The sequence below is a fragment of the Martinezella sp. CNPSo 3890 genome (assembly GCF_057784455.1).
Window position 1 is genome coordinate 227,970 of record NZ_JBXSOR010000004.1, and the last position, 115,343, is coordinate 343,312.

A 115,343-nucleotide genomic window follows, 5' to 3' on the forward strand; every position below is an offset into this window, starting at 1 on the left:
GCGGCCATTTCCACGGCCGCCATCAAACCCACCCGTCCTTCACCCCAGGCGAATTCAGCCTTTGCTGCCGTAAGCAATCAGTTCCGGCTCGCGGACCCGCCCATTCAAAGAGAAGGCCAGCAGGGCCGACAACAGCATCAGTGCGCCTACGATAAACATCGGCAGCTCATAGAGGCCGGTCGCATCCTTGACGAGACCGGTCACATAGGGTGCGGCAAAGCCTGCGATATTGCCGATCGTGTTGATCAGGGCGATGCCGGCTGCAGCCGCCGGCCCGGTCAGGAAGCGCGACGGAATGGCCCAGAAATTCGGCAGGGCGGAAAAGATCGCGCAAGCCGTCAGTGTGATCATCACGATCGTCGCTTCAGGCGAGCCCATATAAAGCGCGGCCGGAATGCTGAAGGCGCCCACCAAGGCCGGAATGCCGATGTGCCACGGCCGCACACCACGTCTGGACGCATCACGGCTCCAGAAGAAGAGGGCAAAGGCTGCCGGCAGGTAGGGGATAGCGGTAATCAGCCCCTTGTCGAAGACATCGAACTTGGTGCCAAATTTCGTTTCGAAGCCGGCAATGATCGTCGGCAGGAAGAAGGCCAGCGCATAGAGGCCGTAGATCAGGCCGAAATAGATGACCGACAGCAGCCAGACGCGGCTGTCCGTCAAGGCGAGGCCGGTCATCTTGCCATGCGCCGCCGCCTTTGCCTTTTCCTCGCCGGCAAGCGCCCGGTTCAGCCAATCCTTCTCGGCCTGGGTCAGCCATTTCGCATCATCGGGGCGATCAGCAAGGTAGAACCAGGTGATGATGCCGACGATGACAGCCGGAATGGCAACGCCGAAGAACATGACGCGCCAGCCTTCCAGACCGAAGAGGCCATGCATCTGGATCAGCGTGGCCGCAAAGGGCGCGCCGACGACTGTTGTCAGCGGCTGGGCAAGGTAAAACAATGCTAGGATCTTGCTGCGATGCTTGGCCGGCACCCACATGCTCAAGAACAGGATGGCCCCCGGGAAGAAGCCGGCTTCGGCAACGCCAAGCAGGAAGCGCAGCACATAGAGCTCCGTCGCGCTCGATACCCAGGTGAACAAGAGCGCCACAATGCCCCAGCTTACCATGATGCGGGCAAGCCAGCGCCGCGCGCCGTATCTGTGAAGCGCGAGGTTGCTCGGGATTTCGAGAACGATGTAACCGAAAAAGAAGATGCCGGCGGCAAAGCCGAACTGCGCCGCCGTCAGCACCAGATCCGTCGTCATGCCGTTCGGCCCGGCGAAGGAAATCGCCGTGCGGTCAAGAAAGTTAATGAAGAACATCAAGGCGATGAACGGCACCAGCCGCTTCGAAACCTTTGATATGGCCGAACGCTCCACCTGTGACATTTCCTGATTTGCGGGCCGCAATGAAAATCCCTCCCCCGTGCTGAAATCTTGACAACGCAGCGATCCGCTTGCGTCGCTGACAGGACGGAAACTCCGACTTCCCCTCCAGTCCCTGCCTTCGGCCGCATGCGCCTTCGAATGACCTTGATCTCTAGCGGGATGGACAAGCCGCAAGCAAACGATTTAATCTCCCCATCATGTGAGGAAAAATCACATCAGGGGATAGCAGAATCTAAAAAATGAGCGGCCCTCTTCCATCCTTGAATGCGCTGAAGGCATTCGAAGCAACCGCGCGGCACAGGTCGATGACGCTTGCTGCCGACGAGCTCTGCGTTACGCATGGTGCGATCAGCCGGCACATTCGCGGGCTAGAGGAGACGCTCGGCGTCATCCTCGTGACCCGCCGCGCCCGTTCGACAGAGCCGACGCCGGAAGGCTCGCGGCTTGCTGAAGGGCTGACAAGTGCTTTCGGCCTGATGCAGGCAAGCGTCGAGCGCATCCGCCCAAGCCCGCTGACGCTCTCCTGCTCTTCCTCGATCATGATGGGCTGGATCATTCCGCGCATCGGCCAGTTTCACGAGCGCCACCCGCATATCGCCCTTCAGTTCAACATGAATTATGATCAGATCGACTTCGTCCGAGATAAGATCAGCCTCGCCATCCGCTCCAGTGTCATCGATCCGCCGAAGGATGCGATCATCCGGGAGCTCGGCGGCGAGGCCATCGGTCCTGTCTGTTCGCCGGAATATCTGAACCGCTCCGGCATTTCGCGTCCCGACGACATGGAACATGCAGCGATCCTCTCCACGCAGACCCGACCGCAAGCCTGGAGCGACTGGCAGGCCATAGCCGGACAGGCGGATCTGTGTCTGACACCACAGGCCGCCTTCGATCATTTCTATCTGCTGATCCAGGCCGCCGCATGCGGCCTCGGTATGGCGGTCGTGCCGCAAATGCTCGTGCTCGATCAGCTTGCTTCCGGACGGCTGGTGGCGCCTTTCGGTTTTCTGCCCGGCCCGCGCCGCATGGTGCTTTGGATCGCGCCGCATATTGCCGGAAGGCCGGATGCCCTGGCGCTCGAAAGATGGCTGACGGCCGAAATGCATGCAAGGCCGGACACCTGACAGCTCACTCGGAGCCAGGTGCGGATTGCGCTCGCCTCGGGTGAGAGGCTTTGCAATACCACCTCGAACAATCGGAAATAGTTACGACGGAAACTGCTTATGTCAGCTAAAATACATTGAAATCAGCAGTTTTTCTCTGTGCACTTCGTGAGGGATAATATGCTATGAATTCTCGCAAGCATAAGACGAGCCGGGCAATCCGTGCGGATTACGGTCGCCAAAGAGAGGATGCATCCTGAATATCGTGCCGGAACTGTCGAGACAAACGAACGAGATGGCTGCACTTATCTCTAGCTACGATTGGGCAGCCACCAGTCTTGGCCCCAGATCGGCGTGGCCCATGTGCCTTACCGCTGCAGTCGACCTCATGCTCCCTGCCCAAGCACAGATCGTCATGTTCTGGGGCGAGGACTTTATCGCACTCTACAACGATGCATACGCGCGAACCATAGGCGACAAGCATCCGCGAGCGCTCGGACGGCCTGCGCGGGAAAATTGGGCCGAACTCTGGAGCGATCTCGAACCGCTTCTTCGCTCCGTCCTTCATGATGGCATGGCGGTCGTTGCCAAGGACCGGCCCTTCTATATCGAGCGCTACGACTATCCAGAAACGGTTTACTTCGACATTTCCTATTCGCCCGTCCGCGGTACGGACGGCAAGGCGTTGGGTGTATTCTGCATCGTCAACGAGACGACGGAACGGGTCCGAACGGAACAGGCGCTGCGTGAAAGTGAAGAGCTGTTTCGCGCCGTCATCTCGCAATCGACGACAGGGTTTGCCCAGTGCGAACTCGACGGCCGTTTCGTTCGGGTGAATGAGCGTTTCTGCGAAATTGTAGGCTATTCCGAGAGCGAGCTTCTCGGCATGAAGACATACGACATCACCTATCCGGACGATTTGCATGAGAATACTCGTCTGTTCGAAGCGATGATGGCGACGGGAGAAAGCTTCGAGATCGAAAAGCGCTATGTTCGCAAGGATGGCAGCCTCGTCTGGGTCGCGAACTGCGTTTCCGCCTTGAAAGACGGTTCGGGACGCATCCAGCAGGCTGCCGCGATCGTCACCGATATAAGCGAGCGCAAGCGTGCACAGGAAGTAGAGCGGCAACTCGCGGCGATTGTCGCCTCATCGGACGACGCTATCCTCAGCATCGATCTCAACATGATCATTACAAGCTGGAATAGCGGTGCTGAGAGGCTTTACGGACAATCGGCCGAAGAGGCCATCGGCCAATCCGTGATGATGCTCGTTCCGGAAGACCGCAGCGACGAAGAGCCGGCGATCCTGGCGCGGATTCGTGCGGGCCAAAAGGTAGAGCCTTACGAAACCAAGCGACGCAACAAGAACGGCGCGCTTGTCGATGTTCTGCTTAGCGTTTCCCCGATCTATGACGTCTATGGCAGAATCGTGGGGGCGTCCAAAACTGCTCATGACATCAGCGCCAAGAAGGAGGCCGAGCGCCTGCAGACCGTGCTGGTGGGCGAGCTCAATCATCGCGTCAAGAATGTGCTCGCAACCGTGATGGCCATCGCGCGCCAAACGCTCGGGCGGGACGATGTGGACAAGGCATCCGTCGAGACATTCGAGGCGCGGCTCTCCTCGATGGCACGCGCCCACGATCTGCTGATCCACGGCCAATGGGAGCAGGCGGAATTGACCGCCGTCATTGCCCAGGCGCTATCCCCCTATCCGAAGGACAGGTTCGAAATTTTCGGACCGGCAATCAAACTTGCGCCGAGAGCTGTCGTTTCCATATCGCTTGCACTGCATGAGCTTGCGACGAATGCCGCCAAATACGGTGCGCTTTCGGTGGCGGATGGCCGTGTTGCGATCACGTGGTCACTGGAAACGGGCAAGACGGATCACCTCAAACTGCGCTGGCAGGAATCGGGAGGGCCAATCGTAAAGCCTCCGACCCGCAAGGGCTTCGGCTCCCGCTTGATCGAAAGCCTGCTGGCGGCGGAATTGAGCGGCAAGGTCCAAGTCCGTTACGAGCCGAGCGGCTTGATCTGCGAGGTGGATGCCGCCGCAGGGATCGGCTGGGATCAAGCTCACGACAAGGCAGAGTAACGCCGCACCCGGTGCTCAATCCCGGTCGATTCAACGCAGTCCTTTCGGCCGCGTCGCAAGCACATTGCGGATCGAGAAGCTCGAATGGATTCGCAGCACTCCCGGCATGGTCGACAGAATATCCTTATGGATGCGTTCGAAGTCGCCCGGATTGGCGACCTCGACGCGCAGCAGATAGTCGGAGCCGCCCGTCATCAGAAAGCACTCCTTAATCTCGGGATGTTTGCGTACCGCCGCCTCGAAACGATCGAGATGCTCCTCCGTTTGCCGCTCGAGCGTGATGTTGATAATGACGGCGATCGATGCCTCTGCCTGGGACGTGTCCACCAGGGCCGTGTAGCCCCTGATCACGCCCGCCTGTTCCATCAATTTGATACGCCGCAGGCAGGCCGATGGCGATAGCCCCACCTCGCTTGCCAGCTTGGCGTTGCTGACTCGGGCATCGAGACGAAGCAAGCGGAGAATATTGCGGTCGATGGCGTCGAGAGCGGGCATGTGGATTCTTTCAAAAATTCGCAGATCCTTTCAATATCAATGCAGTTAAACAATAATCAATCACTGTTTAGCGAGTAATTTCGCGATCCTTTCAATAGTCTTATTTTGAAAGAAGAGGGCGGACATGGACGGCGGTATTGTGGATTCTCTGGCGCCAAAATTGGCGATCGATAATGGAGCGTGTGGCTATCTGACGATCGATCTGGCCGCACTGTGCCGGAACTATGACAAGCTATCCACTATCGTCGCACCGGCGCGGGCCGCCGCCGTCGTCAAGGCGGATTCCTACGGACTTGGCGCCAATCAGGTATCGAAAGCACTCTACGAGCGCGGTTGCCGCCACTTTTTCGTCGCCCACTTCATTGAAGCGCTGCGGCTGCGTCCGCAGCTCCGTGGCGATGCAACTATTTTTGTGCTGAACGGCCTTTTACCCGGCAACGAGGCTGCCTGCGCCGATGGCGGCATCGTGCCTGTGATCAATTCGCTCCAACAGTTGCGGCAGTGGTCGGAGATGGCACGCTCTCTTCACCGCAGGCTCCCCGCGGTTCTCCAATTCGATACCGGCATGTCGCGGCTCGGCATACCGCCGGAGGACAGAAGCGCCGTGGCAGCTCATCTGCAGACATCCGACGACGTCGATATCCTGTTCATCATGAGCCACCTCGCCTCCGCAGAGGAGACCGACAGCAGGCAAAACGGCGATCAGCTTGCCGAGATGTGTCGTGTCGCAACGGAGTTTCCGCAATACGATGTTTCGTTCGCCAATTCCGGCGGCATCTTTCTTGGCGGAGATTTCCATGGCGTACTGGCGCGGCCAGGCATCGCTCTTTATGGCGGTGCTCCCACCGGTGGCGTTGCCAACCCCATGGAAGCGGTTGTCCGGCTCGAAGTTGCCGTGGTGCAGACACGGACCGTTTTGGAAGGCGCTCGGGTCGGCTATGGCGGCGTGCATGTGACGAAAGGCAAGACCCGGCTCGCGACGATCGCCGCCGGCTACGCCGACGGCTTGCCGCGCAGCCTCAGCGATCGCGGCGCCGTCTATTACGACGGCGTGCGTCTGCCCATCGTCGGCCGCGTGTCGATGGACAGCACGACAATCGATATCAGCGCCTTGCCCGAAGGCGCTCTCTCTTTCGGCAGCATGGTGGAAGTTCTGGGAGATCATCAGACCGTGGATGATCTTGCGCGCGACGCCGGCTTGATTTCCTATGAAATCCTGACCAGTCTCGGCCATCGCTTCCACCGTCAATATCGCTGACCTTCCCATCTCTCAAGTCTCTGAGGACATCATGAAAGTCGTCGTTCTGGGTGCCGGCATCATCGGCGTGACGTCAGCCTATCAGCTTGCGAAGGCGGGCCACGAGGTTACGGTCATCGACCGGCAGCAGGGGCCGGCGCTGGAAACGAGCTTCGCCAATGCCGGCGAGGTTTCCTTCGGCTATTGCTCGCCCTGGGCCGCACCCGGCATTCCCATGAAGGCGATCAAGTGGCTGTTCATGCACCACGCGCCGCTCATCCTGCGCCCGAAGGTCGATGGCGCCATGCTCTCATGGCTCGTCAAGATGCTGTCGAACTGCACGTCGGAGCGTTACGCGATCAACAAGAGCCGCATGCTGCGCCTTGCCGATTACAGCCGCATTTCGCTCGCTGAGCTTCGCGAAGAGACAGGTATTGCCTATGACGAGCGTATGCAGGGCACGCTCCAGCTCTTCCGCACGCAAGCGCAGCTCGATGCATCCGCCAAGGACGTCAAGGCTCTTGCGGCCGACGGCATTCCGTATGAGGTGCTCGATCCCGACGGCTGTATTCGCGTTGAACCGGCCCTTCGGCATGTCCGCGGCAAGATCGTCGGCGGTCTGCTGACACCGAAGGACGAGACCGGCGACTGCTTCAAATTCACCAATGCGCTTGCTGCAAAAGCGATTGAGCTTGGCGTCCGGTTCCAGTACGGCACGACGATCAAGGGGCTCGACATCGAGGGCAGCCAAGTACGTGGCGTGGTGACCGATCGTGGGCGCCTGGATGCGGATGCGGTCGTCGTCGCGCTCGGCAGCTATTCACCGCTGCTGCTGAAACCGCTCGGCATCAGCCTGTCCGTCTATCCGGTCAAAGGCTATTCGCTGACGATCCCGATCACCGACGCCTCGCGCGCCCCGGAATCGACCGTCATGGACGAAACCTACAAGATCGCCATCACTCGCCTCGGCGACCGCATCCGCGTCGGCGGCATGGCGGAAATCTCCGGCTATACCAATGATCTCGGCCTTGCCCGGCGCCGGACGCTAGAGCATTCCGTGACCGATCTCTTCCCCGGCGGCGATGTCGCCAAGGCCTCGTTCTGGTCGGGCCTGCGGCCGATGACGCCGGATGGCACGCCGGTCATCGGACCGACGAGGATCAAGGGGCTTTATCTCAATACAGGTCATGGAACGCTTGGATGGACCATGAGTTCCGGTTCGGCACGCGTCATCAGCGATCTCGTCAGTGGCCGCAAGCCTGATATCGACGCGACCGACCTCGCGATCAGCCGCTACGCCTGACAAAGGGGTCTCAACGCGGGCGCTCAAGAACAGCGGCGGGCTGATCGCCCGCCGGTTTCGATCAATGCCGCGGAATTCGTGGCAGGAAGATCGTGAATAATCCCAACAACGGCAGATACGAGCAGAGCGTATAGACGAAGGGGATGCCACGCGCATCGGCGAAATCGCCGAGCCAGGCCGCACCCAGTCCACCCGCCCCGAAGGCAAAGCCGAAGAAGATGCCGCCGATCAGTCCCACGCGGCCAGGGATCAGCTCCTGCGCAAAGACCACGATCGCCGGGAAGGCCGAGGCAAGCACGAGGCCGATGACGACGGTCAGGACGCAGGTCCAGAACAGGTTCGCATAGGGCATCAGCAGCGCAAACGGGATGACGCCGAGGATCGAGAACCAGATCACGAAACGCGCACCCAGACGGTCGCCCACCGGCCCACCCATGATCGTGCCGACCGCGACCGAGCCGAGGAACAGAAACAGCATCAGCTGTGCATCCCGGACATCGAGATGGAACTTGTCGATGACGTAGAAGGTGAAATAGCTCGAAATGCTCGCCATGTAGACGTTCTTCGTCGCCGTCAGCAGGATGAGGATGGCAAGCGCCCACATCGCCTTGTTGCGCGCGATCGGCAAGGTGCGGCTCGGAGCGGAACGCGCCGACTGCTGGCGACGATGGTTGATGAACCAGTTGCCGACCCAGCTCAGAACGATGAAGCCGATGACGGCCAGCACCGAAAGCCAGGCGACGCTCTTCTGGCCATGCTGGAGGACGAAGAACGCGGCAATGAGCGGCCCGATCGCCGAGCCGGCGTTACCACCGAGCTGAAACAGCGACTGCGCCAGCCCGTGACGTCCGCCCGAAGCGAGACGTGCAACGCGCGAAGCCTCCGGATGGAAGACGGCCGAACCGAAGCCGATCAGGCTTGCAGCGATCAGGAGCACGCCGAAACTGCCGGCATAGCCAAGCAGCACCAGGCCTGCAAAGGTGCTGACCATGCCCACGGGCAACGAATAGGGCATCGGCCATTTGTCGGTCACGATACCGACCACTGGCTGCAGCAGCGAGGCGGTAATCTGGAACATCATCGTCAACAGGCCGATCTGCACGAAATCGAGCGCATAATTCTCTCTGAACATCGGATAGAGCGACGTCAGCAGCGATTGCATCGTATCGTTCAGCAGATGACAGGTGCTGACCGCCATAACGATCGACATCGTCGTCTTTTGATATCGGGCCTGCGTACCCGCCACTTCCGCAACCATGTGGGGAATCCTCCTGCGCCGGCGAGACTTGCCGACGATATGACTTGATCCGCCTTTAGCACGGCTTGCGAATGTCCTTCTTTCGTGTTTTGGTCCAATAGTTTCTCGATTGGGCCAAAATGGAAAAGCTATCGAAACAGTTGCTGGCGACCCTCGACGACGACCATGTGCGAAACATGCGCTGGATGGAGGAATCGCCAGCCGACGTGCTCGTCCATAGCGCCGAGCCGCCGCAGGGCTACACGGTTCCCTGGCATCACCACCGCCGCACGCAGCTGCTTTGCATCTTCGCCGGCGTCGCCCTGATCATGACGGCGCGCGGCCGCTGGATGGTGCCGCCCGGCCATGCCCTATTCATCCCCGTCGGGCTGGAGCATTCGATTGAGATCTTGAGCGACGTCAGCATGAAATCCGTCTACGTGACGCCGCGCGGCCAGCCGCCGAAGGATGAAGCTCCACGTGTCGTCGAAGTGACCGATCTTGCCCGCAGCCTGCTGCTCGAAGCCATTCGGCTGCGGGAGGCGCCGGTCAGCCATCGCAAGGCCAAGCTCGTTCTGTCGCTGCTGGTCGAGGAGATCGCAACGCTGCCGGAGCGTCCGCTCGGCCTGCCCTTCCCGTCCGACCGCCGATTGACTGCGCTCTGCCGCGACTATCTCTCCAACCCATCGCCCAATGCCAGGCTGGATGATTGGGCCGAAAAGCTTTCCGTAAGCCGCCGAACGTTCACCAGGCAGTTCCGCAAGGAAACCGGCATCAGCTTCACCACCTGGCGCCAGCAGGCGAGCGTCTTTGCCTGCCTGCCACAGCTTGCCGAAGGCCAGCCCGTCACCAACGTCGCGCTCGAAGCGGGCTATGAGAGCGTGGCGGCGTTTACCACCATGTTCCGCCGCATGCTCGGCACCTCGCCGCGCAGCTATATGGCCAACCGCTGGACCCTTGAGCGGCAATCAGCTTGAAGCCTCCTCTTGAAATGAGCAGGCGCTTCCGGCAAACAGCGCTGAAGAGCGAGGCAAAGCATATGCGGCATATTCACATCGTCGGTATCGGCACGGGAAACCCCGAACATCTGACCGTGCAGGCGATCAATGCGCTGAACTCAGCCGATGTCATCCTCATTCCAAGCAAGGGCGCGGCCAAGAGCGAGCTTGCCGACGTCAGGCGCGATATCTGCCAGCGCTATGTCACCAATCCCGCCACCCGCTACGTGGATTACGACGTGCCGTCACGCCAGACGGCGGACCGCAGCTATGTGCGGAGCGTCGATGAATGGCATGACGCGATTTCCGCGACCTACGAGCGGCTGTTTCTGGAACATCTGACGGAAAGCCAAAGTGCTGCCTTCCTCGTCTGGGGCGATCCCGGCCTTTATGACAGCACGCTCCGCATTCTCGAGCGTGTCGTCGGTCGCGGCAAAGTCGTTATCGATTATAGCGTTATTCCCGGCATCACCAGCATCCAGGCGCTGACGGCAAGCCATCGCATCCCCCTCAATCTGGTCGGCAAGCCGGTTCAGATCACCACCGGTCGGCGATTGGCCGAAAGCTTTCCTGGAATTGCCGAAACGGCCGTCGTCATGCTCGACGGCGAGCAGGCCTTTAGCAAGATCGACGACCCCGATGCCTATATCTATTGGGGCGCCTATCTCGGCACCAAGGACGAGATCACGATCGCGGGCTGGCTGGCTGAGGTTTCCGAGCGGATTCTTGCGACCCGCGCCGAAGCCCGCGCCCGGCATGGATGGATCATGGATATCTATCTTATGCGTAAGGGTCGGGACTTCGACGATCTCGAATAAGCGCCAAGTACCAAATCGTTTGCCCGCCGATCCGGTTTGTGCAAGGAAATGTCCCTTATGAAGGGCAGTCTTATGGTTGCGGTCGACGCGCAGACAGTGGAGGAACAAGCGTGCTTCTCTAAAGGGGGAGCTGCCGAGGACGGCGTTGCATCGCCCCTGCCCTCTATGGTTCGCGGTGCCTGCCCCTCACTGAGTGCACCGATGCAGACCGGCGACGGCCTTCTGGTTCGCTTGCGGCCGTCGACCCCGGGGCTGACTATCGCGCAATTACGCCTCTTGGCGGAAGCAGCCGAGAGACACGGCAATGGCCTGATCGAGATCACTGCGCGCGGCAATATTCAGCTACGTGGCATGACGCTGCAAAGCATGCCTGGACTGGCCGCCGATATCGATCGGGCCGGCATCGTGCCAGAGAGCGGCGTCGCGATCGAAGTCCCGCCGCTCAGCGGTGTCGATCCGTCCGAGATCGCTGATGCACGTGGGCTTTCTGAGCGTCTGCGAAGCGCCATCGATGCACTTCGTCCCAAGCCATTGCTCGCTGCAAAGCTCGCCATTATCGTTGACGGCGGCGGCCGGCTCGTCCTTGACGAACTCTCGGCGGATATCAGGCTGAAGGCTGTCACTGCCGCCGATGGCCGAAAGCTTTGGACTCTTGCCATTGCGGGAACCGAGGCGACGGCCATACGGCTTGTCGCCTTGCCTGGCGAAGAAGCGATAGCCTGTGTCATGGCATTGCTCAAAGCCTTGGCGGCAATCGGACCCCGCGCCCGTGGCCGTGACCTGGACATCGCCGCTTTAGGACTACAGTTTCCTGCCCCTTCCAGCTTCCCACGACGAGAAACTAACTCATCCGCCCTTCCTGTCGGTGTCATTCCGCTCGACAACGAACAGACCGCACTCGGATTGCGGCCCGCCTTCGGTCAAATCCACGCTCAAGACCTCATCGGATTTCTTGACCATGCAGAGATGGCGGGGGCGCATGAATTACGGACCGGCCCCGAACACAGCCTGTTGCTGCTCGGCCTCCCGCGCGAGCGGATCAAAGGCATTCTCGCCGCGGCAGCTGATTGCGGCTTTCAGACACGCGCCGATGATCCCGCAAATTATGCCGTTCCCTGTTCCGGTGCCGGCGCATGCGCCTCTGCCCACTACGCCACGAAACAGGCGGCCGCCGATCTGGTCGAAATCGGGCCTGAGCTGCTGGATGGTTCGCTCAAAGTGCATCTATCCGGCTGCGCAAAAAGCTGCGCCCATCCTTTCCCGGCGATGCTGACCATCGTCGGTGCTGCAACGGGCTATGCTATTGTCGTAAATGGGTCAGCATCATCAGAGCCCGTGGCTTACATCCATAAGGAAGATCTGAAATCGGCGCTGGCTGCGCTCGGGGAACTGGTGCGAAACAACAAAGCTGCTGGCGAATCGGCACAGCAGTGTCTTAAACGGCTTGGCCGGGACGCAATCGCGACGGCTTTACGACAGGGATAGAAATGCCTGACTATGACTATATCCGCGAAGGGGACGCGATCTATGAGCGTTCCTTTGCGATCATCCGCAGCGAAGCCGATCTCCAACGTTTCCCTGAAGCCGAGGCCGATGTCGCCGTCCGCATGATTCATGCCTGCGGGCTGGTTGAAGCGGCAGAACATTTTCTCTTCTCTCCCGATTTCGTCGCATCCGCCCGCAAGGCGCTGACTGACGGTGCACCGATTTTCTGCGACGCGGAGATGGTCGCCCGCGGCGTCACCCGCGCCCGCCTGCCGGCCGCCAACGAAGTGATCTGCACCTTGCAGGACCCGCGCACGGCGGAGATCGCCAAGTCCATTGGCAACACGCGCTCGGCCGCAGCCATGCATCTTTGGACAGACCGCCTCGCCGGCTCGGTCGTTGCGATCGGCAACGCGCCGACGGCCCTCTTCCACCTTCTCGAAATGCTGCGCGATGGCGCGCCGAAGCCGGCTGCCATCATCGGCATGCCCGTCGGTTTCGTCGGCGCGGCGGAATCGAAGGATGCGCTTGCCGAAAACTCCTACGGCGTTCCCTTTGCCATCGTGCGCGGCCGGCTAGGCGGCAGTGCCATGACGGCAGCCGCCCTCAATGCGCTTGCGAGGCCTGGTCTATGAGTGCGCCGTCCAATGGAAACCTGATCGGCGTCGGCACCGGTCCTGGCGATCCGGAACTGCTGACGGTCAAGGCCGTCAAGGCTCTCGACCGTGCCGATGTTGTCGCTTACTTCGCCAAGCAGGGTAGAGGTGGCAATGGGAAAGCCATCGTCGGCGATCTGCTGAAGGCGGACGTAACGCTGCTGCCGCTCTACTATCCCGTCACGACCGAGATCGACAAGGACGCGCCGGAATATCTCCGTCAGATCACCGCCTTCTATGACGCCTCAGCCGAGATGGTGGCGGCGCACCTTCGCGAAGGAAAGACGGTTGCCGTACTCAGTGAGGGCGATCCGCTCTTCTATGGCTCCTACATGCATCTGCATGTGCGCCTTGCCGATCGCTTCCCCACTGAAGTCATCCCGGGCGTGACAGCCATGTCCGGCTGCTGGTCTCTCGCCGGCTTGCCAATGGTGCAGGGAGACGACATTCTCTCCGTGCTGCCGGGAACGATGGCGGAGGCCGAACTAACCCGCCGCCTGGGCGATACACAGGCTGCCGTGATCATGAAGGTCGGCCGCAATCTGCCAAAAATCCGCCGCGCGCTCGATGCCGCCGGCCGGCTGGAGGAAGCGATCTATGTCGAGCGCGGCACGATGGCGAATGGCGCCATGACGCCTCTCACCAGCCGCAACGATGCCGAAGCGCCCTATTTCTCCCTTGTGCTAGTTCCTGGCTGGGAAAGCAGGCCATGAGCGGGCGTCTTTATGTGATCGGCACAGGCCCCGGCAATCCCGCGCAGACGACGCCGGAGGCACTTGCTGCCGTGGCGGATGCTCATGAATTTTACGGTTACGGCCCCTATCTCGACCGCCTGACGTTGCGCAGCGATCAAATACGCCAGGCATCCGACAATCGAGAGGAGCTGGACCGCGCCAAGGTGGCGCTGCAGCGGGCGGCAGCCGGCCTCAATGTCTGCGTTGTTTCCGGCGGCGATCCCGGTGTTTTTGCCATGGCGGCCGCCGTTTGCGAGGCGATCGATCATGGTCCGCTTGAATGGCGGACGGTAGACCTTATCGTCGTGCCGGGTATCACGGCCATGCTTGCCGTTGCGGCTCGCATTGGCGCTCCCCTTGGACACGATTTCTGCGCAATCTCGCTTTCGGACAACCTGAAGCCCTGGCCGCTGATCGAGAGTCGCCTCCGCGTCGTTGCCGAAGCGGGCTTTGTGATCGCGCTCTACAATCCGATCAGCAAGGCGCGGCCCTGGCAGCTTGGCAAAGCCTTCGAAATCCTGAGCGCCGTGCTGCCCGGTGAAACACCTGTCATCTTCGGTCGGGCCGCCGGTCGTCCCGACGAGCGCATGACAGTGGCTCGGCTCGCCGATGCCGAGGCCTCGCAGGCGGATATGGCGACCTGCGTCATCATCGGCTCGGCCGAGACACGCGTCATTGCCCGCGAGGGACGCCCGGATCTGGTCTATACGCCGCGCTTCATCAGGGAAGAGACGAAATGATCGATCCGATCGAGTGCAGCGTCTACCGTTTCGACCACCGGCAACCCGGCGGTCTCCGCGCGCTCGACCATGATCACCTTGATTCCGAGCTGCCTTGCCGCCTCTATCTTCCCGTAGGTCGCGTCACCGCCGCTGTTCTTGGCGACGACCGCCTCGATTCCATGCCGTTGCAGCATCTCCAACTCGTTCTCCAGGCGGAACGGACCGCGGCTGTGGATGTAGCTGACGTCAGGCACGGTCAGCGGCGGCTCAACGGGATCGACGCTGCGGACCCAGTAATGATGCTGCGGCGCCGCGTTCGCCTGATGCGCCTCCTGCCGGCCAGTCGCAAGGAAGACACGCAAAGGCTTGGCGCCAAGTGTAGCGATGGCTTGCGAAACGCTATGTACGGAAAGCCAGTCATCGCCTTCGACCGGCACCCACGCCGGACGGCGCAACGCAAAGGCCGCCACAGCGCATTGAGCAGCCGCCTGCGCGGCATTGGCGGAGATGCGAGCCGCGAAGGGATGGGTGGCATCGACCACCAGATCGATCTTTTCATCGCTGACATAGCGGGCAAGCCCCTCCGCTCCGCCGAAACCGCCACTGCGCATCGGAACAGGCTGCGGCGCCGGATCGGCGGTTCGTCCGGCAAGCGACAGAACAATGTCGAGATCAGTGCGCGGGGCAAGCGCCGCCGCCAGCGCTCGGGCCTCGGTCGTGCCGCCGAGGATCAGAATGCGGACCTTGCCCATGGCTGAGACACCTTCAATTCAACGCTGGCTTACTCTTATCGGCATCGGCGAAGACGGTCCAGCCGGCATCGGCGACGACGCCAAGCGGCAGATCGCTGACGCGCCGTCGGTCTTCGGTGGTGTACGCCACATCGAGTTGATGAGGTCACTGATAACAGGCGAAACCCATCAATGGCTTTCGCCATTCGAAAAATCCGTTGAAGCGGTTCTTGCCCGGCGCGGAGAACCGACAGTGGTTCTCGCCTCTGGCGATCCCTTTTTCTACGGCGTCGGCGCGACACTTTCGCGGCACATTCCGGCCGCTGAAATGACCGTTGTCCCAGCACCTTCCTCCTTCAGCCTTGCCGCGTCGCGCCTCGGCTGGCCCCTGCAGGAGACGACGGTTCTCTCGCTCCATGGCCGGTCCATCGACTTGATCCGGCCGCACCTGCATTCGGGCCGCAAGATCCTGGCGCTGACATCCGATGGCAAAGGCCCCGCCGAATTGGCCGCCCTGCTGCGCAGCTCTGGTTTCGGTCCGTCAGAACTGACGGTTCTGGAAGCGCTTGGCGGCCCATACGAAAAAGTCTCCCGGGAAACTGCGGCTAGCTTTAGCCTCTCCGGCATCAACAATCTGAACATCTGCGGCGTCGAGGTCAAGGCGGAAGCCGGCGCGCGGATTTTGCCGCTAAGCGCAGGCCTCGCCGACGAGCTTTTTGAACATGACGGCCAGATCACCAAGCGGGAGATCCGCGCGATGACGCTATCCGCGCTGGCGCCACGTTATGGTGAGCTGCTCTGGGATATCGGTGCCGGCTCCGGCTCGATCGGCATCGAATGGATGCTGGCCGATCCGTCACTGCGCGTCATTGCCATTGAGGCTTCCGTTGAACGCGCCGCTCGAATCCGCCGAAACGCAGAGAATTTCGGTGTACCGGGCCTGACCGTTGTCGAAGGCGAGGCGCCGGCTGCTCTTACCGGCCTGCCGGCACCGGATGCGATCTTCATCGGCGGTGGCGGCAGCGATGCCGGCGTGCTGGAGGCCGCCATCGGCCAATTGAAAAGCGGCGGCAGGCTGGTCGCCAATGCCGTCACGACCGAAATGGAAGTCCTTCTGTTGGCCGAACAGGCACGCCGCGGCGGCTCGCTGATCCGTATCGACATTGCGCGCGCCGCACCTGTCGGCCGCATGACCGGCTGGCGGCCGGCCATGCCGGTGACGCAATGGTCTTGGATCAAGCCATAATTGAGAATGAGGTAGAGTGATGACAGTGCATTTCATTGGCGCAGGCCCAGGCGCCGCCGACCTGATCACGGTGCGCGGCCGCGACCTGATCGGCAAATGCCCGGTCTGCCTCTATGCCGGCTCGATTGTCTCGCCGGAACTGCTGCAATATTGCCCACCCGGCGCCCGCATCATCGATACGGCGCCGATGTCGCTTGACGAGATAGAGGCCGAATACCTGAAAGCCAATGCAGCGGGCGAGGATGTCGCGCGCCTGCATTCGGGCGATCTCTCGGTCTGGAGCGCGGTTGCCGAACAGATCCGCCGGCTGGAGCAGCATGGCATCGACTATACGCTGACCCCAGGCGTTCCCGCTTTCGCAGCCGCAGCTTCGGCGCTCGGCCGCGAACTGACCATACCAGCCCTCGCCCAAAGCCTAGTTCTGACCCGCGTTTCCGGTCGGGCCTCGCCGATGCCGAACAATGAGACGCTAGCGAAATTCGGCGCGACCGGCGCGACGCTCGCGATCCATCTGGCCATCCATGCACTCAAGGAAGTCGTCGAGGATCTGACGCCGCTTTACGGCACGGACTGCCCGGTTGCGATCGTCGTCAAGGCATCCTGGCCTGATGAGCGGATTATCCGGGGCACGCTTGCCACGATTGAGGCAAAGGTAGCAGCGGAGCCGATCGAGCGCACCGCATTGATCTTCGTCGGCCCGTCGCTCGCCGCTAGTGATTTCCGCGAAAGCTCGCTCTACGATCCCACCTATCAGCGTCGTTTCCGTGGCCGCCAATAACGCCGGACACCGTTGCAAATCCCCTCGAAATTTCCTCTAGTCGATCGCGGCACGCCGTTGGGGAAAAGAGGATCAGGAAATGCAGCGCATTACCATCACCATCGATGACGATCTTCTGGAGACGATCGACAAGATCAGCGTGCAGCGCGGCTATGCAAGCCGCTCGGAAACCTTGCGCGATCTCGTGCGCGATGCCGTGACCCGCACGCAGCCGACCATAGATGGCGAAGCGCGATGCTACGCGGCCCTTGCCTACGTCTATGAACACGAGACCCGCGACCTGTCGCGCCGGCTGACGACGGCGCAACACGATCACCACGATCTTTCAGTCTCGACGCTTCATGTTCATATCGATGGGCAAGATTGCCTCGAAGTCTCCGTGCTGAAGGGTAAGGTGGACGAGATAAAGACCTTTGCCGACAGCGTCGTGACGCAGCGCGGCGTACGCTTCGGGAACTTGCACATCATTCCATCCGACGACGGCGCAGACCACCCCGAATCCCATTCGCATGACTGAGTGGACGGCAAGTTGCCCGCGGACTACCCAGTCAGAGCTGATGACATAGGAGATACTCCTTGAGAGCGGCAACCAAAACCAGGCGGCTTCAACAGGGCCAGTGATGCCGGCGGCGCCCAGCATCGGCTTCAGCGCCGATCCGGGTCATGCCTTCCGGGCGGTAAGCACGGTCAAACCGAAGTTGTCGCTCACCACATAAGATTCCGTCAGGCCTTGACGAAGGACGATGAAGCATAAATGTCTTCCCATCACGGCAAATGGGGGAAGCGATGAAGATACTCGGCATATCGGGCAGCCTGCGTAAAGGCTCCTTCAACACGGCCCTGCTGCACGCGGCCGTCGAATTGGCACCAAGCGGCGTCGAGCTGATCGCCCGCACCATCCATGGCGTGCCGCTTTACGATGCCGATCTCGAGGCTGCGGATGGCATTCCGGAAAAAGTACAGGAACTCAAGGACCTCGCCATTTCAGCCGATGGGCTGATCCTGTTTACGCCGGAATACAACAATTCGCTTCCGGGCGTTTTCAAGAACGCAATCGACTGGATGAGCCGGCCTTCTACAGACATCGCTCAGGTTTTCGGCGGAAAGCCGATCGCCGTCCTCGGAGCTTCGCCGGGCAATTTCGGTACCATCCTCAGCCAGAACGCCTGGTTGACGGTGTTGCGCACGCTCGGCGCCGAAGCCTGGTTCGGCGGTCGGCTCATGGTGTCACGTGCCGGCAGTGTCTTTGATGCCCATGGCGCAATCGTCGACGAGAAAGTGAAGCACAATCTTGCGGCTTTCATCGATGGCTTCACGACCTTCGTCGCGGATCGCAAAAAGGACTGATGCGTGGCTCTGCGGATGGACCGGACCGCAAACATGGAGCCTATGATTGAACCGATGAATGACCTAATGTGAATGTGGTGCCGGGTCCCGGCGCCTCCGGGGCCCCGCACATCTTCTTCCTTCGAAAGCCATGAAATCCAATAGTACCGGTTACGTCTTCACGCTGTTGGCAATCAGCATATTCGCCATACAGGACGGCATCTCCAAGCACCTTGTCAGCGCCTACCCGCCGCTTCTGGTGGCGATGATCCGCTATTGGGCTTTCATGCTTTTCGCCATCGCAATGGCTTCGCGCGCGCCTGGCGGCTTGCGGCGCAACGTCAGGACCAAACGCCCTGTCCTACAGATTGCCCGGGGCTTGCTGCTCGCCGCGCAGATCGTCGTCGCCATCTCGTCCTTCGTCGTCGTCGGCCTTGCCCATTCTCAGGCGATCTTTTCATCCGGTCCGCTGATGGTGGCCTTGCTGTCGATCCCCATCCTCGGCGAGAAGGTCGGCTGGCGGCGATGGCTGGCGATCTGTTTCGGTTTCTTCGGCGTGCTGTTGATCCTGAAGCCGGAAAGCGGCGTCTTCGATGCGCGCTTCCTGGTGCCGCTCTTCGGCGCATTGCTATTTTCGCTTTACGTCGTCCTGACACGCTATGTCAGCCGCGAAGACGGCGCCATGACCAGCTTTTTCTATACGGGCGTGGTGGGCGCGATCGCCATGACCTGCATCGGGCCGTTCTTCTGGACACCGCTTGCGCCCCATGACTGGATCTTCATGGGCATTCTTTGCCTGACCGGTGTTTCAAGCCATTATTTCCTCATCCGAGCCTACGATATGCTGGACGCGGTGGTGATCCAGCCGCTGACCTATCTGCAGCTCGTCTTTTCCGCCATTATCGGTGTCATGATATTCGGCGAAAAGTTGAGCGCGCCCATGATCTTAGGCGCGCTCATCGTTGTTGCGGCGGGCATGTTCACGATCTGGCGCGAACATGCGCTGGCGAGAACCCGGCTCAAGACCGGCAAGAGACCGGCGGGCTAAGCATCCACCTGGGCGCGCGGCTGCACCTCGGTGTAGTAGCTCACATATTTCTGCCGGTAGCGCTCCGTTCCACCGAAATCGCTATAGCGCGGCAGTTCCGACATGTCGGTCTTGTTGAGGATCACACCGAGGATGCGCGAGTTGATCTGCGGCTCCTGCTCGAGAACATCACGCACCAGATTGGTCGGCGTTGCGCCCCATTCGGTCACCAACAGGAAGGCATCGACCTGCGGCGCGAAGGCCTTTGCATCGATGACAGGACCAAGCGGCGCAAGATCGACGATGATGTAGTCGAACATCTTGCGGGCATTTTCCATCAGATGCTGCATGCCCTGCGAGGACAGAAGCTCGCTGGTGTGCAGCAGATGATCACGCACGGCGACCGGAAGAATGGCAAGCTTGGTGCGCGGGTCGACCTTCACGGCATTCGTCCAGGGCACCTCGCCAAGCACAGCCTCGATCAGGCCTGCCTGCGGCGGCGTCTTCAGCGTCCGGCTGAGGCCCGGATTGCGCAAGTCGGCGTCGATGAGAAGCGTGCGCTTGCCGCTGCTCGCGAGCAGGGCGGCAAAATTGGCAGCCGTCGTTGACTTGCCTTCGCCCGGCAGTGCCGAGACGACGCCGATGACACGGTCGGCACGGCCTTGCAGCATCACGTCGCTGGCGAGTTTCGCATTCCTCAAGGTCTCGGCGAAGATCGAGCGCGGCGCTTCGACGGAGATGCGCATTATGCGCTCGAAGGCGACGCCGTTTTCTCCCTCTTCCGCCGTTATCGGCTCCGCTCCGGCATCGGCCCTGCGCGACTTCTTCTTGCTCTTGCTCTTGCTCTGCTGACCGAGCAGCGGCAGATAGCCCAGGAATTTCAAACCGAGAGCAGCCCGCACGTCGGCCTCGACGCGGAAGTAACGGTCGCGGAACTCCTGGAATGCGGCTACACCGCAGCCGACCATCAGACCGAGGATGACCGAGAGCGCCATGACGAGCGTCTTCTTCGGGCTGGACGGCGCAGTGGGCACGCCGGCCACCGAAATGACGCGGGCCTTGGCGATGGGGAACGAGCGCTGCTGGGTCGCCTGCTCGAAGCGGCCGAGATAGGACTCGTAAAGCGTCTTCAGCGCCGATGCCTTCTGGTTCAGCTCATTCAGGTGAACCAACGACTTGTTGGCCTCGGAATTCTTGCCGACGACCTTGTCGATGCTTTCGCGCAGCGATTCCGCCCGCGACTGAGCGACATCATACTCGTTCTTGTAGCTGGCGGTGAGCTGCTGAAGGACCTGATAGATCTGCCGGGTGATATCCTGCCGCTCGGCCTTGAGCGCGACTGCCTGCGGATGATCGGCGCCGAAATTCTGCGTGACATCCTGTTCGCGCTTTTCGACGGCGAGATAGCGCGTCTTTAGATCCTGCAGCACCGAATTGTCGGTCGAGCTCGACGAGATGGTCGCGTTCTTGACCGCATTGTCAGGGCCCTGGTCGATGATCGACTTGTATTGATTGTAGCGGGCGGCGGCGCTGGCCGTGTCGGCCTGGGCGATGATCAGCTGCTTGTTGAGGTCGGAAATCTGCTGTTCCGACATCAGTTCGCCGCCGGTTGACGTCAGGCCATTGTCCGCCTTGTATTTCTCGACTTCCAGCGAAGCCTCCTGAGCGCGCTGGCGCAAGTCGTTCAAGCGTTCCTGTAACCAGACGGAAGCGCGTTCGGTTGCATCGAAATTGGCGTTCAGCTGGTCGGTCAGATAAGCGTCGGCATAAGCGCTCGTAACCTTGGCGGCGAGACGCTTGTCCGTCGAACTGAAGGAGACGGCTACGACCGAGCTGCGCGTGACGCGTTCGACCTTCAGATTATCCTGCAGAACGGCAGCAACCTTCTGGCGCTGGGCTTCCCGCTGTTCCTCGGGCGTCATAGGTGGGCGGCCAGGTGTGAAGACGCTGACGATCAGGCTAACGCCGGATTTGAGCAAGGCCGCCGGAGATACGGGCGGATTGAGCAGGGTATTGTTGTCCGCGAGGCCCGCTGTGTCGACGACACGCAACGCCATCTCGTTCGATTTGAGGATTTCGACAGCGCTGGCGATCTCCATGTCCGCCTGCTGGCTGCTTGCCGCCGGCGGCTGATCCTCGGCATATTTCGTCATGGTTTCGTCGAGCAATATCTGCGTCATCGACGTATAGCTCGAGGTGGCCGTCAACAGATAGACGACGGCCAGGATGACAAAGGCGGCCACGGCGAAAATGATGGTGCGGATGCGCCGGACCACGACGGCCATCAGCCGATCGAGATCGATAAAGCTATCCTGCGACTCCGCTTGCGGAAGAGCGCTGTGGAAAGTGAAGTTCTTCTGATGCATGGCGACCACCTTGTCGGAGAAGCCCGAATGAACAATAGCCATGGCCCGCGGCCTTACCGGCCGCAGGCCACAATGTGAACAGGCTTAAGCGGCGGTCATCTGCGCTTCGTGCGAGACGACCATGTTGCGGATCGAGTCATAGACCAAGCTGCCGATATCGGAGCGAGCGAGCGCGAAGGCGACGTTCGCTTCGATGAAGCCGTGCTTGGACCCGCAGTCGAACGTGCGTCCGTTATAGACCTGGGCATGGAAGGTCTGCGTCTCGGAAAGGCGCAGCATGCCGTCGGTCAGCTGGATCTCATTGCCGGCGCCGCGCTCCTGACGGGCCAGAATGTCGAAAATCTCGGGCTGCAGAATATAACGGCCATTGAGGTAAAAGTTTGAAGGCGCCTCGGACGGATGCGGCTTCTCGACCATTTTGGTCACGGCGAAGCCATGCCGCACGGACTCGCCCTTGCCGATAATGCCGTATTTCGAGGTTTCTTCCGGAGCGCATTCCTCGACGGCGACGATGTTGCCGCCGGTCTCATTATAGAGGTCCATCAAGCCGGCCATGCAGCCGCGAATGCCGTAGCAGAGCATGTCAGGCAGAAGCAGCGCGAATGGCTCGTTGCCGATCAGATCGCGGGCACACCAGACAGCGTGGCCGAGGCCGAGCGGAGCCTGCTGGCGGGTGAAGCTGACAGCGCCCGGCCGCGGCAGGAGGCGTTCCAGCTCGCTGACCTGGTGGCTCTTGCCTGCCCTTTGCAGCGAAGAAATCAGCTCCGGCGTGTCGTCGAAATGGTCTTCGATCGCCGATTTGTTGCGGCTGGTGACGAAGACGATGTGCTCGATGCCGGCTTCGATGGCTTCATCGACGGCATATTGCACGACCGGACGATCAACGATCGTCAGCATCTCCTTTGGCATCGCCTTGGTGGCGGGCAGGAAGCGCGTTCCATTGCCGGCAACCGGGATGACTGCTTTTCTCACACGACGTTTGGGGTCCATGGCTCTATCCTTTGTTAGAGTGAGGGCCTGCGCCCATGTTGGGCAGGGGGGAGGAAAGTTGGGAGGTAGGCGACGGCTGGCGACCGCTCCGCAGAGATGCGGCCAACCGACGAAAACGCGCAAAGATCGGCATGCTGAGATGGCGCACCGCCCGCGGGTTGAGGCATGCGATCTTGAGCATCGCCTGCAATTCACGTTCCTTGATGCTGTCGACCAGCTTCAGGAACGCGATGACGTCCTTCAGATTGCGCGTGCGTCGCCGCTGTGCGGCAAGAGCAGCAGCCCCGAAGGGATGTTCGGCGAAGAATCTGGTGTCTGCGGCAAGCATGGCTTCGACATGGTCTTGCCTGAGAACACGCGAGATCGATCCATCGCGAATGTAATACAAGTAGCCTACGGTCGGCTCGACGACGCAGAGGCCGCCACGAGCGAGCGCGGAAGCCAGGAAAATGTAATCCTCGCCAATCCGCAGGGTTTCATCGAAGCGCAGGCGATGCTTCTCGACGAAGGCTCGCTCGAAGACCGGCTTCATATAGCCGAAATTGTGCTCGGACTGGAAAATCATGTTGGAGGCGATGAACTTTGCCAGCGTCAGCGTCGGCATGCGTGCCAGCATCGCCTCGGGGAACATCGGCAGCATCGTGCCCACGTCCTCGCGGATGACGTCGAGATTGTCGACCGCGATCTGCGCCTCGGCCTTTTCCGCCCTGGCGATCAGGCGGGCCATGCGGTCCGGACGCAGGGCATCATCAGAATCGAGCACGGCCACCCAGCGGCCCCGGGCCGCATCGAGCCCGGCATTGCGGGCAGCGCCCGGGCCACCATTGCGGGCCATGGCGACGAGTCGTACGCGCGGATCGGGATGGTTGCCGGCGATCTCGCGCGTGCCGTCCGTCGAGCAATCGTCGACGACGATGACTTCCATGCTGACGGCACCTTGCGCCAGCGCGCTGTCTATGGCGCGCTCGAGCGTTTCCTCGGCATTATAGGCAGCAATGACGAAGCTGACATCGGGGATGAAATCCGTCATTGCGGTGCCTTCTCCAGATTTCCGTATTGTTCTATTTCGCGAACTCCGAAGAGGCCGCTGACGACGCCGGCATGCATGATGCCGCGCAGGCCATAGCGATGGCGCTTGATGGGCGATGCCGAGAGCAACGCCGCGGCAACGAAGCAATAGGCAGATTTCGTGCCTGCAAGCGCGATCGCGCGCCAGCGCCCGAAGCCACCCCTGGCTTCCAGCAGCATGCGACCATGCGTCTGCCCCATGCGATACCGGCGCTTCGAGAGCCAGGAGACGGTTGCCCGACCGTTGGGAACGGGTTCGTAGACCAGCGCATCCGCGGCATAGGCGATCCTGCCGCCCGCCTTGTGCATATGGGTGAAGAACTCGGTATCTTCGCCGCCGCTGCGCCCGAGCGCGATATTGAAACGCCGCCCGGCAAGCGAAGGCGCGCCGCGGCGCAGCAATACATTGCAGGTGTAGCCGGTCAGGATTTCTCCCGCGACCCAGACCGGCAGAGTCGAATGGAAATCGCCCTGCTGCATCCATGCCGGAGCGACATTCGCGTAAACCGCCTGCACGGGACCGAGAACGGCATCGGCGCCGGTCGTGTCGGCCATGATGAGCATTTCCGTCAACCAGTCTTCCGAAGCAGTCTCGTCATCATCGATGAAGGCAAGGAAATCGCCGCTTGCATGATCGAGGCAGGCATTGCGGGCAATCGAGATGTTCGATGCCGGGCAATGGACATAGACGATCTCGAAGGGTACGGCCGAACGCATGGCGTCGACACGGCCCCGCGCGCTCGGCGTCACATCATTGTCGGCGACGATGATCCGGATGACCGCACCCGTGGGGACGTTGAGCACGGCAAGCGACAGCAGCGTCTGATCGAGCTCTGCCCGCCGATAGGTGCAGACCGCTATGTCGATCTTAATGGGGCGTCGATGGACTTGTGTCATGACGCGACCCTGCGATTGCGGAAGCTGAAAACTTCCATCCAGAAGCCCATGGACCAGGCGAAATGCATGACCATGGCGGAAATTGCGGCCAGGGGGCCGTAGGGGTTCTTCTGGCCGAGAGCGATCCAGAAACCGTAGGCGATGCAGGCCACAGCCCACAGACCAACCGGAATAACCGCAATCCAGTTAAGGACCGCCAGGAAGGCACCGATGAAAATTGGCACGACCGCAAGCGGCAGCATCTGGCGCAGGCTCGGCATGCTGCGATGCTTGAGAATATTGCGCGCGCGGCCGCGGCCATAACCGAGATATTGCTTGAAGAGCGTCGGGACGCTGGAGCGCGGATAGTAGGTCATGGCAGTCTTGTCCGTCAGCCAGATCCGATACCCCGCCTTGTTCAGCCGATAATCCAGCTCGGCATCCTCGTTATGGCTAAAGGTTTCGTCGTAGCCGCCGACGGCACGGAAGGCGGCAATGCGCATCAGCGCATGATGCCCATGCTCCGCCCAATGGCCCTTGGCTCCTTCGCGATGTTTGGAGCCGCCATTGCCGAGCTTGGAGTTCTGCGCGACGGCCGTTGCCTTCTGGAAGGCGCTGAAACCCATTGTGCGCATAGCAACGACGACGGAATCCGCGCCCGTCGCACCGGCCTCTTGCACCAGCGTCTGGCAGTAATCGTCGGGATAATCGCCATGGGCGTCGATGCGGATGAAATACTCGTAATCGTCACCGAAAGTCTCGAGGGCGAGATTGATAGCCGCACTCTGCAACCGCTTCGGATTGTCGAGCAACAGAATGCGCGGATCTCTCTCGGCTATATGCCGCACGATCTCGCGCGTGCGATCGGTGCTGCCGCCATCAGCCACCACGATCCGGGCATCGAGTTCGTCGAGAGCCCGCGCGAGCTTCTCGATCAGCGGCTCGATATGCTTTTCCTCGTTGAGGCAAGGAATAACGATTATGCAGCGCATGTCCCCAGAGCTTTCAGTCGTCATTGCAATCCACCTCTATTGCGATGCAGTTGTGGGAGGGCCTGTACTTCGGCAATCTGCTCATTGGCGTGCGTCAGCGACGCCAGCCGCTGCACCAGCCCCTGACAGTCGGCGCGATCCATCATCCATTGCTTGCGATCCTGGGAAGCCACCGCCTCGAAGGCGTCGAGATAACACCTCGTGTCCATCTCACCCAAAAGCGCCGTCAGATGTTCGGCATCGGCCTGGTCGAGCGTAAGCCCGATCTTTCGGCTGGCAAGAAATCTTGCCGTCTCCGTATCCTTGATCGCAATCGGCACAGCGCCATAAAGACCGCCTTCATAGAGGCGGTTCGGCAGCAGCCAGTTGGAGTTCAAGCCTTCTTCGAAAAAATCGATCGCCCAGGAGAATTGGACTTCGCCATAGATCGCCGAAAGATCCTCGGGATTCTTGTAGGCGCCGGCAAAATGCATGAAGGGTGCATCGCGGACGGTGCGATCGAAGTCCTCGAACTCGGAGTAGGCCGGGCGACCCCGCAGGACGATCTCGAAACGGCCCTCCATCCGCCGCGAGAATTGATCGAGCAAGGCCAAGGACTTGCGGCAGCGAAGAGCGCCGAACCAGCCTATCTTCCAGGGCTTGCCCGCAGCCGGCGGTCTTGCTGTCGATGCGATGGCGCGCGCCGCAGGTTCAAGCGCCAGCACCTTGTTTTCGAGCAGCATGACCGGCACATGCAGCCCGGAGCGCGGGCGGAAATAACGTTCGATGAAGGCTGGCGAACTGGTCACCAGCAATGCCGCCTGCGAACCGAAATGGCGTTCCGCACTGCGAAGCGCGCTGCCCACGACATCGTCGCGCAGCAATAGCCGGTGGATATCGAGGCATTCATAGACAACAGGCATATCACCGCCAAAAATGGACTTGGCGCGATGGGCCAGCGCCAGCATTTCGAGATTGCGGCCGATGATGATGTCCGGCCTTGCGACCGAGCGCAGCGCACCACGCAGTTTCGCCGCCGATTTGGCCACCGCCGCGATGCGCTGCGCAAACTGAGCATCCCGCGTCTTGCCGAGCTCGATCGGCTCGACACCCTGGATGGCAGCCAGCGCATTGTCATCGCGCCGGAACCCCGCGAGCGTCACGAGTGCCCCGCCGGCCTGCAGCATCAGCACCCGCCTGCGCACAGCCGGGTCGGCAAGATCATGGACGAAATACAGTATATGCAGCATCAAAATTTCCGCTTTTGCGCCCGGCCACGACCGGGCGCCTTGTGTGGTTGGTGTTGCATGGTGGCATTGCAACCGACCGCGCGAGATGCCACGCGGCCGACCATGTTCAATCGAGCTTGCAGGTGATCGATTCCGGGAACAGGCACTTCTCTCCCGGCGCAGTGAAGGCGACGCGCTTGATCTCCATGGTTGCCGGCTCGCCGCTATAGGCGAACTTGCCCATCCAGCCGCTGAGCGTATCGGTGCCCCAGAGACTGAAGAAGATCTTCTGCGCGTTCGTCGGTATCTTCGAAGGATCGGTGACTTCCTGAACGAGCTTGCCGTTCACGTAGTAGCGCAGACGATCCTTTTCCCAGACGAAGGCATAATCGTTGAAGTCCTGGTCGGCGCCACCTGCAACCGGCACCAGCTTTTCGTTGCCGCCCTTGGCGGAAATATATTGGTTGACCTGAACTTGGCCGGGATTCTTCCCGAGCACTTCGAAATCGATCTCGTCATGCGGCTTCTTGTCGGTGGGACCGATATAGGTGAAGAAGGCTGAGTTGAGGCCAGGCCCCTTGGCTGTGCGATAACGCGCCTCGTAGGTGCCGTAGCCATAGCGTTTCATCGTCTGGATTTCGCCGCAAGCATAATTGCGATCGCCAGTCTTGGACTGGGTGAACTGCAGTTGCAGCGTCCCATCCTTGACATTCACCTGTTTCCGCGACCAGGTGCAATTCTGATACGCCCCATTGTTCCAGCCATCGGAAATATACCAGCGGCTGGTATCCAAACGTTCGAAATTGTCGACGAATGACTGGCCGGTTGCCTGATCATCCTGGGCGGACACGGCCTGTGGCAGGAGCCACGCGCTCATGAGAGCGATTGAGACAAGACCAAGTCTTTGCATGTAACTTCTTTTCGATGTCGTCATGGCATCACCTTTGCTTCGAACGCACTTGCCGACCTTCGGCGGCGCGGTTCTGGACAGCACGGATTTCGGTTTGCGGGCGTACCCGGCTGCCAGTCAGCAGGTTGTGGAAGCTTGGCAGGGCGTAGCGCGCCATGCCGTTGGTCAAGGGCAGCAGCAGTAAGGCAAGCGCTGCCGCCAAAAGATAGAAAATCGGATAGAGTTCGCTGCCGCCACGGTTCCAAAGAACCCAGAGACAGAAGAGCAACGGATAATGGGCGCAAAAAATCCAGAAGCTGAGGCTGCCCGTTCCCGCCAGACCCCTCCCGATCCGGCTGCGGATGAAGATTGCCGATACTGCCCAGAACCCGGGAATGCCCACTAACACCATCAGATTGCGACAAACCTCGAGCCACAACGGCAATCCAGGCCCTGTCATGTAGGCAGCCGTGGCCAGAAGCGCGGCAAGCGCAATGAAGGCGGGCGCGATCAGGGCGGCATAGCGATCTATGAGCGTCACGTCGATACGATGGAGGCTCAGGTAGATTCCAAAGCTGAAACTGAAGAGGATCGAGTTCCGCAACACTATCCCGATAGATATTGGCCATGCCGCCAGCAAGAGCAGAAAGATCAATGTCGGTAACGGAGCACGACGAATAAGAAAAGCCAGCACCGGCGACAGCAAAATGCAAACAAAAAGATCGCGCAGGAAATAGAGCGGCAGATTTATCGGTTCGCCATCGATAGCGAGCAGGAGATTCGATATCGTGTGCGGATTAGCCTCCGACAGATCCGGCAGGTATCCATCTCCGATACCATAATACTGAAGAAGAAGTACGAAGAGGAAGAACGCGCTATTCCACAACAGGAACGGCAGAATAATTGTCTTTGTCTTCCGGCTAATGGTCTCTGTATAGCTCTGCGGTGCCTTTCCATTTCGAAACAGCAAGTATCCGGAGATTACGCTCAGGCAGGGAACACCTACACGGAACAAGCTGTCACGCAGGAACACTCGCAGCCAATCGAAAAAGCCATAGGCGCCGTTGAATGGGCTGCTATGCGGATCGAACGGTATATGAACAAAGATTATGCCCGAGATGAGCACGATACGCATGAGGTTTATCCGCGAAGATACGTTGGCAGTCACATTCACGATGTCTGTCACCCCTTCTTCGTGCTGCATCCCCCCTTGCAGCCATTTCAAACAGAGCACAGCAGAGCTCGCAGACTTAACCTAGGGCGCTCTTTGGAAAGGGAATATGGCACCGCAGCAAAAATGAGTAAAAAATCATATGCGGACCAGTGCTGAAAACACCGGTCTGCATGCCTTTGAGCATGGAATAATCGATTTGAATTGGAGAAAAGCTCTGCTGCGAAAGGCACTTAGACGCCCGCGCGAACTTTCGATGCCGGCTTCCGAGGAAGAGTTCGACCCGTCTTGTTTTTTTACTGGAAGGTGAAGATTTTTTGCAGCGCAGCAGAGTTTGGTAGGCGAACCATGACCAAAATGCGACAGCATTTCAATCCATGTGAGAAAAGCGGCTTACGTCGCTCCCCTCATGGGTGCATAAATGTAAGATCATGGCGCGCAATGTGTCACAATGATCCCTCGCGGGATGGTCTGGGATCCCACGGCGGGATGGTCTGGATGCCGTCGCGCTGGGATAAAGTTTCAGAAAATCTCGTTTCTCAACATTGCTCGACACCGATTGGACGCTACCTGTTGGCGTCACAACGACCTCCGTTATGGGTCAATCGGCCGGAAAATTGCCGCGGATGCCGTTGGAAAGCCAATGATCATGCCCTCGGGGATGAGACCGCAAGCCCCTGAATCAAAACCGTAAAGGCGGGAAAATGGCGTCTATCACAATTGTTATTCCGTTCTATCAGAAGCAAACCGGCGTTCTGCTGCGCGCGTTGAAATCAATATCCCGGCAGACATTTCAGGATTTCGATATCCTCATCGTCGACGATGCATCGCCGCTTCCGGCGGAAGACGAGCTGCAGTCGCTGAGCAATGAAGAAAGAAAACGCATTCGTGTGATCCGTCAGACCAACGCGGGTCCCGGCGGGGCCCGCAATACCGGCCTTAACAGCGTGCCAGCTGAGAGCCGGTTCGTGGCCTTTCTGGATTCCGATGACGAATGGGCACCGGAACATCTCAGCAACGCCTTCGGAACGCTGACCCATTACAATGCAGATTGTTACTGGGACTCCATCGATGGCGGCAAGGAGTTCTATTATCATTTCAGCATCGCCGAACTCGGAAAGTCGGCCGATACGATACGATTGTCGGACAGGCCCGCCGTCGTCGAAATTCCGAACATTGCCAGCGTCATGCTGCAGGATTGGAGCTTTCTGCATATGTCCTGCATGGTGATCGGGCGGCCGCTCTTCGAAAAGATCCGTTTCGAGCCGTCATTGCGGCTGGCGGCAGAGGACGTCTTGTTCTTCTGCGACTGCGTTCTCGCAGCCAAGCGGGTATTGCTGTGCGAAAATGCCGGTGCACTGCGTGGCGAAGGCGTGAATATCTTCCACAGCATCGATAACGATTCCCCGGAATTCCTGCGTCAGCAATTCAACACGTGGACGGCGCTCAACACGCTGGAACAGAGATTTTCCCGGCGGCCTCAGGATGTCGAGTCCATCCGCCTCTATAAAAATCGCGCCCGGCGGCAGGCGCTCTGGAGCCAGGCGCGGCAGGTGCGGCAGCGGCGTCTGCCGCAATTTGGACTGCTGGCAAAATGGGCCTTGCGCGACCCGGCGATTTTACAAAGCGTCATGCAGCTTGCCGTCGGCAAACTCGCGCCCTAGATTTTGCAGCGCAGCATGAGCTGCGCATGCCGCATCGAAGAGCCACGGCGTGCCCCGCTATCGTTTGGATCAGCAAGGAGTCCTGTATGAAGCCGTTCCACTGGGAATCCACCCATGGCAATTTCGGTGATGATCTCAATCTCTGGCTCTGGGATTTCCTACTTCCCGGCCTTCGCGATGTTCACAAGGAAACACTGCTCGTCGGCGTCGGAACCGTCCTCAACACGGAAATCCTGCCCGACGAGGGACGCAAGCTCGTCATCGGCAGCGGCTTCGGCTATGGCTCCCTTCCCGACATGCGCGACACATCGCAATGGGACATTCGCAGCGTACGCGGCCCGCTGACAGCGGAAAAGGCTGGCCTGCCTGCCACAATGGGCATTGTCGACCCCGCCGTCCTGGTGACGGAAATGCCCGAATTCCAGAACATTTCGAAAAACGGCAAGCGCACCTTCATTCCGCATTGGGAATCGGCTGCCGCTGGTCTCTGGCCTGAAATCTGCAAAACCGTGGGCCTTTCCTATCTCGACCCCCGCGGCGAGGCAAAGGCCGTGATCCGCGAAATTGCTGCCTCAGAAATGATCGTTGCGGAGTCCATGCACGGCGCCATCCTTGCCGATGCTTTCCGCGTTCCATGGATTGCAGTCAGCTCCTCGCGCTCCATCAACAGCTTCAAATGGAACGACTGGGCGCGCTCGCTCGGCGTCACCTATCAGCCGAAGCACATCCCCGTTTCGACCCGCGCCGAGGCGATCGCCAAGGGCGCGAAGTTCTGGGGAGTCGGTTTCGAACGCAGCAAGCTGGCAGCAGACGAGCTCGGAAAACAGCGCTACGGGGAAAACGTGATGCTTGCCGATCCCGAGCAGACCACGCTGCGCATCATGGCAAAGCAGGCACTTGCCATGCCTTCCGCCCTGGCTCTGTGGCAGGCAAGCAAGGCGAGGCCGCAGCTGAGCAAGGATAGCGCGCTTGCCGCCTGCAAGGAGCGCCTCCTCAATGTGGTCGAAGGCGTTCGCCGCGATTATCTGTAAGCCGCGATACCGCTATTTCGGAGCGGCCTGCAGAAGATAGCGCAGGCCGTTCGCACCGGCATGGGCAATGGGCGCGCCGCTCCGCTTGCGGAAGCGCTCGGTCTTATCAGCCAGAATGCCGCCGGCAATCGCCGGGACGGCGAAGGGATGCGAAAGCGCATAGATCGCGGCAGACAAGAGCCCCGATTGCGACTTGATGTCTAGGAAATGCCTGAGCTCGTAGCGATCGCGGATATGCTGCTCATGACGGCGGATTACCGCAGCATCTTCCGAAGAAAGCCCGCCCTTGGCAAGAATGGTCCGGTCAGCCTCATAGAGACGACGCAAATCCTCCGTCCTGTGCCGGCCGCTCAGGGAATCGCTGCGCACCACGGCGCCGTAACCGCAGCTATGGATGACCTTGTAACGTGCACGCTTCGCCAGCGCGCGGACGTAAAGGTCATAGTCCTCGCCGAGGCGCAGCGCCTCATTGTAGCGCAGGCCATGCGCATCTAGAAAGGAACGCCGCATCAAGGGCTTCAGGAAGCCGATCTCGCCGCGGCGCACGCCTCGCTTGGAAATATTGCCCTCGACGAAAGCAGCAAGATCAAGAAACCGCGGCTTCGCATCGAAATGATCGAGCCGTGCATGCGCGTCAGGAACGGTGTCGGCACTGACGAAGGCGATGTTGTCGGCGACGAAATCCCAATCGTCAGCGGCAAGCAGCGCAGCAAAACGCCCCGGAAAGAAGAAATCGTCGGCATCGAGAATGCCGATCAGCGGAGCCTTGGATATGTCGATCGCGTGGTTTCGTGCTGCGGCGGGACCACGGTTCTTCTCGAATTCCTGGATCGTCAGTCTGCCGCTGCCGTCATCGGCCTTGGCCGCCGCGGCGGCGGTCCCATCCGTCGAACCGTCGTCGATGACGACGACTTCCGCCACTTCGGGCTCGCGAAGGGCCGAGGCAACGGCCAGCCCGATGGTGTCGCTGGCATTCTTTGCGGCAATGATTACGCAGACACTTTTTTCTGCACTGTCGATCACGTCAGCCTCCAATGGTTCAGGCGGAGACTTAGGACATGGCGCCGATCCGGCAACTGCCGGATCATCAAAAGATCTAATCGTCTAGCCGGTTCAGGGGTTGAACGGTTCCGAACGCTTTAAACTGGAGGCGGACAGACCGGCGACCTTGCTGTCCTCCTGGGCCGATGACGGCACCCTATCTTCGCTCGACAGGGCTTCATGCGCCTTGCGCTCTTTCCAGACAAGGTAGAGCACACCCAGGAAATAACCGACCTGCAGAAGGACGGCACAGATGACCGTTTCGATCAGGGTGGTCGAAAGCGAGTTCGTCAGGAAATATGTTGCGATGGCAAATACGATCAGCGTGCCCAGCATGCTGATGAAAACGCGGGGCGCATACATAATCTTACCCCGCCCGCTCGACCATCAAATGAAAAACGATCAAGGTCTTTCCTCCCTTATCAGACCTAAGTCTTAAATATATTTTATGATTCATTGAGATTCAACCAAGTTACCCAGATCCGTTGCGATTTGAGACGACCCTAACGCCGGGCCTGTTAAAACTACACCTCGATTATAATTACAATTGAATTTGTTCATCTTTCTCTTTGCAATTATATGGAGATGTAATGAAATAATGCAATTTTTGCGAAGCATGAGGTCAGCCGCGCCTCCATGGTTTCGTCGTCAATCCAATCAACTTTTATTACAAAGTCCTGGAAAATCGGATCTCAGTATGTGCGCTGCAAAATATTGCTGCAGCGCAATATATCCCATGAAGAAATCGGGATGGCATATAGCTGAAGGGAAACCAAACACAGGCTATCGAAGCCAATGATAATGAACAACTTACCGTTCGATGCCTATAACATCCTTAGAAATCGTCGACTATGACGCGGCAGAGCTGTCAACCGTGACATTATACGCAACACGATACAGTACAACCCATCTATAGTTGATCACTGAATTAAACCAATTCACCATCGGTGCGGTAATTCTATACCGCCATGCCATATCGCTACAAAAGTTTGGCTTAAAAAGTCCAAATCGGAACCTACACTCCGATCATCCCGGCTCTAATTACGCGTCCGAGAATTTCCGACCAATCGTCAACATGAATGGAGTTTTCTCTATGAAGTCTGCGACGAGATCGGCCACATCGGCTTTTTTCAGCGCCGCGGAAAGCGACGTCTTTCCGCCCACTGGTGGAGTACTGAAGCGCGTTTTCGACGTCTCTACCGCTATGCTCGCTTTGGTTCTCATCAGCCCGCTCTTTCTGATGCTGATGCTGCTGGTAAAACTTACAGACCGCGGCCCCGCTTTCTACGGTCATCGCCGTATCGGCCATAACGGCAAGACCTTCCGTTGCCTGAAGTTCCGCACCATGGTCGTCGATGGCGACAAGGTGCTGCATGCCTACCTGCAGGCCAATCCGAAGGCAATGGAAGAGTGGCGCGCAACACGCAAACTGCAGAACGACCCCCGTGTCACCACCGTCGGGGCCGTCCTGCGCAAGCTCAGCCTCGACGAGCTGCCGCAGCTCATCAACATCATCCGCGGCGAAATGAGCGTCGTCGGACCACGCCCGGTCGTGGAAGACGAGCTCGAACGCTACGAGACTGCGGCAATCTACTATTTGCAGTCCCGTCCGGGCCTGACCGGTCTGTGGCAGGTCAGCGGCCGCAACGACGTCTCCTATGAAAGCCGTGTCGCCTTCGACACGCATTATGTGAAGAACTGGTCGCTCAGCAGCGACATGGTGATCATCGCCAAAACCATTCCTGCAGTCTGCCTCTCGCGCGGCAGCTATTGATGATGACTGACAGATACCGCGGGAGGTTTCCTGCGGTTCTCCCGCGTCTTGCGGGTTGCCTACCAATAACAGGGAAGATCCTGCATGATTGAATTTCGGCCTTTCAAGAGGCTTGTACGCGTCAATACATCGCTACGCTGCGCAACTATCGTTGCTCTCAGCCTTTGCGTAGCTTCCGTCTCGGCCTCGGCCGAAAACCTTCCCGGATATCATCTGGGCGTCATGGACAAGCTGCATGTGCGCGTCGCCGAATGGCAGACCGCCGAGGGCACGGTTCGTGACTGGTCCACCATTTCGGGCGACTATACGGTCGGCCCTTCCGGCTCGATATCCATTCCCTTCATCGGGGACATGCCCGCAGTCGGCAAGACTACGGATCAGATCGCCGAAGCCATCGGCCTCGGGCTGCAGAAGCAGTTCGGCCTGCGTGATCGCCCATCGGCTTCAGTCGAAATGTCGCAGTTCCGACCGATCTACCTTTCAGGGGAAGTGCAGAATCCGGGTGAATATCCGTTCGTACCCAACCTGACCGTGCTAAAAGCCGTAAGCCTCGGCGGCGGCATGCGCCGTGCCGATGCCGGACAGCGCTTTGCGCGCGATTTCATCAATGCCAAGGGCGACGCCGTCGTCTACATGGCGGAGCGCAGCCGCCTGCTGATGCGCAAGGCGCGGCTGCTGGCCGAATTGGCTGGCAAGGATGACATCGATGTGCCGCCAGAGCTCAAGCAATTGCCCCAAACGGCAAGTCTGCTCGCAAGCGAGAAAGCGCTGATGGACACGCGCGCCAAGCGCATGACGACGCAGCTAAAATCACTGGAAGATCTGAAGGCGCTCCTGCAGAACGAAGTCGAGGCGCTTTCGAAAAAGAACGACACGCAGAGCCGCCAGCTCGATCTGGCCAAGGCCGATCGCGACAAAGTCGAAAGCCTGACGGAACGCGGCCTGGAGCTTGCCTCCCGCAGGATCTCCGCTGAACAGCGCGCTTCCGATCTGGAAGCGACGCTTCTCGATACGGAAACCGCGTCCCTGAAAGCCAAACAGGATATCAACAAGGCCAACCAGGACGAGATCACTCTGCACAACGACTGGCAGAGCTCGTTGGCCCAGGACATGCAGGATACCGACACGCAGCTGGAAACGCTGCAGCTGAAGCTGTCGACCAGCCAATCGCTCATGCAGGAAGCCGTGGCCCAATCCGCTGACGCCAGCAACCTCGATCCAAGCGGACCGGGTGTCAGCATCTCCTACACCATCATTCGTGACGAAAACGGCCAGTCGAAGGAAATTCAGGCTCAGGAGAACACGCAGGTACTGCCGGGCGACCTGATCAAGGTCACTACCGGCCTTGCCATCCGATAGGAAAGTCGATGCGGATAGCCAAATCGATCTTTGTGCGTCCAGGCAGCAACGCCACCTACGGAGCGGTGGCGATTGCTCTCTCCTTCTTCGTATTTGCCTATTCCTCCCGCTTCGGCCAGCCCTCGATTCTGCTGTACTATGCCCTCTGGTTTCCGCTCGTCATGATCGATTACCGGAACGTGCTCGGCAGCTATAATAGACAGCTCTGGCTCTTCGCATTCGGCGTTTTCACCTGCCTTTCGATTTTCTGGTCGGTCGTGCCCTCCGTGACGGCGCGCGCGGCGATCCAGTACATGACGCATATCTTCTGCGCCTTGGTCGCCATGCGCACGCTCGATATCCGCACGCTGACGCGCGGCGCGATCGCGGGCACCGCCATCGTGCTCATCTATTCGATATTGTTCGGCTATTACGCCTATGATCCGATCGACGGAAGCTACAGCTTCGTCGGCGCCTTCGATTCCAAGAACCAGCTCGGCTTTTATGCCTCGCTCGGCATCTATTTCGCCTTCGCAGCCGTCTTCGTCCTTGGCGAACGTCGGATCTGGATGCTGGGTGCAGGATTTGCAGGCCTGCTGTCCGCCTATTGCCTCCATGCTTCGGCATCGGCAACATCGGTGCTGACGACGGGACTGGTCGTAGTGTTATGCATAAGCCTGCGCGTCATCCTGTATCTGTCGCCCAAGCAGCGTAAAAGGCTGTTTGTGACAGCGGCCGTCTCCGGCGTCATCCTCGCGGTTGCCGGCGTCTATCTCGGTGCGGTCGATCTTGTTCTCGGTGCGTTTGGCAAGGATTCCACGCTTACCGGGCGTACCTATCTTTGGCAGCAGGGCATCGCGGCCGCACAACAGAATCCTTTCTTCGGCGTCGGCTATCAAGCTTATTGGGTCCAGGGTTTCTCCGAGCCCGAGCGACTGTGGGATGAGTTCTTTATCGCCTCCCGCGCTGGCTTCCATTTCCATAATACCTATATCGAAACTACGGTCGAAACCGGACTCATCGGCGTCTTCCTGCTCGCCTCGATCCTGCTGACGGCTTTCATCGGCCATATCAGCCGCTTTCTGAGCGACATCAGAAACGATGAATCCTACATCCTTCTGGGTGTCGCGACCCTGTTGCTGATCCGCTCTTTCGTCGAGATCGATATTCTCAATCCGTACCATGTCGGGTCCTTCCTGTTTTACTTCACAGCAGGAAAGCTTTCCATGCGAGCGCGCATGCCGGCGAACATGCCATTGCGAACGGATGAGCAGATACCATTCGCGCCGCCTGTCAACTGGGAGCCGCGAACGGGCCAATGAAGACACTCTACGGCATTCAATATCTCCGTGCCTTCGCCGCGCTCGCCGTAGTGTTCTTTCACGCAGCCGAGCGTAGCGGCGGCCATTTCCGCATCGGCGCCGCTGGCGTCGACGTCTTCTTCGTCATCAGCGGCTTCATCATGTGGACCATGAGCGAGCGTCGGCCGGTGACGCCGCTGCGCTTTGCGCTCGACCGGCTGCAGCGCATCGCGCCATCCTACTGGATCGTGACCGCCATCATGATCGCCGGCGCCGCCATCGGCCTGTTTCCGAACATGAAGCTGACGGCAGGTCATATCCTCGGTTCGCTGCTGTTCATTCCTGTCCGCTCGCCAAGCACGAGCGGTGATGAGATCTGGCCGGTTCTGGTGCAGGGATGGACGCTGAATTTCGAAATGTTCTTCTACGTCATCTTCGCGGCCTGCCTGTTCCTGCCGCAACGGCTGCGGCTTGCCAGCATGACGGCGATCTTCCTCGCCTTTGTCCTTGCCGGCGGCATCATCGCCTCACAGTCCCCGCTGCTTTTGACCTATACGCGGCCGATCATCCTGGAATTCGTCGCCGGCGCAATCCTCGGACGCCTCTGGCTATGCGGACACGTGCCGGGGATGGGCCTCGGTCTTGCCCTGATCGCCGTCGCATTGTCGGGCTTTGCTGCGATCCAGATTCTCGGCCTGGACTTCAACGAGGTGACCTGCGGACCCCTCGCTGTTGCCCTCGTGCTCGGCATGGTGTCGGTGGAACGCAGCGGCAAGTTGCCCTCCATCCCCCTCCTTACCTATCTCGGCAACAGCTCCTATTCGATCTACCTCTGGCACACACTGGCCATTTCGGTGGTCGTCAAGCTGATGGCGCGGATGCAGATACCCTCCGACGCCATTACCTTCGTCGCCGTCATCAGCGGCACCATTCTCGGCATCTGCGCCTACGAAGCTGTCGAAAAGCCGCTGCGCAATCTGCTGAGAAACCTGAGCTGGCAGAGATCGCGCCCTTCGCCGGCCTGAGGCCCGCGCTGCACACACCCGTTGCGCAATATCGCGCGCATCGCTTGAGGACGCCTCGGTAGACCTCTCTGCTAAAGGGCATTTCGTCGGTTCCGGCGCAGCTTGTGCGGCAGACTGATGCCTGCTTCTGCCTGCAAGAGTCCAAATCGAAGCCTGCCCGGATAAGTCTGGTACCAACGGCGCTCCAAAGTGACCTTCCCTGACGACAAGCATGGGCAACAATCGAACGGGATAGCGTCCCGCTCGATTGTCGCCTCAATGCCTTTCCCTGTCCCTACCCTAGGCCCGGCGGCGCCGCAGCTGGTCGAAATAAACGATGACGATGATCAGGACACCGGTGATAATGCGCTGCCAGAAGGAATTCAGGTTCAGCAGGTTGGCGCCGTTGTTGATGGTTGCCAGAATGAAGGCGCCGATCAGCGGGCCGTAGACCGTTCCGACGGCGCCGAACAGGCTGGTTCCACCGATCACCGAAGAGGCGATCGCCTGCAACTCCCAGCCGTCGGCCTGCGTGGCATTGCCGATGGCGATACGTGAGGCAAGAAGAATGCCGACGAACGCCGCACAGGTCCCTGAAAGGATATAGGCGAGATAGATCATCCAGTTGACGTTGACGCCGGACAGACGTGCAGCCTCGCGGTTTGAGCCTACGGCGAAGAGATAGCGACCCCAGCGGCTCAGATGCAGGAAGATCACGGCCGGGATCGCCACCAGGATCACCATCCAGAACAGGCTCGGTATCCCTAAGAAATCCGAGACGGCGAAATTGGTGAAATCATCATTGACGATGTTGATCGTCGAACCGTTGGTAATCAGCAGGCCGATACCGCGAAGCGATGTCAAAGTCGCGAGCGTGATGATGAAGGGTGGCAGGCCCATGCGCACGATGCCGAAACCATGGAACGCCCCGATCAGAACCCCGAACAGCAATGTGATCAGGATGGCCGCCCAGACCGGAAACCCGGCCTGCAGCAGCCAGGCGATGATGACGGTGCAGAAGCCGACGATCGCGCCTACGGAAAGGTCGATGCCCGCGGTGATGATGACGAAGGTTTGCCCAAGCGCAAGAATGGCCGTCATAGAGCCCTGACGCATCAGATTGGTGATGTTGAGCGGCGTCCAGAACTTGTCGGTCCAGAGTCCGAGCACGACCCACAGTGCCAGCAACAGCAGGATCAGCGTCAAGCTGAAGAGGATGTTCATCTTGCGCCGCGGCGCAACGGTCGGGCCTTCTGTCGTATTCGCGGCCATTTTTGTTCTCCCTCTTTAGACTTGATTATTGTTCAGACGCCGATCGCCTCGCCGAGGACTTCCTCATGCGTCGCGGCATGGAAATCATGGCTGGCAACCAGCTGGCCGTGGCGGAAGACGTGCAGGCGGTCCGCGAGCTCGTAAACCTCGGGCAGATAGGACGAAATGACGATGATGCCGGCGCCGGCGCGCAGCAGCTTGGCAAATAGCCGATAGATCTCCGCCTTCGTTCCGACATCGACGCCGACTGTCGGCTCATCGAAGATGAAGAGCTTGGCGCCGTGGCTCAGCCATTTGCCGATGACCACTTTCTGCTGATTGCCGCCGGACATGGCTGAAACCAGAACCCGCCGGCTCGGTGTCTTAATGCTGAGATCGCGGATCTGCTTGTCGGCATTGGCCGCCTCGCTCTTGTTATTGATGATCGGACCGCTGCTCAGCCGCTGGAACACGGGGAGATTGATGTTAAGCCCGATCGGCAGGTTGAGGCAGAGGCCCTGATCGCGTCGGCTCTCCGGTGCTAGGGCAATACCGAGTTCCATCGCGTCACGCTCGTTGCGGATGTCGACCTTGCGTCCCTGCCAGTAGATTTCGCCCGCAGAAAGCGGTTGGCGACCATAAAGACCCAGCGCGAATTCGCTGCGGCCGGCACCGATCAGTCCGTAAAGACCGACGATCTCGCCTGCACGGACGCTGAGCGAAACATTCTCGAAGCCGGGGCCGGAAAGGCCGCGGGCATCGAGGATGGTATCGCCGATCGGGATCTCCTCCTTGTGGTAGATCTGCTCGATGGAACGATTGATCATCAGCTTGATCAGCTCGTCCTCGTTGGTTTCGGCGATCGTGCGGGTGCCGACATGCGTGCCGTCGCGCAAGACCGAGACGCGATCGGCCAGCTCGAACACCTCTTCCATTCGGTGGCTGATATAGACGATCGTTACGCCTTCGCCCTGCAGACGACGGATCAGCTTGAACAATTGCGCCGATTCCTGGCGGGTGAGATAGGCAGTCGGCTCGTCGAAAATCAGGAATTGGGTGCCGCGCATCGCGGCTCTTGCCGTTGCCACGAGCTGCTGCTGGCCGATCGTGAGCGAGCTCAGGAGTTCGCCGGCCGGCAGTCCGAAGCCGAGATCATCGAGCACGGTTTGCGCCATCGCCACCATCTGCTTCTTGCGCATCAGGCCGAAACGATTGACTTCATCGCCAAGGAAAAGATTGGCAGCGACGGTCAGATGCGGGCAAAGCACGACTTCCTGATGCACCGCATTGATGCCGCGGGCGATTGCCTCATTCGGCGTTGCGAGCGCAACCGGATGCCCACACCAGAAAATTTCGCCCGCCGTCCTGGTGATGACGCCGGTCAGGAGCTTGATGAGGGTCGACTTGCCCGCACCATTTTCGCCGACGATCGCATGAATCTCTCCAGCCAGAAACGTGACGGTCGCCGGCTTCAGCGCCTCGACGAAGCCATAGCGTTTCTGCAAGCCCTTGAGTTCCAGGATGGGCGAGCCTGGCGGAATGCGGTTTGCTTCCGTCTTGACGGTATCGTCGTGCCGATGGCTGATTTCTTCAAGGCTCGTCATGAGGTCTCCTCCCTCTCGCATCGCCGCGCGACCGCCTCGGAGAAGCGGCCAGACGAAAAGGCCGCGCCCGCTTTGTGCAGGCGCGGCCTCAAGCCTTACTTGACCTTCGGGTTCAACAGCGCGTCGATCTTCGGATCGCTCATGTTCGCCTTGGTGACGAGGTTGGCGCCGGTGTCGACATTGGCCTCGACCTTTTCCTTCTTGGAAGCAGCGAGCGCCGTTTTGATGCCGTCATAACCCATGCGGTAGGGGTCTTGCACCACGAGGCCGGCAAGAACGCCCGACTTCAGGAAGCCGACCGTCTTGTCGTCATTGTCGAAGCCGATGACCTTGATCTTGTCGCCGAGCTTGTTTTCAGCAATCGCTTGGCCCACACCCTGCGCCATGATCAGGTTGGAGGCGAAGACGCCGACCAGCTTCGGATTGGCCGTGATAAGGTCCGTCATGATGTTGAGACCGGTCGTGGCCTGACCGTCCGCATATTTGTCGGCAACGACCTTCAGGCCCGGATACTTGTTCTTGACCTCTTCCAGGAAGCCCTGACGGCGCTGGTCGAGAGAACCGACGCCCGGCAGGCTGGTGATGATGGCGATCTCACCCTCTTCCTTACCGGTCATGCCCTTGATTGCGGCCGCAAGACCGTCTGCAGCGATACGGCCGCCCTGGACGTTGTCGGTCGTCAGGAACGAGACGAAGGACTTGGAATCGGCAGCAGAGTCGATACCGACGACCGGCACGGACTTGGCGGCTTCATCCACGGGCTTGCCGAGCGCCTTGAACTCGGTCGGCGAAATGACGACAGCAGCCGGCTTACCGGCAACGGCGTTTTCGAGAATGCTGATCTGACCGTTGATGTCGGATTCCGACTGTGCGCCGAGTTCCGGCACCTTCACACCGAGATCCTTGCCCGCCTGACGAGCGCCGGCAAGAACGATCTGCCAGTAGAAGGATGTCGTATCCTTGACAATGATCGGAATGGTCACGTCGGCCGCGAAGGACTGCACGGGCATCGCCATCGCTATGATGGCAGCGCCGGCAAGGCCGGTAAAGCTGCGGCGGGATAGAAGTGACTTGGCAATTTTCATCTGCTTCTCCTCTCAACGCGCTCTGTTCTCCTGCACACCCGCCGCTGAACGCTTACGGCTCGGTATCGCAACGCCTTGCGGCATTACGCATCGCGCGGCGGAAAGGCCACCGACGCCAAAACAGGCTTTCCTCCTCTTCGAGGCCGTCTCTCCCGACGGCTCGATAGCTCCCAATCTGCTAGACTCTGACCGCCTCGTCTCCCAATGGAGGCGCGACCACAGTCAAACCTTCGAACTCCGCATAGAGACTGTCGGGAAGCCTTGGCTCCACGAGCTGCATGTTGCGGACAAGACTTTCCGGCTTCGCCGTACCGATCAGTACCGACGCCACGCAAGGGCTGCGCAGCGGGAACTGAAGCGACGGCTGGGCAAGCGGTACACCGTGCTTGCGGGCGATCTCCTCCATCGCCCCCACCTTGGCCAGAATATCCGGCGTCGCCGGCAGATAGTCGAAATGCGCGCCAGGCACGGGGCCAGTCGCCAGAATACCGGAGTTAAAGACGCCGCCCACGATGAGCGACGTTTCCTTCTTCTCGCAAAGCGGCAGCAGCTCGGCAACCGCGGAACGATCCAGCAGGGTATAGCGGCCTGCAAGCAGAATGCAGTCGATATCGGCCGCGTTCATCACATCCAGGCAGACCGGCACTTCGTTGACGCCGAGACCATAGGCCTTGATCGCGCCGGACGACTTCAGCTCCTCCAGAGCTTTCAATCCCGACCCCAGGAGCTGCCCAAGGTAACGCTCGTTCAGGGCTTTGCCGTGCGTATAGCTGCCGATATCGTGGACATAGAGAATATCGATGCGATTGAGTCCGAGACGGGCATAGCTGAACTCGACCGAGCGCATGATGCCATCATACGAGTAGTCGTAGTCGGCATCGAAAGGCAGAGGATCGACATAGCCGTAATTCGGCACCTTGTCGGTCGGCACCGGGCGCATGAGACGACCGACCTTGGTCGACAGCACGTAACTGTCCTCGGGCTGGTCTCGTAGAAAATCACCAACGCGGCGTTCGCCAAGGCCAAAGCCATACCAGGGCGCAGCGTCGAAATAGCGAATACCGCTGTCCCAGGCGGCCTGGAGGGTTGCCATTGCCTGGTCGCGCGGACAGGCACGATAGAGGCCGCCCAGCGCCGCAGCGCCGAAGCTGATCTCCGTGACCTTGAGGTCCGTCCTGCCGATCGTTCTTGTTTGCATCACCTCTCCCTTGTGATGGCTGTCGCGCAATTTCCCATGAGCGCATTTCCGGCGCTCTTGTATCCCTATCGGAGCGATCCAAGCGGGCCGCTCCCATTCCTCCTTCGTCATTGGTGGCGGTTAGCTCCCGATAGTCCATCCACCAATTGATTTTGTTTTTTATCTACAATAAACATTTTGGTGTCAACGAGCAATCGCCTGACGCCTTGGAGGAAGGTGGCCAGTGCGCTCCGTCAACACTCCTGCAATTGACTGCCATTCGATCATGGTTCAGACAGCGCCGCCGGTAAAGAGCGGCGACGACACGCGAGGGGGAAATGGCAAGGCAAAACACGCTCTTCAAGGAAGCGTATAATCGCTATGCGGCGCGCCTGAAGCCCGATACCGAGCTGCCGAGCGAGCCGGAAATCGCTGCGGAACTCGGCGTCAGCCGCAGCACGGCGCGCGCGATCCTCATGCGTCTAAGTGACGCCGGCATCATTCTCTGGAACAAGCGGCAGAAGACGGTTCTGCGCCGGCCGACGGAGGACGATTTCTTCCCGAAGGAAGAGACCGATTCACTCCATGACATCATCGAACGCAGTTTCATGATGCGCATCATGTCCGATGAAGCACAGCCCGGCATGCAGATCAACGAGCTGGAACTGGCGCGCGAGATCGGCACCGGTACCTCGGTCGTGCGTGAATTTCTTATTCGTTTCAGCCGCTTCGGGCTGATCGAAAAGCGACCGAACAGCCACTGGATTCTCAAGGGCTTCACCAGCGAATTTGCACTTGAGCTCGCCGATGTGCGCGAAATGTTCGAGCTGCATTCCGCCGCCGAATTCGGCCGCCTGCCCGCCAATCACCGCGCCTGGGAGGATCTGAAAGCGATCGAGCAGGAGCATCACGCCCTGCTCGAGGATTTCGACGCGCATTACCGCGATTTCTCGCGTCTCGATGAAAAGTTTCACCTTCTCATCCATCGCGCCTCAAGGAACCGCTTCATCGCCGATTTCTACGACGTAATCGCCATCATCTTTCACTATCACTACCAGTGGAACAAGACGTTCGCCCGCGAGCGCAATGCCCGCGCCGTGACCGAACACCTCGACTATATCGAGGCCCTGCAATCACGCGACCAGCGAAGGATCGACGCCGCGTGCCGCCGGCATCTCGCCTCGGCGCGGCAGACGCTGTTACAGTCGATCCCCCAGGGTGCGGGCGAAATTGCCGGCTCGGTCGCCTGACGGCAAGAGCCGGCTGCTCGCTCACCTCGCAGTAAAACTCAAGCTTTGGCTGGCAAAGCGCGGGGACGAGACTTCGAGGTTGATCGTCCCAGACTTGCCCGTCGCCTGCAGCCAGAAGCCCGTGGTTCCACCCTGGAATGCCGCCGTTTGCGGTCCGAGGACCTTGCCCGGGCCATCGATCTTGACCGTGATGGCTTCATTGAGAAAAGCCAGACGCGAGCCGGCCTGATCGAGGGCACGCACGATGACACGCACCGTGTCACGCTCACCCGCGCGCAGAGTATCGGCATCGGCTTCCACCTGCAGCGAGGTCGGCAGCGGATTGGCGACCATATGTTGCTGCGCTACCGGCTTGCCATTGATGTAACCGGCGAAATGCACGTCCTCCCACTCCATCCCCCATACGCCGAGTTCGTCCGGTGTGAAGGATCGATGATCGAAAACGACAGGCGGGTGCGGCAAATGCGGGAAAGTTTCCCGGTCCGGGCCGAGACGCTTGGTCAGCGACCCATAGCGCAGTTCGACCTCGTCGCAGTTCGTCAGCACGATCAGCGGCAGCGCGCCGCCGATGTTGCGCTCGCCCCGCGCCCAGATCGTTACCGGCTTCATGACGATCTCTTCGGCGGGCTCGCACTGGCTGGCGTAGACATAAGCGGCGAATTTCGGCTCGCGGAACATGTCCATGACGCCGTGGTAGCAGATGCGGTCACCCGAGCCGAAATCGCTATGGGTGTTGTAGTCGAACATGCACCAGCCGATGGCGCCCGATATCGACGGATCACCATAGGCGGCATTCAGGACTTCCAGATGCCGGCGCACATGCTCGGCCTGGCGCTGCTCCTGATCGTAGATTTTCGTCGGATACATATGGCCGCCGAATTCGGTAATCAGATAGGGCACATCCTTGGAGAGACCGGTATTTTCCTGCTGCGGCCTCAGCGGCGTGCGCGGCCGGTTGGCACCCGGCAGTTCCTCGTTGCCGAGGATGAAATCGTTCATCGTATAGACGTCCTCGAGCATTTCGCTCTCGGTGATATAGCGCACCCCGCCCGTCTGGCGCGTCGGATCGAGCTCGCGTGCCAGGCGGTTCGTCTCGGCGTAGAAATCGTGAGAATCCTGGGATTCGTTGATGCGCACGCCCCAGATGACGATCGAGGGATGGTTCCAGTCGCGTTCGATCATCCGACGCACATTGCGGATCGATTCCTGCTGCCATTCCTTATCGCCGATATGCTGCCAACCGGGGATTTCCTCGAAGACCAAGAGGCCGATACGGTCGCAATGATCGAGGAACCACTTCGATTGCGGATAATGCGAAGTGCGTACGATGTTGCATTTCAGCGTACGCTTCATGATTTCGGCATCACGCTCTTGGGCGGAACGGCCCATCGCATAGCCGACATAGGGGAAGGCCTGATGGCGATTGAGACCGCGCAGCTTCAGCTTTTTGCCATTCAGCAGGAAGCCTTCCGCTGTGAAGCTCGCGGTACGGAAGCCAAAAGTCGCAGCAAGACGGTCCGCGCCGTGCTCGCTCGCAAGCTCCACTTCCGCCGAATAGAGGACGGGGTTGTCGAGCTCCCAAAGCGCAAGACCGGAAAGGCCGCTAAAGCTGAGCTTGATGCTTTCACCTGATGTGTCAGCCTCACCCGAAGCGATGGCTGCTCCGTCGGCAGAGCGCAGAGTAACAGTCACCGTACCCTTGAAAGCGAGATTTTGCGGATTGGAGATGTCGCAGCGCACCGTCGCGGATTTGTGGTCGGAAAGGACATCTGTCGTCTCGATCTTGATGTTGGCGACCGAGACGGGCGCAGCGACCTTCAGCCAGACATCGCGATAGAGTCCGGCATAGGTGAGATAGTCGATCCGACCGCCGAAAGGCGGGATCTCGGGATTCTCGCTGCCATCGATCTTGACCGTGATCAGGTTCTCACCCTTATGCAGGCGACCAGTCAGCCGCGCCTCGAACGGCGTGTAGCCATCCTTGTGGGCAACGATTTCCTCGCCGTTCAGATAGACGACGGCATCGGCCATGGCCGCATCGAAGATCAGCGATACCTCACGGCCTGCGAAGCTTTCATCCCAATTGACGATTTTCTGATAGGTGAAGGCGCGCTGATAGGATTTCTCGTCGAAATAATTGAAGGGCAGTTCGACGGCCGTATGCGGCAGAGTGACCTGCTGTCCATCCTGCGGGCGGCCGGCATCTCCGGGCGAAAACCCTTCATGAAACGTCCAGGATTCATTGAAGGCGACAACAGAACGCATATTCAATCCTATCGATTAAGCCCGTCGCATCGGATGACGAACAGATGTTGCTGGGAAGTCAGACGCGCGGCGAGGCAGGCGGGACGCCGCGGGGCGATATCTATACAGGCTCGCCGTCGTTGCGCAATGCGACGGGTTGGCGGATTTCCATTTTCAAGACAGGCAAGCGATAGCAAGAACGTCGACCTATTACGGTTCTATCGGCTCCGTGCATTCTTCGTCTCCTCGACTGGACTGCGCACCGCGGCATACATGCCCGTCGTGCGGAACTCCGTCGGATTGATGCCGTAGATGCGGCGAAACACCTTGGAGAAATAATTGGCATCGTCGAAGCCCGACATGATCGCGACTTCCTTGACCGGAATGAAGGCAGCCTTCGTCAGCAGCTTCGCCGCGCGCTGCATGCGCTGCTGTAAAACGAATTCCGCGGGTGGCACGCCTTCGCTCTCGGCAAAAACGCGCGAAAAATGCGCGCGGCTGAGGCCGCCCACCTTCGCAAGCTCTTCGACCGGCAGCGGCTTGTCGAGATTGGCATTGATGTAGTCGATGACGATCTGCATGACGGATCGGTCGGCGGCAAAGGCATGCGAGCCGAAGACGTCGTCATAGAGCGCCATGGCCGCCTCATAGGCGATGGCCGAAGCCGAAGCCGGCGTCGTGGCGCCCTTGACGAGTCGAAGACTGCAATCGGCAAGATGATCGATGGTCGCCTGCTGTAGCTTCAACACAGGACCGGCGGCAGCGAGTATCAGGCGATGGATGCGCAATGCTTCCTCGCCGTTCATGGAAATCCAGAAATACTCCCAGCGTTCCCCCTTCTCCAGCCAATAGCGGTGATTATGCGGCACAAGAACGAGGAGCGTGTCGCCGGCATTGACACGATAATTGCGGCTTTCATAGCGCAGGCGCCCGGTGCCACTGATCGTGTGCTGCAGCACGGTGAACGGTGTCAGACCGCGCCGTCGTCCGTCCCAATCATAGGGTTCGTCATAGCGCACTTCATATCCCGCACTGGTCGGCATGGCGTGCAATCGGTGGCGGCCGCGCGGCAGCGAAACCGTCCGCATGACCTGTCCGTTGTCGATCAATTCTTGCAGCACAAAATTACCCTCAAAAGCATAATAGTTCTCTGTTCGCCTCGGCGATTATAGGCATAATCCCGCCAGAAAACAGCGCATGCTCGCCGGCGAGGAACGGCGATCGGAGGAAAAATCTCGATTTCGGCCTGTTCCGCAACCGATACGACACTGGACGAAAATGCCGTCGATTTCCCTGCCGCTGCTTGTTCGATCGACTTGAAGGTGAGGATCATGAGTTTCAAAATCGCTATTATCGGCGCCGGCAGCGTCGGCTTCACGAAAAAGCTGTTCACCGACATTCTCTGCGTGCCGGAATTCCGCGACGTCGAATTCGCGCTAACCGACGTGAGTGAGCACAATCTGACGATGATCAAGGCGATCCTCGACCGGATCGTTGAAGCCAACAAGCTGCCGACACGCGTCACCGCCAGCACGGATCGCCGCAAGGCGCTGGAAGGCGCACGCTATGTCATCAGCTGCGTGCGGGTCGGTGGTTTGGAGGCTTACGCCGAGGATATCCGCATCCCGCTGAAATACGGCATCGACCAATGCGTCGGCGATACGATCTGCGCCGGCGGCATTCTCTACGGCCAGCGCAACATTCCGGTCATTCTCGATTTCTGCAAGGATATCCGCGAGGTCGCCGAGAGCGGCGCCAAATTCCTGAACTATGCCAACCCGATGGCGATGAACACCTGGGCGGCCATCGAATACGGCAAAGTCGACACGATCGGCCTCTGCCACGGCGTCCAGCACGGCGCCGAACAGATTGCCGAAGTGCTCGGCGCCAAGGACAAGCGCGAACTCGACTATATCTGCTCCGGTATCAACCACCAGACCTGGTTCGTCGACCTGCGCCTCAACGGCCGCAAGATCGGCAGGGACGAGCTGATCGCCGCCTTCGAGGCGCATCCGGTCTATTCGCAGCAGGAAAAGCTGCGCATCGATGTCCTCAAGCGTTTCGGCGTCTATTCGACCGAGAGCAACGGTCACCTGTCGGAATACCTGCCCTGGTACCGCAAGCGCCCCGACGAGATCAACAAATGGATCGACATGTCGGACTGGATCCATGGCGAGACCGGCGGCTATCTTCGCCACTCCACCGAGACGCGCAACTGGTTCGAGACGGAATTCCAGCAGATCCTCGACAGCGCGTCGCAGCCGATCGATCCCGCACGCCGCTCCAACGAGCACGCCAGCCATATTCTCGAAGCGTTGGAAACCAACCGCGTCTATCGCGGCCATTTCAACGTCAAGAACAATGGCGTCATCACCAATTTGCCAAGCGACGCGATCATTGAATCCCCAGGCTTCGTCGACCGCTTCGGCATCAACATGGTGGCGGGTATCACATTGCCAGAGGCATGCGCCGCCACCTGCATCTCCTCGATCAACGTGCAGCGCATGTCGGTCCATGCCGCCATTAGCGGCGACATCGATCTATTGAAACTCGCCGTATTGCACGACCCGCTGGTGGGCGCCGTCGCCACGCCGGAAGAGGTCTGGCAGATGGTCGACGAAATGGTCGTCGCGGAAGCGCGCTGGCTGCCGCAATATGCGCATGCTGTGGACGAGGCGAAGGAGCGCCTGTCGCGCGGCAAGGTCAAGACACGCGACTGGAAGGGCGCGGCGAGCCGCAACGTTCGCTCGATCGAGGAGTTGCGCGCAGAGAAAGCAGCCTTGAAACAGGCTGGCTGACGAGCAGGCAGGCCGGAAGGTGGAGGTTGAAGCGGGATCTTAAGGGGATGTCCCGCTTCAACCAGCCATCTTTCGTTTCAAAGGAGGAACGCGAGGTCTCGAACGGAACGCTCGCGATTTAGGGAGAGAGAAAAGATGAGACATTTTCGACCGATCGGCCTTTTGGCTGCGTTGACGATTGCCACATCCGCAATCGCGATCAGCGCCCATGCGGCCGACCCGACTGTGCCGCCCGTTCCACCGGTTTTTCCGGCGGAAGGAAAAATCAAATATGTCGAGCGCAACTCCATTCTGGAATTCAAGGCGCTGCCGGAATATCACGAGCCTGCCTGGGTGACGGAGAAGTTCGTCAAGACCGGCAAACTGCCGCCCGTCAAGGATCGCCTACCGAAAGAGCCGCTCGTGTTCAAAACCGGCAACATGCCCGACGGCATCGGTGTCTATGGCGACACGCTGCGCCATGTCATCGGCGGCCGGCCGGAAGGCTGGAACTACGGCGCCGGCCAGACGCAGGGCTGGGGCGGCATCGACATCGGCCTTTCGGAGTGCCTGACGCGCACGGCTCCCCTCTTCCAGGTGGAAGCCAAGGACACCGAACCGCTGCCGAACCTCGCCAAGAGCTGGGAATGGTCGCCGGACGGCCATAAGCTCACCATGCACCTGATCGAAGGTGCAAAATGGTCCGACGGCGCGCCCTTCAACGCCGATGACATCATGTTCTACTGGGATGACGAGGTCATCGATCCGAATGTCTCGCCGCTTGGCGGCGGTGCATCTCCGGAAGCTTTCGGCGAAGGAACAACTCTCAAGAAGATCGACGATTACACAATCGAATGGACCTTCAAGGACGCCTTCCCGAAACAATATCTCTACACGATGGCCTATCCCAATTTCTGCCCAGGCCCGTCGCATCTTTTGAAGCCTCAGCACCCGAAATATTCCAAGAACACCTACGACCAGTTCAAGAACGCCTTCCCGCCGGAATATATGAACATGCCGGTCATGGGTGCCTGGGTCCCGGTCGAATACCGTTCCGACGATATCATCGTCATGCGCCGCAATCCCTATTACTGGAAGGTCGACGAAAAGGGCAACCAACTGCCTTACCTCAACGAGCTGCATTACAAGCTCTCGACCTGGGCAGACCGTGACGTACAGGCAGTTGCCGGCTCTGGCGACCTGTCGAACCTCGAGCAGCCGGAAAACTTCGTCGCCTCTCTGAAGCGCGCCGCACAGCCCGATGCTCCTGCCCGTCTCGCCTTCGGTCCCCGCCTCATCGGCTATAATTTGCAGATGAATTTCTCCGCCAATGGCTGGGGCAGTCCGGACGAACGTGCACAAGCGGTGCGCGAGTTGAACCGCAACGAGGATTTCCGCAAGGCCGTCACTATGGCGCTCGATCGCAAGGCGCTCGGCGAGTCGCTGGTCAAGGGACCGTTCACCGCGATCTATCCGGGCGGCCTATCCTCCGGCAGCAGCTTCTATGATCGCAATTCCACGGTTTATTACCCGTTCGATCTCGCGGCGGCAAAGGCCGAGCTTGCAAAAGCGGGCCTGAAGGACACGGACGGCGACGGCATCGTCAACTTCCCGGCCGGCGTCAACGGCGGCAAGGATGTCGAGATCACGCTTCTGGTCAGCAGCGACTACACCACCGACAAGAGCCTTGCCGAGGGCATCGTCAGCCAGATGGAAAAACTCGGGCTTCGAGTGATCATAAACTCGCTCGTTGGTCCGAAGCGCGACGATGCCAATTATAGCGGCCGTTTCGACTGGATGGTCCGCCGCAACAGCACCGAGCTTGCCTCGGTCGTGCAGAATACCGAACAGCTTGCACCGGTCGGCCCCCGCACCAGCTGGAACCACCGCGCCCCGGAAAGCGGTCAGCTGGACCTGATGCCCTTCGAAAAAGACATGGTCGATGTCGTCAACAAGTTCATCACGTCGAAAGATAACGACGAGCGCGTGGCCTTGATGAAGCAGTTCCAGAAGATCTCGACCGGGCATCTCTACAATATCGGCCTGACCGAATATCCAGGCGCTCTCATCATCAACAAGCGCTTCTCCAACGTTCCTCCGGGCACGCCGATCTTCCTGTTCAACTGGGCAGAAGATTCGATCATCCGCGAGCGGCTCTGGGTAGCGGCAGACAAACAGGGCAAATACGAGCTGTTCCCAGAGGAACTGCCGGGTGCCCCAGGCAGCGCCGGCCCGATCAAATAAGGTTCCAACCAACCCCATGGCAGCCGGTATGATGCAGGCTGCCATGGGACCTGAAACATCCAGCGATCAGCTATCGCCGGGTTAAATGAAGCGCTGGCGATGTCGTTCCTGGAGAATGGGACAGTCGACAGCATCAAGAGAAGCGAACCGTCCCATGTTACGATTCCTGCTCGTTCGCATAGCCTCCGCCATTCCCGTGCTCCTGATTCTGAGCGTGGTGACGTTTGCCATCATCCAGGCGCCGCCGGGCGATTATGCCGATTATATCCGCTCGCAACTGATGAACCAGGGCGGCGCGTCCTTCGAACAGGCCGATGCCCAGGCGCAGGCCTATCGCAAGGAACATGGCTTGGACAAGCCGATGATCGTCCAGTATTTCAACTGGATCTGTGGCATCGTCACCAAGGGCGATTTCGGCTACAGCATGGTCTACAACAAGCCGGTGGCCGATGTCGTCGGCGAGCGCCTGCCGCGAACACTGGCCTTGGCGCTCGTGTGCCACATCCTGGCTTCCATTCTCGGCATCGGTTTCGGCATCTGGGCCGCAACGCGGCAATATAGCTGGATCGACAATCTGCTTGCCGGCATCTCCTTCCTCGGCATGACGGTGCCGCGCTTTCTGATGGCGCTGATCATCGTCTATCTCCTCGTCTTCCAGCTCAACGTCTCGGAGATCGGCAGCTTCTTCTCGCCGCAATATGGCGGTGCGCCCTGGTCCTGGGCCAAATTCGTCGATCTCGTCAAGCATGTCTGGCCGGTCGTCGCGATCGCCACGTTCGGCGGTCTCGCCTACAACATGCGCATCATGCGCGGCAATCTGCTCGATACGCTGAATGCCCAATATGTGGAAACGGCGCGAGCTAAGGGCCTTTCCGGCGGCGCCGTCGTCATGCGCCATGCCGTGCCGAATGCGCTGCATCCTCTGATCATGTATCAGGGCGTGGTTCTGCCCTATATGCTGACCGGCGAAATCGAGACCGCGATCATCTTCACGCTGCCGACCGTCGGGCCGGCGATCGTCGGCTCGATGGCCGTCGGCGACGTCTACGTGACCGCAACCTTCATGATGGTGCTTTCGGCAACCCTCATCGTCGGCAATATCATCGCCGACGTGTTGCTTGCCCTGCTCGATCCACGTGTGCGTCAACAGGGAGGAATCCACTGATGCTCGCCTTCAGCAACTCCCCGCCGCCGCCCGAAGAAAAAATCAAGCAGAAGAGCGGCAATGAGAGCTACCTCGCCCTGGTCTGGCGTCGCCTGAAGCGCTCCTGGACCGGCATGGGCGGCCTTACTCTCGTCGTCCTGCTGCTGCTGATGGCAATCTTCGCCGAATTCATCGCACCGCTCGACCCCAAGGCGACCGACACCGGCTTCGCGCCGCCGCAGGTCATCAGCTTTCACGACAAGGACGGCAATTTCGTCCTCCAACCTCGGGTCTACGCACTTGCTGAGACCAGCGATCTCGATCCGGTCACGTTCCAACCGATCGTTGGACCGGATTACGATCACCCTCGCCTGCTTGGTCTCTTCGTCAAGGGTGACCCCTATCATCTCTTTGGCCTGATCCCCGGTGACCGGCATCTCTTCGGCGCCACCGACGGCGGCCCCGTTCATTTCCTCGGCACGGACAAATTCGGCCGGGATGTGCTGTCGCGCGCCATTTACGGTTCGCGCATCTCCTTGATGATCGCCTTGACGGTGGTTGCCATCGTCACCGTCGTCGGCACTGCCGTCGGTATGATATCGGGCTATTTCGGCGGCACGCTCGATGCCTGGATCCAGCGTTTCGTCGAAGTGGTACTGGCTTTCCCGCAACTGCCGCTCTACCTGGCACTGACCTCGCTGATCCCTGTGACGGCTCCGACCAATGTCTTCCTCGCCTTCGTCATCGTCGTCATGTCGGCGCTCGGCTGGGCGCAGATGTCGCGCGAGGTGCGCGGCAAGACGCTGGCTCTGGCGCGGATCGATTATGTCCGGGCGGCCATGGCGGTCGGCGCGACCGACCGGCGCATCATCCTGCAGCATATTTTCCCGAACGTCATGAGCCACGTCATCGTGACGGTCACGCTCGCAATCCCGAGCGTCGTGCTGCTGGAATCCTTCCTCGGCTTCCTCGGCTTTGCCGTCAAACCGCCGCTGATCTCCTGGGGTCTGATGCTGCAGGATACGTCGACCTATTCGGTCATCGGCTCCTATCCCTGGATCCTGACGCCCGTCGCCTTCGTTCTCGTCACCGTCTTCGCCTTCAACGCCCTTGGCGACGGCCTACGCGACGCGATCGATCCCTATTGAGAGGAGAACGGATATGGCTCTTGCACTCGTCAATTCCTTCGCTCCCGACAGGCGGCTCGATGCTGCGAACAAGACAGCCGCACCTGTCATCGACGCTCGCAATATTGCCGTCAAGTTCAAGGTCGAGGACGGCATGGTCGATGCCGTCAAAGACATCACCTTCCAGCTTTATCGCGGCGAAACCATCGCCATCGTCGGTGAATCCGGCTCGGGAAAATCGGTGACCGCCCGCACGGTGATGGGCCTGCTGACCAAACGCGCCGTCGTCTCCGACAAGTCCGCCGTTCATTACGACGGCAAGAACGTGCTGAAATTCTCGGAGCGGGCGCGTCGGCAATTGCGTGGCGACCGCATCTCGATGATCTTCCAAGAGCCGATGAGCTCGCTCAATCCGATCTACACTATCGGCAGCCAGATCGTCGAAGCGATACGGGTCCATCGCAAGGTCAGCCGCCGCGACGCGGAGAAGCGCGCGCTCGATCTCCTGAAGCAGGTTCAGATTCCCGATCCGGAAGCGCGACTGAAACAATATCCGCACCAGCTCTCCGGTGGCCAGCGCCAGCGCGTGATGATCGCCATGGCGCTCGCCAACGACCCGGACGTACTGATTGCCGACGAACCGACGACAGCGCTCGACGTCACGGTGCAGGCGCAGATCCTGAACCTCATCCGCAACCTGCAAAAGCAGCGCGGCATGGCCGTGATCCTGATCACTCACGACCTGACGGTCGTGCGACAGTTCTCCGACTACGTCTATGTGATGCAGCATGGCGAGATGCGCGAGCACAATACGACGGAGGCGCTCTTTGCGCGCCCGCAACATCCCTATACGCAGCACCTGCTGACCTCGGAGCCACGCGGACAGGCAAAGCCGCTGCCGCCGAACTGCGACACGATTCTCGAAGGCAAGTCCGTCAAGGTGGCGTTCATGCTGCGGCACGGCAGCTTCTTCAAACCCGACATGCGCGAGCTCGTCGCCGTCAACAGCCTCAATATCGAGCTGCGCCGCCACGAGACGCTCGGCCTTGTCGGCGAATCCGGCTCAGGCAAGACCACCTTCGGTCAGGCGCTGCTGCGGCTGATCGATGCCGATGGCGGCGAGATTTTCTTCGACGGGCAGCCGATCCATGGCCGCTCTCGCGCCGAGATGCGGCCGTTGCGCTCGCGCATGCAGATCGTCTTTCAGGATCCTTTTTCGTCGCTCAATCCGCGCATGACCATCGGCCAGATCATTTGCGAGGGGCTGATTGTCAACAATCTCGGTTCCAACAAGGCGGAGCGCCTGGAGCGCGTCAAGGAGGCACTGGTCAGTGCCGGCATGCCGGCCAACATTCTCTCGCGCTTCCCGCATGAATTTTCCGGCGGCCAGCGCCAGCGTATCGCCATTGCCCGCGCCATCGCGCTTGAGCCGGAATTCATTCTGCTCGACGAGCCGACCTCCGCACTCGACCTTTCCGTTCAAGCCCAGATCATCGACCTCCTGCGCAAGCTGCAGGATGAAAAAGGCCTGAGCTACCTTTTCATTTCCCACGACCTCAAGGTCGTCCGCGCCCTTTGCCATCGCGTCATCGTCATGCAGCATGGCAAGATCATGGAGCAAGGACCGGTCGAAGAGGTTCTATCCCATCCCAAGACCGCTTACACAGAACGCCTTGTCAGAGCGGCGTTCGAAGTAGCTTCGTAGCATCCCAGGAGATTTTGACATGACAGGTACTCCCAAGATCACCTTCATCGGCGCCGGCTCGACCGTCTTCATGAAGAATATCATCGGCGACGTCTTGCAGCGGCCCGCCCTTGCCGACGCCAGGATCGCGCTGATGGACATCAATCCGCAGCGGCTGGACGAAAGCGCCATTGTTGCCCGTAAGCTGGCCTCAACGCTGGGCACCTCCACGACGGTCGAAACCTTTACCGATCAGCGCAAGGCGCTCGACGGTGCGCATTTCGTCGTCGTCGCTTTTCAGATCGGCGGCTACGAGCCCTGCACTGTTACCGATTTCGAAGTGCCGAAGAAATATGGCCTGCGTCAGACGATCGCCGACACGCTCGGCGTCGGCGGCATCATGCGCGGCCTGCGCACGGTTCCGCATCTCTGGAAGATTTGCGAAGACATGCTCGCCGTCTGCCCGAACGCGATCATGCTGCAATATGTGAACCCGATGGCCATCAATACCTGGGCGATCGGGGAGAAGTACCCAACGATCAAGCAGGTCGGTCTTTGCCATTCGGTGCAGGGCACGGCCATGGAGCTGGCGCACGATCTCGACATTCCCTACAACGAGATCCGCTACCGCTCGGCCGGCATCAACCACATGGCCTTCTATCTCGAATTCGAGCATCGTCAGCCGGATGGTTCCTATCGTAATCTCTATCCGGATCTCGTTCGCGCCTATCGCGAAGGACGCGCGCCGAAGCCCGGCTGGAACCCGCGCTGCCCGAACAAGGTGCGCTATGAAATGCTGACCCGCCTCGGCTATTTCGTCACCGAAAGCTCCGAGCATTTCGCCGAATACACCCCCTACTTCATCAAGGAGGGCCGCGAGGATCTAATCGAGAAGTTCGGCATTCCGCTCGACGAATATCCGAAACGCTGCATCGAGCAGGTGGCGCGCTGGAAGAACCAGGCCGAGGAATATCGCACGGCGGAAAAGATCGAGGTCAAGCAGTCGAAGGAATATGCTTCCTCGATCATCAATTCGGTCTGGACCGGCGAACCTTCCGTCATCTACGGCAATGTCCGCAACAATGGCTGCATCACCTCGCTGCCTTATAATTGCGCGGCGGAAGTCGCCTGCCTCGTCGATGCCTCCGGCATCCAGCCGACCTATGTCGGCGATCTGCCGCCGCAGCTGACGGCGCTCATCCGCACGAACATCAACGTGCAGGAGCTGACCGTGAAAGCTCTGATGACCGAAAATCGCGAGCACATCTACCATGCCGCCATGATGGATCCGCACACGGCAGCCGAACTCGATCTCGACCAAATCTGGTCGCTGGTCGACGAGCTGTTGACTGCCCATGGCGACTGGCTGCCGGAATGGGCGCGCGGCAATCGCAAGGTTCAGGCCGCGTAAAGCCACTCTCTCCCGGCTTGCGGCCCAAAAGGCCTCGCGGTGGCGCCGCGGGGCCTTACATTTTTAGCTTCCAGGAAAAGATAAAAATCCAAAATGCAGCGAATGATGCCGTCATAACAGATGGCAAAGTGGGATCGACTGCGCTAGAAACGCTCGCAGTTTGGAGGAGACGAACGACATGGCCAGCTCGAACACATTCACCACCGGAACATTCGTCGGCCGCATCTGGCGCCCGGATGTGCAAGGCCCCGCTCTCGTCACCCTTCGCGACGGCACGCTCTATGACATCACCTCGAAGGAAGCGCCGACCATGCGCGACCTTCTGGAAAAAGATGATCCGGTGGCTTTCATTCGCACGCAGAAAGGCGAAGCCATCGCCAAACTCGATGATCTGCTGGCCGCCAAGGCCGACCACTCGGCCATCCACCTTCTCGCCCCCATCGACCTGCAGGCGATCAAGGCCTGTGGCGTCACCTTTGCCCGCTCGATGCTGGAGCGCGTTATCGAGGAGCGCGCAGCCGGTAATCCGGACCTAGCCGAAGCGATCCGCGGCAAGGTGACCGCACTGATCGGCGACAGTCTGCGCAATTTGAAGGCCGGTTCAGCGGAAGCGGCCAAGGTCAAGGCGGCGTTGATTGAGGAAGGTGTCTGGTCGCAATATCTCGAAGTGGGCATCGGACCGGACGCGGAAGTCTTTTCCAAATCGCAGATAATGTCGTCTGTGGGACAAGGCGCCGATGTCGGCCTGCATCCGATCTCCAAGTGGAACAATCCCGAGCCGGAAATCGTGCTGGCGGTCGACAGCCAGGGCCGGGTCAAGGGCGCCACCCTCGGCAACGACGTCAACCTGCGCGACGTGGAAGGCCGATCCGCCCTACTCCTTGGCAAGGCCAAGGACAACAACGCCTCCTGCTCGATCGGGCCGTTCATCCGTCTGTTCGACGAGACCTATAATCTTGATGACGTGCGCAACGCCGATCTCGACCTCAAAGTCGAAGGTGAGGACGGTTATGTGCTGCACGGCCGCTCGTCGATGAAGGAAATCAGCCGCGATCCGCTCGATCTCGTCTCCCAGACCATCGGCCGCCATCATCAATATCCCGACGGCTTCGTGCTGTTCATGGGAACACTATTTGCCCCCGTCGAGGATCGCGACACGCCCGGCCAAGGCTTCACCCACAAGGTCGGCGACATCGTCACCATTTCTAACGACAAGCTCGGTTCGCTGCGCAACCGCGTGCTTTTGTCGACCGAATGCCCGCCCTGGACCTTCGGCGCCTCGCATCTGATGCGCAATCTGGCCCGGCGGGGATTGATCTGAGACTTCAAAGGCGAATTGGCCACACGACCCTATGCCTTGAAAGATCCCGCTCTCCCGGAAAGCGCCGCCAGATCCTCGGCAAGGCGCACGGGCAGGTCCATGCGCTCATGCAAAATACTCATCACGCCAAGATCGCCGTTATCGAGCTCCCGGAAGAAGACATAATGATGCTCGTAGCGACTGAAATACGCCTCGTGTTTCACGTCGGCGGGAACTGCAAGACGCTGCGGAAGCTTGCGCCATATCGCCCTTTCCTCGCATAGCCGCTGCAAATGGGTATGCAAGCCGGTGATATACGTCACCGCCTGCTTCTCTCCCCATGTCTCAACTGTATCCCGCCAAATCTTGTCCTGCGCCGCATCCGCGCGCGGATAAAAGCGATACACCACCATGATCAGCGACGCGTATTGCGGCGAATGACATCTTCGGCGGAAACTGCGATAAACTCGCTGTCATCCGCGCGCATGGCCGGTGCAAGCTCCTTTTGCAGCGCATCCCACGCCTCATTACGGGTTTGAAGGTCGCGACGTATCAAGGCGCGAATGTATTCGCTGGCGTTCTCATAAAGACCAGTGTCGCCGATCTGCTGCTGAATGTGGTCTTGCAGCGCACCGCTGACCTTCACATGAATGCTACCCGACGCCATCGGAACTATCCTTCCATTCCACCTCAATTGTGGAGTTCGTAGCATATATTGTCAATATTCTTCACAGGTAAGAGCGCGCCGCATCATCGCGACGACTGTCCGGGCCACCAGCAACCTTGCCGTCGGAGCCGACGAGGCGGCAGAAAAACCCCCTCGCGAAAAAGGACGACGCAACGCCGCACCTCCCTCCGATTGGCTTGATTGGATCGCGCTGCCTACAGTGGGGCTTCTTCATTGCCTGCGAGATCGTTGACGACTAAGCGCAAGATCCGAGCGACACCAGTCTCGCCGAGAGTTGCGCAGCATCGATAGAAGCAAGATTGCCACCGGTGAAAAACGGATCGTCTGAAACGTCGCGTCCAATCCAGTGAGGCAATGCATGCGCTTCGAGCAAGGCGACGGATTCCGCCTCGATTTCGCATAGAACCAGGCCGACAAGCTGACCTTCGAAAACATCGAGGCAAAGCGCAGACGAGGCGATATTGTACCGCCTCTTCCGAATGCCTTTGCCGTTCAACGCTGAAAGAAGATCATATTCCTGCGATGTCAGATAGATATTGACGATTGCGAGGGATTGGCGCTCGGGCCGGGGTACTTCTTGCAGAGCTTGTATTGCTCGTCTCCATTCTCGCAGATGATCTTGCGCAGGCGCAGCCGGGTGCCGTCGAGATAAAGATCTTCGATCAGCCGGGATGCTAGACCGGAAAGATCTGGAATGTCGCTGAGGAGAAATCGGCGTTCATATTCGGGCCGCGCATATTTCGGAATTGAGTTTGCCATATTGAAATGGGACGCCCGCCTCTCAAAAGCACGAGCACCGGCTCCCTCAATCTCAATGAGTGGACATCGACTGCGGCTGGTCGAGGCGGCTGCGCACAGCGGTCAGTTCCGAGGTTGTATGGTTCAGGCGATCGGCCAGCACGCGCATGATCTCGACGGCCATCTCCGGGAAATCGCTAAGCAGCTTCAGGAAATGCTCCTTGCTGATCTTCAAGGCTTCCAGCCTGGAAGTCGCTTTCACCGTGGCTGTACGGGAGACATCGCAGAGGATGGCAATTTCGCCAACGATGGAATTGAGGTCGACTTCGGCAACCTTGATCTCGCCGGCTGGGCTATCGACGAGAATATCAGCAGTTCCTGAAAGAACAACATAGGCCGCATCACCTTGATCGCCCTGATGAAACAGGGTTTGGCCAGCATTGTAGCTGACCCGATCGGACGTAAACGCCAAGAGTTTCAATTTTGCGGGTGCAATGCGCGAAAAAATCGGCACCCGCTTCAGCATTTCAACTTCGTCCTTCAGAAGCATGAGCTTCGGTACCCCCAGTGTTCGGCCCCAGACGCCACTGTCGAGATAGGATATTACGATAACAGTTCTTTGAACATACCGTTTTTCTCTAAAAGATCGGTGGTAGAGCCATTTTCGACGAGGCTGCCGTGATCGAAAACCATGACACGGTCGAACAATTCGGCAAAACTGGGGTTGGAGAGAACCCAGATGATCGCCGGCGCATAATCGCCGCTATGGAGTTCGCCCAGAATGGCTCTCGCGATCTGATCCTGGACGCGATGGTCGAGTGCCGGCAGCGGGCGATTGCAGATGATGTAATCGGCTCGTTTCAAAAGGGCGCGACCGAGATTGAGTTTCTGGCGCTGCACGTTGGTCAGGCGCTTGCCGCCCGAGCCGACGTCGAAATCCAGCCCGATCGACAGAACTGCATCATGCATGCCGAGACGCCCGAACACATCATACATGATCTGATGGATGCGCTCCGGCGCATTCGCCTGCTGATGCGCGATGCGCCCGAACAGCACGTTGTCCATCAAGGTGGCAGACGCAGTGAAGCGCTCCGGATCGTAGCGCTCGATGACCTTGGCGAGATCGGCCGGAATATTCTCGTAGAACTTCGCGCGCGCCTTCACGATCTTTTCCATGAGCACCTGCGTCAGAAGGCCGAAGCGGTGACGCGGTTCGATATAGGAGAAGCTCAGCCGGATGATGGCCGCACGCTCATCGTCGGTCGCTGCCTCATAGCCCTTGCCGTTCAGCTTCTGCAGCAGCGCCTCATAGGTCGGGATGTCTTCCGCCGTCATGAAGGTCAGCTGCTGGAAGAACGGATGGTCCGGCGGCAGGTCCGTGAAGAGTTCGACTGCGTTTTCGGCGATCTCCAGGCCCATATCATATAAATCGGAGACCAGACCCGTTTCGGCGAATATCTGCTGGAAATAGGGATGAGCCGCCAGTTTGCGATTGGTCATCTGCGGCCGCTTCAGCGTACCGAAAAGCAGATTTTCACCAACGGTCGCTTGCGGATTATAAGCATCGAACTCGAAGGGAACCACGAGATCCGCGAGTTTTTCCTCCTCGAGCCGCGACCGCAATGCCTGCCGCAGCTCGACGATGCGCGACGTCAGATCCTGATGTGCCGTGGCATCGACATTCGAGCGCAAGGCCATGTCGAAAATATCCTGCGACATGGCGACGGCATCGAGAACCGGACGGATGGCGGAGTAGATATCATCCGGCCCCGTCGCCCCGGCGGCGGCATAATCCACCCAGTCGCTATTGAGGTCGAATTCCGGATTGGCCGCACGACGCGCCTCGGCCATGCTCCATTTGACCTTTGTCGCCTCATCCTCGCTGTAGACAGGGGCAACGAGCGGAGCGTGCTTGAGACCATAGAGGAGATTGCTGCGCAAAGTGCCGTGGAAGAAGAAGGTCTCGGAGGAGGCGTAGGCGATGCGTCGCCCGATGAGCGATTCCGGCAGTTCCAGAATATCGTGGCCGTCGATCGAGATGCGGCCGCTGTCCGGCCAGATCAGGCGTCCGAACGCCTCCGCAAGATACTCGCCGCCCGCACCGCTGTCGCCGACGATCGCTACCCTTTCGCCCGGATGAATCTCAACCGAAACGTGGTCCAGCACACGCGCGCCGCTGTCGTCGACGATGGTCAAATTGGTCGCGACGAGAGAATGGGTGATGCGGGCGGCGGGCGCGGGCGAAACCGCCTGGATTTTCGGATCGATCAGATGCTCGACGCTGAACTGTTCGACCACCTGATTGTATTTTACCTGGACGTCCTGACGCGACTGGTCCCAGTCGATCAGCTCCTTCAGTGGTCCGGGCAGATCCTTGTAGGCATTGATGACGGCGACGAGCTGACCGATGTCCAGTCGGCCCTGCAACGCCAGGAAGCCGCCGATCAGATAGAACAGGAACGGCGTTACCTGAGCGAGGAAGTTATTGATAAATTTGACCAGGAACTTCCACTGATAGAGATCGTAGCGGATCGAGAAGATCAATCCGAGCCGGTGCGCGATATCGGCGCGCTCCAGGTTCGTGGTATCGTTAGCGTGGATAGTGCCGATACCATCGACGATCTCACCGACGCGGCCGGAAAGTTCGCGCGCCGTCAGCTGCCGCTGGCGCCCGAGTTCCAGGAGCCGCTTGCGCATGCGGGGAATGACGATGGCCTGCACGGCAACGATGGCCGCGGCGATCATGCCGAGCCAGAAATTCTGCATGATGATGAAGACGAGCGCCGTTACCGCTTGGCCGCCGAGAAGCGCCGGTTGCACGAAGGCATCGCCCGTAAAGCCGCCCATCGGCTCCACCTCGTCCTTGATCATGGTGGCGATTTCCGCGGGCTTGACGCGCTTGAAGTGCGCCGGCGGAAACCGCAAGACCCGGTCGATCAGCTCAAAACGGATACGGCGAAGCATGCGCTCGCCCAGACGTCCCTTATAGGTGTTGATATAGAGCTTGAAGAGCCCGTTGAGGACGACGAGCGCCAAAAACACCATGCTCAGCGCAACGAGCATCCACATGCGCGTCAGCTGCACGCCCTGAAAAATCTCGACATGGCCGATGAGCGGCACATTGAAAGCAATGTGCATGAAGGTCTGCGTATCGCCGGGATGTTCGAAACCTTTGCCCTGGATAGGCCCGTTGACGATCTGCTTCGGCAAGTCGAAGGACAGGAAGTACGGGATCATCGAGGCCGCGACGACGAGCAGTATCCAGACCTGCTCCAGCCGGGTATTCGACCAAATGTAACGCGCTAGGCTTTTTTCCATTGCTTACTGCGGGCTTTCAAATTCAACGCCCAGCGCCAGCGCGATGCCGGCACCGATGTTGCAGAGATGCGGGAAGGTTTCGTTACGGATACGTGGCCCCATATGTGAAAGGGGACTCCGCCCGGTCTTTCGTCCACGCTCCTCCCGATTCATCGATTTTTCGATTTATATCACAAGATTGCGGGAATCCAGGAGGATAAAACGACAGGATGTCTCCGATATCAGCCACACACGTCGCTACATGACCTCACGCAGAATGGCGGATGTTCTGGCGGCGCCGCCAAGATCGATATCCGGCTTGCCTGGCTTGGGTCGGGACAGCGCCGTCCTCACGGCCTCGACCAGCATGTCCGTCGTCAATCCCGCTTCCGGCAAGGCCAATGCCAATCCCAATCTCTCCAGCCGCTCGGCTCGGACGGATTGCTCCGTCTCCCCACCGGCGGTGAAAGGAACCAGGATAGCTCGGCAGCCGGCCACGAGAAGATCGCCGACCGTATTATAGCCGGCCTGCGAAATCGAAAGCTCGGCGCCGCGCAGAAGGGAGGGAAAATCCTTGCGGAAGCGAACCAGTTCGACATTGCCGGGCGCGTCGCTGGCGAGCTCGGCATAATCCCGCTCCGGGAGGTTCGGCCCGGCGATCAACAGCCAGCGGCGATCGCTCGCCACCCGGCTTGCCGCTTCGAGCGAGGCGCGGATAAGGTCGCGCCCGACAGCGCCGCCGCCGGCTGAAACGACGATGTCGAAGGTTTCGACTGGTTCCGGTGGCAAAGCGGGTGCGACAAGACCCGTATAGATGATCTTGTCAGCGATCGCCTCCGTCAGGGGAAAGGTCTCTTCCAGCCGGACGAAATGCGGATCGCCGTGGACGAGCACACCATCAAAATGATCGCGAAGCAGGCCGACCGTCTCTTCGTCGCGCCCCGGTTTCTTCTGCTGCTGCAGAATGTCCCGCACCGAGGTGTAGAGCCTCGGCTTCGGATCGGCTTCAGAAATGGCATCGAGCAGCGGCAGAAGCTCGAAACGCATCTGCCTGCGACCGAAGGGAAAGGCCTCGATGATGACGACATCGGGCGCCGCCTGCCGGAACGCCTCCAGCAACAAGTCGCGGCGCCGAGACAGGAACTCCTCGCCGGCGGCATTGCCAGACTGATCGGCGAGACCGGAAAAGCCGGCGCTGCTCGCAACCACGGCCGGCAATGTGACGGAGGTAACATCCGCCCCCGGGAAGCCGTTGACCGGCAGGCCGCCGGTGACCACCGTCACCTGGCAGCCGTCTTTCGCCAGCGCGCTGGCGATGCGGCTCGCCCGCGCCAGATGGCCGATGCCAAGCAGATGCTGAACGTAGAAAAAGACCCGCAACGGTAGGCTATGCGAGGTTGTCATGCGGATTTCCGCCATTGATCTTCTCTCTGCCATTGCTCCTCGAACAGCCCCGTCAGTTGCCGGATGCTGGCGTGATAGTCGAAATGCTCGCGCACCCGCCTTTCGGCCGCTTCGCCCAGCCTGTGGCGCAGTGCCGGGTTACGAATGGCGGATTCCAGTGCGACGGCGAGCGCCTGCGGATCCTCCGGAGAAACGACAAGACCGTTCGCACCGTCTTCGAGGAGTTCGGGAACGCCGGAGACATCGGTGGAAACGCAGACAAGGCGCTGGCTAGAGGCTTCAACGAGCACGTTCGGCAGCCCGTCGCGATCACCGTCGGCGGCCACCCGGCAGGCGAGCGCGAAGATATCGGCCTGGCGATATTGGGCAAGCACGTCTTCCTGTGCCAGTGCACCCTTCCAGGTGATGCGGTCGGCGATGCCAAGCGTATCAGCCAATGCCTTGAGTTTCGTCAAGCCATCTCCGCCGCCAATGTGGGTAAAGCGCCAGTTGAGATCGCCGGGAAGCAATGCCAGCGCCTTCAGCAGCACGTCGTATCCCTTCTTCTCCACCGCACGTCCAACGCTGAGGATAAAAGCGGGATCGGAAGCGTCCTTGCCATCGCGGCTGGAATGTTCGCCGGTGAAGGAGCCGAAGCGATCCAGATCCAGCCCGTGATAGCTCAGATGGACCTTGTCGTCCGCTCCGACCAGATCGCGCATGTGCTCGAAACCGGTGCGCGTGCAGGTCACGGTCCAGCGGGCGCGGACGAGCTTTTCCGAAAGCTCCCAGTCCGGTGACGTCCAGATATCCTTGGCATGGGCCGAACACGTCCAGGGAATGCCGGTCATGATGCTGGCATAGGATGTCACCGAGGCAGGCGTATGGATGAAATGCGCATGCAGCCATTCGCCGCCATCGGGCCATTCATGCGCCAGCACCAGGGCCTGACCGAAGCGCCGCACGCGGTTCGGCGTGATATCCCGCTTGAGATCGGTCCAGAACTGCTTCAGGAGCGGCTTGAACCCGGGCTTGCCGATACCGGCAAAGAACGCGCGAAGCACCCTCAACGGTTCGTTATGCAGATATTCGGGCAGATAGACGACGCGCGCCTTGATTTCGTCATGGACGGGATGGCGCTTCTTGTCCGTAGGCTTGCGCATCGAAATCAGCGTCAGGTCGAAGCCGGCCTTTTCCAGGCCGAGCAGCTCCTGCGCGATGAAGGTTTCCGACAGGCGGGGATAGCCTTTCAGGACCACCAGTATTTTCTTCCGCATCGACAGGTTCCGGTGATCTACTCGGCAACGATCGATAGCGGCGTATAGCGCTCGCGGTCATCGAACCATTCGCCGACGGTGCGCGAAATATGCACGAGCCCTTCCAGGCGCATGTTGCTGTTGCTCGCCGAAGGTGGCGCCCTGTTCGGCAGGCGCTTCAGCGCAGCGGCAAGCTGCTTCGGATCTGCCGATTCTTCCGGCAGCAGCATGTCGACGAGGCCGAGTTCGCTTGCCCGCTGCGCGCGGATGAGCTGCTCCTCGCGCGGCCGCGTGCGCGGAATGATCAGCGCCGGCTTGTCGAAGGACAGGATCTCGCAATAGGTATTATAGCCGCCCATGGCGACAACGGCCTTGGCGCCGGCAATCAGCTCTTCCATCTTGTTATCGAACTCGATGACCTGCAGACAGTCGATCTTGCTGGCGCGTTCCAAAAGCTGACCGCGTTCCTTGGCTGGCATATAGGGGCCGAGCACGATCAGCGTCTTCTGCGTGAGAGAGCCATCCTCTTCGAAAGCGGCAATGACATCGCTGACGAGATCGGCGCCGTCGCCGCCGCCGCCAGTCGTCACCAGGATATAATCCTCGTCAGGTACATGTTCCGACTTCGTGCCCAGGGTGGAAACGCTGCGCTGCAGGAAGCCGACGAACTCCATCTTCCGGCGCACGCCGGGGGGAACGTCGAGGCCGACGAGCGGATCGTGAAAGTCCGGCGGGCCATAGACCCAGACGCGATCGTAGAACTGATCGATCTTCTGCAGGACGTTGTTCTTCTTCCATTCGGCTTCCAGGAGATGCGGCGCATCCATGACGTCGCGCATGCCGAGTACGAGCGTCGTGCCGCGCGCCTTGAGATAGGTCAGCGTTTCCTCGACCTCGCCCTTCAGCCCCATCGGCTCCTTGTCGACAATGAAAACATCGGGCTGAAAGGTTTCGGCCGTGTGGCGAATGATCGATTGCCGCATCTTCAGCGTTTCCTGCAATGCGACATGGCTCGCCATAGACGTGTATTCGCCGTCGCGCAGCTTGATGACGCTCGGCACTTTGACGAAATCGACACGGGCGCGATAATCGAATGCGCCGGCGATCGTCGCGCCGGATATGATCAGCACATTCAGGCCGCGATAGTCCTCGACAAGCGCATGGGCAATCGTTCTGCACCGCCTCAGATGGCCGAGACCGAACGTGTCATGGCTATACATGAGGATTCGAGCATCTTCTAAGCGCCGCTTCATAGGCAAAAACCTCTGGGGGTGAAAGTTATACGCGGTATGTCGGCAAACGACATCCGCGGGCCGCTTCTCGAATTGCAATCCTGTCTTCGCCGTTCATCCTGCTATTTGTAGGGATCGGCGGCATCGCGCAAGCCGTCTCCTAAAAAGTTGAACGCCAGAATGACCAAAATCACCGGGATCATAGGGAAAAGGAGCCATGGATAGAAGGCGATAACGCTGACGCTTCTTGCCTCAGTCAGCAAAATGCCCCAGCTCGTGATTGGCGGGCGAAGCCCCAATCCGAGAAAGCTGAGGGCGGTTTCGCCGAGAATCATGCTGGGGACAGAGATCGTCGCCGTGGCGATGAGATGCGACATGAAGCCGGGAACGAGATGACGGCCGATGATGCGACGCGTGCTTGCGCCCATCAATTGCGCGGCGAGCACGTAGTCTTCCTCCCGCAGGGACAGAAGCTTCGAGCGCACGGCGCGTGCAAGGCCGGTCCAGTCGAGAATGCCGAGAATAATGGTAATGCCGAAATAGACGATGATCGGACTCCAGCTCACGGGCATGATCGCCGCCAGCGCCATCCACAATGGCAGGCTCGGCAGTGATTGCAGCACCTCGATCACGCGCTGAACGAGGAGATCGAAAAGACCGCCGTGATAGCCCGCCAGACCACCGATGACGATGCCGAGCACGAAGCTGATCGCTATGCCGATCAGCCCGATCGTGAGAGATATGCGCGCGCCGTAAATGATGCGCGACAGCACGTCCCGGCCCAGGCGATCGGTTCCAAGCAGATACATTTGCCCGCCGACGGAAGGGCAGACCAGATGAAGGTTCGAATCCACCAAGCCCCAGAAACGATAGGAATCGCCGCGACAGAAGAAACGGATCGGCTGCACGTCGGAAGGATTTTCGGTATAGATCCGACGCAGCGTATCGATATCGAGCGTCATTTTCCGGCCATAGACGAACGGTCCGACGAACTCGCCCTTGTCGAAGAAATGAACCATCTGCGGCGGCGAATGAATGTAATCGACATTGCGGCTGTGCAGTCCGTAGGGCGCCAGGAATTCCGCAATCAGGATCATGCCGTAGGCGAGCAGCAAAAAAATGCCGGAGGCGAGCGCAAGCCTGTGCTTCCTGAACTTCCACCACATCAGCTTCTTCTGCGAAGCCATGTAATAGCGCTGCTGGCCGGCGGACATGGCTTCGAACTGATCCGGATCGAAATCCGCGTTCGAGACGTAATGCTCCAGAGGAGCACCGGGTTTTGGCAAGGATACGCTCACTTTGTACTCCTGCCTTGCAAGCGGATGCGGGGATCGAGAAAGCCGAGCGCGATATCCGAGATCAGCACGCCGATAACATTGAGGAAGGCGAGAAACATCAGAAATGAACCGGCAAGATACATGTCCTGGCTTTGCAGGGCCCGGATCAACATCGGGCCGGTCGTCTCCAGCGACAGCACGATGGCGGTGATCTCAGCGCCCGAAATGATCGACGGCAGGATGGAGCCGATATCGGCGACGAAAAAGTTCAGCGCCATGCGCAGCGGATATTTCACCAGAGCCTTCAGGGGGTGCAACCCCTTGGCCCGTGCGGTGATGACATATTGCTTCTGCATCTCGTCGAGCAGATTGGCACGAAGGCGGCGGATCATGCCCGCCGTTCCTGCCGTGCCGACGATGATGACCGGAATCCACAGATGCGACAGGATCGAGCGCGCCTTTTCCCAGCTCATCGGCTGCGAGAGATATTGCTGATCCATCAGATGGCCGATCGACACACCGAACCACACATTGGCGAAATACATCAGGATCAGCGCCAGCATGAAATTCGGGATGGCAATGCCGAGCAGGCCAAGAAAGGTCAGACCGTAATCGCCCCAGCTATATTGATGGGTGGCGGAATAGATGCCGATCGGGAAGGCGATCAGCCAGGTCACGAGAATCGTCGTCATCGATACGAGAATGGTCAGCCACAAGCGGTCGCCGACGACATCCGAAACCGGCAGCTGATATTCGAAGGAATAACCGAAATCGCCATGCAGCATTCCGGCAACCCAATGGACATATTGAAGCGGCATAGGCTGATCGAGGCCGTATTCGTGACGAAGATTCTCGATCTCCTGAAGGTTCGCCGTCTCGCCCTGGGCGCGCAGCTCGGCGATCTGGCTTTCGAAGAAATCGCCAGGCGGAAGCTGGATGATCGTGAAGACCAGCATCGAAATGACGATCAGGGTCGGGATCATCACCGCGATGCGCCAAAGGATATATCTAAGCATTCCGGCGATCCTCCTTCATCCAGAAGGTATCCGGCATGTAGACACCGAGAAAACAGGTTGGATCGAAACCGTAAAGCGCCTTCTCCGGCACGTTCTGCATGCGCGCCGAATGCACGATCGGCTGCAGCGTGGCGTTGATGAGGCCGATTGAGAAAACCTGGTCCGTATAGATCGACAGCATTTCGTGCCAGATCTCGGCGCGCTCGAAGGAAGAGGCGGCCGCCTCCCATTCACGGAGCAGCTTGACGAGTTTGGCCGCCTCCGGAACATCGGGCGCAACGCCCTGCGTCTCACGCGAAAGATAGTACATGCCCCAGAGCGGCCACTGCATCTGGTCGTCGGTTGTCGGCGCCAGTTCCGCCGGGTTCATGTCCGCTGTCGGCACGCCATTGTCCAGGCCGTACCACAAGGACATCAGGATACGCCCGCCCATGGCGCGGCTGCGGAAAATGTCGCGTTGCGATACACGCGTGAACAGCGCAATGCCGACCTTGCGCCAGTGATCGGTGACGAGTTCGAGGACGTCCGCATCCAGCGGGCTTTCGCCCGGTGTTTCAACCGTGATCTCCATGCGCCGCCCGTCGGGCAACAGGCGAACGCCGTCTTCATCGCGTTTGGCAAGACCGGCGGCGTCCAGCAGCACATTGGCCTGATCCGGATCGTACGCAATCCAGGCCGCCGCATATTCGGGCTTGAAGAGAGGGCTGTCTGGCAGGACCGTATTGGCGCTTTCAGTGCCGAGGCCATAGAAGACGGCCATGTTGATCTCATGGCGATTGATCGCCAGCGACAGGGCCCGCCGCACCCGGACATCGCGCAAAACGTCTCGCCATACGGTATCCGCGCTGTTCAGATTGGGAAACAGTGCGACCCGCGACCCACGCGCCGCCTTCCAGAGATTGACCTTGATCGGGTGCAGCCTCTCCGCTTCCTTGAGGAAGGTATAGTCGTTGAAATCTATGCCGTTTGCCTGCAGATCGCTTTCTCCCGCGCCGGTCTTGGCAGCGATGATCGCGGAAGAGCTGATGTTCAGGATCATCCGGTCTATATAGGGCAACTGGCGGCCGTTTTCGTCGACGCGATGGAAATAGGGGTTGCGCTCGAAGACGAACTGCTCGGCCGGTGGGGCGGTCGTGTTGCGCCAGGGATCGAGTACCGGCAGGTTGGGATTTTCAGGCCGGTAGGAACGGGCCATCTTGATATGAAGGTCCTGCCATTTCTTGGCGCGGTTTTCCTTCATCAGCGAGGAAAGGCGAATGCTGTCCTGATATTTCTTGTGAAACTGCTTCAGATAATGCGCAGGGCCGGCAATGACGAGCGGCTGCGGCGCCGCAAGGATCGGCAGGAAATCGGGATTAGGATCATCCCAGGAATAACGCACCGTCAGTTCGTCGAGCAGCTCGAAGCGCGGCAGGCTGCCGTGCGGGCGCAACTCCAAGGCGCCGCCGCCCGGTGTCAGTTCCTTGTTGAGGATGACGTCTTCCCACCAATAGCGGAAATCATAGGCCGTGAAAGGATGCCCATCCGACCATTTATGTCCGTCGCGCAGCTTGAAGGTGAAAACCATGTCGTTGACGGAGGTGAATGACTCCAGAATATCAGGTTGCAACGACAGGGTACGGTCATAGCCGACGAGACGGGCATAGCCGTATATCGTCATGAAGCGGATATCGTTCTGGCTGCCGACAATGGTGCGCACGGAGCCGCCATATTGACCCGGCGTACGGCCCATGGCCGCGACGTTGACGATGCGCGGGAATTTCGGCAAACGCTTGGCAAGGTGCGGCATCTGACCCGCCCTCAGCCAATCGGCGAAATATTCCGGCTCGTTGTCGATGTCGGCTGCGAGAACGGGTTGAGGCAGAACGGTAGAGGCCAAAAGGCCAAGAAAAGTGCGCCGATTGATCATTTGCGCAGCTCCCGGGCACCGAGACCGCGGCGGGCGCGCACGAAATGCCCCCCGCCCAAATCGGCATAGGCCAGATCTCCGTCCGCTCCCTCGGAGAATTGCGGCCCCCATTTCTGCTTGGCCGCGGCGCCTTCGCTGCCCAGGGCGGAGAAATCCAGCGGCCGGTCCAGGTCGGGGAATGGCACCGCCGCAAGCAGCGAGCGCGTGTAGGGATGAACGGGATCGCGCAGGATGATCTCGCGCGGCGCGATTTCGACGATGCGTCCACGCGCCATGACGGCAATGCGGTCCGCCATATAATCCACGACTGCGAGATTATGCGAAATGAACAGATAGGTCAGACCGAGTTCTTTCTGCAGATCCTTGAGAAGGTTCAGGATTTGCGCCTGAACCGACACGTCGAGCGCCGAGACGGGCTCATCGAGGATCAGAAGTTTTGGCCCAAGCGCCAATGCGCGCGCAATTCCGATGCGCTGGCGCTGGCCGCCTGAAAAGCTGTGCGGATAGCGGCTCAGATAGTGCCTGTCGAGCCCGATCGCCTGCATCAGCGCCGTCACCTTCTCCTTGCGCTCAGCGCTGTCACCATGCCCGTGAATTTCCAGGGGTTCGCTCAGGATGTTACGGATGGTCATGCGCGGAGAAAGCGAAGAGACCGGATCCTGGAAAACCATTTGGATCTTCGTGCGCAGATCCATCAATTCATCGCCCTTGACGGCAAGCACATCGATCTTGCCGCTGCCGTCATCGAAGGTGACGGAACCGCTATCGGCGGTAACACCCCGCATCAGGATCTTGCTTACGGTCGTCTTGCCGCAACCGCTTTCCCCGACCAGGCCGAGACATTCGCCGCGGCGAATATCGAAACTGACATCATCGACCGCACGGAACTTCGTGCCATCCCGCCGCCCGAACAGCCCGCCGGCCTTCGAGGTGTAGGTCTTGGTCAGATTGCGCACGCTGAGCAGGACATCGGGTGCGGTGCCCGCAGCCGGCACACCGTTGCCGATAAGCTTCTTCTTCCCCGAGAAAGTGCCGAGATTGACCGGGACATCCCGCAAAGATTTCAATCGCTCTCCCGGCTTCATGTCGAAATGCGGCACCGCCGACATCAGCGCCTTCAGATAGCGATGCTGCGGCTGACGGAAGATCGTCTCAACGGGACCTGCTTCCATGATCTCGCCGTGATAGATGACCACGACCTCATCGGCCATGTTCGCAACCACGCCGAGATCGTGGGTGATCAGCAACATTGCCATGTTGAACGTCTGCTGGAGATTGCGCAGCAGTCCGAGGATTTGCGCCTGGATGGTGACATCCAATGCCGTCGTTGGCTCGTCGGCGATCAGCAGCGCCGGATTGCAGATCAGCGCCATGGCGATCATCGCGCGCTGACGCATGCCTCCGGAAAGCTCGAAGGGATACATGTCGAAAGTGCGAACCGGGTCCTGAAAGCCGACGAGGTTCAGCATCTCTTCCGTCTTTTCGCGCTGCTCTGCTCTACTGGTGCCCGCGCTGTGAATGCGAAGCGCTTCACTGATCTGGTTGCCGACCGTATGCAGCGGCGACAGCGAGGTCATCGGCTCCTGGAAGATCTTTGCCATGCGCGCGCCACGCAGCCCGCGGATCGCGGCGCCGTCGCGCGGCAGCTGGAGAATATCGGTCGTCTGACCGTTGAGCGGATCGGTGAAGAGAATCCGGCCCGTCGCCTTTGCCGCCGTTGGGAGGATGCCCATGATCGATTGGCTGATGATCGACTTGCCGGAGCCGGATTCGCCGACGAGCGCCGTAACCTTGCCTGGAAGCACTCTCAAGCCGGCATTCTTGACGACGCGCAGACTATCTCCGTAAAGGGAAAACGAGACGTCGAGGTTCTCGATACGCAGTAGATCAGTCCCTGACGCCATACATATTACTTCCCGCTCACATGACCTTTGTGGCCTTGGACGGCACACTAACGTAGGCCATAACGGGTGTCTAGCTGGTCAAAGCAATGCGGAGACTGTAAAAAAACTGTCGCCTTTCCAGTGATATATCGGCTTATGCTGAAGCGCGAGGCATGCGCAGTCACGGAGTCAGGTTTTCGACTTGAAGACGGCTCTCGAACTTCTTGGCGTCCCTATGCAAGAGAATGACCTGTTCGGCCTCGGAGAGGCTGTCTGGTGCCGTCTCCTGAAAGATCTCGAGCGCGCCATTGGATGGCGTCGCCGCTTTCGGGGAGACGACGGTGAAGCGCTGACGCACACCGCGCAGCTTCTCCTCTCCAAGTTTTCCCCATTCGCAATCGGTGTAGCTGGAAAATGCCTGGCTCGCGACGACTTCGGTCCCATATTTCTTGGTCAGCGACTGTAGGCGCTCGACCTCATTGACCGCCGCGCCGAATGCGGAAAACGTCAACCGATCCCTCAAGCCGACATTGCCGAACATGACGTTGCCGACATGCAGGCCGATCCCATAGCGAACTTCGCTCAAATTGCGCGACTGGCGATCGCTGTTGAGTGCCTTGACACGGCGTTGCGCCTCGAAAACAGCCGAAAGTGCGGCTTCGCAAGCCACCTTTGACGGGTCCTTGTGCCGCCCGCATGGGTAGACGGCGAGAAATCCGTCGCCAAGGAAGCTCAGGATTTCGCCGCCATTGCGATTGAACGGCGCCGCGATCGCGTCGAAGAACTCATTGAGCGTATCGATATAGGCCTGGCGCCCTTCCTTTTCGGCATAAACCGTGGATTGCCGCATGTCGCCCATGACGAGGGCTGCGCGGATCGTCTCGCCGTCTCCGCGGCGAATCTGGCCGTTCAGCACGCGCTTTCCAGCATCGCCGCCGAGATAGGTGGTCAGCATATTGTTGGCGAGCTTGCCGAGGACCGCCATCTTGGCGGCCATGGCCAGATGGTTCTGCATGCGCATCAGCGCGCCGATCATCTCTTCGCTAAAACCGCCGATGCTGTCGGTCGACCAGGAACCCATCATCCCCTGCACAGAGCCCGCGCCGAAAGTCTGCACAAAGGCCATATAGTCGGTGACCTTCTCCTTGCGCAGATCCTCGAAAATCGGAAATTCGACCGCGCCGTCGACATCGATCCGGCGACGCAGGTGCTGAAGATTGTTGGACAAGAGGTAATAGTAGGGGCTCTGCACGAAGCGTTCCGGTTTCTCGTTCCCATGCCGATAGCCCTCGATCATCAGACCGCTGGCGCGCCGCCAGGTAAAGCCGAGCGCATCATAGAGCGGATGAAGCATGGAAAAGGTCAAATGCACGCGCTTGAGCGGCATCCCCGTCGCAGCCATGCGTTCGCAGAAGCCGCGAATGATGGTCTCCAGGTTTTCGCCCGTGAGCGCCGCCTGTGTCAGCCATTCCGCTACTTTATCGAGAAGAAGATCAGAAACACTCGATTGGATAGTCATCGTCCCCGCGGCCTATCTTGCAATGCCCGATGTCTCGCCGGCCATGGAGCACCGGCTTTTTCGCCGACGTCCACTTCCGGAATTTCCGGCCTATCGTTCAAGGCTGGATGAAACAATCATTCAACGGCACCAGCGCGTTCCCTTGCTACCCCTGGATCGCGCGGGCACCAGAAAAATCGACTGCATCTCTCACGCCCCCGCACCAGAAATGCAGCACAACGACAGCCGTCGCAATCGGCGACTCTCGTTTTGTTCTCTTTCAGATAAGGCGCATATTTAGCTGAAACAATGGGCTAAACCGAAATGGGTCGATAAAAATCACGACTGAAACCCATGGCCAGCTGCGCGTGGCAATCGAAGATCACTCGCTCGCGGCAAGCTCGGGCGGCCTCTTTTCCCGCAGCGCCATGGCCGCCATCGCATAACCCCCGCTCGCCCCGTCGATGAAATGCATGTGGTCGCGCATCAGCGGGGTAGGCACGAAACAGGTCATCAACGCGCTATCCTGGCGATGCAGACCAAAACGGCAGACACCCTCCGCCTCGGCCTTACGCAAGCGCGCCTCGATACGCTCAAGATGCATGGCGTCGACATCGATCGTCATTTTCAGGCCATCGTCGAACTTGCGAAAATCGGAATTCGCCGCGAGATCACGCCTGTAGATCTTGACATCAAAGCTTCCAGCCCTAGCTCCGAACTTAGAGAGAACCCACAACAGAATGACTTGCGCGTCAATTGCAAGCTTGCGCCACCAGCGATTGGCCGGGGTGGCCAAAGCCCGCGCTTCGATATCGGCGCCACCGAAACTCAATGCCGGCGTCGGACCTTCGACCGGGACAGGGTGGCCGTCGCGGCTCTGCTCTGCGGAAATCGCGATGATATCGGCGACCAATTGCTGAAATTGCGGACCGTTTCCACCCTCGCCGGGAATGGCGATGATGGAGACGATCTCGCCATTTTGCGCCTTGATCGGGTTCCAACGACAGGAAAGGCCCGTGAGATCTGGCTCCTCCTTCTCCGGCTGGGCTTCGACGATGAAGCGTCCTGCCTTCATTTGTCGTTCCGCCCAGCTCGTGCCGCCGCCGGAAAACATGGCGTAGGAAACATGGTCGCTCGGGTTGAACCGCGCGACCTGCACGTCGAACCCTTCCCCGCGAATGGCGCTCATCGGCACCAAAGCCGTGCGCAGATCGAGTTGCAGCTCCTCCATCACCCAGCCCCGTACCGCCACAAGCGCCTGTCGCGCCCGCTCCGCGCCGGAAGGCGGGACGGCGACCAATGCACCATCCCCGCCGAAGGCGAAGGGATAGTCGCCTCGGTCCAAAGCGTTGAGTACGGCGGAAATCACGCTGGCGCCTGCCATATTGACCGATTTGTAATGTCCGGCAGCAATCGCCTTCGTTGAGCTGACGATATCGGCGATCGCAATCAGCCAGTCATCCGGTAGGGGCTGGTAATTGGTGCTGTCCGTCACGCCTTCGAAATGCGTGAAACCCGCAAGCTTATGGAAGAAATCATCATTGGATGGCTCGGCCATGATGTCCCCCTTCATTGAGCGCCGCGACAATCTATCCCTACAGCAAATGCGCCGAAAATCTAGCGGGTGGTCGACGCCGCAATGCCCGCCGTGCTACGCCCACTGCGGGAGAGGCACAAGACGCCAAGGATACTTCAAATACGATGAGCCGCCTCGATAGTTTCATTCGCCGCCTCAGCGCGCAGCGCGATATCTTAAATACCGTTGCCAACGAGGTGAGAACGCTTGGCGGCCCCGTGCTGGAGCTCGGTCTTGGCAATGGCCGCACCTTCGATCACCTGCGCGAACTTTTTCCCGATCGCCGCATCATTGCCTTCGACCGGACGGTCAATGCCTACGGTCCTTCGATGCCGTCGGCCGACGATCTTGTGCTCGGTGAGATCAGGGACACGGCGAAAACCTTCATCGGCGCCAATGCCTCGCTCGCCCATGCCGATATCGGCACCGGCTACGAAGACAAGGATGCGATAACATTGACCTGGCTGCCCGAGATCATGGCTGGGGTGCTGGCACCGGGCGGGCTTGCGGTCAGCGGCCTTCCTCTCGATCATCCAGATCTCGAGGCGCTGCCCCTGCCCTCGACCGTCAAGGACGGCCGCTATTTCATCTATCGGCGCAAATAGGCTCAGTGCAGAAACAGAACGTCGAACTGTTCGCCTTCGACCGGCAGTTCGACCACCTTCATGACCTGCTCGCCGTCTTCGAAGAACGCAAGACATTCGCTATAGTGTCCGGCGAGATCGGCGATGAAGTCTTTGGTCTGATCCTTGCCGTAGAAGGCCGGGGTGAATTCCATATAAAGCGGCACTTTGCAGGCCATCAGCGCACCCATCGAACGACAGGCAACCGGCTCATAGCCCTCGATGTCCATCCAGATCAGCCCGATATCGGCGGAATCGACGCCCGCCTGCAGGAGAATATCGCCGACCGGCTGGACAGGCACCGAGATCTTCTCGTCGGTCGCGCTCTGCCGCAATGCGCTGCTCTTGCCATGATTCTTGTGGTTGAGATAGAAATCGAGCTGCCCCTCGCGATCGCCGGCGGCGCAATTGACCGCCGTCACCATATTCTGCAGGCCATTGTCGGCGATATTGGCCTCCAGCAGGCGAAAATTGCGCGGATCCGGCTCAACGCTGACGATACGATCATAGGCGCCGCTCAAGGCAAAATAGCAGGTCTGCGTGCCGATATTGCCGCCGAGTTCCAGCAGCGCCGAGCCCTTGCGCAGTAAGCCGCGCTCGCGCAATACGCTCAGCAAGCGGTCGACATGGTCGCGCTCGAAATGCCCTTTGCGAAAAACCTTGCGGCCGATGTAGTCGGCCGGCGAGAAACTGAGGACGTGATCCCCGCAATCGACCGTCATCATCTTGACGCGAGGCCCAATCGCACTGACGAGGATATCCCGGCCCAGCCTGGTGTCGAAGAAGCGCGTGGCGATCGCATCCCGCTTGCGGCGAAAAGCCCGTCTCAAGTATTTTTTTGTGAGAATCCTACGGTCGAACATGAGCGCCATCTCTACACCGGCGCCATTGCATTGCAAACGGACAAGGTCGACGATGCCGCCACGCTCTGAAAATCAGGCAAAGTGGGCGCTCGCCTCTTTCGAAACGATGTAGACCCGCAAGGGCTCACCCCGGCCTCTGACGGCAATCTCCCGGCTTTCTGTGCCGGCAATATCTGCTTCCGAAAGCTGCGCCACCGGTTCTGAAAAGACGAGCGCGGTATTGAACTCCTTGGCGACGCTTTCAAGGCGGCTGGCGACGTTGACCGTATCGCCGATTGCCGTCACGTTCTTGACGGTGCCATACCCCATCGAGCCCACCACAGCGAGGCCGGTATGGATGCCGATGGCGATTTCGAGTGGGGCAGCCAGTTCATCAGCGAGCTCCGCACTGAGCTTGTCGATCTCGCGGATGATCGCGGCTGCCGCCTTCAATGCCTGGCGATTGGCCTCCTTCGGGGTCGTGCGAAGGCCGAAGAGCGCCATGGCGCCATCGCCGATGAACTTGTCCATCCGGCCACCATTTTCCTCGACGATGCGGCCGACGATGGCGAAATAGCGGTTGAGCAGGAAGACGATGTCGAAAGGCAGCCGCGATTCCGTCAACGACGTGAAATGGCGCAGATCGCAGAAGAAGACGACGATCTCGCGCTCGCGGCCGGGACTTGCCGTTTGCGTGTAGACCGGAATCGTCGCCTCGGCCATCGGCGTCAGCAGCGGCACAACGCTGACGTTTCCGGTTGGACGCAGTTGACAGGCAAGCCTGACATCCGGCGTGGCGCCGATACGGTTCAGGGTCTTCTGCTCCAACGGCTCGGGCGGCGGCAGGTTTTCCGCCCCCTCGATGATTTGCACGCGGCAGGTGGAACATTGCCCCTTGCCGCCGCAAACCGAATAATGGGGGATACCGCCGAGACGGCTTGCCTCGAGCACGCTGAAGCCGCGCGGCGCGTGCACGACTTCCCCGCCCGCGTAACGAATGGCGACCTGATATTGCCGCTCTTTTAGCCTGCGATGTGCCCGGAAGGCGAAAAGAGCGGCGATCGACAGGCTGAAGGCGCCATAGAATCCGGCGCGGTACGGCCACAAGTCTTCCGCCATTTTACTGCCAGGCGCCGAGCCTGACTCGCCGAAGCTTCGTACATCGCTGTAGTAGCCGCCGGGATAGCCGCGCTCATCCTCCTGGGCGACCTCATGTGCCACCGTCTTGCCCATTGCGGCAAAGCCGAGCAAAGCGAGGATCGGCAGAACAATGGCGAGCGACAGCATGACGGGCGCGATCACCATGTACCAGGGGCGGTAGCGCAGCCAGAAATGAACGCCGATACACCCATGAAGCCAAACGATCAGAAGGACGAGCGACTGGCGCACACCATTGAATGGCGACGTCACCCACAGGCTGCGCACGATCGCCTTGTAGGTATCGTGATAGCCGTAGACCTCATGAACGATGCGCGTCGCAACGATATGGTCGATCAACAGGAGGGGGACCAGTAGACCGGTAACGATCTGAAAAGCCTCGCCCGCGGGCATGACAAGCGTCCTGCGCTTGTAGAGCATTCGCAGCACGAGCAGGATATGCAGGATCAGTGCCCCATAGAGCAGCGCGGTTCCGACCGGATTGCGCCAAACCGCCATGAACCAATGCTGCGCACGGTCGGCCATGCCGAGCGAGATCAGGCCGAGGGAATGGTTGGCCAGATGCATGATGACGAAAGCAAAAACGATCAGACCGGAGCCGAGACGAAGCTTTCGCACGAGGCGATCGGTTATGATTGGCTTTTTTGCCTCGATGGTCATCAAACCCAATGTATATTGCCCGTTCACAACAGATCCGAAAACGGCTATCGCCTATTCATCTACAGCGGCGCGCGTCATATATGACGCGCAAAAATCGCTGCAGCACTTTTAACCTGCTGCATAATTTTATCCTCAAATCGATTCCGATTTAAGGAATTATGCAGTAGCCGCAACGCCGCATACTGTCGAGGATGCGGCTTTTTGAAGCAGGGACCTTATTGTCACGCAACCAGTCGGAATTCGGGCAATCCTCTCACGATTCGGGTTCCTCCCATCACTTAATCGTCAACTGTGCGACGACATCATGAAGATTGCCTTTTATGCTCCCTTGAAGTCGCCTGCCCATCCGGTCCCGTCCGGCGACCGGCTGATGGCGCGCCAGATCATCGCAGTATTGAAGATGGCCGGGCATGAGGTCGAAGTCGCTTCCGAATTGCGCAGCTTCACGCCTACCCCGGAAGCCGGCCCACGCGCGGAGATCGCCAGGCAGGCGGAGAGCGAGATGGGCCGACTGCGGGAGCAATGGCGGGACAAGGCGGCACCCGATCTGTGGTTCACCTATCATCCCTATTACAAGACACCCGATCTCATCGGTCCACCCATAGCCAGCACGCTGGGCATTCCCTATGTGACGGCCGAGGCCTCCTACTCCCGCCGTCATGACGAGACCGGCTGGAGCGAGAACCAGCGCCTTATCGCCGATGCGGTAAGGCTTGCCGCCGTCAATCTGTGCTTTACCGAGCGGGACCGGCTTGGTTTGCTCGATGCGATCCCCGATGCCCGCTACGAGCGCTTCCTGCCCTTCATCGATACCGCACCCTTCGCCCGCTCCTCCTCCGATCCGCGACGGCTGATTACAGTGGCAATGCTACGGAAGGGCGACAAGTTTGACAGCTACGCGATGCTGGCGGGTGCGCTTGATCTTATCCGCGATCAGGATTGGATCCTGACCATCATTGGCGACGGGCCGATGCGGGCCGAGGCACGGTCGTTGTTTTCCACATTCGGTGAAAGCCGCATCATCTGGCGCGGGGAGCGTTCCACCCCAGAGATCGCGCAAGAACTGGCGGCCGCCGGCCTTTATGTCTGGCCCGGCTGCAACGAAGCCTATGGCCTCGCCTATCTGGAGGCGCAGGCGGCGGGCCTGCCCGTCATCGCGCAGGCAACGGCCGGCGTGCCGGAGGTCGTGATGACGGACAAGACAGGACTTCTAACACCAGAGGGCGATATCGAGGCCTATGCCAGTGCCATCGCTCGACTTTTGAACGACCAGAACCTGCGGCAGACCATGGCAAACGCAGCCTATGACTTCGTGCATCAGGAGCGCTCGCTGACCGCCGCAGCGCGGCGGTTGGAAACCATTCTTCGAAACCATTTGGGAGACACCTATTATGAGCGATAGAGCCGATTGGCAGCCCGTGCGTGACGAGCTGCGGCGATGGAGCGAGGCGGGACGGAAGGTAAAATTCTGGTTCCGCGACGACGACGCCATCGAGCCGACCCCTGCCCTCGACCGGCTTCTGTCGCTTGCCAATCGTTTCGACGTGCCGATGGCTCTGGCGATCATTCCGGGACCGACGGGCGAGGCACTGGCCGAACGTCTGACGCGGGAAAGCCACATCACCGCCGCGGTGCACGGCTGGACGCACCAAAACTATGCCCCTGACGAAACCAAGAAGCAGGAGCTCGGTCTGCATCGGCCGCAGTCGATCGTGCTCGACGAGCTGCACCGCGGCTTCGATAAGCTGAAGACCCTTTACCCACAACAGTTCGTGCCGCTGTTGGTCCCGCCGTGGAACCGGATCGATGATGCGCTGTTGCCACATCTCGCCCCCTTCGGCTATCGCGCCGTCTCCGTTTTCGGACTGGCAAAACAGGCCCCCATCGGCTTGATCAACACCCATATCGACATCATGAGATGGCACGGCGTACGTGGTGGTTTACCGCATGCTGAAGTAATCGGACGTCTCGTGGAAGAACTCCGGATCCGTTTCGACGGCCATGACGAACCGATCGGGGTGATGACGCACCATCTCGCCCATGACGATCTCGCCTGGAATTTCGTGGAGGCGCTGTTTGAGGAGACGGCCGACCATGCCGCCATCGAATGGCGGCCGGTCGGCGACTTCGTGCATTAGTCGTTGTGCTACGCGCCGAGTTCCTGGGCAAGCCCGATGAGAAGTCCTTCAGGTCCGCGGATATAGCAGAGGCGATACGCGTCGCTATACTGGACAACTTCGCCGACGAGCTGCGCGCCACGCGCGCGAAGCCTTTCAAGCGTGTCGTCGATGTCGTCCACGGCAAACATGACGCGGAGATAACCCAAAGCGTTAACCGGGGCGTTGCGATGATCCGCGACGACGGCCGGCGCAAGGAAACGGGAGAGCTCGAGCCGGCTGTGGCCGTCCGGCGTGCGCATCATGGCAATTTCGACGCGCTGATCGCCTAGGCCGGTGATACGCCCGGCCCACTCTCCTTCGATCGTCGCCTGCCCTTCGAGCTCGAGGCCGAGTTCGCGAAAAAAATCAATCGCCCCTGCCAGGTTTTCGACGACGATTCCGACATTGTCCATTCGCTTGACGGCCATCTCTTCAACCTCCCGAAAGCCGTTTCAGTCAAAGGGTTGTTACCCCGTGTAATAACGGACACTTCTAGCCAAACGGTGTCTCAGAGCTGCAGCGATTGCCCGTCAAAGGCGAAGAACGCTTCGGGGAAGCTCTTCTGCGCATCGCGCTGCATGTCGTCCAGTTCGCGATCCGTCCGGCCGGGCGCATGATGGAACATGGCAAGCCGCTTGGCACCGGCCTTCTTCGCGAGCTTGATGCCCTCCTGCCATGTAGAATGGCCAAAACCGAGATATTTCTGCATCTCCGTTTCGAGATAGGTCGCATCGTAGATGGCAAGGTCGGCATCCGCCATCAGCTCAAGCGCCGCCTCATCCAGTTTGCCCGCCACATGCTCGGTATCATAGACCATGGCGATCACTCGCCCCGACCATTCGATGCGATAGCCGATGCAGCCGCCGGGATGGTTCAGCCTCGTCGTATGAATGACGATGCCGGGATGCGGCTTCAACGTGTCGCCGGCGGCGAAATCGCGGAAATTCATCGTCGCCCGACAGATGTCGGGTTCGACAGGGAACCAAGGCGGCCGCATGAATTGGCCGATCAGCTGCCGCGTCGTCGTCTTGCCGGCCAGATGGCCCGACCAGAGATCGACGCTGACGCGCGGATCGTATATCGCGTTGAAGAAAGGCAGGCCGATGATGTGATCATAGTGGGAGTGGGTGAAGAAGAGATCGATGTTGCGGACCTCTTCCTTGGCAAGGGATGCCGCCGCTTCGCGCAAACCGGTCCCTGCGTCGAACAAGATATGCCTGCCGTCATGCCGTAACTCAATGCACGACGTGTTACCGCCGTACCGCTCAAATTCCGGTCCCGATACAGGGATGCTCCCCCGCACGCCCCAAAATTTCAGCTCAAAACTATCGTTGTTCATGGAAGTTTTTACACCATTCCCCTTTCGGTCAAAAAAAGCACACTTTTGCTATCGTGCGAAGCCAGCAATTTCTAAAAGTCGTGCAGTGGTAAAAACTGGATCTCATCGGTCAGCCGACACAGATCGTTGGGCGGATTGTCGCCAACGGATCGCACAGGCCTAATATAGGTATGAAATGGCAGAATAGATAAGAGGGGGGAATTTGCGTGTGGTCCCGATGGGCTAATCTATATTAGACCACAACGAGATGCGAACCTGTGCGAGAGACTGAGAAGATTTGGCCGAGACTTGCGCGCTTCTATCCTAGAGCGTGGCGGCCGAACGTGCCGCCTGTTCGTAATAACCGGACAATGCCCTCAGATGCGAGGCGATATCGGAGAGATCGTCTTGCGAAAGACCCGATACTTTCGTTGCCTCAACCAATAGCCGCTCGCGAATTTCGGTATAGCGCTTCAGCGCGTCCAGGCCCTTGTCGGTGACCCGTATCGTCTTTTCCTTGCCGGCCTTGCCGCTTTTGACGAGGCCTGCCGCCTCGAGCTTCTTGATGGCGTAATTGGCAACATGCGTGTCTTCAATATCGAGGACGAGGCAGAGATCGGCGAGCGTCTTCGGCCGGTCGCGATGCCGCACGGAATGGATGATCAGGATCTCGATCGGTGAAAGACCGGGCACGCCGGCCGCTGCCATGCAGCGCACTAGCCACCGATTGAAGGCATGGGAAAAGAGGATCGACCCGTATTCCAGCTCCGACAAGGCTGGCGAGCTGCCGCCGGCAAGATGGGCCGATGATACGATCAACTCGCGTCGTTTGCTCTTTTCCTCGGACGTCACCTGAAAACTCCTTCGAACCGGATTAAGGCCCGGCAGATTCGACGAGCCGGGCGATCAAGGCCGCTCGACCCGGCATCACATTGCTATTCGTCCCGTTTTCCGTAGCCGCCGCCGGTGGGAGTGACGACCGTAAAGGCTTCGCCGGCTTCGAGGACGGTATGGGCCGACCCGATCAGTTCCTCGATCTTGCCATCGTTGCGGCGGACATAGTTGCGGCCAGTCTGTCCGGCTTCGCCGCCCTTGATGCCGAAGGGCGCCACACGCCGATGGCCCGATAGGATCGCGAATTCCAGCTTCTCACGCGTGCGGATCGTGCGCTGCGTGCCGTTGCCGGAGTTCCATTTGCCGCGCCCGCCCGAATTCGGACGAATATGGAAATCCTCCAACACCACAGGGAACCGCGTCTCAAGGATTTCGGGATCCGTCAGACGCGAGTTGGTCATGTGCGTATGCACAGCATCGGCGCCGTTGAAGCCCGGTCCTGCCGGCGCGCCGGAGCAGATCGTCTCGTAATATTGATAGGCATCGTTGCCGAAGGTCAGATTGTTCATCGTGCCCTGGGCTGCGGCAAGCGCCTCGACCGCGCCGAACAGGCAGTTGGTCACGGCCTGACTGACCTCGACATTGCCGGCAACGACGGCAGCCGGATATTTCGGCGTCAGCATCGTGCCTTCGGGGATGATGATCCGGATCGGCCGGAGGCAGCCGGCATTCATCGGAATATCGGCCTCGACGAGCACACGGAAGACATAGAGGACGGCGGCGCGTGTGACGGGCTGCGGCGCATTGAAATTGTCGGGGCGCTGCGCGGATGTGCCGGTGAAATCGACCGTCGCCTCGCGCTTGTCCTTATCGATCGAAATCTTGACGACGATCTTGCAGCCCTGATCCATCTCATAGCTGAATTCGCCGTCCGACAGACGATCGAGGACACGCCGCACGCTTTCCGCCGCATTGTCCTGAACGTGACCCATATAGGCGTCGACGACATCTTCGCCGAAGAGTGCGATCATCTTCTTCAGCTCGGCGACACCCTTTTCATTGGCGGCAACCTGGGCCTTGAGGTCATTGATATTCTGCGCCAGCGTGCGCACGGGATAGCGGGCACCCGTCAGCAGCTTGGTAAGCTCCGCCTCACAGAACCGGCCCCGATCAAGCAGCTTGAAATTGTCGATATAGACGCCTTCTTCCTCGATATGGGTGGCAAGCGGCGACATCGATCCCGGTGAGATACCGCCGATATCGGCGTGATGGCCGCGGCTTGCAACCCAGAAGCGGATCTTCTGACCGGCATCATCGAAGACAGGGGTGCAGACGGTGAGGTCAGGCAGATGCGTCCCACCATTATAGGGTGCATTGATGAGGAAGACATCGCCCGGACGGATGACGGCGTTTTCGCGGATCGCGGTCGCGACGGATGCGTCCATTGAGCCGAGATGAACCGGCATATGCGGCGCATTCGCCACAAGATTGCCTTCCGCATCGAAGACGGCACAGGAGAAATCCAGCCGCTCCTTGATGTTGACCGAATAGGCCGTGTTCTGCAGCGTCATGCCCATCTGCTCTGCGATCGACATGAAGAGATTGTTGAAGATCTCCAGCATGACGGGATCAGCCTTGGTGCCGATGGCATTGCGCTCCGGCAGCGCCTTGATGCGCTTGAGGACGATATGATCCTTTGTGGTCAGCTGCGCCTGCCAGCCATCCTCGATGACGATCGTCTGGTTCGGCTCGATGATGATGGCCGGGCCGGTGACAGTCTGGCCCGGCTTGATTGCCTCACGCAGGACAACAGCCGCATCGTGACTTTCGCCGTTTGAGTAGAAGGCGGTGCGCCTTGCAGCTTGCGCCTCACCCTCGGCCGCCGCTTCAAGCTCGACTGCGATATCGGCAGCAGCACCGCCGATCGTTTCGATCTCGACGGCCTCCACGACTAGAGGCTTGTCCTCGGCAACGAAGCCGAAGCGGCGCTTGTGCAGCGTCTCGAACTGGCTGCGCAGCCGCGCGGGATCGTCGATTTCGGGGAAAGTCGTCTCGACCGCCAGCAAGGTATCGGTGCCGGCATAGCGGATATGGGCGCGCTGGACCGTCTTGATCTCAGCTGTGGCAACGCCCTGAGCTTCCAACTCGGGCACGCATTCGCCGCGCAATTCGCTACCGAGCGCTGCAATGGCGACGGGTGCGGCATCATCAAGCGAAATGCCGAGCGCCTTCTGGCGCGTTGTCCTGATATCGGCAAGGCCCATGCCATAGGCGGAGAGAAGGCCGGACATCGGATGCAGAAGGATGCTCTTCATGCCGAGCGCGTCGGCAACCAGGCAGGCATGCTGCCCGCCGGCGCCGCCGAAACAATTCAGCGCATAACGGGTCACGTCATAGCCGCGCTGCACCGAGATTTTCTTGATCGCCTCGACCATATTGGCAACCGCGATGCGGATAAAGCCGTCGGCGACGTCTTCCGGGCTGCGGCCATCGCCGATTTCGGCTGCGAGTGCGGCGAACTTTGCCCGCACAGTTTCGACATCGAGCGGCTGGTCCTGATTGGGTCCGAAGATGGAGGGGAAGAACTCAGGCAGCAGCTTGCCCGCCATGACATTGGCGTCGGTGACGGCCAGCGGGCCGCCATTGCGATAGCAGGCCGGCCCGGGAAAGGCGCCGGCCGAATCCGGGCCGACGCGGAAACGATCACCATCGAAATGCAGGATCGAGCCACCGCCGGCCGCGACGGTATGGATCAGCATCATCGGCGCACGCACGCGCACACCGGCCACCTCCGTCTCGAAGGCGCGTTCATATTCGCCGTCGAAATGCGCCACATCCGTGGAGGTGCCGCCCATGTCGAAGCCGATAACATTGGCAAAGCCCGCCTGCTCACCGGTCTTCGCAAGGCCGACAACGCCACCGGCGGGGCCTGAGAGAATGGCATCCTTGCCCTGGAACATGTCTGCCGCCGTCAGCCCGCCCGACGACATCATGAACATGACGCGCGCGCCGGTCCGCTCGACATCGAGCTCATCACAGACCTGGCGGATATAGCGTCCGAGAACCGGCGAGAGATAGGCATCAATGACAGCCGTATCGCCGCGGCCGACGAGCTTGATCAGCGGCGAAACCTCATGGCTGACCGAGACCTGCTCGAAGCCGATCGACCTTGCGATCCTTGCAACGGCAGCCTCGTGCGCCGGGAACTTGTAGGCATGCATGAAGACGATGGCGACGGAGCGATAACCTTTGGCGAGAAGGTCACGCAGCGCCATTTCGGCGGCCTTTTCGTCCAGAGCCAATTCGACGGTGCCGTTGGCAAGCACCCTCTCCTCGATCTCGACGACATCTTCATAGAGCGCTTCCGGCTTGACGATCTCGGTCGCGAAGATCTTCTTGCGTTCCTGGTAGCCGATGCGCAGCGCGTCACGGAAACCCTTTGTCGTTACCAGAGCAAGGCGCTCGCCTTTGCGCTCGAGCAGAGCATTGGTGGCGACCGTCGTGCCCATGCGGACCTCGCCGATTGCATCTTCGGGAACCGGCTCACCTTTGCCAAGACCAAGATGCAGGCGGATGCCGTGAACGGCTGCGTCGCGGTAAGCCTCGGGATTTTCAGAAAGGACTTTGCGGGCGTGGAGGATGCCAGATGGATCGCGCCCGACAACGTCGGTAAAGGTACCGCCGCGATCGATCCAGAAATCCCAACGACCCGAAATATTCTCCGACAAACCCGCCTCCAGCAGCACGACGCCAACAACGATAATAATATATCGATAAATCGTCAACGTTTTATCGTCAACATGAATCGCCGATAGTGGCGCGTTTCACCACCAGTATGTCGAGTCGGCCAAGAGGCAAGCGAGGGCAAAGTCGCGATCAGCCAGATCAGATACGCTGGCGGCGCAACCGTTCCCGGAGCGATGAACCGTCATGAAATGCAAGGGCGCAAGGCCGCTGTAAACGGCGCTAGTGCAGGCCACCAACGCCGAGCAGGCGTTCAACCGCGTGATGATCCGCGGCCAGCGCCTCGGGCGTCCCTTTCCAGGCCAGCCGGCCGCGCTCCAGAATAATGACATCGCTGGCAAAATCCAGCGCGCTCTGGATGCGCTGCTCGACCAGCAGGATTGTCATGTCGCCCGCCTTGGCGAGCTTGGCGAAGGCCGCCATCAACTCCTCGCAGATAACGGGCGCCAATCCCTCCAGCGGCTCGTCCAGTAGCAGGACGGTCGGCTTGCCGAGGATAGTGCGGGCCGTCGACAGCATCTGCTGCTCGCCGCCGGAAAGCTGGCCGCCGAGGTTTTTGCGGCGCTCCTGCAGGCGCGGGAACATGTCGTAGGCTTCCTGCAAGGCGCTCTTCGGCCGCCCTTTCAGCCCAACGGAGAGATTTTCCTCCACCGTCAGCGTCGGAAAGACGTCGCGTGTCTGCGGAACGTAGCCGAGACCCTGATGGGCGCGTCTGGCACTCGGCAGGGCGGCGATGTCGGCCGAACCCAGCCGGATGCGGCCGTCATAGCGCCGGGTCTGCCCGGCGAGCGTGGCCAGCAGCGTGCTCTTGCCCATGCCATTGCGGCCGAGCACGGCGAGCCGTCCGCCCGCCGGGACCGAAAAGGAGACACCTTCCAGCACCCGCGTCGGACCATAGCCGGCCGACAGGTTTTCCACTTCAAGCGGCGTGGCCGGCATTGGCGTAGCTCCCCAGATAGGCTTCACGCACACGCGCATCCTGCGTCACGTCTTTCGGCGACCCGTCGAATATGATCGTACCGGCCGCGAGCACCACGACGCGCTTGGCAAAACGGAAAACGAGGTCCATGTCATGTTCGATCATCAGCACGGCGAGATCGGCTGGCAGATCGGCCAGCGCCTGCTCGATGCGGCCGGTATCGCTCTGCGGCACGCCGGCGGCAGGCTCATCCAGCAGCAGCACCTTCGGCTTCAGCGCCATGGCAACGGCAATTTCCAATAGCCGCTGCTGGCCATAGGCAATCTCACTGACTTTGCGATGCGCAAGCGCGCTGAGGCCGAGCGTTCCGAGTAGTTCCTCCGTTTCGGCCATGACATCGCGCATGGAGAGGAAGTTACCGAACATGCGACCGGAGCGACCCGTCCGCTGCAGCACCGCCATACCGACATGCTCGGCCGGCGTCATATCCTGAAACAGCCGCGTCACCTGGAACGAGCGCACCAGCCCGCGTCGCACACGACCGATGGCATCGACCTTGTTGACGTTCTGACCGGCAATGCGGACTTCACCGGAATCCGCCTGCAGATTGCCTGTTACGAGATTGACGAAGCTGGTCTTGCCGGCGCCGTTCGGGCCAATGAGAGCGACGCGGTCGCCCGGCGCCATCGACAGGCTGACATTGTTCGTCACCGTCAGCCCGCCGAACGCCTTCTTCAGATTGCTGACTTCGAAAATAGCGCTCATGCCCGCGCCTCCCGGCGGCGGGCCACATAGGCAGCCGCCGTGCCGTAAATACCCTTGGGCGCGAAGAGAACGACGAGAATGAGAAGCCCGCCGACGATCGTCAGCCAATGGAAGGGGTTGGCGGCGGAGACATAATCCTCGAAGAGCATGAAGATCAGCGTGCCGACGAGCGCACCAAACAGCGATCCGGTGCCGCCGAGCACGAGCATGACCAGAGCCTCGGCCGATTGTGTGAAGGAGAGACTGTCGAGACCGACGACCTGCGTGGAGATCGCATTCAGCGCACCGCCGATGCCGGCAACAGCACCGGAAATGACATACATCTTGATGAGAGCTACTTTCGGCGAGGCACCCATGGCGCGGATGCGCAAGGGATCCTGCCGGATGCCGCGGCAGAGCATGCCGAAGGGCGAACGGACGAGAAAGCGCAAAAGTACGAGCACGATCAGCAGCAGTGCCACGCCATAGAAGTAGGCCGTATGCCCATAGAGATCGAATTCGAAAACACCGAACAGCGGATCAGCTGAAATACCCGACAGGCCGTCGCTGCCGCCTGTCCAGCTCGACGCCTTGTTGGCGAATTCGTGGAAGAGATAGATCAGCGCAATCGACAGCACGAGCTGCGGCAGGCCATGAGCTCTCAAAATGACAATGGAGCAAATCAGCCCGGCAGCCGCGCCACCGGCGATGCCGGCAAGCGTCATCAGCAAGGGATCGTTGATGCCGTAATGGGCTGACGCAATGCCGGCCGCATAGGCACCAGCACCGAACAATGCCGCATGGCCGAGAGTCGCCACGCCGCAATAGCCGGTGACGAGATCGAGCGAGAGAACGAGAAGCGCGATCGCGATCAGGCGCGTCAGGAGGGCAAGGTTGTCTGGAAACAGCAGGTAGCCGGCGGCAGCCAGCAGGGCGATGACCGCCACCGCGATGAAATCCTGTCCAAGTGTGCGATGTCTGGTCACGAGCGGAGCGGCCTCTCTTTCAAACGTCAAAGCCATGTTACTTCATTCTCCCGGCAAAGCCGCGCGGGAAGACGCAGACAATGGCAATGACGGCCAGATAGAAGAAGAATTCCCCATATTCGGGCATGAGATAGCGGCCGGTCGTATCGATGCAGCCAAGGATGAGACAGGCGAGCAATGCGCCGGAAATCGAGCCCGCACCGCCGACCGAGACGACGACGAGAAAGGTCACCATGTAGCGCAGGGCATAATAAGGTTCGACCGGCAGGAGCTCGGCACCCACCACGCCGCCGAAGGCGGCAAGCCCGACGGCAATGGCGAAGCTGACCGCATAGACGATTTCCGTCCTGACGCCGAGAGCAGCCGCCATCGCGGCATTATCGACGGAGGCACGCAGCTTCACGCCGAAGGAGGTCTTCTCGATCGTGTACCACAAGGCTAGGGCGACGATGAGGCCGCAGGTGATCGCGAAGATGCGATGGGTGCCGATGGTACGGAAGCCGAGATCGACCGAACCTTGGAGGCTGCCAGGCAGCGGTATGGTCTTCAGGGTGGGGCCGAAGACGTAATTGGCGATGCCGATGATGCAGAAGGTGATGCCGATCGTCATCAGCACCTGCGTCAATTCAGGCGCGCCATAGATGCGCCGATAAAGCAACCGTTCGATCGGGATGGAGATGATGACGGTGCCGACGACCGCCAGCAATACGGCCGCTCCATAGCCTAGACCAAGATCGCGCGTGGCATAGGAGGCGATATAGCCGCCGATCATGGCAAAGGCGCCGTGGGCAAGATTGACGACGCGCATCAGCCCCATGGTGACGGAAAGGCCGATGGAGATGACGAACAGCACCATGCCGTAAGCGAGGGCATCGACTGCTATGCTGAGCACGGTTTGCATTGATATGGCTGGTCCGGTTTGTGTGGCGCGGCCGCTGCCATCACACGCCTGAGGATGTCTACACTCAGGCGCATGAAGTTTTGGCGCAACTTACTTCGCAGCAGCAAGGCCGGGATCGCCCTGCTTCTCGAAGGTCTGGATTTCCTTGTTGTAGTACTTGCCGTCATCGCCCTTGGCGACTTCTCGCAGATAGATGTTCTGCATGATATGCCGGCTTTCGGGATCGATGGTGACGGGACCGCGCGGGCTGACCCAGGACAGGCCCTTCACGGCATCGACCGCCTTCTGCGCATCCTGCTTGCCGCCGGTCGCCTCGATCATCTTGTAGATGACATGCATCCCGTCGAAGGCACCCACGGCCGGGAAGGTCAGCTCGGCCGGATTGCCGATCGCCTTGTCGGCGGCGGCGACGAAAGCCTTGTTTTCGGGGGAGTCATGCGAAATCGCATAGTGGAAGGTCGTCTGCATGCCGAGCGCGGCATCGCCAAGCGCCGGCAGATCGGACTCCTGCGTGAGGTCGCCGGGCGCAAAGAGCTTGATGCCGGCAGACTTTAGGCCATTTTCATTGTATGCCTTAACGAAGCCGAGCGTCGTCGGCCCGGAGGGCAGGAAGGCGAAGACGCCCTGTGCGCCGGAATCCTTGATGCGCTGCATGATCGGGCTGAAGTCGTTGGTCGAGAGCGGCATGCGGATCGCCTGCACCACTTCGCCGCCCTGCTTTTCGAAGCCGGCCTTGAACGCGTTTTCGGCATCGACGCCCGGACCGTAGTCGCTGACAACGGAAATGACCTTTTTCACGCCGGCATCATAGGCAACCTTGGCGATCGGCGTTGAGGTCTGCCAGGTGGTAAAGGACGTGCGTACGACGAGCGGGCTCTTGGTGACGATGGCCGAAGTGGCAGCGTTGAAGATCACCATCGGCACATTGGCCTGTTTGAGGATCGGCGTCACGGCCATCGCATCCGGGGTAAAGTAGAAGCCGGCGAGATACTGGACCTTCTCCTTGACGACGAGCTCCTGGGCGAGCGACTTCGATTGGGCGGGATCGGCCGCAGGCAAGTCGCGGTAGATCACCTCCACCTCATCATTGCCAACCTTCTTGCCATTGACGGCCATATAGGCATCGATGCCCGCCTTGAAATTCTTGCCTTGCAGCGCGAACGGACCCGAAAACGGACCGATGACGCCGACCTTGATAGTATCGGCATAGGCAGCACCGCCAAGAGCAACGGCCGCAATGGCGGCCAAGACAAACCGTTTCATTTTCTCTCCTCCCGGCAGCCGTCTTTTTGAGCTGCCCTTGATCATTCAAATTCTGATCATCGCCAATTTCTCATGAGAAATGGTGATGTAAAATGAAATAAAACCTTGCTTCCATACCGATTCAGTTATGGATGGCGACGAATATCCTACTCGGCCGTCGTTCCCAAGCGCTTGATCGAACCGACCAGTTGCAACGCGTGGCGCAACGAAGCTGCCGTTGCCACCACCATAGGCGGCAATAGCAACCATTCCAATGTCCAGGCGGCGCCAGAGCGCTCCTGCTCGTGTACCAGCGACTGGTGAATGCCGGAAAGCTGGACGGCATTGAAGCGAGCTAGCGTGACAAGCGTTTCAGCCGCGACCGGATTTTGCTTGTGCGGCATGGCGGAGGAGCCGCCGCCGCCGGCAAGCTCTATCTCCTCGCCTGCCTGCGCCAGAAGTGCCACGTCCTGGCCGATCTTGCCGAGGCTGCCTGATATCATGGACAAGAGCCCGGCAAGCTCGGCAATGCGCGCTCTCTGGCTTTGCCATTGCGGCTCGTCCGTGAGACCAAGCGCTTGCGCCAGCGAGCTTCTGATTTCCGCGGCCTTCTCGCCGAATTTTTCGAGCGTGCCCGCCGCGCCGCCGAATTGCAGCGGGAAGCTTTCCTGCGTCAGCCGATCGCGATACTGATCAAGCGGATGCTGCCACGCCCGCAGCCGATCGGACACTGTGATTTGGATCGCCGCCTGCATCCGGGTGCGGCCCATCAGCCGGTTCGAATCGAAACGCGCATCCAATTTGGTGAGCGCGGAGGATACGGCGAAGAGGCGGCTGCTCAAGATAAAGGCCGCAGCCTTCAGCCGCAGCATCAGGCTCGTATCGATGACATCCTGGCTGGTGGCGCCGAAATGGACATGTTTGCCGACATCCTCTCCGACCGTCTTGCGCAGTTGCCGAACAAGATCCGGCACGACGACGCCATCCGATGCCGTTGCACTCATCAGGCTTTGTAGATCGGGTTCGAAATCCGCGCAGACCTTAGCGATATGCGCAGCCACTTCCTGCGGGATCAGCCCATGCTGTGCCTCGACCTCGGCAAGTGCCGCTTCGAAAGAGAGCATGGCGCGGATGTCGGCCTTGGCTGAAAAATACGCCGCAATCTCCTCGTCACCGAGAAGGCCTGACAGAAAGGGATGATCGAAGGGAGAAACGCTCATGGCCTATATATCGAGGAAAACCGTTTCTTTGTCGCCCTGCAAATGGATGTCGAAGGTGTAGACGGAACTTTCCTTGTGAGCGATCAGCGTTGCCAAGCGCTCCTTGTGTTCGATGCGGGCAAGCAATGGATCTTCCGCGTTGGCGGCAGCTTCCTCCGGAAAATACATGCGCGTGTGCAGGCCGATGTTGATGCCGCGGGCGACGATCCAGACGGTGATGTGCGGCGCCATCTTGCGGCCGTCCTTGAAGGGAACGCGGCCGGGCTTGATGGTCTGGAAACGGAAAACGCCGTCGGTCGAATTGGTCGGACAACGCCCCCAGCCGGTAAAGTTCGGATCGGCCGTGCCGCGCAGCTCCGAGGGGCTGTTATAAAGCCCAGCGCTATCGGCCTGCCAGATCTCGAGGACGGCATCCTTGACCGGCGCTCCCGCGCCATCGAGAACCCTGCCCGTCACGGTGATACGCTCGCCGAGCGTCTTGTCGTTCAACATGACGGAGCCGAGGTCGGTTTCGTAGACACCGCCGATCTCGCTATAGTTCGGCGTCAGGCCGATATGGACGTAAGGGCCTGCCGTCTGCGACGGCGTTTCCTTGAGATAGCCGAGATCCTGTACCATCAATTGCCCTCCAGCCGGTTTTCGAACAGGGTCGACCGGCGACCGCGCAGCACGATATCGAATTTATAGGCGCGGGCATCCATCGGGATCGTGTTGCCCCAGTCAAGCGGCGCAATCAGCTGCTCGATCGCCTGTTTGTCGGGGATCGTCCCGACGATCGGACATTTCCAGATCATCGGATCGCCCTCGAAATACATCTGCGTGATCAGCCGCTGCGCAAAGCCATGGCCGAAGACGGAGAAGTGGATATGCGCAGGGCGCCAGTCATTGACGCCGTTCGGCCAGGGATAGGCGCCGGGGCGGATGGTGCGGAAAGCATAGCGGCCTTCGTCATCGGTGATGGCGCGGCCGCACCCCCCGAAATTCGGATCGATGGCCGCGAGATAGCTTTCCTTCTTGTGGCGATAACGGCCGCCGGCATTGGCCTGCCAGAATTCGAGCAGGACGCCCGGCACCGGCCGGCCGCGCTCGTCGAGCACGCGGCCATGAACAATGATCCGCTCGCCGATGGCGCTCTCGCCCGGCTTGGCGAAATTATGGATCAGGTCGTTGTCGAGTTCGTTCAATATGGAATGGCCGAAGACCGGTCCGGTGATTTCGGAGATGGTGCCGTCGAGCGATAGCAGCGCGCGTTGCGGCGAGCGCAATACGGACGTCTTATAGCCGGGCGCGAAGGCCGGCGGATGCCAGGCGCGGTCTCTCGCGAAAAAGGCGCCCGTTTCGGGTTTGCTGTTGCTTCTATCGGACATGTCTGCCTCGCTTCATGCCGCCTGTTCGGCGTCCATCTGTTCGAAAACCTGCTTGGCGATCTTGATCGCGTGGTTTGCGGCCGGCACGCCGGCATAGATCGCCACATGCAGAAGCGCCTCGCAGATATCGTCGCGCGTCGCGCCGGTGTTGCGCGTGGCGCGCACATGCATTGCCACCTCGTCATCCTGGCCGAGTGCCGCCAGAAGCGCGATCGTCACGATGGAGCGCTCGCGACGGCTGAGCGTCGGGCGCGACCAGACGTGCCCCCAGGCCGCTTCGGTGATCAGCTCCTGGAAAGGCTTGTCAAACTCTGTCACGCCCTGTTGCGCGCGATCGACATGCTCGTCGCCCAGGACTGCGCGGCGCGTTGCCATGCCCTGTAGATAGCGCTCGGACGGCATGGTGGGGTCATTCATCAGGCTTGCTCTCCACGCAGGACGACATCGATGAAGGCACGGATGACTTCGGTCAACGCCTCGGGTTGTTCGACGCAGGGGATGTGGCCCGCGTCTTTGATAACTTCATAACGCGCATTCGGAATGAGCTTTGCCGTCGACAGCACCAGCTCCGGCGGCGTCGAGCCGTCCTGATCGCCGACGATGCAGATGGTTGGCACGGCGATCTTTGCCGCGGCTTCGGTCAGATCGGCATCGCGAAGGGCCGCGCAGGTGGCGGCATAGCCCGCAACCGGCTGGCGGATCAGCATGTTGCAATAGCCGGCATAGGCGATGTTTTCCGGACGACGGAAGGCCGGCGTGAACCAGCGCTCCATGATGGCATCGACGATGGATTCGATACCTTCAGCCTCGACCTTGGCGATGCGGGCATTCCAGCTCTCGGTCGTGCCGATCTTGGGGGCGGTATCGCAGAGGATCAGCGCCCGTACCAGATCCGGTCGCCGCTGATAGAGCGACTGCGCAATCAGCCCGCCGACCGACAGGCCGCAAACGATCGCATTTTTGACCGAGAGAAAATCGAGCAGGCCGGCGAGGTCGGTCGCATGGTCCTCAATGGTATAGGGCATCTGGCCGAGATCGGAGAGACCATGGCCGCGTTTGTCGTAAAGCACGATGGCGAAATCGCCGGCGAGCCGCACGATCACATCCCGCCAGATCCGGAAATCGGTGCCGAGCGAATTGGCAAAGACAAGAACCGGCTTGTCGGCGGGGCCGCCAATGATCTGGTAATGGATCGTGACGTCGTTGATGCGGGCAAACTGCACTGGAAATCTCCTCGGGTGCGAGATTGGATGTATAATCTGGTTAGGTAAAATGATATTTCTTTGCTCTACGATAACTCCGGGGTTATGGGTGAGCATGCTCGACGCACGCATCAAGTTCCGCCATCTGCAGACCTTTGTCGAGGTTGCGCGCCAGAAAAGCGTGATCAAGGCGGCTGGCCTGCTGAATATCAGCCAGCCGGCGGTGACGAAAACCATCCGCGAACTCGAAGAAGCGCTTGGTGTCGCCGTCTTCGAGCGCGATGGGCGCGGCATCCGCATCACGCGCTACGGCGAAGTCTTCCTCCGCCATGCCGGTGCCGCATTGACAGCACTCCGGCAGGGTCTCGATTCCGTCTCGCAGGAGCGCTCCGGCGAAGCGCCACCGATCCGCGTTGGCGCATTGCCGACGGTCTCGACGCGGATCATGCCGCGGGCAATGGAATTGTTTCTCAAGGAGGAGACCTGGAGCCGCATCAAGATCGTGACCGGCGAGAACGCGGTGCTTTTGGAGCAATTGCGGATCGGCGATCTCGATCTCGTCGTTGGCCGATTGGCAAGCCCCGACAAGATGACCGGCTTTTCCTTCGAGCACCTCTATTCCGAACAGGTGGTTTTCGCCGTCAGGGCCGGCCATCCCTTGCTGTCCGGCACGCAATCGCTGTTTTCCGATCTCAGCCGCTATACAGTCCTGATGCCGACGCGCGGCTCGATCATCCGACCCTTCGTCGACAGCTTTCTGATCGCCAACGGCGCCGGCGGGCTGCCCAACCAGATCGAGACCGTCTCCGATTCCTTCGGCCGCGCCTTCGTGCGCTCGAGCGACGCTATCTGGATCATCTCGGCCGGCGTCGTTGCCGGCGATGTCGAGGACGGACTATTAGCACTTCTGCCGATCGATACCAGCGAGACGAAGGGACCGGTCGGATTGACCATGCGCACCGACGCCATCCCCACCCTTCCCTTGTCGATCCTGATGCAGACGATCCGGCAAGCGGCAAGCGAGGTCGCCAAGAAGCTTTAGATCTCGTCTAGAACGGCAGGCCGACATAGTTCTCGGCGAGCGCGGTCGAAGCGGCACGCGAATGGGTGAGATAGTCGAGTTCGGCTTCCTGGATCTTCTGGTCGAAATCATTTGTATCGGGAAAGCGATGCATCATCGTCGTCATCCACCAGGAGAAGCGCACCGCCTTCCAGACCCGGGCAAGCGCGCGGGCGGAATAGGCCTCCAGTCCGGCGTTCGAGCGGTCCTGATAATGCTCGGCTAGACCCGAAAACAGGTAATGCACGTCGCTCGCCGCCAGATTGAGCCCCTTGGCGCCGGTCGGCGGCACGATATGGGCGGCATCGCCAACCAGGAAGAGGCGGCCAAAACGCATGGGCTCGGCCACGAAGGAGCGCAGCGGCGCGATCGATTTTTCGAAGGACGGCGCCGTCACCAGAGCCTCGGCATGATGGGCAGGCAGTCGACGGCGCAGCTCATCCCAGAAGCGATCGTCGCTCCAGTCCTCGATCTTTTCGTCAAGGGGACACTGAATGTAATAGCGGCTGCGCGTTATCGACCGCATGGAGCATAGCGCAAATCCACGCGGATGATTGGCATAGATCAGCTCATGATTGACGGGCGCCACTTCCGCCAGCACGCCAAGCCAGCCGAAGGGATAGACCTTCTCGAAACTGCGGATCGCGTTTTCCGGAACCGATTTGCGGCTGACGCCATGAAAGCCGTCGCAGCCGGCGATGAAATCGCAATCGATGCGATGGGAAACGCCGTCCTTCTCGTAGGTCAGGTAGGGCGTATCGCCATCGAAACCGTGCGGCTGGATATTGGCGGCGCTGTAGATGGTTGGAGCGCCGCTTTCCTCGCGGCGGGCCATCAGGTCGCGGGTCATCTCCGTCTGTCCGTAGATGACGACCCGCTTGCCGCCGGTGAGACCATGAAGGTCGATACGATGATCGCGGCCGTCGAAGGCGAGCGAGAAACCATCATGCGGCAAGCCTTCGGCATGCAGGCGTGAGCTCGCCTTCGCCTGATCCAGCAATCGGACGGTGCCTTCCTCCAGCACGCCGGCGCGCACGCGGCCGAGAATATAATCCTTGCCGACACGATCGAGAATGACATTATCGATGCCGGCCTCCGTCAGTAGCTGGCCGAGCAGCAGCCCGGACGGCCCTGAACCGATAATGGCGACTTGAGTGCGCATCGTCTCTCCTCCCATGCGTATTTCTTGCCTCAAGTCTCTTCGGCGCGAGGTAAGTCCGCAATGGACATTTCGGTCACGAAATTGCACAAATCGAACATGGTAAGCGAGGAGTGCCATGACGAAGACCGTGCCGACTTATGAGCTCTATGGCGAAAATACCGGCCGAAAGCCGGATTTTTGGCTGCATTGCGAGACAATTCCCTCCCGCAGCAGCCTTCATCATTGGGAGATTCGCCCGCACCGGCATGAGAGCTTTTTCCAGATCTTGTACATACAAGCCGGATCGGGCGATGCCGTCTTTGACGGAATTCCCCATGCCATCACGCCACCCGCCGTCATTACGGTGCCGCCGCGCCTCAATCACGGCTTTCGGTTCTCGCGCGATATAGACGGCTTCGTCATCACGGTACTGATTTCGCATCTGAAGGCCTCGCCGGGCGATCGCAGCCGGTTGGGCGCATGGCTTGCTGCTCCGCATCTGATCTTGCTCGATCCTGACGATGAAGACGCAGACTACGTCGCCAGCACATTGAGGCGCCTGGGGGAAGAATTTGCGAGCCACCGCAACGGCCGCAACGATCTGCTGGATGCCTATCTGACTTCGGCCTTGCTGCTGACGGCCCGCATCGCCCAAAAGGCTGATGAGGAATCCAATCCGGGCGACGAAAGCGAGCGCCGCATGGAGATGCTGCAGGGCCTGATCCAGCGCCACTTCCGCTCGCACAAGCCGGCCGCCTTCTATGCCGAGAGCCTTGGCATCTCGCCGGCCCATCTCAGCCGCATCGTGCGCGGCAGAACCGGGCATGGCGCGCACGAGCTGATCACACGCAAGCTGCTGGATGAGGCCAAGCGCGAGCTGGTCTTCACCTTCGCCACCGTTCAGGAAATCAGCTATCGCCTCGGCTTTGCCGATCCCGCCTATTTCTCCCGCTTCTTCGTCAAGCAGACCGGGCAAACGCCTCGCGCCTGGCGGATTGAGGAGAGGGAGAGGCTAGGAATGTGAACAGAAATCAATCGGGTAATCACCCGCCGCCGTGGGTCGAGACGGCCTTACAGGCCTCCTCACCATGAGGGCTAATCCTCTCACTTCGCCAAAGAGGCTCCAAAGCATATCGAGCGTCGGGCATGCTCCATCCTCATCCTGAGATGCGCAGCCGAAGGCGGAGCCTCGAAGGACGAGGATGGCCCCGAAAATACACAAAAGCTACGGCAGCACCAGCCGCAGCGCCTTTTGCGTTTCCTTCAGCAGTGGCAGAAAGCGATCCGCCATGTCGGAAGCCGCGACATAGGCAGCCGGAGCACCGATGTTGATCGCTGCCACGGTCTGGCGGCGATCGTTTTCGACCGGCACGGCAATTGAGCAAAGGCCGATTTCCAGCTCCTGGTCGATGACCGCATAGCCCTGCTCCCTCACCCGGCGGAATTCCGCCATCAGTTCCTCAGGATCGGTCTTTGTATTCGGCGTGTTCGCCTTGAGGTCGCTCCGCTCGAGCACCGCACGGGCCTGGCTTTCCGGCAAGGCGGCCAGCAGAACGCGACCCATTGAGGCGCAGAAGGCCGGAAGCCGGCTGCCCGGCGTCAGATTGATCGACATCACGCGGCGCTGCGAGGCGCGGGCGATGTAGACGACCTCCGTGCCGTCGAGCACCGAGGCTGACGCATTCTGCCCGGCACGCTCGGCAAGCTGATCAAGATGCGGCTGGATGATGGTCGGCAGCGGCGTCGCGGCCAGATAGGCGTGACCTAGCCTCAGGATCTTCGGCGTCAGCGTGAAGAATTTGCCGTCATAAACAGCATAGCCGAGTTCGGAGAGCGTTAGCAACGAGCGGCGCACGGTGGCGCGATCGAGGCCGGTCAGCTTCGATGCTTCGGCGATCGTCAGGCGCTGCTGCGTCTCGCCGAAGGCTTCGATCACTTTCAAACCCTTGGCAAAGCCGCCGACGAAATCCGTTTCGCGCATCTTAGATCCTCAATTTCGGCAGTTATTTTGTGCGATATATGAACAAATGTCAAATATCGCACAAAATGATTGCCGTCGAGCCCTTGCTGATCTATTCGAAAAAAAGAGGACGGGGCGCCTTGGCCCGCCAGCATTGGCAAGTGGGAGTTTGCGCATGGATAAGACAATTGCGAGCACGGCGGCTGCCGTCTCCGAGATCGGCGACGGTGCGACCGTCATGATCGGCGGCTTTGGCGGCTCCGGTGCGCCGATCGAACTCATTCATGCGCTGATCGACAAGCGTCCGAAGAACCTGACCGTCATCAACAACAATGCCGGCAACGGTCGTATCGGCATCGCTGCAATGATCGATGCGGGCATGGTCAGGAAGATGATCTGCTCCTTCCCACGCTCGTCCGATCCGCGCGCGTTCACGGATCGCTATCTGGCGGGCGAAATCGAGCTGGAACTGGTACCTCAGGGGACGCTCGCCGAACGCATCCGTGCCGGCGGCGCCGGCATACCGGCTTTCTACACCCCAACCGCCTATGGCACCGAACTCGCCAACGGCAAGGTCATCGCCGAATTCGACGGCCGCCACTATGTTCAGGAGCGCTGGCTCAAGGCCGATTTTGCCATCGTCAAGGCACATGTTGGCGATGTGCAGGGCAATCTCATCTACAACAAGGCCGGCCGCAATTTTAATCCGCTGATGTGCATGGCCGCAGCCAAGACGATCGCACAGGTCTCGAAAATCGTTGCTGCCGGCGAGCTCGATCCCGAACACATCGTTACCCCGGGCATCTTCGTCAACGGCGTCGTTGAGGTCGCCGATCCGCAGCAGGAAGAAAATCTCATTCGAGCCGGAGTGGCCTACGTATGACCATCGACACACGCGAAGACATCAAGCTCTCCAACGCCCAGATCGCCTGGCGCGCAGCTCAGGATATCCAGGATGGCGCCTATGTTAACCTCGGCATCGGCTTTCCGGAAATGGTCGCTCGCTACCAGCCTCCTGGCCGTCAGGCGCTCTTCCACACCGAAAACGGCATACTGAATTTCGGCGAGCCGCCGGCGGAAGGCGAGGAAGATTGGGATCTGATCAACGCCGGCAAGAAGGCCGTCACGCTGAAACCGGGCGCATCCTTTTTCCACCACGCCGATAGCTTCGCCATGGTGCGTGGCGGCCATCTGGATGTCGCGATCCTCGGCGCCTATCAAGTGGCGCAGAACGGCGATCTTGCCAATTGGCGCGTCGGCTCCAAGGGTGTGCCTGCCGTCGGCGGAGCCATGGATCTGGTCCATGGCGCCAAGCAGGTCTTCGTCATCACCGAACATGTGACGAAGGACGGCAAGCCGAAACTGGTGGAGGCCTGCACCTTCCCCTTGACCGGTGTCGGCTGCATCACCCGTATCTATACGAGCCATGCAGTCATCGACATTGGCAAGCAAGGTTTCGTCGTGCGCGAAAAACTCGCTGCCATGACGATGAACGAGCTGCAAGCGATGACCGGTGCGCCCCTGCATACAGACGGCCCGGTTGCCGACCTGATCGTGCCGACGCTCTAAAGCTCGTTGCGATCTTTCAGATTCGCGCGCAATGCTTTAAGCTTATAATATTTCGCATGCCGTTGTCGCAAATCCGCTGCTCACTTTTGCGCGCCATGCCGTAGGGAGAAGACCATGACCGAAGCCTTCATCTGTGATTACATCCGCACGCCGATCGGCCGCTTCGGCGGATCGCTTTCTTCCGTCCGCGCCGACGATCTCGGTGCAATACCACTGAAGGCGCTGATCGAACGCAACGGCTCTGTCGACTGGGAAGCCGTCGACGACGTGATCTATGGCTGCGCCAACCAGGCGGGCGAGGACAATCGCAACGTCGCGCGCATGGCAAGCCTGCTGGCCGGCCTGCCGATTTCAGTGCCCGGCACGACGATCAACCGGCTTTGCGGTTCCGGCATGGATGCCGTCATAGCAGCCGCCCGCGCCATCCGCGCCGGCGAGGCTGAATTGATGATCGCCGGCGGCGTCGAAAGCATGTCGCGCGCGCCCTTCGTCATTCCAAAGGCCGAAAGCGCCTTTTCGCGCAATGCCGAGATCTACGATACCACCATCGGCTGGCGCTTCATCAACCCTGTCATGAAGAAGCAATACGGTGTGGATTCCATGCCGGAAACCGGCGAGAACGTCGCAGAAGATTACAAGGTCACCCGCGAGGATCAGGACGCCTTTGCCGTTCGCTCGCAGGCAAAGGCTGCGGCAGCGCAGGAGAACGGCCGGCTTGCCAAGGAAATCACTTCGGTCACGATCCCGCAGCGCAAGGGCGATCCGGTCATTGTCGGCAAGGACGAGCATCCGCGCGCAACCACCATGGAAGCGCTTGCCAAGCTCGGCACGCCCTTCAAGAAGGAAGGCGGCACGGTGACGGCCGGCAACGCCTCCGGCGTCAATGATGGCGCTGCCGCGCTCATCATTGCTTCAGAGGCAGCTGCCAGGAAATACGGCCTGACGCCGATTGCCCGCATTCTCGGCGGTGCGGCCGCCGGTGTTCCCCCGCGCATCATGGGGATCGGCCCGGTTCCCGCCTCCCGCAAGCTCATGACGCGCCTCGGCATGGGCCAGGAACAGTTCGACGTTATCGAATTGAACGAGGCCTTCGCTTCGCAGGGGCTTGCCGTGTTGCGCGAACTCGGCATTGCCGATGACGATACGCGCGTCAACCGCAACGGAGGCGCCATCGCGCTTGGACATCCACTTGGCATGTCCGGTGCCCGCATCACCGGTACCGCCGCCCTGGAACTGAAAGAAACCGGCGGTCGCTATTCGCTGTCGACCATGTGCATCGGCGTCGGCCAGGGCATCGCTATCGCACTGGAACGGGTCTGATCGTTCTGGCCAGCCTATGGTCCGGCGCCACATGAGCGGCGGACCATGCTCACGGCCGAAACCCGAGCCGGGTCATTGAAGGCTGCAACCAACGATAAAACTGGAACGGCAAAGGTTTTGGCGCGTTTTTCCTGCTGCTCAGTGGGATCAGTCCATGCCATCACGCCAGAATGTCTTAAAAGCATCTCCGTCAAACGCCGTTATCATTCTCATTGCCATCACCCTGTCGCTGTCGATTGCGCACTCCGCCTTCGCTGCCGAGGGGCAGAAGGCCAGCCACCCTTCGGAAGGGCTGTTCCTGGTCCAGATCATTCTGCTTGTCGTATCGGGCAGATTGCTCGGCGAATTGATGGTGCGCATCGGCCAGCCATCGATCATGGGTCAGATCATTGCCGGTATCATTCTCGGCCCCTCCCTTTTCGGCTTGATCTTCCCCCATATACAGGCGAGCCTTTTTCCTTCGGAGGGCGCACAAAAGAGCATGACCGATGCGATCGGCCAGCTCGGCATTCTCTTTCTCCTGCTGCTCGCAGGCATGGAGACCGATCTCGGTCTTGCGAAACGCCTGCGCAAATCGGCGGCCGGCGTTTCGTTGACGGGCATCGTGATTCCCTTTGCGGCCGGCTTTGCACTCGGGGAGCTCATCCCGGACGCCTTTCTTCCCGATCCCGAAAAGCGGCTGGTCACATCACTTTTTCTTGGTACCGCGCTTTCCATTTCTTCCGTGAAGATCGTCGCCTCCGTCGTCCGCGAAATGGATTTCATGCGCCGGAACATCGGTCAGCTGATCGTCGCTTCGGCCATTATCGATGATACGGTTGGGTGGGTCATCATCGCCATAACCTTTGGTCTTGCGGAAAAAGGGACAGTCGATCTCATGACACTGGCGACCAGCGTCATCGGCACACTGGCCTTCATGGCCGTGAGCTTCACTGTAGGACGGCGGATCGTGTTCGAGATCATCCGCTGGACCAACGATAATTTTCGCAGCGATCTGCCCGTGCTCAGCGCCATCGTTGCGATCATGGGCGGGATGGCCATCATCACCAATCTCATCGGCGTCCATACCGTGCTCGGCGCCTTCGTCGCCGGCATCTCGTCGGTGAATCGCCGATCCTCACCCGACAGATCGACGTCCAGCTTCGCGGTTTGACGACAGCGCTGTTCATGCCAGTCTTCTTCGGGCTGACCGGCCTGCAGACCGATCTTACCGTGCTTGCCGATCCCTCCATCTTGCTGCTGACGGCCGCCATCGTCATCATAGCGAGCATCGGCAAGTTCGGAGGCGCTTTTGCCGCCGCCAAGTTTGGCGGCTATTCGGCATCCGAAGCTCTGGCGCTCGGCTGTGGAATGAACGCCAGGGGATCGACGGAAGTCATCGTCGCGACCATAGGCCTGTCCGTCGGCGTATTGGACGAAAAACTCTTCTCCATCATCGTCGCCATGGCCGTCATCACCACGATGGCGATGCCGCCAACGCTTCGCTGGGCGCTTGCCCGCCTGCCGTTGCGCGAAGAGGAGCGTGACCGGCTCGAACGTGAAGAATTTGAAAGCGAAAGCTTCCTCGGAAATTTCGAACGCATCCTGCTGACCGTGGATGGCTCGCAAAGCAGCCGCCTCGCCACGTGGATCGCCGCCTTCTTCGCCGTGACGCGCAAGATGCCTGTCACCGTCCTGGATATCAGGGAACCAAGCGACGCAATACACGATCCAAATGATAGAGCGACGACAGTTGCGGCGCCGCAAGGTCGAGCCGTCGCTGACGATTTGAGACAATGCGCGACCGATTTACTCGCGTCGGCTTCCCCGAAGCAGGATCTAGCCAGCGAAAGCGATATCCATGTTACGGTCTGGGAGAAGAACGACACGCTGGAAACCATGCTCGAAGATGTCTCGGGTACCGGCCACGATCTCCTCTTCATGGGCATCGAACCGACCATGGGCGAAGACGGGCGCTTCAGCACGGCCCTGCAAATCATGACCTCTGCCTTCCAGGGAACGTCAGCTATCGTAACAGCACGCGGTATGCTCCCCGAACGTCCCCAGGACTTGAGAATCCTGCTGCCGGTCAGCGGCACCGAACGCTCCGTCCGGGCAGCCGAATTCGGGCTTGCGATTGCGAAGGCGGCGGGAGCCCATTGCGCCCTGCTGCGGATCGTTGAACCGCGACAGGTCAGAGCCATTCCGCGCATCAGCGACCGAGGCAATGACCAATGGGACGTTCTCAACAAGGTCGGCGCGATCGCGGAGTACTATGGCGTCGAGATCGAGAAGGTGGTTCAGCAAGGACCGTCACCGGAGCTCTCGATCCTGCGGCACGCCCGAAGCGGCAAATATAATCTGATCGTGCTCGGCGTGAGCAAGCGAGCCAGTGGCAGCCTCTCCTATGGCAGCGTGGCAGACACACTGCTGCAAACGGCAGACAGATCATGCGTCTTCATTGAAACCGACCTGGCCGCCTCGCAGGCAATTCGCGAATAGCCCTGTCCGTCAACGGTGGGATGGATCAAGAGAATCAATAGGCGCCATCAGCACTATTCATTTCTCGAACGTAGCCCCGTGAAGCATATTGACCGGCAGCACGATCTTTTGCAGAGCCCGATATGTCCGACCTTATCCTTTCGCGCGACCATGAAGAAGCCGATACGCGGGATGGATGGAAGGTCGTCGCCGCCACCCATGTGCTGACGACCGTGACGTTCGGAGCCGCCTACTCCTTCTCCGCCACTTTGCCGGGGCTTGCTGCGGAGTTCAATGCGTCGCGCGGCGAGGTCGCCCTCGTCTTTTCCATTTCCGCATTTCTCTTCTACTCGCTCGGCGCGATTGCCGGGCCTCTCGCCGACAGATGGTCGTCGCGCAGCCTGGTTCTTCTGGGACTGGGAGCAATGATCATTGGCTATATCGGCGCCAGTCGTGCCGGATCCCTGACCGCACTTTACATCTGGTATGGCTTCGGCGTCGGATTTGGGATCGGCCTATCATACGTTCCGGCGATCGGAGCGGTGCAATCCTGGTTCATCCATAAACGAAGCCAGGCGTCGGGCGTCGCGACGGCCGGGATTGGGCTTGGGACCTTGATCCTGCCCTTCGCCATCGGCCAGGCTCTTCCCTTCATCGGCTGGCGAGGGTGTTTCCTTGCGCTTGCCTGCATCTTCGCCGTTTTTGGCGTACCGGCGGCTCTGCTTGTCCGCAAGCGCCGTGACGGTACGATCTCGTTCCCGGCGCACGCCGGCAATCCCAAGCTCCCCGCTGTATGGCGCGACGGACGGTTCTGGCTTTTCTATATCGTGCTTCTCCTGTCCTCTCTGTGCACCTTCATCCCCTATGTTCATATCGTCGCCGCCGCCCGCGACATGGGGCTTTCCATTCAGGACGGAACCGCCCTTGTCAGCGTTATCGGTGTCGGCAGCGTCATCGGCCGCTTCTTTCTGGCAGGCCTGGGAGATCGCTTCGGCCGCCGGCAACTGCTGGCATCGCTCACCCTTGCAGTCGCGGCCTCCTTTGCCATATGGGCGTCGGCATCAGGCATGATCCAGCTGATCTTGTTCGCATTGATCTTCGGCATGAGCTATGGCGGGTGCGTCGGCCTTTATCCGGCTGTCGCCGCCGATCTGTTCGGCACGCGCCAGATTGGTGCAGTTATCGGGTATCTCTATTCGGCCGTGGGTGTGGCAGCCCTGATCGGGCCAACTGCAGCAGGCTTTATTTTCGATCATACCGGCAGCTATTCCGGCCCGATTATCGCAAGCGGCCTCGCCGCATTCGCAGCAGGGTTTATCGCGTTGCGCCTCGGGAAGAAGTCCTAGAGCTGAGCTGCGATTGCAGCCTTGTCGATGACAGACCAGACGTTCCGGATCCGCCCGTCCAGAAACTCATAGAAGACATTCTCGGCAAACTGCACCCTTCTGCCATTCACCGCCATACCGAACAGCATTCCCGTCGGCCTACAATCAAATTGCAGGCGGCTTGCGACGCGTGGCGGTTCGCAGATCAGTAGAGTGATATCGAAATGAAGATCGGGAATGGCGCGAAAATCGCCTTCGAGCATTTGCCGATAGCCTGATAGTCCAATGTAGGCGTCATTGTAATGCACGTCTTCATGGACGAATTTACCCAGATTCGACCAATCCTGCTTGTTCAGGCAGGCAATATAGCCTCGGTAGACCTCGGACAGATCGACGCTTGCCATTCTCATCACCCACGCCCTGGAGGCAGCCTGCGCTTCAGGCCGATGCCTGCAGACGGCGGCGACTCGTATGCATCATCGTAATCGGATGCTTGAGCGCCGGTGCAGGACGGCCGATATGGTATCCCTGAACGGCATCGATGCCAAAGGATTTGACGAGATTGAGTTGCTCCTCGTCCTCCACGCCCTCGACCAAGATGCGATGGCCGCGATTGCGCACCAGACCGATGATGTCCTCGAGAAGGATCTTCGCACCGTCGTTGCTTGCCGCGTCGTGCAGGAAGGATTTGTCGATCTTGACGGTTTCGAACTCCATCAGCCGCAGCCATGATAATCCGGCAAAACCTGTGCCGAAATCATCCAGCCAGAATTTGATGCCGAGCTTCTTCAGATCCTGAATGCTGTCGAGGACATCGGGGCGTATCTCCATATCGACGCCCTCGGTGATCTCGAACGCCACCCTGTGACCCGAAACGCCCGTTTCCGCCAGAATAGCGGCCACCTGCGCGGCGAAACCCGGAGCCCGCAGCTGGATCGGGGAGACGTTTATGCTGACCGTGTCGACAATGTCGCGGGTAAGCAAATCACAGCAGGCCCTTCTGATCGCCCAATAGCCGAGTTCCATGATGGCGCCGGTGCGTTCCGCTATCGGGATAAAGACGGCCGGAGAAGCATTCGATCCGTCGAGCAACTGCAGGCGCATCAGAGCTTCATAGGCACCGATTTCTCCAGTCTGGAGATATTGGATCGGCTGATAGACCAGCGAGACGAGGTTCTGCTGGATGGCGATCTTCAAAATGGCCGCGATATTCTCGCTCGCATCGCCGCCCGGCAGCTCGTTCGGATCGAAGATCCGTGCGCAATTGCGGCCGCTCGCCTTTGCCGAATACAGCGCACGGTCTGCCTCGTTGATCACGTTCTCCAGCTTCGCGCCGGCGACGTCTCTCGTAATGGTCGCTCCAACACTTACCGTGACATGCCGGAAGCCGTCCAGACGTTGTGCATGGACGATATCGAGAGCCTCTATCCCCTGACAAATGGCATCCGCCAGAGCCAGCGCATCCGAACTGCTCTCCAGATCGAGGATAACGATGAATTCCTCGCCGCCGTAACGTCCGACCGTTGCCCCGAGTGGAGCAACGATGTTCGACAGCGCATTGGCAACCGTCACAAGGCAGTGATCCCCCTCCTGATGGCCGTAATAATCATTATACTTCTTAAAGAAGTCCACATCGACCAGCAGGATGGCGAATGCTGCGCCCTTCTCGCGCCAGCGATCCCAAAATTGTTTCAGCCTTATATCCGCGGCTCTTCTGTTCTCCATCCCGGTCAGGGAATCCGTGATCGAAAGCCGCAGAAGCGCCTCGCCGCGTTCGGTCGCCTGGCGCTGCTGCAGCTCCGCTTCCCTGGCATTGAGAAAGACGTTGAAACGCTCCTTGTTCAGTTTCCAGTTCACATAAGAGGTGAACACGAAGCAGCAGAGATAGAAGGTGGTGAAGGCCAGACAGTAGGCGGCGCTATAGTGAAATTCCGTCAGCGACAGCAGGAAAAAGGCGAAGATCAGCCCTGACGACATCAGTGCCAGGCCGAACTCAAGGCTGAAGAACAGGTTAACGCCCATCATGAAGATGGCGCCGAAGGCGGCATAATAGGAGAATGCCTCGGCATTGGCCGTCTGCAATGCCGGCAGCAGCCACACGACATATCCAAGAACGACGGCCGCAGCACATGTCGCCTCAAGCTCGCCGGCACGACGTTGCCGCGAAAACTGCATTTCCAGGATCAAAAGCGAAAAGCCCCCAATCAGAAACCGCGCAGGGATCGTCACGTGCGAGACGTCGGGAATGAAGACCAGATCCGTGACCAGGAAGAGGATATAAACGGGCACGGCAAGCCACAGACCGCTGCGAGCCAAAACGCGCCGCGCGTCGTTGCTATAGGCTTTGTAGAGCCCGCGCAGCTCATCGGGGCGGTTAGTCATGCGAGCCTCGCTCTGACCAAGATCGCTGTTTCCCGACAATCGACGCATGCTCATCATCACCCGAGTTAGCCGAGACCTCATGTCCACCGCGTTACCTTTGCGTCGCTCGAATGAACAAATCGCCCGCTTCACCACGGCGGCTAATTTGATCCGTTTGATAACGACAGCGTTGCCGCAGCGACATTAACAAAACCATAGCGCTCAATTTTTATATGAGATATGGTTTGCGTAGTGTTCACGGAATGATTTAAAATTGAAACAATTTCAAACCGCTCTTGATGGCTTCAGCCTCGTTACCTCCCAGTCCATCTCGGAACATACGAGATCGTCCGGTAACAACATTGCAACCGACCAAATAAAGGAGGGCGAGGCCGAACTCGCCCTCATTCTCTCCCTCACGCAGCAGGCGTTCGAAGCAAACGCGCCCGTTCCAGGCACCATGCAAGCCTTGACGGAGCGTCTGCAGGCGCTGAAAAACAAGACGACACCCCTGACCTGGGCACATCTTGCCTCGGTGGCGCAGGGACATCCCGTGTCGTCCTACCTGTTGCAGGACCCTCTGACACGATGGTCCTTCGAAAAGCCGCGCGGCTACAGCGGCGATGCCTATCTGCTGGATTTCATCTATGAACATCCGGCCGTTGCCGCACAGGTGGCGGAAGCTTCGGCGCTGGGCGCAGAAGTTTACGATTTCACCCGGCGCGCACCATCCGCCGTCGCCGTGCGAGAAAGGCGCGAGATCCTGGCAGCCCACGTCGATGCAGTGGCGGAGGCGACGGATGGCGCCGAAGTCCTGGCAATCGCGGCCGGCCATCTTCGCGAAGCGGAGCTCTCAAAGGCTCTGCAGAGCGGCAGGCTCAAGCGCTGGGTCGCGCTTGATCAGGACCCGGTCAGTGTCGGGGCGGTGAGCTCGACCTTCCATGGCACCTGTATAGAAGCGATCAACGGCTCCGTTCGCACCATTTTGGGACGCGCGCAGAAGCTCGGCACGTTCGACTTCATCTATGCAGCCGGCCTTTACGATTATCTGGCCGAAAGCGTAGCCGTGCGTCTGACGGAACGCTGCCTGCAAATGCTGAAGCCCGGCGGCAAATTCCTGCTCGCAAACTTCGCCAAGGATATCGGTGTCGAAGGTTATATGGAGACCTTCATGAATTGGCCGCTGATCTGGCGAACGGACGAGGATGTCCAGTCGATCATCGACAAGGTCAAGCACCCGATCGCTGATGTTTCCCTTACACGCGGCGAAAACGGTGGCGTCATATACGCGGTTCTGACCGTATAGCCGACGGTAAGCGTGATGACCGGCTAAGCCGCGTTGCGGCTTGGCCGGTAAAATCGCAGCAGCGCAAGCAGCAGAAGATTGACCAAGATGATTGCTGCGACGGCGGCAGGTGCTGCTGCATCTGGCGCCAGTATTTGTTGACGCAGCAAATAACCCGATACCAGAAACGGCGTATTCCAAATCAAAGCGCCGCAGAATGTCGCGATGGCAAAGCCTGGCGCCGGGATGGCAAGCACACCTGCCGGCAATGCCATATAGGCGCGAACGATAGGCACAAGCTGACCGAAGAGCGTGGCCCGTATGGCATGACCATGATAATTGCGTTTCAGGCGCAGATACCACTCTTCTTTGATATCCAGACGCCGGGTCATCCTCAGCACGAAGAGGTCGCCACGCGCAGGTCCCAGCCAACGGCCTATTCCATACCAGAACAGCGAGCCTGCCGTTGAACCGGCGGCGGTAACGGCGATCACTGCAGGCAGATCGACCGGGTTGGCGACACCCAGCATGCCCAGCATCAAGAATAGGGCGATCGACGGTAGGATGGGGACAAGCTTCTCGATCGCGGAACACAATGCAAGGCCGAACAGTCCCCACGCCGCCAGATCGGGCAGAACATCCAACATATAGGAGGAGTCACTCATGTGGCGGCAGCCGGAGATTTTATCGGCCTGCGCCGGACGATCTTATAGACCCTAGCAGGCGGAAAGTTGCGCAGCACCTGGCCCTGCAGCGTTGCCTTGAAGCCATACCGGTCGAGCAGGCGATGCGGTATCGGACAGCGCAGGCCATAGGTGAACTGATAGAGTGCCCCGCCCTCACGCAGCCTCGCTGATACCGCAGCAAGAATGGCAATGACCGTCTTCGGCGACATGTTAAGTAGCGGCAACCCGCTGATCGCACAGCCGAACAGCTCTCCTTCAGGCAAGTCATAGGCATCAAGCCGCGCAGCATCGGCGCAGATGACGCGGGCATCAGGAAACCGCTGTCGCAGCAGACTGGCAAAACTATCAGCGGATTCAATCAGCGTAATATCGCTTTCGCATATGCCGCGTGCGAGTAGGGCTCGTGTGAATACTCCCGTGCCCGGACCGAGCTCGAGGATCGGTCCCGCCGAAGGACCAATTTCGCTTGTAATCAGATTGGCTAGGACCGGGCCGGAGGGGGCGATCGCTCCCACCATGCGCGGATTGGTCAGCAGAGTTCGCAAGAATAGTGATGTGTTTGACATATGTTCCCGCCAGTAGGGGCTCAAGAGATTCGCCTGCGCAGCAGGCTTTTCCTAGAAGGAGCCGATTGCGAGAACATTGCATCGGGAGCCGATAGGCTATCCGGCCATCGGAAAGCTCAATCTGAAAGACGCACCACCCGTCGGTCCGTCGATGACGCAAACCTTTCCGCCATGGAGCCTCGCAATCTCCTGAACGAGGTTCAGCCCGAGGCCGAAACCTTTGCTGCGTCCCTGGAGGCGGTGAAACGGTTCGAAGATGCGGTCCCGCTCCTCCTGCGGGACACCGTTTCCTTCGTCGCTTACGGTAATGCCGGTGGCACGGCCGACATGGACGGTGATCCTGCCGCGGCGGCCGCCATGCTGGATCGCATTCTGCACGAGGTTGGTGACGGCCCGCTCGATGGCCATGCGATCACCGAGAACCTCCACAACCTCCTCGTCCTTGATGAAACAAGGTTCGTAATTGGCAGCGATTGCAAGCGGTGCCAGCTCCGAAACGACGTGTTCGGCGACCTGTACGAGATCAACTGAAGTTGGCTCGAAGCGATGATTGAGGCGCTGAAGATCGAGGAACTGCTCGGCAAGCGTCGCAAGGCGCACCGTATCCTCAAACAGCCGCTCCTTCAAAGGGCCTGCCGGCAGACCATCGAGACGTGCCTGCAGGATCGCGACCGGCGTCCGCCACTCATGCGCAAGATGGGAAAACAGACGCTTCTGCCGCTCATAGCCGTCGTCCAGCCGGCTCAGCGCGTCATTGACGGCTTCGACAAGCGGCAGGATCTCGCGCGGAACATCATCGATCGGTAGCCGCATCCCCTGGCGATTGATATCGATCTGCCCGGCGCGGGCAACGGCGGAATCAAGCGAAGAAAAAGCGCGGCGAATCACGAGTGGCGCGGCAATCACCGTTGCGATCGCCGTTACGATGAGCAGCGGCAGAAGAGCGCTGAAGAAGACAATGCCCACCGCGCCAAGGACACGGATCGTCGACACGCTGCCGTCCATACCTGTCAGAACCTGGACCTCACCGGCCGGAGACGAGACCCATTGCAACCGGGCGGCAGGTACGGTGCTGCCGCCGAGATTGCCGCCGAAACGGGCTTGTCCGACACCGTCGAGCGCAGCGCCGATCGCGGCATAGGCCGCGGGTACGTTTCCGTCCTTGATCGTGGCGCCGCTGCGATCGCGAACGACGAACCAGAGACCCGGCAGATCCCCACGCCGCGCCAAAAGCGCTGCCGTCTCCTTCAGCATAAGGGCACCATTCTGATCGCGCCCAAGGGACCGGGAGATGGCATCGATGGTCTCATCTTCCGGCTGAAGAGAGATGAAACTGCCGGTCGCCCAAAGAGCAGCCACGATGAGCACCGCAAGCAGCGACAGGAAGATCGCTTGCAGGAATGATAGGCGCGATACGAGACGCCATCGCAAGGAAGGCTGGCCTCCGCTCATGATTTCACTCTCATCAGATAGCCAATGCCGCGAACAGGATGAATCTCCAGCCCGGACTCCACCGAGGCAAGCTTGCGGCGAAGACGGGAGATATGCGCATCCAGGGTGTTTGACTGGATATCTTCGCTGAACCCATAGACAGCCTCCTCCAGAGCGTGGCGCGATACCGTGCGACCAAGCCGACGCGCAAGCGCCTCAAAGACCAGAACTTCCCGGCGGGGCAATTCGAGCCGTTCACCCTCGATCAGGATGTCATGACAGCCGAAGTCATAAGATAGCCTGCCGAAATTCATCACCTCGCTCCGCAGTTCGCCGGGGCGCCTCAGGATGGCGCGCAGTCGCGCCAGAAGCTCCTCCATGGCAAAAGGCTTGACGAGATAATCGTCGGCGCCGGTATCAAGGCCGCCAATACGGTCGTCGAGATCGCCGCGTGCCGTCAACACGATAACGGGCGTATCGATGCCGGCCGCGCGCAGCTTCGGAATGATCGACAAGCCATCGCCATCCGGAACCTGCCGATCGAGGAGAATGACATCATAAGGGAGATTGATCGCAGCCTCTTCGGCATCGGCCAGGATCGAGACGTGATCGACGACGGCATCGCGAGCCTGCAACGCAGCGCTCAGCGCCGCAGCCATTTCCGGCTCGTCTTCAAGCAACAATATCCGCAATGAACCGTCCCCAAAAATGTAAGGATTGCATTGCATAAGCGGATTGCGGGAAGATTGCGACCCTCTCCAGGCGACACTTCATCATTCACTGGAGAATTCAGACCGATACGCTGTCGGTAGGAAAGATATCGGCCAGTTTCGGCTTTCGACGCCAGTCAGGTCACAGGGGAAGGCATCGCCTCCCCCTGCGATATCCGCCGCGCGGCGGCTGATAGGTAGGCTACAGCGAACGGAGCGGTGAACCCACCATACAAATGGTTTCCCGTCCGTCGTGATTTCGCAGCCGCACCGCCATTCTCGAACCAGCAGAGGTCAAGAAGGACGAGCCGTAAAGTGCCCATCTGCATCAAACCCACCTCATTTAAGGCGGCTCACATGCAACGCCAGCAAGCTGCGATAATCCAGCCCTTCCTCACGCTCGGGAAGACCGATATCCCGAAGCTGATAATTCGATAATCCGTATACCTGCTCATAAGTCTGCCGCCGTTTCCAGACAACAAACAGCAGGGCGCGTGCAGTCCTCCACGCACCGAATTTCTGGTACAGTTCATCGACCGTCGCCGTCAAACTCTCGGCAACTATAAATTGTGAATGAGTCATCGCTATTTCTGGCGCAGTCACGCGACCAGGTCCTCTTGAAGCTTGACCGGCTTCAGGAGTCGATGCGTCAACGACACACCAAATCACACCCTCGGCAAGTCATATAGGTTTATTGGGAAAACGCCTAAGCGGCAGCAAATAAAGCTCTTTTGAGCTTTAATTATAGAGTCGCCGCGCGGTTGGTGCAGCACACACCATGGCGATCGACATCACTCCGCCGGAGACGTAGGTAAACATATGTGAATTATGCATGTCACGCCTCCTTGTTCGATTTGCGGATGGCGTAATCATACGCGAGATCCACAAATCGGCAACCCCACAATTTCGAATTGCAAATATCCGGCACATTATGTTGCATCGAAGCAACAGTGACGATGGTGTCGAATAATCGTCTGCGAACGAAATGTTAGACTGCGGCCGCAAGGCGAGCCCGACGACAAACGGAAATTACAGAGCCCGTTAGAATGAATTGACGATACCGCCGCCGGTGCGCATCTGCTGCACCATGATATGGGCGTGATAATGCATAGCGCATTTGATGGCATAGATTTGCAGCACGACGGGAGAGCGCCGATGCCGCAGGAGATTGAAAAGCCGCGCGCGGTAAGTGGCGCGCAAATCCGCCTCCTTCACCCGGCGCATCAACCGAAGGAAAATCCCGACAGCTTCGAATGCCCATGTCGCATTGAGTGCCAGCAGGCGCAGCGGATGGCGGCGCAGGTGGCGTAAGCGAGTACTTTCCGGTTCGATACGCGCATCGATGTAAAGCGCATCCAACCGATCGAAATAGGCGGCCGGCTCGTGCAGATCGCTTAGAACCGAAAGATATCCATCCCGCAGGG

General features: G+C 59.7%; 99 protein-coding genes and 1 pseudogene (1 of these 100 only partly in view). 40 read left to right on the forward strand and 60 right to left on the reverse strand.

Annotation, left to right across the window (positions count from 1 at the left end; genetic code table 11):
- Positions 1–54 precede the first annotated feature (54 nt).
- Positions 55–1,374 carry an MFS transporter gene (locus tag AC13RC_RS13810; RefSeq protein WP_488557557.1) on the reverse strand — a complete coding sequence of 440 codons (1,320 nt, stop codon included), beginning with the start codon at positions 1,372–1,374 and terminating at the stop codon, positions 55–57.
- Between the two features lie 239 nt (positions 1,375–1,613).
- Here AC13RC_RS13810 and AC13RC_RS13815 point away from each other — a divergent pair, with 239 nt between their 5' ends.
- Positions 1,614–2,498 carry a LysR substrate-binding domain-containing protein gene (locus AC13RC_RS13815; RefSeq protein WP_488557460.1) on the forward strand — a complete coding sequence of 295 codons (885 nt, stop codon included), beginning with the start codon at positions 1,614–1,616 and terminating at the stop codon, positions 2,496–2,498.
- Positions 2,499–2,772: 274 nt separating this feature from the next.
- Positions 2,773–4,569: a PAS domain-containing sensor histidine kinase gene (locus tag AC13RC_RS13820; protein ID WP_145318799.1), complete on the forward strand. Its 1,797-nt coding sequence runs from the start codon at positions 2,773–2,775 to the stop codon at positions 4,567–4,569.
- 30 nt (positions 4,570–4,599) lie between these two features.
- Here the strand turns inward: AC13RC_RS13820 and AC13RC_RS13825 are convergent, their stop codons facing one another.
- Entirely contained in the window at positions 4,600–5,064 is a 465-nt protein-coding gene (locus AC13RC_RS13825) for an Lrp/AsnC family transcriptional regulator (protein ID WP_069610343.1), read from the reverse strand.
- A gap of 124 nt (positions 5,065–5,188) precedes the next feature.
- Between AC13RC_RS13825 and alr the strand changes: the two genes are divergently transcribed.
- Both alr and AC13RC_RS13835 read left to right on the forward strand, forming a co-directional pair.
- A complete protein-coding gene (gene alr, locus AC13RC_RS13830; protein WP_488557461.1) occupies positions 5,189–6,322 on the forward strand; it encodes an alanine racemase in 1,134 nt (377 codons plus the stop codon).
- Between the two features lie 31 nt (positions 6,323–6,353).
- Positions 6,354–7,604 (forward strand): D-amino acid dehydrogenase, encoded by a 1,251-nt coding sequence (locus tag AC13RC_RS13835; RefSeq protein ID WP_488557462.1) that lies wholly within the window; start codon positions 6,354–6,356, stop codon positions 7,602–7,604.
- A 61-nt stretch (positions 7,605–7,665) separates the two neighbouring features.
- On the opposite strand, the gene AC13RC_RS13840 is transcribed toward AC13RC_RS13835, so the two are convergent.
- Positions 7,666–8,862, reverse strand: a complete 1,197-nt coding sequence (locus tag AC13RC_RS13840; RefSeq protein ID WP_488557463.1) for an MFS transporter — start codon at positions 8,860–8,862, stop codon at positions 7,666–7,668.
- A 119-nt stretch (positions 8,863–8,981) separates the two neighbouring features.
- On the opposite strand from AC13RC_RS13840, the gene AC13RC_RS13845 reads away from it, so the two are divergent.
- The 6 genes from AC13RC_RS13845 (at position 8,982) to AC13RC_RS13870 (ending at position 14,272) form a co-directional block, all read left to right on the forward strand.
- Positions 8,982–9,818, forward strand: coding sequence for an AraC family transcriptional regulator (locus AC13RC_RS13845; protein WP_488557464.1), 837 nt, complete (start codon positions 8,982–8,984; stop codon positions 9,816–9,818).
- 62 nt (positions 9,819–9,880) lie between these two features.
- Entirely contained in the window at positions 9,881–10,657 is a 777-nt protein-coding gene (cobF, locus tag AC13RC_RS13850) for a precorrin-6A synthase (deacetylating) (RefSeq protein WP_488557465.1), read from the forward strand.
- A gap of 57 nt (positions 10,658–10,714) precedes the next feature.
- Positions 10,715–12,142 carry a precorrin-3B synthase gene (gene cobG, locus AC13RC_RS13855; RefSeq protein WP_488557466.1) on the forward strand — a complete coding sequence of 476 codons (1,428 nt, stop codon included), beginning with the start codon at positions 10,715–10,717 and terminating at the stop codon, positions 12,140–12,142.
- 2 nt (positions 12,143–12,144) lie between these two features.
- Positions 12,145–12,777: a precorrin-8X methylmutase gene (locus AC13RC_RS13860; RefSeq protein WP_488557467.1), complete on the forward strand. Its 633-nt coding sequence runs from the start codon at positions 12,145–12,147 to the stop codon at positions 12,775–12,777.
- The gene (locus AC13RC_RS13865) at positions 12,774–13,511 is read left to right on the forward strand and encodes a precorrin-2 C(20)-methyltransferase (RefSeq protein WP_488557468.1); all 738 of its coding nucleotides are present in this window, start codon (positions 12,774–12,776) and stop codon (positions 13,509–13,511) included. Before AC13RC_RS13860 ends, AC13RC_RS13865 begins: the two co-directional genes overlap by 4 nt.
- Positions 13,508–14,272 (forward strand): precorrin-3B C(17)-methyltransferase, encoded by a 765-nt coding sequence (locus AC13RC_RS13870; protein WP_488557469.1) that lies wholly within the window; start codon positions 13,508–13,510, stop codon positions 14,270–14,272. The genes AC13RC_RS13865 and AC13RC_RS13870 overlap by 4 nt, the downstream gene beginning before the upstream one ends.
- Here the strand turns inward: AC13RC_RS13870 and AC13RC_RS13875 are convergent.
- Positions 14,236–15,006 carry a cobalt-precorrin-6A reductase gene (locus tag AC13RC_RS13875; RefSeq protein ID WP_488557470.1) on the reverse strand — a complete coding sequence of 257 codons (771 nt, stop codon included), beginning with the start codon at positions 15,004–15,006 and terminating at the stop codon, positions 14,236–14,238. The genes AC13RC_RS13870 and AC13RC_RS13875 overlap by 37 nt on opposite strands.
- Between AC13RC_RS13875 and cbiE the strand changes: the two genes are divergently transcribed.
- The 5 genes from cbiE (at position 14,990) to AC13RC_RS13900 (ending at position 19,383) form a co-directional block, all read left to right on the forward strand.
- Complete coding sequence (gene cbiE / locus AC13RC_RS13880) at positions 14,990–16,231, forward strand: precorrin-6y C5,15-methyltransferase (decarboxylating) subunit CbiE (RefSeq protein ID WP_488557471.1); 1,242 nt, start codon at positions 14,990–14,992, stop codon at positions 16,229–16,231. The genes AC13RC_RS13875 and cbiE overlap by 17 nt on opposite strands.
- Positions 16,232–16,250: 19 nt before the next feature.
- On the forward strand, positions 16,251–17,009 hold the full coding sequence (gene cobM / locus AC13RC_RS13885) for a precorrin-4 C(11)-methyltransferase (protein ID WP_183808931.1): 759 nt from the start codon (positions 16,251–16,253) through the stop codon (positions 17,007–17,009).
- 79 nt (positions 17,010–17,088) lie between these two features.
- A complete protein-coding gene (gene nikR, locus AC13RC_RS13890) occupies positions 17,089–17,526 on the forward strand; it encodes a nickel-responsive transcriptional regulator NikR (RefSeq protein ID WP_152093179.1) in 438 nt (145 codons plus the stop codon).
- Between the two features lie 269 nt (positions 17,527–17,795).
- Positions 17,796–18,356, forward strand: coding sequence for an NADPH-dependent FMN reductase (locus AC13RC_RS13895; protein WP_152093178.1), 561 nt, complete (start codon positions 17,796–17,798; stop codon positions 18,354–18,356).
- A 130-nt stretch (positions 18,357–18,486) separates the two neighbouring features.
- Entirely contained in the window at positions 18,487–19,383 is an 897-nt protein-coding gene (locus AC13RC_RS13900) for a DMT family transporter (RefSeq protein ID WP_488557472.1), read from the forward strand.
- On the opposite strand, the gene AC13RC_RS13905 is transcribed toward AC13RC_RS13900, so the two are convergent.
- The 8 genes from AC13RC_RS13905 to AC13RC_RS13940 all read right to left on the reverse strand — a co-directional run bounded on the left by AC13RC_RS13905 (position 19,380) and on the right by AC13RC_RS13940 (position 28,886).
- Positions 19,380–21,728, reverse strand: coding sequence for a polysaccharide biosynthesis tyrosine autokinase (locus AC13RC_RS13905; RefSeq protein WP_113351040.1), 2,349 nt, complete (start codon positions 21,726–21,728; stop codon positions 19,380–19,382). The genes AC13RC_RS13900 and AC13RC_RS13905 overlap by 4 nt on opposite strands.
- Positions 21,729–21,812: 84 nt before the next feature.
- Positions 21,813–22,718: a UTP--glucose-1-phosphate uridylyltransferase GalU gene (gene galU / locus AC13RC_RS13910; RefSeq protein WP_069610329.1), complete on the reverse strand. Its 906-nt coding sequence runs from the start codon at positions 22,716–22,718 to the stop codon at positions 21,813–21,815.
- A 4-nt stretch (positions 22,719–22,722) separates the two neighbouring features.
- A complete protein-coding gene (locus AC13RC_RS13915; RefSeq protein WP_488557473.1) occupies positions 22,723–23,748 on the reverse strand; it encodes a glycosyltransferase family 2 protein in 1,026 nt (341 codons plus the stop codon).
- A complete protein-coding gene (locus tag AC13RC_RS13920) occupies positions 23,745–24,683 on the reverse strand; it encodes a glycosyltransferase family 2 protein (protein ID WP_095437072.1) in 939 nt (312 codons plus the stop codon). Before AC13RC_RS13920 ends, AC13RC_RS13915 begins: the two co-directional genes overlap by 4 nt.
- Positions 24,680–25,678 (reverse strand): glycosyltransferase family 2 protein, encoded by a 999-nt coding sequence (locus AC13RC_RS13925; RefSeq protein WP_488557474.1) that lies wholly within the window; start codon positions 25,676–25,678, stop codon positions 24,680–24,682. Before AC13RC_RS13925 ends, AC13RC_RS13920 begins: the two co-directional genes overlap by 4 nt.
- Positions 25,675–26,883, reverse strand: coding sequence for a glycosyltransferase family protein (locus AC13RC_RS13930; RefSeq protein WP_488557475.1), 1,209 nt, complete (start codon positions 26,881–26,883; stop codon positions 25,675–25,677). The genes AC13RC_RS13925 and AC13RC_RS13930 overlap by 4 nt, the downstream gene beginning before the upstream one ends.
- 106 nt (positions 26,884–26,989) lie before the next feature.
- Positions 26,990–27,796: an endo-1,3-1,4-beta-glycanase ExoK gene (gene exoK, locus AC13RC_RS13935; RefSeq protein WP_145318842.1), complete on the reverse strand. Its 807-nt coding sequence runs from the start codon at positions 27,794–27,796 to the stop codon at positions 26,990–26,992.
- A 4-nt stretch (positions 27,797–27,800) separates the two neighbouring features.
- Positions 27,801–28,886, reverse strand: a complete 1,086-nt coding sequence (locus tag AC13RC_RS13940; protein WP_233789834.1) for an acyltransferase family protein — start codon at positions 28,884–28,886, stop codon at positions 27,801–27,803.
- 740 nt (positions 28,887–29,626) lie between these two features.
- Here AC13RC_RS13940 and AC13RC_RS13945 point away from each other — a divergent pair.
- A complete protein-coding gene (locus AC13RC_RS13945) occupies positions 29,627–30,586 on the forward strand; it encodes a glycosyltransferase family 2 protein (RefSeq protein WP_113329627.1) in 960 nt (319 codons plus the stop codon).
- Between the two features lie 86 nt (positions 30,587–30,672).
- Positions 30,673–31,617 (forward strand): polysaccharide pyruvyl transferase family protein, encoded by a 945-nt coding sequence (locus AC13RC_RS13950; RefSeq protein WP_112723368.1) that lies wholly within the window; start codon positions 30,673–30,675, stop codon positions 31,615–31,617.
- A gap of 12 nt (positions 31,618–31,629) precedes the next feature.
- Here AC13RC_RS13950 and AC13RC_RS13955 read toward each other — a convergent pair whose 3' ends face one another.
- Positions 31,630–32,640, reverse strand: coding sequence for a glycosyltransferase family 2 protein (locus tag AC13RC_RS13955; RefSeq protein WP_113350607.1), 1,011 nt, complete (start codon positions 32,638–32,640; stop codon positions 31,630–31,632).
- 90 nt (positions 32,641–32,730) lie between these two features.
- Positions 32,731–33,021, reverse strand: coding sequence for an exopolysaccharide production repressor protein (locus tag AC13RC_RS13960; RefSeq protein ID WP_488557476.1), 291 nt, complete (start codon positions 33,019–33,021; stop codon positions 32,731–32,733).
- Positions 33,022–33,751: 730 nt separating this feature from the next.
- On the opposite strand from AC13RC_RS13960, the gene AC13RC_RS13965 reads away from it, so the two are divergent.
- The 4 genes from AC13RC_RS13965 (at position 33,752) to AC13RC_RS13980 (ending at position 38,096) form a co-directional block, all read left to right on the forward strand.
- Positions 33,752–34,432: a sugar transferase gene (locus AC13RC_RS13965; RefSeq protein ID WP_095437080.1), complete on the forward strand. Its 681-nt coding sequence runs from the start codon at positions 33,752–33,754 to the stop codon at positions 34,430–34,432.
- 84 nt (positions 34,433–34,516) lie between these two features.
- Positions 34,517–35,791 (forward strand): polysaccharide biosynthesis/export family protein, encoded by a 1,275-nt coding sequence (locus AC13RC_RS13970; protein WP_488557477.1) that lies wholly within the window; start codon positions 34,517–34,519, stop codon positions 35,789–35,791.
- An 8-nt stretch (positions 35,792–35,799) separates the two neighbouring features.
- Positions 35,800–37,092, forward strand: coding sequence for an O-antigen ligase family protein (locus AC13RC_RS13975; protein WP_152093173.1), 1,293 nt, complete (start codon positions 35,800–35,802; stop codon positions 37,090–37,092).
- Positions 37,089–38,096 carry an acyltransferase family protein gene (locus AC13RC_RS13980; RefSeq protein ID WP_488557478.1) on the forward strand — a complete coding sequence of 336 codons (1,008 nt, stop codon included), beginning with the start codon at positions 37,089–37,091 and terminating at the stop codon, positions 38,094–38,096. The genes AC13RC_RS13975 and AC13RC_RS13980 overlap by 4 nt, the downstream gene beginning before the upstream one ends.
- A gap of 279 nt (positions 38,097–38,375) precedes the next feature.
- On the opposite strand, the gene AC13RC_RS13985 is transcribed toward AC13RC_RS13980, so the two are convergent.
- From AC13RC_RS13985 to AC13RC_RS14000, 4 genes are all read right to left on the reverse strand, one after another.
- On the reverse strand, positions 38,376–39,347 hold the full coding sequence (locus AC13RC_RS13985) for an ABC transporter permease (protein WP_069610314.1): 972 nt from the start codon (positions 39,345–39,347) through the stop codon (positions 38,376–38,378).
- A gap of 32 nt (positions 39,348–39,379) precedes the next feature.
- The gene (locus AC13RC_RS13990; RefSeq protein WP_488557479.1) at positions 39,380–40,930 is read right to left on the reverse strand and encodes a sugar ABC transporter ATP-binding protein; all 1,551 of its coding nucleotides are present in this window, start codon (positions 40,928–40,930) and stop codon (positions 39,380–39,382) included.
- 95 nt (positions 40,931–41,025) lie between these two features.
- Complete coding sequence (locus tag AC13RC_RS13995) at positions 41,026–42,015, reverse strand: ABC transporter substrate-binding protein (RefSeq protein ID WP_069610312.1); 990 nt, start codon at positions 42,013–42,015, stop codon at positions 41,026–41,028.
- 178 nt (positions 42,016–42,193) lie between these two features.
- On the reverse strand, positions 42,194–43,213 hold the full coding sequence (locus AC13RC_RS14000; protein WP_488557480.1) for an aldo/keto reductase: 1,020 nt from the start codon (positions 43,211–43,213) through the stop codon (positions 42,194–42,196).
- 317 nt (positions 43,214–43,530) lie between these two features.
- On the opposite strand from AC13RC_RS14000, the gene AC13RC_RS14005 reads away from it, so the two are divergent.
- Positions 43,531–44,442: a GntR family transcriptional regulator gene (locus AC13RC_RS14005; RefSeq protein ID WP_113329619.1), complete on the forward strand. Its 912-nt coding sequence runs from the start codon at positions 43,531–43,533 to the stop codon at positions 44,440–44,442.
- Positions 44,443–44,463: 21 nt separating this feature from the next.
- Here AC13RC_RS14005 and AC13RC_RS14010 read toward each other — a convergent pair whose 3' ends face one another.
- Both AC13RC_RS14010 and AC13RC_RS14015 read right to left on the reverse strand, forming a co-directional pair.
- On the reverse strand, positions 44,464–46,707 hold the full coding sequence (locus AC13RC_RS14010; protein WP_488557481.1) for a glycoside hydrolase family 2 protein: 2,244 nt from the start codon (positions 46,705–46,707) through the stop codon (positions 44,464–44,466).
- A 197-nt stretch (positions 46,708–46,904) separates the two neighbouring features.
- The gene (locus tag AC13RC_RS14015; protein WP_113350615.1) at positions 46,905–47,807 is read right to left on the reverse strand and encodes an AraC family transcriptional regulator; all 903 of its coding nucleotides are present in this window, start codon (positions 47,805–47,807) and stop codon (positions 46,905–46,907) included.
- A gap of 210 nt (positions 47,808–48,017) precedes the next feature.
- Between AC13RC_RS14015 and melA (AC13RC_RS14020) the strand changes: the two genes are divergently transcribed.
- The 7 genes from melA (AC13RC_RS14020) to AC13RC_RS14050 all read left to right on the forward strand — a co-directional run bounded on the left by melA (AC13RC_RS14020) (position 48,018) and on the right by AC13RC_RS14050 (position 58,394).
- Positions 48,018–49,484 carry an alpha-glucosidase/alpha-galactosidase gene (gene melA / locus AC13RC_RS14020; protein ID WP_183808921.1) on the forward strand — a complete coding sequence of 489 codons (1,467 nt, stop codon included), beginning with the start codon at positions 48,018–48,020 and terminating at the stop codon, positions 49,482–49,484.
- A gap of 135 nt (positions 49,485–49,619) precedes the next feature.
- The gene (locus tag AC13RC_RS14025; protein WP_488557482.1) at positions 49,620–51,707 is read left to right on the forward strand and encodes an ABC transporter substrate-binding protein; all 2,088 of its coding nucleotides are present in this window, start codon (positions 49,620–49,622) and stop codon (positions 51,705–51,707) included.
- A gap of 154 nt (positions 51,708–51,861) precedes the next feature.
- The gene (locus AC13RC_RS14030) at positions 51,862–52,872 is read left to right on the forward strand and encodes an ABC transporter permease (RefSeq protein WP_488557483.1); all 1,011 of its coding nucleotides are present in this window, start codon (positions 51,862–51,864) and stop codon (positions 52,870–52,872) included.
- A complete protein-coding gene (locus AC13RC_RS14035) occupies positions 52,872–53,999 on the forward strand; it encodes an ABC transporter permease (RefSeq protein WP_113350620.1) in 1,128 nt (375 codons plus the stop codon). The genes AC13RC_RS14030 and AC13RC_RS14035 overlap by 1 nt, the downstream gene beginning before the upstream one ends.
- A gap of 13 nt (positions 54,000–54,012) precedes the next feature.
- A complete protein-coding gene (locus AC13RC_RS14040; RefSeq protein WP_488557484.1) occupies positions 54,013–55,683 on the forward strand; it encodes an ABC transporter ATP-binding protein in 1,671 nt (556 codons plus the stop codon).
- 19 nt (positions 55,684–55,702) lie between these two features.
- The gene (gene melA / locus AC13RC_RS14045; RefSeq protein ID WP_488557485.1) at positions 55,703–57,073 is read left to right on the forward strand and encodes an alpha-galactosidase; all 1,371 of its coding nucleotides are present in this window, start codon (positions 55,703–55,705) and stop codon (positions 57,071–57,073) included.
- A gap of 178 nt (positions 57,074–57,251) precedes the next feature.
- Positions 57,252–58,394, forward strand: a complete 1,143-nt coding sequence (locus AC13RC_RS14050) for a fumarylacetoacetate hydrolase family protein (protein ID WP_488557486.1) — start codon at positions 57,252–57,254, stop codon at positions 58,392–58,394.
- A 29-nt stretch (positions 58,395–58,423) separates the two neighbouring features.
- On the opposite strand, the gene AC13RC_RS14055 is transcribed toward AC13RC_RS14050, so the two are convergent.
- The 14 genes from AC13RC_RS14055 to AC13RC_RS14120 all read right to left on the reverse strand — a co-directional run bounded on the left by AC13RC_RS14055 (position 58,424) and on the right by AC13RC_RS14120 (position 76,108).
- Complete coding sequence (locus tag AC13RC_RS14055) at positions 58,424–58,786, reverse strand: type II toxin-antitoxin system RelE/ParE family toxin (protein ID WP_113329609.1); 363 nt, start codon at positions 58,784–58,786, stop codon at positions 58,424–58,426.
- 2 nt (positions 58,787–58,788) lie between these two features.
- Complete coding sequence (locus AC13RC_RS14060; protein ID WP_112723358.1) at positions 58,789–59,040, reverse strand: ribbon-helix-helix domain-containing protein; 252 nt, start codon at positions 59,038–59,040, stop codon at positions 58,789–58,791.
- 546 nt (positions 59,041–59,586) lie between these two features.
- Positions 59,587–59,820 (reverse strand): hypothetical protein, encoded by a 234-nt coding sequence (locus tag AC13RC_RS14065; RefSeq protein ID WP_488557487.1) that lies wholly within the window; start codon positions 59,818–59,820, stop codon positions 59,587–59,589.
- A 52-nt stretch (positions 59,821–59,872) separates the two neighbouring features.
- Positions 59,873–60,349: a cyclic nucleotide-binding domain-containing protein gene (locus AC13RC_RS14070; protein ID WP_069610301.1), complete on the reverse strand. Its 477-nt coding sequence runs from the start codon at positions 60,347–60,349 to the stop codon at positions 59,873–59,875.
- A 53-nt stretch (positions 60,350–60,402) separates the two neighbouring features.
- Positions 60,403–63,117 (reverse strand): ABC transporter ATP-binding protein, encoded by a 2,715-nt coding sequence (locus AC13RC_RS14075; RefSeq protein ID WP_152093163.1) that lies wholly within the window; start codon positions 63,115–63,117, stop codon positions 60,403–60,405.
- Between the two features lie 237 nt (positions 63,118–63,354).
- Positions 63,355–64,500 carry a glycosyltransferase family protein gene (locus AC13RC_RS14080; protein ID WP_488557488.1) on the reverse strand — a complete coding sequence of 382 codons (1,146 nt, stop codon included), beginning with the start codon at positions 64,498–64,500 and terminating at the stop codon, positions 63,355–63,357.
- A complete protein-coding gene (locus tag AC13RC_RS14085) occupies positions 64,497–65,762 on the reverse strand; it encodes a glycosyltransferase family 4 protein (RefSeq protein ID WP_488557558.1) in 1,266 nt (421 codons plus the stop codon). The genes AC13RC_RS14080 and AC13RC_RS14085 overlap by 4 nt, the downstream gene beginning before the upstream one ends.
- A gap of 11 nt (positions 65,763–65,773) precedes the next feature.
- Positions 65,774–66,988 carry a glycosyltransferase family protein gene (locus tag AC13RC_RS14090; RefSeq protein WP_113329604.1) on the reverse strand — a complete coding sequence of 405 codons (1,215 nt, stop codon included), beginning with the start codon at positions 66,986–66,988 and terminating at the stop codon, positions 65,774–65,776.
- Positions 66,989–67,089: 101 nt separating this feature from the next.
- Complete coding sequence (locus AC13RC_RS14095) at positions 67,090–68,265, reverse strand: ABC transporter permease (RefSeq protein ID WP_488557489.1); 1,176 nt, start codon at positions 68,263–68,265, stop codon at positions 67,090–67,092.
- On the reverse strand, positions 68,262–69,260 hold the full coding sequence (locus AC13RC_RS14100; RefSeq protein WP_095437102.1) for an ABC transporter permease: 999 nt from the start codon (positions 69,258–69,260) through the stop codon (positions 68,262–68,264). Before AC13RC_RS14100 ends, AC13RC_RS14095 begins: the two co-directional genes overlap by 4 nt.
- Positions 69,253–71,169 carry an ABC transporter substrate-binding protein gene (locus AC13RC_RS14105; RefSeq protein ID WP_113329602.1) on the reverse strand — a complete coding sequence of 639 codons (1,917 nt, stop codon included), beginning with the start codon at positions 71,167–71,169 and terminating at the stop codon, positions 69,253–69,255. Before AC13RC_RS14105 ends, AC13RC_RS14100 begins: the two co-directional genes overlap by 8 nt.
- The gene (locus AC13RC_RS14110; protein ID WP_488557490.1) at positions 71,166–73,073 is read right to left on the reverse strand and encodes an ABC transporter ATP-binding protein; all 1,908 of its coding nucleotides are present in this window, start codon (positions 73,071–73,073) and stop codon (positions 71,166–71,168) included. The genes AC13RC_RS14105 and AC13RC_RS14110 overlap by 4 nt, the downstream gene beginning before the upstream one ends.
- A gap of 160 nt (positions 73,074–73,233) precedes the next feature.
- Positions 73,234–74,571, reverse strand: coding sequence for an adenylate/guanylate cyclase domain-containing protein (locus tag AC13RC_RS14115; protein WP_488557491.1), 1,338 nt, complete (start codon positions 74,569–74,571; stop codon positions 73,234–73,236).
- Positions 74,572–74,932: 361 nt separating this feature from the next.
- A complete protein-coding gene (locus AC13RC_RS14120) occupies positions 74,933–76,108 on the reverse strand; it encodes a DUF3095 domain-containing protein (RefSeq protein ID WP_488557492.1) in 1,176 nt (391 codons plus the stop codon).
- A gap of 143 nt (positions 76,109–76,251) precedes the next feature.
- Here AC13RC_RS14120 and AC13RC_RS14125 point away from each other — a divergent pair, with 143 nt between their 5' ends.
- Positions 76,252–76,731 carry a class I SAM-dependent methyltransferase gene (locus AC13RC_RS14125; RefSeq protein WP_488557493.1) on the forward strand — a complete coding sequence of 160 codons (480 nt, stop codon included), beginning with the start codon at positions 76,252–76,254 and terminating at the stop codon, positions 76,729–76,731.
- 2 nt (positions 76,732–76,733) lie between these two features.
- Here the strand turns inward: AC13RC_RS14125 and AC13RC_RS14130 are convergent, their stop codons facing one another.
- Together AC13RC_RS14130 and AC13RC_RS14135 are read right to left on the reverse strand one after the other, a co-directional pair.
- Positions 76,734–77,612: an FkbM family methyltransferase gene (locus tag AC13RC_RS14130; protein ID WP_488557494.1), complete on the reverse strand. Its 879-nt coding sequence runs from the start codon at positions 77,610–77,612 to the stop codon at positions 76,734–76,736.
- Between the two features lie 72 nt (positions 77,613–77,684).
- Entirely contained in the window at positions 77,685–79,409 is a 1,725-nt protein-coding gene (locus AC13RC_RS14135) for an adenylate/guanylate cyclase domain-containing protein (protein WP_488557559.1), read from the reverse strand.
- 304 nt (positions 79,410–79,713) lie between these two features.
- On the opposite strand from AC13RC_RS14135, the gene AC13RC_RS14140 reads away from it, so the two are divergent.
- Positions 79,714–80,811 (forward strand): glycosyltransferase family 4 protein, encoded by a 1,098-nt coding sequence (locus tag AC13RC_RS14140; protein WP_488557495.1) that lies wholly within the window; start codon positions 79,714–79,716, stop codon positions 80,809–80,811.
- Complete coding sequence (locus tag AC13RC_RS14145) at positions 80,801–81,547, forward strand: polysaccharide deacetylase family protein (RefSeq protein ID WP_183808909.1); 747 nt, start codon at positions 80,801–80,803, stop codon at positions 81,545–81,547. The genes AC13RC_RS14140 and AC13RC_RS14145 overlap by 11 nt, the downstream gene beginning before the upstream one ends.
- An 8-nt stretch (positions 81,548–81,555) precedes the next feature.
- On the opposite strand, the gene AC13RC_RS14150 is transcribed toward AC13RC_RS14145, so the two are convergent.
- The 14 genes from AC13RC_RS14150 to pcaD all read right to left on the reverse strand — a co-directional run bounded on the left by AC13RC_RS14150 (position 81,556) and on the right by pcaD (position 96,066).
- Positions 81,556–81,996, reverse strand: coding sequence for a VOC family protein (locus AC13RC_RS14150; RefSeq protein WP_488557496.1), 441 nt, complete (start codon positions 81,994–81,996; stop codon positions 81,556–81,558).
- A gap of 80 nt (positions 81,997–82,076) precedes the next feature.
- Positions 82,077–82,907: an MBL fold metallo-hydrolase gene (locus AC13RC_RS14155; protein ID WP_113389327.1), complete on the reverse strand. Its 831-nt coding sequence runs from the start codon at positions 82,905–82,907 to the stop codon at positions 82,077–82,079.
- A 303-nt stretch (positions 82,908–83,210) separates the two neighbouring features.
- On the reverse strand, positions 83,211–83,738 hold the full coding sequence (locus AC13RC_RS14160; RefSeq protein WP_069610284.1) for a winged helix DNA-binding protein: 528 nt from the start codon (positions 83,736–83,738) through the stop codon (positions 83,211–83,213).
- Positions 83,739–83,821: 83 nt separating this feature from the next.
- Positions 83,822–87,448, reverse strand: a complete 3,627-nt coding sequence (locus AC13RC_RS14165) for a hydantoinase B/oxoprolinase family protein (protein WP_488557560.1) — start codon at positions 87,446–87,448, stop codon at positions 83,822–83,824.
- Between the two features lie 238 nt (positions 87,449–87,686).
- Positions 87,687–88,403 (reverse strand): ABC transporter ATP-binding protein, encoded by a 717-nt coding sequence (locus AC13RC_RS14170; protein WP_488557561.1) that lies wholly within the window; start codon positions 88,401–88,403, stop codon positions 87,687–87,689.
- A complete protein-coding gene (locus AC13RC_RS14175) occupies positions 88,384–89,148 on the reverse strand; it encodes an ABC transporter ATP-binding protein (RefSeq protein ID WP_145318939.1) in 765 nt (254 codons plus the stop codon). The genes AC13RC_RS14170 and AC13RC_RS14175 overlap by 20 nt, the downstream gene beginning before the upstream one ends.
- Positions 89,145–90,149 (reverse strand): branched-chain amino acid ABC transporter permease, encoded by a 1,005-nt coding sequence (locus AC13RC_RS14180; protein ID WP_145318942.1) that lies wholly within the window; start codon positions 90,147–90,149, stop codon positions 89,145–89,147. Before AC13RC_RS14180 ends, AC13RC_RS14175 begins: the two co-directional genes overlap by 4 nt.
- Before the next feature lies 1 nt (position 90,150).
- Positions 90,151–91,014, reverse strand: coding sequence for a branched-chain amino acid ABC transporter permease (locus tag AC13RC_RS14185; RefSeq protein ID WP_069610279.1), 864 nt, complete (start codon positions 91,012–91,014; stop codon positions 90,151–90,153).
- Between the two features lie 90 nt (positions 91,015–91,104).
- Complete coding sequence (locus tag AC13RC_RS14190; RefSeq protein ID WP_488557497.1) at positions 91,105–92,277, reverse strand: ABC transporter substrate-binding protein; 1,173 nt, start codon at positions 92,275–92,277, stop codon at positions 91,105–91,107.
- Between the two features lie 146 nt (positions 92,278–92,423).
- Complete coding sequence (locus AC13RC_RS14195; protein ID WP_488557498.1) at positions 92,424–93,476, reverse strand: 3-carboxy-cis,cis-muconate cycloisomerase; 1,053 nt, start codon at positions 93,474–93,476, stop codon at positions 92,424–92,426.
- A 3-nt stretch (positions 93,477–93,479) separates the two neighbouring features.
- The gene (gene pcaG, locus AC13RC_RS14200) at positions 93,480–94,094 is read right to left on the reverse strand and encodes a protocatechuate 3,4-dioxygenase subunit alpha (protein WP_488557499.1); all 615 of its coding nucleotides are present in this window, start codon (positions 94,092–94,094) and stop codon (positions 93,480–93,482) included.
- A complete protein-coding gene (gene pcaH, locus AC13RC_RS14205; protein WP_488557500.1) occupies positions 94,094–94,843 on the reverse strand; it encodes a protocatechuate 3,4-dioxygenase subunit beta in 750 nt (249 codons plus the stop codon). Before pcaH ends, pcaG begins: the two co-directional genes overlap by 1 nt.
- A gap of 12 nt (positions 94,844–94,855) precedes the next feature.
- Positions 94,856–95,260 carry a 4-carboxymuconolactone decarboxylase gene (gene pcaC / locus AC13RC_RS14210; protein WP_113329585.1) on the reverse strand — a complete coding sequence of 135 codons (405 nt, stop codon included), beginning with the start codon at positions 95,258–95,260 and terminating at the stop codon, positions 94,856–94,858.
- Positions 95,260–96,066: a 3-oxoadipate enol-lactonase gene (gene pcaD, locus AC13RC_RS14215; protein ID WP_488557501.1), complete on the reverse strand. Its 807-nt coding sequence runs from the start codon at positions 96,064–96,066 to the stop codon at positions 95,260–95,262. Before pcaD ends, pcaC begins: the two co-directional genes overlap by 1 nt.
- 94 nt (positions 96,067–96,160) lie before the next feature.
- On the opposite strand from pcaD, the gene pcaQ reads away from it, so the two are divergent.
- Positions 96,161–97,087: a pca operon transcription factor PcaQ gene (gene pcaQ / locus AC13RC_RS14220; RefSeq protein ID WP_488557562.1), complete on the forward strand. Its 927-nt coding sequence runs from the start codon at positions 96,161–96,163 to the stop codon at positions 97,085–97,087.
- Positions 97,088–97,094: 7 nt separating this feature from the next.
- Here pcaQ and pobA read toward each other — a convergent pair whose 3' ends face one another.
- On the reverse strand, positions 97,095–98,267 hold the full coding sequence (gene pobA, locus AC13RC_RS14225) for a 4-hydroxybenzoate 3-monooxygenase (protein WP_488557502.1): 1,173 nt from the start codon (positions 98,265–98,267) through the stop codon (positions 97,095–97,097).
- Positions 98,268–98,382: 115 nt separating this feature from the next.
- On the opposite strand from pobA, the gene AC13RC_RS14230 reads away from it, so the two are divergent.
- A complete protein-coding gene (locus tag AC13RC_RS14230; protein ID WP_488557503.1) occupies positions 98,383–99,270 on the forward strand; it encodes a helix-turn-helix domain-containing protein in 888 nt (295 codons plus the stop codon).
- 201 nt (positions 99,271–99,471) lie between these two features.
- Here the strand turns inward: AC13RC_RS14230 and AC13RC_RS14235 are convergent, their stop codons facing one another.
- Entirely contained in the window at positions 99,472–100,227 is a 756-nt protein-coding gene (locus tag AC13RC_RS14235) for an IclR family transcriptional regulator (protein WP_488557504.1), read from the reverse strand.
- 154 nt (positions 100,228–100,381) lie between these two features.
- On the opposite strand from AC13RC_RS14235, the gene AC13RC_RS14240 reads away from it, so the two are divergent.
- From AC13RC_RS14240 to AC13RC_RS14260, 5 genes and pseudogenes are all read left to right on the forward strand, one after another.
- Complete coding sequence (locus AC13RC_RS14240) at positions 100,382–101,089, forward strand: 3-oxoacid CoA-transferase subunit A (RefSeq protein WP_183808899.1); 708 nt, start codon at positions 100,382–100,384, stop codon at positions 101,087–101,089.
- Entirely contained in the window at positions 101,086–101,775 is a 690-nt protein-coding gene (locus AC13RC_RS14245; protein ID WP_488557505.1) for a 3-oxoacid CoA-transferase subunit B, read from the forward strand. Before AC13RC_RS14240 ends, AC13RC_RS14245 begins: the two co-directional genes overlap by 4 nt.
- 114 nt (positions 101,776–101,889) lie before the next feature.
- A complete protein-coding gene (gene pcaF / locus AC13RC_RS14250) occupies positions 101,890–103,095 on the forward strand; it encodes a 3-oxoadipyl-CoA thiolase (RefSeq protein WP_488557506.1) in 1,206 nt (401 codons plus the stop codon).
- A gap of 154 nt (positions 103,096–103,249) precedes the next feature.
- Positions 103,250–105,576: pseudogene (locus AC13RC_RS14255) on the forward strand (cation:proton antiporter domain-containing protein).
- Between the two features lie 122 nt (positions 105,577–105,698).
- On the forward strand, positions 105,699–106,901 hold the full coding sequence (locus AC13RC_RS14260; RefSeq protein WP_488557507.1) for an MFS transporter: 1,203 nt from the start codon (positions 105,699–105,701) through the stop codon (positions 106,899–106,901).
- Here the strand turns inward: AC13RC_RS14260 and AC13RC_RS14265 are convergent.
- Entirely contained in the window at positions 106,898–107,284 is a 387-nt protein-coding gene (locus tag AC13RC_RS14265) for an ester cyclase (protein WP_152095407.1), read from the reverse strand. The genes AC13RC_RS14260 and AC13RC_RS14265 overlap by 4 nt on opposite strands.
- A gap of 34 nt (positions 107,285–107,318) precedes the next feature.
- The gene (locus AC13RC_RS14270) at positions 107,319–109,262 is read right to left on the reverse strand and encodes a putative bifunctional diguanylate cyclase/phosphodiesterase (protein WP_246661121.1); all 1,944 of its coding nucleotides are present in this window, start codon (positions 109,260–109,262) and stop codon (positions 107,319–107,321) included.
- A 253-nt stretch (positions 109,263–109,515) separates the two neighbouring features.
- Here AC13RC_RS14270 and AC13RC_RS14275 point away from each other — a divergent pair, with 253 nt between their 5' ends.
- Positions 109,516–110,547 carry a class I SAM-dependent methyltransferase gene (locus AC13RC_RS14275; RefSeq protein ID WP_113329572.1) on the forward strand — a complete coding sequence of 344 codons (1,032 nt, stop codon included), beginning with the start codon at positions 109,516–109,518 and terminating at the stop codon, positions 110,545–110,547.
- 23 nt (positions 110,548–110,570) lie between these two features.
- On the opposite strand, the gene AC13RC_RS14280 is transcribed toward AC13RC_RS14275, so the two are convergent.
- The 6 genes from AC13RC_RS14280 to AC13RC_RS14305 all read right to left on the reverse strand — a co-directional run.
- Entirely contained in the window at positions 110,571–111,191 is a 621-nt protein-coding gene (locus AC13RC_RS14280) for a DedA family protein (protein WP_488557508.1), read from the reverse strand.
- Positions 111,188–111,778, reverse strand: a complete 591-nt coding sequence (locus AC13RC_RS14285; protein ID WP_112723326.1) for a class I SAM-dependent methyltransferase — start codon at positions 111,776–111,778, stop codon at positions 111,188–111,190. The genes AC13RC_RS14280 and AC13RC_RS14285 overlap by 4 nt, the downstream gene beginning before the upstream one ends.
- Before the next feature lie 96 nt (positions 111,779–111,874).
- On the reverse strand, positions 111,875–113,230 hold the full coding sequence (locus AC13RC_RS14290; RefSeq protein WP_113329570.1) for a sensor histidine kinase: 1,356 nt from the start codon (positions 113,228–113,230) through the stop codon (positions 111,875–111,877).
- Positions 113,227–113,901 (reverse strand): response regulator transcription factor, encoded by a 675-nt coding sequence (locus AC13RC_RS14295; RefSeq protein WP_162749411.1) that lies wholly within the window; start codon positions 113,899–113,901, stop codon positions 113,227–113,229. The genes AC13RC_RS14290 and AC13RC_RS14295 overlap by 4 nt, the downstream gene beginning before the upstream one ends.
- Before the next feature lie 357 nt (positions 113,902–114,258).
- The gene (locus tag AC13RC_RS14300) at positions 114,259–114,522 is read right to left on the reverse strand and encodes a DUF1127 domain-containing protein (RefSeq protein WP_488557509.1); all 264 of its coding nucleotides are present in this window, start codon (positions 114,520–114,522) and stop codon (positions 114,259–114,261) included.
- Positions 114,523–114,960: 438 nt separating this feature from the next.
- Positions 114,961–115,343, reverse strand: the end of a protein-coding gene (locus AC13RC_RS14305; protein ID WP_488557510.1) for a B12-binding domain-containing radical SAM protein. Its footprint extends 1,177 nt past the window's final position; only the last 383 of its 1,560 coding nucleotides appear in the window; its start codon lies off the right edge, out of view; it ends in the stop codon at positions 114,961–114,963.

Excerpts from the sequence above, each read along its gene's own strand:
- AC13RC_RS14120 (WP_488557492.1), bottom strand. The coding sequence starts at position 76,108 with ATGGCCGAGCCATCCAATGATGATTTCTTCCATAAGCTTGCGGGTTTC.
- pcaF (WP_488557506.1), top strand. The coding sequence starts at position 101,890 with ATGACCGAAGCCTTCATCTGTGATTACATCCGCACGCCGATCGGCCGC.
- AC13RC_RS14060 (WP_112723358.1), bottom strand. The coding sequence starts at position 59,040 with ATGGCGTCGGGTAGCATTCATGTGAAGGTCAGCGGTGCGCTGCAAGAC.
- AC13RC_RS14065 (WP_488557487.1), bottom strand. The coding sequence starts at position 59,820 with ATGGCAAACTCAATTCCGAAATATGCGCGGCCCGAATATGAACGCCGA.
- AC13RC_RS13965 (WP_095437080.1), top strand. The coding sequence starts at position 33,752 with ATGAAGTCTGCGACGAGATCGGCCACATCGGCTTTTTTCAGCGCCGCG.
- AC13RC_RS14005 (WP_113329619.1), top strand. The coding sequence starts at position 43,531 with ATGGCAAGGCAAAACACGCTCTTCAAGGAAGCGTATAATCGCTATGCG.
- AC13RC_RS13895 (WP_152093178.1), top strand. The coding sequence starts at position 17,796 with ATGAAGATACTCGGCATATCGGGCAGCCTGCGTAAAGGCTCCTTCAAC.
- AC13RC_RS13815 (WP_488557460.1), top strand. The coding sequence starts at position 1,614 with ATGAGCGGCCCTCTTCCATCCTTGAATGCGCTGAAGGCATTCGAAGCA.
- pcaC (WP_113329585.1), bottom strand. The coding sequence starts at position 95,260 with ATGAATGACCCCACCATGCCGTCCGAGCGCTATCTACAGGGCATGGCA.
- AC13RC_RS13875 (WP_488557470.1), bottom strand. The coding sequence starts at position 15,006 with ATGGGCAAGGTCCGCATTCTGATCCTCGGCGGCACGACCGAGGCCCGA.
- AC13RC_RS14190 (WP_488557497.1), bottom strand. The coding sequence starts at position 92,277 with ATGAAACGGTTTGTCTTGGCCGCCATTGCGGCCGTTGCTCTTGGCGGT.
- AC13RC_RS13865 (WP_488557468.1), top strand. The coding sequence starts at position 12,774 with ATGAGTGCGCCGTCCAATGGAAACCTGATCGGCGTCGGCACCGGTCCT.
- AC13RC_RS13970 (WP_488557477.1), top strand. The coding sequence starts at position 34,517 with ATGATTGAATTTCGGCCTTTCAAGAGGCTTGTACGCGTCAATACATCG.
- AC13RC_RS13900 (WP_488557472.1), top strand. The coding sequence starts at position 18,487 with ATGAAATCCAATAGTACCGGTTACGTCTTCACGCTGTTGGCAATCAGC.
- AC13RC_RS14145 (WP_183808909.1), top strand. The coding sequence starts at position 80,801 with ATGAGCGATAGAGCCGATTGGCAGCCCGTGCGTGACGAGCTGCGGCGA.
- cobM (WP_183808931.1), top strand. The coding sequence starts at position 16,251 with ATGACAGTGCATTTCATTGGCGCAGGCCCAGGCGCCGCCGACCTGATC.
- AC13RC_RS13930 (WP_488557475.1), bottom strand. The coding sequence starts at position 26,883 with ATGCTGCATATACTGTATTTCGTCCATGATCTTGCCGACCCGGCTGTG.
- melA (WP_488557485.1), top strand. The coding sequence starts at position 55,703 with ATGACAGGTACTCCCAAGATCACCTTCATCGGCGCCGGCTCGACCGTC.
- pcaH (WP_488557500.1), bottom strand. The coding sequence starts at position 94,843 with ATGTCCGATAGAAGCAACAGCAAACCCGAAACGGGCGCCTTTTTCGCG.
- AC13RC_RS14195 (WP_488557498.1), bottom strand. The coding sequence starts at position 93,476 with ATGAGCGTTTCTCCCTTCGATCATCCCTTTCTGTCAGGCCTTCTCGGT.
- AC13RC_RS14130 (WP_488557494.1), bottom strand. The coding sequence starts at position 77,612 with ATGTTCGACCGTAGGATTCTCACAAAAAAATACTTGAGACGGGCTTTT.
- AC13RC_RS13990 (WP_488557479.1), bottom strand. The coding sequence starts at position 40,930 with ATGACGAGCCTTGAAGAAATCAGCCATCGGCACGACGATACCGTCAAG.
- AC13RC_RS13860 (WP_488557467.1), top strand. The coding sequence starts at position 12,145 with ATGCCTGACTATGACTATATCCGCGAAGGGGACGCGATCTATGAGCGT.
- AC13RC_RS14050 (WP_488557486.1), top strand. The coding sequence starts at position 57,252 with ATGGCCAGCTCGAACACATTCACCACCGGAACATTCGTCGGCCGCATC.
- AC13RC_RS14245 (WP_488557505.1), top strand. The coding sequence starts at position 101,086 with ATGACCATCGACACACGCGAAGACATCAAGCTCTCCAACGCCCAGATC.
- AC13RC_RS14055 (WP_113329609.1), bottom strand. The coding sequence starts at position 58,786 with ATGGTGGTGTATCGCTTTTATCCGCGCGCGGATGCGGCGCAGGACAAG.
- AC13RC_RS14150 (WP_488557496.1), bottom strand. The coding sequence starts at position 81,996 with ATGGCCGTCAAGCGAATGGACAATGTCGGAATCGTCGTCGAAAACCTG.
- AC13RC_RS13810 (WP_488557557.1), bottom strand. The coding sequence starts at position 1,374 with ATGTCACAGGTGGAGCGTTCGGCCATATCAAAGGTTTCGAAGCGGCTG.
- AC13RC_RS14110 (WP_488557490.1), bottom strand. The coding sequence starts at position 73,073 with ATGGCGTCAGGGACTGATCTACTGCGTATCGAGAACCTCGACGTCTCG.
- AC13RC_RS13985 (WP_069610314.1), bottom strand. The coding sequence starts at position 39,347 with ATGGCCGCGAATACGACAGAAGGCCCGACCGTTGCGCCGCGGCGCAAG.
- AC13RC_RS14175 (WP_145318939.1), bottom strand. The coding sequence starts at position 89,148 with ATGAGCGCTATTTTCGAAGTCAGCAATCTGAAGAAGGCGTTCGGCGGG.
- AC13RC_RS14070 (WP_069610301.1), bottom strand. The coding sequence starts at position 60,349 with ATGCTTCTGAAGGACGAAGTTGAAATGCTGAAGCGGGTGCCGATTTTT.
- AC13RC_RS14270 (WP_246661121.1), bottom strand. The coding sequence starts at position 109,262 with ATGACTAACCGCCCCGATGAGCTGCGCGGGCTCTACAAAGCCTATAGC.
- AC13RC_RS14260 (WP_488557507.1), top strand. The coding sequence starts at position 105,699 with ATGTCCGACCTTATCCTTTCGCGCGACCATGAAGAAGCCGATACGCGG.
- AC13RC_RS13920 (WP_095437072.1), bottom strand. The coding sequence starts at position 24,683 with ATGACACAAGTCCATCGACGCCCCATTAAGATCGACATAGCGGTCTGC.
- cobF (WP_488557465.1), top strand. The coding sequence starts at position 9,881 with ATGCGGCATATTCACATCGTCGGTATCGGCACGGGAAACCCCGAACAT.
- AC13RC_RS13840 (WP_488557463.1), bottom strand. The coding sequence starts at position 8,862 with ATGGTTGCGGAAGTGGCGGGTACGCAGGCCCGATATCAAAAGACGACG.
- AC13RC_RS14180 (WP_145318942.1), bottom strand. The coding sequence starts at position 90,149 with ATGGCTTTGACGTTTGAAAGAGAGGCCGCTCCGCTCGTGACCAGACAT.
- AC13RC_RS13995 (WP_069610312.1), bottom strand. The coding sequence starts at position 42,015 with ATGAAAATTGCCAAGTCACTTCTATCCCGCCGCAGCTTTACCGGCCTT.
- cbiE (WP_488557471.1), top strand. The coding sequence starts at position 14,990 with ATGCGGACCTTGCCCATGGCTGAGACACCTTCAATTCAACGCTGGCTT.
- AC13RC_RS14100 (WP_095437102.1), bottom strand. The coding sequence starts at position 69,260 with ATGCTTAGATATATCCTTTGGCGCATCGCGGTGATGATCCCGACCCTG.
- nikR (WP_152093179.1), top strand. The coding sequence starts at position 17,089 with ATGCAGCGCATTACCATCACCATCGATGACGATCTTCTGGAGACGATC.
- AC13RC_RS14230 (WP_488557503.1), top strand. The coding sequence starts at position 98,383 with ATGACGAAGACCGTGCCGACTTATGAGCTCTATGGCGAAAATACCGGC.
- AC13RC_RS14170 (WP_488557561.1), bottom strand. The coding sequence starts at position 88,403 with ATGCCGGCCACGCCGCTTGAAGTGGAAAACCTGTCGGCCGGCTATGGT.
- AC13RC_RS14090 (WP_113329604.1), bottom strand. The coding sequence starts at position 66,988 with ATGAAGCGGCGCTTAGAAGATGCTCGAATCCTCATGTATAGCCATGAC.
- cobG (WP_488557466.1), top strand. The coding sequence starts at position 10,715 with ATGAAGGGCAGTCTTATGGTTGCGGTCGACGCGCAGACAGTGGAGGAA.
- AC13RC_RS13945 (WP_113329627.1), top strand. The coding sequence starts at position 29,627 with ATGGCGTCTATCACAATTGTTATTCCGTTCTATCAGAAGCAAACCGGC.
- AC13RC_RS14035 (WP_113350620.1), top strand. The coding sequence starts at position 52,872 with ATGCTCGCCTTCAGCAACTCCCCGCCGCCGCCCGAAGAAAAAATCAAG.
- AC13RC_RS14140 (WP_488557495.1), top strand. The coding sequence starts at position 79,714 with ATGAAGATTGCCTTTTATGCTCCCTTGAAGTCGCCTGCCCATCCGGTC.
- AC13RC_RS13870 (WP_488557469.1), top strand. The coding sequence starts at position 13,508 with ATGAGCGGGCGTCTTTATGTGATCGGCACAGGCCCCGGCAATCCCGCG.
- AC13RC_RS13950 (WP_112723368.1), top strand. The coding sequence starts at position 30,673 with ATGAAGCCGTTCCACTGGGAATCCACCCATGGCAATTTCGGTGATGAT.
- alr (WP_488557461.1), top strand. The coding sequence starts at position 5,189 with ATGGACGGCGGTATTGTGGATTCTCTGGCGCCAAAATTGGCGATCGAT.
- AC13RC_RS14135 (WP_488557559.1), bottom strand. The coding sequence starts at position 79,409 with ATGACCATCGAGGCAAAAAAGCCAATCATAACCGATCGCCTCGTGCGA.
- pcaG (WP_488557499.1), bottom strand. The coding sequence starts at position 94,094 with ATGGTACAGGATCTCGGCTATCTCAAGGAAACGCCGTCGCAGACGGCA.
- AC13RC_RS14115 (WP_488557491.1), bottom strand. The coding sequence starts at position 74,571 with ATGACTATCCAATCGAGTGTTTCTGATCTTCTTCTCGATAAAGTAGCG.
- AC13RC_RS14000 (WP_488557480.1), bottom strand. The coding sequence starts at position 43,213 with ATGCAAACAAGAACGATCGGCAGGACGGACCTCAAGGTCACGGAGATC.
- AC13RC_RS13915 (WP_488557473.1), bottom strand. The coding sequence starts at position 23,748 with ATGACGGATTTCATCCCCGATGTCAGCTTCGTCATTGCTGCCTATAAT.
- AC13RC_RS14010 (WP_488557481.1), bottom strand. The coding sequence starts at position 46,707 with ATGCGTTCTGTTGTCGCCTTCAATGAATCCTGGACGTTTCATGAAGGG.
- AC13RC_RS14075 (WP_152093163.1), bottom strand. The coding sequence starts at position 63,117 with ATGGAAAAAAGCCTAGCGCGTTACATTTGGTCGAATACCCGGCTGGAG.
- AC13RC_RS14280 (WP_488557508.1), bottom strand. The coding sequence starts at position 111,191 with ATGAGTGACTCCTCCTATATGTTGGATGTTCTGCCCGATCTGGCGGCG.
- exoK (WP_145318842.1), bottom strand. The coding sequence starts at position 27,796 with ATGACGACATCGAAAAGAAGTTACATGCAAAGACTTGGTCTTGTCTCA.
- melA (WP_183808921.1), top strand. The coding sequence starts at position 48,018 with ATGAGTTTCAAAATCGCTATTATCGGCGCCGGCAGCGTCGGCTTCACG.
- AC13RC_RS14290 (WP_113329570.1), bottom strand. The coding sequence starts at position 113,230 with ATGAGCGGAGGCCAGCCTTCCTTGCGATGGCGTCTCGTATCGCGCCTA.
- AC13RC_RS14235 (WP_488557504.1), bottom strand. The coding sequence starts at position 100,227 with ATGCGCGAAACGGATTTCGTCGGCGGCTTTGCCAAGGGTTTGAAAGTG.
- AC13RC_RS14040 (WP_488557484.1), top strand. The coding sequence starts at position 54,013 with ATGGCTCTTGCACTCGTCAATTCCTTCGCTCCCGACAGGCGGCTCGAT.
- pobA (WP_488557502.1), bottom strand. The coding sequence starts at position 98,267 with ATGCGCACTCAAGTCGCCATTATCGGTTCAGGGCCGTCCGGGCTGCTG.
- AC13RC_RS14185 (WP_069610279.1), bottom strand. The coding sequence starts at position 91,014 with ATGCAAACCGTGCTCAGCATAGCAGTCGATGCCCTCGCTTACGGCATG.
- AC13RC_RS14125 (WP_488557493.1), top strand. The coding sequence starts at position 76,252 with ATGAGCCGCCTCGATAGTTTCATTCGCCGCCTCAGCGCGCAGCGCGAT.
- AC13RC_RS13960 (WP_488557476.1), bottom strand. The coding sequence starts at position 33,021 with ATGTATGCGCCCCGCGTTTTCATCAGCATGCTGGGCACGCTGATCGTA.
- AC13RC_RS14080 (WP_488557488.1), bottom strand. The coding sequence starts at position 64,500 with ATGACAACCTCGCATAGCCTACCGTTGCGGGTCTTTTTCTACGTTCAG.
- AC13RC_RS13925 (WP_488557474.1), bottom strand. The coding sequence starts at position 25,678 with ATGACGACTGAAAGCTCTGGGGACATGCGCTGCATAATCGTTATTCCT.
- AC13RC_RS13980 (WP_488557478.1), top strand. The coding sequence starts at position 37,089 with ATGAAGACACTCTACGGCATTCAATATCTCCGTGCCTTCGCCGCGCTC.
- AC13RC_RS13905 (WP_113351040.1), bottom strand. The coding sequence starts at position 21,728 with ATGCATCAGAAGAACTTCACTTTCCACAGCGCTCTTCCGCAAGCGGAG.
- AC13RC_RS14240 (WP_183808899.1), top strand. The coding sequence starts at position 100,382 with ATGGATAAGACAATTGCGAGCACGGCGGCTGCCGTCTCCGAGATCGGC.
- galU (WP_069610329.1), bottom strand. The coding sequence starts at position 22,718 with ATGGACCCCAAACGTCGTGTGAGAAAAGCAGTCATCCCGGTTGCCGGC.
- AC13RC_RS13975 (WP_152093173.1), top strand. The coding sequence starts at position 35,800 with ATGCGGATAGCCAAATCGATCTTTGTGCGTCCAGGCAGCAACGCCACC.
- AC13RC_RS14105 (WP_113329602.1), bottom strand. The coding sequence starts at position 71,169 with ATGATCAATCGGCGCACTTTTCTTGGCCTTTTGGCCTCTACCGTTCTG.
- AC13RC_RS14285 (WP_112723326.1), bottom strand. The coding sequence starts at position 111,778 with ATGTCAAACACATCACTATTCTTGCGAACTCTGCTGACCAATCCGCGC.
- pcaQ (WP_488557562.1), top strand. The coding sequence starts at position 96,161 with ATGCTCGACGCACGCATCAAGTTCCGCCATCTGCAGACCTTTGTCGAG.
- AC13RC_RS13825 (WP_069610343.1), bottom strand. The coding sequence starts at position 5,064 with ATGCCCGCTCTCGACGCCATCGACCGCAATATTCTCCGCTTGCTTCGT.
- AC13RC_RS13820 (WP_145318799.1), top strand. The coding sequence starts at position 2,773 with ATGGCTGCACTTATCTCTAGCTACGATTGGGCAGCCACCAGTCTTGGC.
- AC13RC_RS13940 (WP_233789834.1), bottom strand. The coding sequence starts at position 28,886 with ATGCGTATCGTGCTCATCTCGGGCATAATCTTTGTTCATATACCGTTC.
- AC13RC_RS13835 (WP_488557462.1), top strand. The coding sequence starts at position 6,354 with ATGAAAGTCGTCGTTCTGGGTGCCGGCATCATCGGCGTGACGTCAGCC.
- AC13RC_RS13845 (WP_488557464.1), top strand. The coding sequence starts at position 8,982 with ATGGAAAAGCTATCGAAACAGTTGCTGGCGACCCTCGACGACGACCAT.
- AC13RC_RS14155 (WP_113389327.1), bottom strand. The coding sequence starts at position 82,907 with ATGAACAACGATAGTTTTGAGCTGAAATTTTGGGGCGTGCGGGGGAGC.
- AC13RC_RS14265 (WP_152095407.1), bottom strand. The coding sequence starts at position 107,284 with ATGGCAAGCGTCGATCTGTCCGAGGTCTACCGAGGCTATATTGCCTGC.
- AC13RC_RS14025 (WP_488557482.1), top strand. The coding sequence starts at position 49,620 with ATGAGACATTTTCGACCGATCGGCCTTTTGGCTGCGTTGACGATTGCC.
- AC13RC_RS14030 (WP_488557483.1), top strand. The coding sequence starts at position 51,862 with ATGTTACGATTCCTGCTCGTTCGCATAGCCTCCGCCATTCCCGTGCTC.